General features: G+C 70.5%; 105 protein-coding genes, 2 tRNA genes and 2 pseudogenes (1 of these 109 running past the window's edge). 47 read left to right on the top strand and 62 right to left on the bottom strand.

Annotated elements, in window-relative coordinates:
* The 3 genes from AB0B35_RS17465 to sigK form a co-directional block, all read right to left on the bottom strand.
* On the bottom strand, positions 1–525 hold the 5' portion of the coding sequence (locus tag AB0B35_RS17465; RefSeq protein ID WP_361046289.1) for a fasciclin domain-containing protein. Its footprint begins 129 nt before the window's first position; the window shows 525 of its 654 coding nt (coding positions 1–525); the start codon lies at positions 523–525; its stop codon lies off the left edge, out of view.
* A 99-nt stretch (positions 526–624) separates the two neighbouring features.
* Complete coding sequence (locus tag AB0B35_RS17460) at positions 625–1362, bottom strand: anti-sigma factor (protein ID WP_361046287.1); 738 nt, start codon at positions 1360–1362, stop codon at positions 625–627.
* On the bottom strand, positions 1359–1976 hold the full coding sequence (gene sigK / locus AB0B35_RS17455) for an ECF RNA polymerase sigma factor SigK (RefSeq protein WP_361046284.1): 618 nt from the start codon (positions 1974–1976) through the stop codon (positions 1359–1361). The genes AB0B35_RS17460 and sigK overlap by 4 nt, the downstream gene beginning before the upstream one ends.
* Before the next feature lie 256 nt (positions 1977–2232).
* Between sigK and AB0B35_RS17450 the strand changes: the two genes are divergently transcribed.
* Both AB0B35_RS17450 and AB0B35_RS17445 read left to right on the top strand, forming a co-directional pair.
* A complete protein-coding gene (locus tag AB0B35_RS17450) occupies positions 2233–2793 on the top strand; it encodes a TetR/AcrR family transcriptional regulator (protein ID WP_361046280.1) in 561 nt (186 codons plus the stop codon).
* A 28-nt stretch (positions 2794–2821) separates the two neighbouring features.
* A complete protein-coding gene (locus tag AB0B35_RS17445) occupies positions 2822–4333 on the top strand; it encodes an MFS transporter (RefSeq protein WP_361046277.1) in 1512 nt (503 codons plus the stop codon).
* Between the two features lie 98 nt (positions 4334–4431).
* Here the strand turns inward: AB0B35_RS17445 and AB0B35_RS17440 are convergent, their stop codons facing one another.
* From AB0B35_RS17440 to AB0B35_RS17430, 3 genes are all read right to left on the bottom strand, one after another.
* The gene (locus AB0B35_RS17440; protein WP_361046274.1) at positions 4432–5124 is read right to left on the bottom strand and encodes a M23 family metallopeptidase; all 693 of its coding nucleotides are present in this window, start codon (positions 5122–5124) and stop codon (positions 4432–4434) included.
* Between the two features lie 68 nt (positions 5125–5192).
* Positions 5193–5489, bottom strand: a complete 297-nt coding sequence (locus AB0B35_RS17435) for a hypothetical protein (RefSeq protein ID WP_361046271.1) — start codon at positions 5487–5489, stop codon at positions 5193–5195.
* A gap of 68 nt (positions 5490–5557) precedes the next feature.
* The gene (locus tag AB0B35_RS17430; RefSeq protein WP_361046268.1) at positions 5558–5884 is read right to left on the bottom strand and encodes a hypothetical protein; all 327 of its coding nucleotides are present in this window, start codon (positions 5882–5884) and stop codon (positions 5558–5560) included.
* A gap of 123 nt (positions 5885–6007) precedes the next feature.
* Between AB0B35_RS17430 and AB0B35_RS17425 the strand changes: the two genes are divergently transcribed.
* Positions 6008–6145, top strand: coding sequence for a hypothetical protein (locus tag AB0B35_RS17425; protein ID WP_361046265.1), 138 nt, complete (start codon positions 6008–6010; stop codon positions 6143–6145).
* Positions 6146–6392: 247 nt separating this feature from the next.
* On the opposite strand, the gene AB0B35_RS17420 is transcribed toward AB0B35_RS17425, so the two are convergent.
* Positions 6393–6803 (bottom strand): RDD family protein, encoded by a 411-nt coding sequence (locus tag AB0B35_RS17420; RefSeq protein ID WP_361046263.1) that lies wholly within the window; start codon positions 6801–6803, stop codon positions 6393–6395.
* Between the two features lie 32 nt (positions 6804–6835).
* Positions 6836–7567: a hypothetical protein gene (locus tag AB0B35_RS17415; RefSeq protein WP_361046261.1), complete on the bottom strand. Its 732-nt coding sequence runs from the start codon at positions 7565–7567 to the stop codon at positions 6836–6838.
* 277 nt (positions 7568–7844) lie between these two features.
* Between AB0B35_RS17415 and AB0B35_RS17410 the strand changes: the two genes are divergently transcribed.
* From AB0B35_RS17410 to AB0B35_RS17400, 3 genes are all read left to right on the top strand, one after another.
* Positions 7845–9146, top strand: coding sequence for a glycosyltransferase (locus AB0B35_RS17410; RefSeq protein ID WP_361046258.1), 1302 nt, complete (start codon positions 7845–7847; stop codon positions 9144–9146).
* Positions 9143–11062: a right-handed parallel beta-helix repeat-containing protein gene (locus AB0B35_RS17405; protein WP_361046255.1), complete on the top strand. Its 1920-nt coding sequence runs from the start codon at positions 9143–9145 to the stop codon at positions 11060–11062. The genes AB0B35_RS17410 and AB0B35_RS17405 overlap by 4 nt, the downstream gene beginning before the upstream one ends.
* Before the next feature lie 197 nt (positions 11063–11259).
* On the top strand, positions 11260–12237 hold the full coding sequence (locus AB0B35_RS17400) for a right-handed parallel beta-helix repeat-containing protein (protein ID WP_361046253.1): 978 nt from the start codon (positions 11260–11262) through the stop codon (positions 12235–12237).
* A gap of 268 nt (positions 12238–12505) precedes the next feature.
* Here the strand turns inward: AB0B35_RS17400 and AB0B35_RS17395 are convergent.
* Positions 12506–12595 (bottom strand) — tRNA-OTHER (locus tag AB0B35_RS17395).
* A 23-nt stretch (positions 12596–12618) separates the two neighbouring features.
* On the bottom strand, positions 12619–13350 hold the full coding sequence (locus AB0B35_RS17390) for a hypothetical protein (RefSeq protein WP_361046250.1): 732 nt from the start codon (positions 13348–13350) through the stop codon (positions 12619–12621).
* A 123-nt stretch (positions 13351–13473) separates the two neighbouring features.
* On the opposite strand from AB0B35_RS17390, the gene AB0B35_RS17385 reads away from it, so the two are divergent.
* Positions 13474–14442, top strand: coding sequence for an inorganic phosphate transporter (locus AB0B35_RS17385; protein ID WP_361046248.1), 969 nt, complete (start codon positions 13474–13476; stop codon positions 14440–14442).
* Positions 14443–14491: 49 nt separating this feature from the next.
* On the top strand, positions 14492–15130 hold the full coding sequence (locus AB0B35_RS17380; RefSeq protein WP_361046246.1) for a DUF47 family protein: 639 nt from the start codon (positions 14492–14494) through the stop codon (positions 15128–15130).
* An 81-nt stretch (positions 15131–15211) separates the two neighbouring features.
* Here AB0B35_RS17380 and AB0B35_RS17375 read toward each other — a convergent pair whose 3' ends face one another.
* A complete protein-coding gene (locus AB0B35_RS17375; protein WP_360524360.1) occupies positions 15212–15526 on the bottom strand; it encodes a hypothetical protein in 315 nt (104 codons plus the stop codon).
* Between the two features lie 135 nt (positions 15527–15661).
* Between AB0B35_RS17375 and tnpA the strand changes: the two genes are divergently transcribed.
* From tnpA to AB0B35_RS17360, 3 genes are all read left to right on the top strand, one after another.
* On the top strand, positions 15662–16120 hold the full coding sequence (tnpA, locus tag AB0B35_RS17370; protein ID WP_360524363.1) for an IS200/IS605 family transposase: 459 nt from the start codon (positions 15662–15664) through the stop codon (positions 16118–16120).
* Complete coding sequence (locus AB0B35_RS17365) at positions 16117–17301, top strand: transposase (RefSeq protein ID WP_360524366.1); 1185 nt, start codon at positions 16117–16119, stop codon at positions 17299–17301. Before tnpA ends, AB0B35_RS17365 begins: the two co-directional genes overlap by 4 nt.
* 116 nt (positions 17302–17417) lie before the next feature.
* Positions 17418–18119: an MBL fold metallo-hydrolase gene (locus AB0B35_RS17360; RefSeq protein ID WP_361046244.1), complete on the top strand. Its 702-nt coding sequence runs from the start codon at positions 17418–17420 to the stop codon at positions 18117–18119.
* Positions 18120–18223: 104 nt separating this feature from the next.
* Here the strand turns inward: AB0B35_RS17360 and AB0B35_RS17355 are convergent, their stop codons facing one another.
* On the bottom strand, positions 18224–19372 hold the full coding sequence (locus AB0B35_RS17355; RefSeq protein ID WP_361046243.1) for an FAD-dependent oxidoreductase: 1149 nt from the start codon (positions 19370–19372) through the stop codon (positions 18224–18226).
* 101 nt (positions 19373–19473) lie between these two features.
* Here AB0B35_RS17355 and AB0B35_RS17350 point away from each other — a divergent pair, with 101 nt between their 5' ends.
* Entirely contained in the window at positions 19474–20028 is a 555-nt protein-coding gene (locus tag AB0B35_RS17350) for a TetR family transcriptional regulator (RefSeq protein ID WP_361046241.1), read from the top strand.
* 16 nt (positions 20029–20044) lie between these two features.
* Here AB0B35_RS17350 and AB0B35_RS17345 read toward each other — a convergent pair whose 3' ends face one another.
* Positions 20045–21016 (bottom strand): GNAT family N-acetyltransferase, encoded by a 972-nt coding sequence (locus AB0B35_RS17345; protein WP_361046239.1) that lies wholly within the window; start codon positions 21014–21016, stop codon positions 20045–20047.
* 187 nt (positions 21017–21203) lie between these two features.
* On the opposite strand from AB0B35_RS17345, the gene AB0B35_RS17340 reads away from it, so the two are divergent.
* Positions 21204–22364: an LCP family protein gene (locus AB0B35_RS17340; RefSeq protein ID WP_361046236.1), complete on the top strand. Its 1161-nt coding sequence runs from the start codon at positions 21204–21206 to the stop codon at positions 22362–22364.
* On the opposite strand, the gene AB0B35_RS17335 is transcribed toward AB0B35_RS17340, so the two are convergent.
* The 17 genes and pseudogenes from AB0B35_RS17335 to AB0B35_RS17255 all read right to left on the bottom strand — a co-directional run bounded on the left by AB0B35_RS17335 (position 22361) and on the right by AB0B35_RS17255 (position 36233).
* Positions 22361–23275, bottom strand: a complete 915-nt coding sequence (locus AB0B35_RS17335) for an SDR family oxidoreductase (RefSeq protein ID WP_361046234.1) — start codon at positions 23273–23275, stop codon at positions 22361–22363. The genes AB0B35_RS17340 and AB0B35_RS17335 overlap by 4 nt on opposite strands.
* Positions 23276–23345: 70 nt before the next feature.
* Positions 23346–23510: a hypothetical protein gene (locus AB0B35_RS17330; protein ID WP_361046232.1), complete on the bottom strand. Its 165-nt coding sequence runs from the start codon at positions 23508–23510 to the stop codon at positions 23346–23348.
* Positions 23507–24007, bottom strand: a pseudogene (locus AB0B35_RS17325) (GNAT family N-acetyltransferase); the annotation flags it as partial. The gene AB0B35_RS17330 and the pseudogene AB0B35_RS17325, both read right to left, overlap by 4 nt.
* 66 nt (positions 24008–24073) lie before the next feature.
* Positions 24074–25774 (bottom strand): proline--tRNA ligase, encoded by a 1701-nt coding sequence (locus tag AB0B35_RS17320; protein WP_361046230.1) that lies wholly within the window; start codon positions 25772–25774, stop codon positions 24074–24076.
* A 96-nt stretch (positions 25775–25870) separates the two neighbouring features.
* Complete coding sequence (locus AB0B35_RS17315; RefSeq protein WP_361046227.1) at positions 25871–26497, bottom strand: hypothetical protein; 627 nt, start codon at positions 26495–26497, stop codon at positions 25871–25873.
* Positions 26498–26523: 26 nt separating this feature from the next.
* Positions 26524–27084 carry a septal ring lytic transglycosylase RlpA family protein gene (locus tag AB0B35_RS17310; RefSeq protein ID WP_361046225.1) on the bottom strand — a complete coding sequence of 187 codons (561 nt, stop codon included), beginning with the start codon at positions 27082–27084 and terminating at the stop codon, positions 26524–26526.
* A 205-nt stretch (positions 27085–27289) separates the two neighbouring features.
* On the bottom strand, positions 27290–28462 hold the full coding sequence (locus AB0B35_RS17305; protein WP_361046223.1) for a hypothetical protein: 1173 nt from the start codon (positions 28460–28462) through the stop codon (positions 27290–27292).
* Positions 28459–28980 carry a SigE family RNA polymerase sigma factor gene (locus AB0B35_RS17300; RefSeq protein WP_361046220.1) on the bottom strand — a complete coding sequence of 174 codons (522 nt, stop codon included), beginning with the start codon at positions 28978–28980 and terminating at the stop codon, positions 28459–28461. Before AB0B35_RS17300 ends, AB0B35_RS17305 begins: the two co-directional genes overlap by 4 nt.
* 87 nt (positions 28981–29067) lie before the next feature.
* On the bottom strand, positions 29068–29418 hold the full coding sequence (locus AB0B35_RS17295) for a hypothetical protein (RefSeq protein WP_361046217.1): 351 nt from the start codon (positions 29416–29418) through the stop codon (positions 29068–29070).
* 153 nt (positions 29419–29571) lie between these two features.
* Entirely contained in the window at positions 29572–30798 is a 1227-nt protein-coding gene (locus AB0B35_RS17290) for a helix-turn-helix transcriptional regulator (protein WP_361046214.1), read from the bottom strand.
* Positions 30799–30832: 34 nt separating this feature from the next.
* A complete protein-coding gene (locus AB0B35_RS17285) occupies positions 30833–31339 on the bottom strand; it encodes a potassium channel family protein (RefSeq protein WP_361046211.1) in 507 nt (168 codons plus the stop codon).
* Between the two features lie 176 nt (positions 31340–31515).
* Entirely contained in the window at positions 31516–32553 is a 1038-nt protein-coding gene (locus AB0B35_RS17280; RefSeq protein WP_361046209.1) for a formylglycine-generating enzyme family protein, read from the bottom strand.
* A 60-nt stretch (positions 32554–32613) separates the two neighbouring features.
* Positions 32614–34029, bottom strand: a complete 1416-nt coding sequence (locus AB0B35_RS17275; protein ID WP_361046206.1) for a sulfatase — start codon at positions 34027–34029, stop codon at positions 32614–32616.
* 144 nt (positions 34030–34173) lie between these two features.
* Positions 34174–34251, bottom strand: a complete 78-nt coding sequence (locus tag AB0B35_RS17270) for a putative leader peptide (protein ID WP_360525240.1) — start codon at positions 34249–34251, stop codon at positions 34174–34176.
* A 95-nt stretch (positions 34252–34346) separates the two neighbouring features.
* The gene (locus tag AB0B35_RS17265) at positions 34347–34802 is read right to left on the bottom strand and encodes a hypothetical protein (protein ID WP_361046205.1); all 456 of its coding nucleotides are present in this window, start codon (positions 34800–34802) and stop codon (positions 34347–34349) included.
* Positions 34803–34880: 78 nt separating this feature from the next.
* Positions 34881–35600, bottom strand: a complete 720-nt coding sequence (locus AB0B35_RS17260) for a hypothetical protein (RefSeq protein ID WP_361046202.1) — start codon at positions 35598–35600, stop codon at positions 34881–34883.
* A 54-nt stretch (positions 35601–35654) separates the two neighbouring features.
* Positions 35655–36233, bottom strand: a complete 579-nt coding sequence (locus tag AB0B35_RS17255) for a peroxiredoxin-like family protein (RefSeq protein ID WP_361046199.1) — start codon at positions 36231–36233, stop codon at positions 35655–35657.
* A gap of 69 nt (positions 36234–36302) precedes the next feature.
* Here AB0B35_RS17255 and AB0B35_RS17250 point away from each other — a divergent pair, with 69 nt between their 5' ends.
* Positions 36303–36911, top strand: coding sequence for a TetR/AcrR family transcriptional regulator (locus AB0B35_RS17250; protein WP_361046197.1), 609 nt, complete (start codon positions 36303–36305; stop codon positions 36909–36911).
* A gap of 50 nt (positions 36912–36961) precedes the next feature.
* On the opposite strand, the gene AB0B35_RS17245 is transcribed toward AB0B35_RS17250, so the two are convergent.
* A complete protein-coding gene (locus AB0B35_RS17245; protein WP_361046194.1) occupies positions 36962–37759 on the bottom strand; it encodes a helix-turn-helix domain-containing protein in 798 nt (265 codons plus the stop codon).
* Positions 37760–37826: 67 nt separating this feature from the next.
* Here AB0B35_RS17245 and AB0B35_RS17240 point away from each other — a divergent pair, with 67 nt between their 5' ends.
* The gene (locus tag AB0B35_RS17240; protein ID WP_361046191.1) at positions 37827–38666 is read left to right on the top strand and encodes an alpha/beta hydrolase; all 840 of its coding nucleotides are present in this window, start codon (positions 37827–37829) and stop codon (positions 38664–38666) included.
* A gap of 6 nt (positions 38667–38672) precedes the next feature.
* On the opposite strand, the gene AB0B35_RS17235 is transcribed toward AB0B35_RS17240, so the two are convergent.
* Both AB0B35_RS17235 and AB0B35_RS17230 read right to left on the bottom strand, forming a co-directional pair.
* Positions 38673–39263, bottom strand: a complete 591-nt coding sequence (locus tag AB0B35_RS17235) for a hypothetical protein (RefSeq protein ID WP_361046189.1) — start codon at positions 39261–39263, stop codon at positions 38673–38675.
* 126 nt (positions 39264–39389) lie between these two features.
* Entirely contained in the window at positions 39390–40409 is a 1020-nt protein-coding gene (locus AB0B35_RS17230) for an LPXTG cell wall anchor domain-containing protein (protein ID WP_361046186.1), read from the bottom strand.
* Positions 40410–40585: 176 nt separating this feature from the next.
* Between AB0B35_RS17230 and AB0B35_RS17225 the strand changes: the two genes are divergently transcribed.
* The 4 genes from AB0B35_RS17225 to AB0B35_RS17210 all read left to right on the top strand — a co-directional run bounded on the left by AB0B35_RS17225 (position 40586) and on the right by AB0B35_RS17210 (position 46660).
* Entirely contained in the window at positions 40586–42082 is a 1497-nt protein-coding gene (locus AB0B35_RS17225) for a hypothetical protein (protein WP_361046184.1), read from the top strand.
* 56 nt (positions 42083–42138) lie between these two features.
* Positions 42139–42576, top strand: a complete 438-nt coding sequence (locus AB0B35_RS17220) for a hypothetical protein (RefSeq protein ID WP_361046181.1) — start codon at positions 42139–42141, stop codon at positions 42574–42576.
* Between the two features lie 125 nt (positions 42577–42701).
* Positions 42702–43298: a hypothetical protein gene (locus tag AB0B35_RS17215; RefSeq protein ID WP_361046179.1), complete on the top strand. Its 597-nt coding sequence runs from the start codon at positions 42702–42704 to the stop codon at positions 43296–43298.
* Between the two features lie 134 nt (positions 43299–43432).
* Positions 43433–46660 carry a lamin tail domain-containing protein gene (locus AB0B35_RS17210; RefSeq protein WP_361046322.1) on the top strand — a complete coding sequence of 1076 codons (3228 nt, stop codon included), beginning with the start codon at positions 43433–43435 and terminating at the stop codon, positions 46658–46660.
* Between the two features lie 80 nt (positions 46661–46740).
* Here AB0B35_RS17210 and AB0B35_RS17205 read toward each other — a convergent pair whose 3' ends face one another.
* Positions 46741–46887 carry a hypothetical protein gene (locus AB0B35_RS17205; protein ID WP_361046176.1) on the bottom strand — a complete coding sequence of 49 codons (147 nt, stop codon included), beginning with the start codon at positions 46885–46887 and terminating at the stop codon, positions 46741–46743.
* A gap of 258 nt (positions 46888–47145) precedes the next feature.
* On the bottom strand, positions 47146–47337 hold the full coding sequence (locus AB0B35_RS17200) for a Clp protease N-terminal domain-containing protein (RefSeq protein ID WP_361046173.1): 192 nt from the start codon (positions 47335–47337) through the stop codon (positions 47146–47148).
* Between the two features lie 92 nt (positions 47338–47429).
* On the opposite strand from AB0B35_RS17200, the gene AB0B35_RS17195 reads away from it, so the two are divergent.
* Together AB0B35_RS17195 and AB0B35_RS17190 are read left to right on the top strand one after the other, a co-directional pair.
* A complete protein-coding gene (locus AB0B35_RS17195; protein ID WP_361046171.1) occupies positions 47430–48062 on the top strand; it encodes a hypothetical protein in 633 nt (210 codons plus the stop codon).
* A gap of 132 nt (positions 48063–48194) precedes the next feature.
* Positions 48195–48473 carry a hypothetical protein gene (locus AB0B35_RS17190; protein ID WP_361046168.1) on the top strand — a complete coding sequence of 93 codons (279 nt, stop codon included), beginning with the start codon at positions 48195–48197 and terminating at the stop codon, positions 48471–48473.
* Between the two features lie 217 nt (positions 48474–48690).
* On the opposite strand, the gene AB0B35_RS17185 is transcribed toward AB0B35_RS17190, so the two are convergent.
* The 7 genes from AB0B35_RS17185 to AB0B35_RS17155 form a co-directional block, all read right to left on the bottom strand.
* Positions 48691–50898, bottom strand: coding sequence for a transglutaminaseTgpA domain-containing protein (locus tag AB0B35_RS17185; protein WP_361046165.1), 2208 nt, complete (start codon positions 50896–50898; stop codon positions 48691–48693).
* Positions 50892–52073 carry a DUF58 domain-containing protein gene (locus tag AB0B35_RS17180; RefSeq protein ID WP_361046162.1) on the bottom strand — a complete coding sequence of 394 codons (1182 nt, stop codon included), beginning with the start codon at positions 52071–52073 and terminating at the stop codon, positions 50892–50894. The genes AB0B35_RS17185 and AB0B35_RS17180 overlap by 7 nt, the downstream gene beginning before the upstream one ends.
* Positions 52070–53098, bottom strand: coding sequence for a MoxR family ATPase (locus tag AB0B35_RS17175; RefSeq protein WP_361046160.1), 1029 nt, complete (start codon positions 53096–53098; stop codon positions 52070–52072). The genes AB0B35_RS17180 and AB0B35_RS17175 overlap by 4 nt, the downstream gene beginning before the upstream one ends.
* A 93-nt stretch (positions 53099–53191) precedes the next feature.
* A complete protein-coding gene (locus AB0B35_RS17170) occupies positions 53192–55792 on the bottom strand; it encodes a fibronectin type III domain-containing protein (protein ID WP_361046157.1) in 2601 nt (866 codons plus the stop codon).
* A 123-nt stretch (positions 55793–55915) separates the two neighbouring features.
* Positions 55916–57853, bottom strand: coding sequence for a tetratricopeptide repeat protein (locus tag AB0B35_RS17165; RefSeq protein WP_361046154.1), 1938 nt, complete (start codon positions 57851–57853; stop codon positions 55916–55918).
* Between the two features lie 132 nt (positions 57854–57985).
* Positions 57986–58258: a Smr/MutS family protein gene (locus tag AB0B35_RS17160; RefSeq protein WP_360524486.1), complete on the bottom strand. Its 273-nt coding sequence runs from the start codon at positions 58256–58258 to the stop codon at positions 57986–57988.
* A gap of 56 nt (positions 58259–58314) precedes the next feature.
* Positions 58315–59112: an inositol monophosphatase family protein gene (locus AB0B35_RS17155; RefSeq protein ID WP_361046151.1), complete on the bottom strand. Its 798-nt coding sequence runs from the start codon at positions 59110–59112 to the stop codon at positions 58315–58317.
* Between the two features lie 144 nt (positions 59113–59256).
* On the opposite strand from AB0B35_RS17155, the gene AB0B35_RS17150 reads away from it, so the two are divergent.
* The 4 genes from AB0B35_RS17150 (at position 59257) to AB0B35_RS17135 (ending at position 64109) form a co-directional block, all read left to right on the top strand.
* Positions 59257–61098 carry a M14 family zinc carboxypeptidase gene (locus AB0B35_RS17150; protein ID WP_361046149.1) on the top strand — a complete coding sequence of 614 codons (1842 nt, stop codon included), beginning with the start codon at positions 59257–59259 and terminating at the stop codon, positions 61096–61098.
* Positions 61099–61348: 250 nt separating this feature from the next.
* A complete protein-coding gene (locus tag AB0B35_RS17145; protein WP_360524495.1) occupies positions 61349–61966 on the top strand; it encodes a GPP34 family phosphoprotein in 618 nt (205 codons plus the stop codon).
* A gap of 50 nt (positions 61967–62016) precedes the next feature.
* Positions 62017–63516, top strand: coding sequence for an APC family permease (locus AB0B35_RS17140; RefSeq protein ID WP_361046147.1), 1500 nt, complete (start codon positions 62017–62019; stop codon positions 63514–63516).
* Positions 63513–64109, top strand: a complete 597-nt coding sequence (locus AB0B35_RS17135; RefSeq protein ID WP_361046144.1) for a GNAT family N-acetyltransferase — start codon at positions 63513–63515, stop codon at positions 64107–64109. The genes AB0B35_RS17140 and AB0B35_RS17135 overlap by 4 nt, the downstream gene beginning before the upstream one ends.
* 62 nt (positions 64110–64171) lie before the next feature.
* Here the strand turns inward: AB0B35_RS17135 and AB0B35_RS17130 are convergent, their stop codons facing one another.
* Both AB0B35_RS17130 and AB0B35_RS17125 read right to left on the bottom strand, forming a co-directional pair.
* Entirely contained in the window at positions 64172–64894 is a 723-nt protein-coding gene (locus AB0B35_RS17130; protein WP_361046141.1) for a sterol desaturase family protein, read from the bottom strand.
* Positions 64891–65610 (bottom strand): GntR family transcriptional regulator, encoded by a 720-nt coding sequence (locus tag AB0B35_RS17125; protein ID WP_361046138.1) that lies wholly within the window; start codon positions 65608–65610, stop codon positions 64891–64893. The genes AB0B35_RS17130 and AB0B35_RS17125 overlap by 4 nt, the downstream gene beginning before the upstream one ends.
* A 181-nt stretch (positions 65611–65791) precedes the next feature.
* Between AB0B35_RS17125 and AB0B35_RS17120 the strand changes: the two genes are divergently transcribed.
* From AB0B35_RS17120 to AB0B35_RS17100, 5 genes are all read left to right on the top strand, one after another.
* Entirely contained in the window at positions 65792–66208 is a 417-nt protein-coding gene (locus AB0B35_RS17120) for a helix-turn-helix transcriptional regulator (protein WP_361046135.1), read from the top strand.
* Positions 66209–66339: 131 nt separating this feature from the next.
* Positions 66340–67803, top strand: coding sequence for an APC family permease (locus AB0B35_RS17115; RefSeq protein WP_361046133.1), 1464 nt, complete (start codon positions 66340–66342; stop codon positions 67801–67803).
* Entirely contained in the window at positions 67800–68804 is a 1005-nt protein-coding gene (locus tag AB0B35_RS17110) for an acetamidase/formamidase family protein (protein ID WP_361046131.1), read from the top strand. Before AB0B35_RS17115 ends, AB0B35_RS17110 begins: the two co-directional genes overlap by 4 nt.
* Before the next feature lie 78 nt (positions 68805–68882).
* Positions 68883–69521 (top strand): GPP34 family phosphoprotein, encoded by a 639-nt coding sequence (locus AB0B35_RS17105; RefSeq protein ID WP_361046129.1) that lies wholly within the window; start codon positions 68883–68885, stop codon positions 69519–69521.
* A 421-nt stretch (positions 69522–69942) separates the two neighbouring features.
* Positions 69943–71265: a hypothetical protein gene (locus AB0B35_RS17100; protein ID WP_361046126.1), complete on the top strand. Its 1323-nt coding sequence runs from the start codon at positions 69943–69945 to the stop codon at positions 71263–71265.
* A gap of 118 nt (positions 71266–71383) precedes the next feature.
* On the opposite strand, the gene AB0B35_RS17095 is transcribed toward AB0B35_RS17100, so the two are convergent.
* A complete protein-coding gene (locus AB0B35_RS17095; RefSeq protein WP_361046124.1) occupies positions 71384–72373 on the bottom strand; it encodes a hypothetical protein in 990 nt (329 codons plus the stop codon).
* Positions 72374–72596: 223 nt separating this feature from the next.
* Between AB0B35_RS17095 and AB0B35_RS17090 the strand changes: the two genes are divergently transcribed.
* On the top strand, positions 72597–74555 hold the full coding sequence (locus AB0B35_RS17090; RefSeq protein ID WP_361046122.1) for a primary-amine oxidase: 1959 nt from the start codon (positions 72597–72599) through the stop codon (positions 74553–74555).
* Positions 74556–74630: 75 nt separating this feature from the next.
* Here the strand turns inward: AB0B35_RS17090 and AB0B35_RS17085 are convergent, their stop codons facing one another.
* Positions 74631–76070 carry an APC family permease gene (locus tag AB0B35_RS17085; protein WP_361046120.1) on the bottom strand — a complete coding sequence of 480 codons (1440 nt, stop codon included), beginning with the start codon at positions 76068–76070 and terminating at the stop codon, positions 74631–74633.
* Between the two features lie 295 nt (positions 76071–76365).
* Between AB0B35_RS17085 and AB0B35_RS17080 the strand changes: the two genes are divergently transcribed.
* Complete coding sequence (locus tag AB0B35_RS17080; RefSeq protein ID WP_361046117.1) at positions 76366–77037, top strand: GPP34 family phosphoprotein; 672 nt, start codon at positions 76366–76368, stop codon at positions 77035–77037.
* Here AB0B35_RS17080 and AB0B35_RS17075 read toward each other — a convergent pair.
* The 3 genes from AB0B35_RS17075 to AB0B35_RS17065 form a co-directional block, all read right to left on the bottom strand.
* The gene (locus AB0B35_RS17075) at positions 76994–77719 is read right to left on the bottom strand and encodes an SMI1/KNR4 family protein (protein WP_361046115.1); all 726 of its coding nucleotides are present in this window, start codon (positions 77717–77719) and stop codon (positions 76994–76996) included. The genes AB0B35_RS17080 and AB0B35_RS17075 overlap by 44 nt on opposite strands.
* Positions 77720–78616: 897 nt before the next feature.
* Positions 78617–79819 (bottom strand): cation:proton antiporter, encoded by a 1203-nt coding sequence (locus AB0B35_RS17070; protein WP_361046113.1) that lies wholly within the window; start codon positions 79817–79819, stop codon positions 78617–78619.
* A gap of 82 nt (positions 79820–79901) precedes the next feature.
* A complete protein-coding gene (locus AB0B35_RS17065; protein ID WP_361046110.1) occupies positions 79902–81083 on the bottom strand; it encodes a citrate synthase in 1182 nt (393 codons plus the stop codon).
* 68 nt (positions 81084–81151) lie between these two features.
* Here AB0B35_RS17065 and AB0B35_RS17060 point away from each other — a divergent pair, with 68 nt between their 5' ends.
* Both AB0B35_RS17060 and AB0B35_RS17055 read left to right on the top strand, forming a co-directional pair.
* A complete protein-coding gene (locus tag AB0B35_RS17060) occupies positions 81152–82285 on the top strand; it encodes a citrate synthase (RefSeq protein WP_361046107.1) in 1134 nt (377 codons plus the stop codon).
* 38 nt (positions 82286–82323) lie between these two features.
* Positions 82324–82992: pseudogene (locus AB0B35_RS17055) on the top strand (sigma-70 family RNA polymerase sigma factor); the annotation flags it as partial.
* Between the two features lie 182 nt (positions 82993–83174).
* Here the strand turns inward: AB0B35_RS17055 and AB0B35_RS17050 are convergent.
* Entirely contained in the window at positions 83175–84485 is a 1311-nt protein-coding gene (locus tag AB0B35_RS17050) for a hypothetical protein (protein WP_361046106.1), read from the bottom strand.
* A gap of 169 nt (positions 84486–84654) precedes the next feature.
* Between AB0B35_RS17050 and AB0B35_RS17045 the strand changes: the two genes are divergently transcribed.
* The 5 genes from AB0B35_RS17045 (at position 84655) to AB0B35_RS17025 (ending at position 89325) form a co-directional block, all read left to right on the top strand.
* Positions 84655–84993, top strand: a complete 339-nt coding sequence (locus tag AB0B35_RS17045) for a hypothetical protein (RefSeq protein ID WP_361046103.1) — start codon at positions 84655–84657, stop codon at positions 84991–84993.
* Between the two features lie 131 nt (positions 84994–85124).
* Positions 85125–85679 (top strand): permease-like cell division protein FtsX, encoded by a 555-nt coding sequence (locus AB0B35_RS17040; RefSeq protein ID WP_361046101.1) that lies wholly within the window; start codon positions 85125–85127, stop codon positions 85677–85679.
* Positions 85680–85821: 142 nt separating this feature from the next.
* Positions 85822–87441: an NAD(P)/FAD-dependent oxidoreductase gene (locus AB0B35_RS17035; protein ID WP_361046098.1), complete on the top strand. Its 1620-nt coding sequence runs from the start codon at positions 85822–85824 to the stop codon at positions 87439–87441.
* Positions 87438–88580: an aromatic ring-hydroxylating dioxygenase subunit alpha gene (locus AB0B35_RS17030; protein WP_361046095.1), complete on the top strand. Its 1143-nt coding sequence runs from the start codon at positions 87438–87440 to the stop codon at positions 88578–88580. The genes AB0B35_RS17035 and AB0B35_RS17030 overlap by 4 nt, the downstream gene beginning before the upstream one ends.
* 262 nt (positions 88581–88842) lie before the next feature.
* On the top strand, positions 88843–89325 hold the full coding sequence (locus AB0B35_RS17025; RefSeq protein WP_361046093.1) for a PASTA domain-containing protein: 483 nt from the start codon (positions 88843–88845) through the stop codon (positions 89323–89325).
* A 183-nt stretch (positions 89326–89508) separates the two neighbouring features.
* On the opposite strand, the gene AB0B35_RS17020 is transcribed toward AB0B35_RS17025, so the two are convergent.
* Positions 89509–90027 carry a YfbM family protein gene (locus tag AB0B35_RS17020; RefSeq protein ID WP_361046090.1) on the bottom strand — a complete coding sequence of 173 codons (519 nt, stop codon included), beginning with the start codon at positions 90025–90027 and terminating at the stop codon, positions 89509–89511.
* Positions 90028–90157: 130 nt separating this feature from the next.
* A complete protein-coding gene (locus tag AB0B35_RS17015) occupies positions 90158–90775 on the bottom strand; it encodes a hypothetical protein (RefSeq protein WP_361046088.1) in 618 nt (205 codons plus the stop codon).
* Positions 90776–90851: 76 nt separating this feature from the next.
* Here AB0B35_RS17015 and AB0B35_RS17010 point away from each other — a divergent pair, with 76 nt between their 5' ends.
* Entirely contained in the window at positions 90852–91463 is a 612-nt protein-coding gene (locus AB0B35_RS17010) for a hypothetical protein (protein ID WP_361046085.1), read from the top strand.
* A gap of 106 nt (positions 91464–91569) precedes the next feature.
* Here the strand turns inward: AB0B35_RS17010 and AB0B35_RS17005 are convergent, their stop codons facing one another.
* The 3 genes from AB0B35_RS17005 to AB0B35_RS16995 all read right to left on the bottom strand — a co-directional run bounded on the left by AB0B35_RS17005 (position 91570) and on the right by AB0B35_RS16995 (position 94446).
* Entirely contained in the window at positions 91570–93048 is a 1479-nt protein-coding gene (locus tag AB0B35_RS17005; RefSeq protein ID WP_361046082.1) for a hypothetical protein, read from the bottom strand.
* Positions 93045–93623, bottom strand: a complete 579-nt coding sequence (locus AB0B35_RS17000; RefSeq protein ID WP_361046080.1) for a SigE family RNA polymerase sigma factor — start codon at positions 93621–93623, stop codon at positions 93045–93047. The genes AB0B35_RS17005 and AB0B35_RS17000 overlap by 4 nt, the downstream gene beginning before the upstream one ends.
* Before the next feature lie 340 nt (positions 93624–93963).
* Positions 93964–94446 carry a VOC family protein gene (locus AB0B35_RS16995; RefSeq protein WP_361046077.1) on the bottom strand — a complete coding sequence of 161 codons (483 nt, stop codon included), beginning with the start codon at positions 94444–94446 and terminating at the stop codon, positions 93964–93966.
* A 130-nt stretch (positions 94447–94576) separates the two neighbouring features.
* On the opposite strand from AB0B35_RS16995, the gene AB0B35_RS16990 reads away from it, so the two are divergent.
* Positions 94577–95614, top strand: coding sequence for a hypothetical protein (locus AB0B35_RS16990; protein ID WP_361046075.1), 1038 nt, complete (start codon positions 94577–94579; stop codon positions 95612–95614).
* 63 nt (positions 95615–95677) lie between these two features.
* Here AB0B35_RS16990 and AB0B35_RS16985 read toward each other — a convergent pair whose 3' ends face one another.
* The 3 genes from AB0B35_RS16985 to AB0B35_RS16975 form a co-directional block, all read right to left on the bottom strand.
* On the bottom strand, positions 95678–96367 hold the full coding sequence (locus AB0B35_RS16985; RefSeq protein WP_361046073.1) for a DUF4386 domain-containing protein: 690 nt from the start codon (positions 96365–96367) through the stop codon (positions 95678–95680).
* Positions 96368–96584: 217 nt separating this feature from the next.
* Positions 96585–97853 carry a hypothetical protein gene (locus AB0B35_RS16980; RefSeq protein WP_361046071.1) on the bottom strand — a complete coding sequence of 423 codons (1269 nt, stop codon included), beginning with the start codon at positions 97851–97853 and terminating at the stop codon, positions 96585–96587.
* Positions 97850–98374, bottom strand: coding sequence for a SigE family RNA polymerase sigma factor (locus tag AB0B35_RS16975; protein WP_361046069.1), 525 nt, complete (start codon positions 98372–98374; stop codon positions 97850–97852). Before AB0B35_RS16975 ends, AB0B35_RS16980 begins: the two co-directional genes overlap by 4 nt.
* A 365-nt stretch (positions 98375–98739) precedes the next feature.
* Here AB0B35_RS16975 and AB0B35_RS16970 point away from each other — a divergent pair, with 365 nt between their 5' ends.
* Positions 98740–101697, top strand: a complete 2958-nt coding sequence (locus AB0B35_RS16970) for a glycoside hydrolase family 2 TIM barrel-domain containing protein (protein WP_361046066.1) — start codon at positions 98740–98742, stop codon at positions 101695–101697.
* Between the two features lie 106 nt (positions 101698–101803).
* Here AB0B35_RS16970 and AB0B35_RS16965 read toward each other — a convergent pair whose 3' ends face one another.
* Positions 101804–102367, bottom strand: coding sequence for an ATP-binding protein (locus tag AB0B35_RS16965; protein WP_361046063.1), 564 nt, complete (start codon positions 102365–102367; stop codon positions 101804–101806).
* Between the two features lie 138 nt (positions 102368–102505).
* Here AB0B35_RS16965 and AB0B35_RS16960 point away from each other — a divergent pair.
* Positions 102506–102592: transfer RNA gene (locus AB0B35_RS16960), tRNA-Leu, on the top strand.
* A 530-nt stretch (positions 102593–103122) separates the two neighbouring features.
* Here the strand turns inward: AB0B35_RS16960 and AB0B35_RS16955 are convergent.
* On the bottom strand, positions 103123–104748 hold the full coding sequence (locus tag AB0B35_RS16955; RefSeq protein WP_361046061.1) for an Eco57I restriction-modification methylase domain-containing protein: 1626 nt from the start codon (positions 104746–104748) through the stop codon (positions 103123–103125).
* 717 nt (positions 104749–105465) lie between these two features.
* On the opposite strand from AB0B35_RS16955, the gene AB0B35_RS16950 reads away from it, so the two are divergent.
* The 3 genes from AB0B35_RS16950 to AB0B35_RS16940 are packed head-to-tail and all read left to right on the top strand — an operon-like array spanning position 105466 to position 109915.
* Positions 105466–107961 carry an ATP-binding protein gene (locus AB0B35_RS16950; RefSeq protein ID WP_361046059.1) on the top strand — a complete coding sequence of 832 codons (2496 nt, stop codon included), beginning with the start codon at positions 105466–105468 and terminating at the stop codon, positions 107959–107961.
* On the top strand, positions 107958–109244 hold the full coding sequence (locus AB0B35_RS16945) for a hypothetical protein (protein ID WP_361046057.1): 1287 nt from the start codon (positions 107958–107960) through the stop codon (positions 109242–109244). The genes AB0B35_RS16950 and AB0B35_RS16945 overlap by 4 nt, the downstream gene beginning before the upstream one ends.
* The gene (locus AB0B35_RS16940) at positions 109241–109915 is read left to right on the top strand and encodes a hypothetical protein (protein ID WP_361046054.1); all 675 of its coding nucleotides are present in this window, start codon (positions 109241–109243) and stop codon (positions 109913–109915) included. The genes AB0B35_RS16945 and AB0B35_RS16940 overlap by 4 nt, the downstream gene beginning before the upstream one ends.
* A 606-nt stretch (positions 109916–110521) precedes the next feature.
* On the opposite strand, the gene AB0B35_RS16935 is transcribed toward AB0B35_RS16940, so the two are convergent.
* Complete coding sequence (locus AB0B35_RS16935) at positions 110522–110659, bottom strand: hypothetical protein (protein WP_361046051.1); 138 nt, start codon at positions 110657–110659, stop codon at positions 110522–110524.
* Between the two features lie 477 nt (positions 110660–111136).
* On the opposite strand from AB0B35_RS16935, the gene AB0B35_RS16930 reads away from it, so the two are divergent.
* Complete coding sequence (locus AB0B35_RS16930; protein WP_361046049.1) at positions 111137–111700, top strand: NUDIX hydrolase; 564 nt, start codon at positions 111137–111139, stop codon at positions 111698–111700.
* Here AB0B35_RS16930 and AB0B35_RS16925 read toward each other — a convergent pair.
* On the bottom strand, positions 111697–113073 hold the full coding sequence (locus tag AB0B35_RS16925; protein WP_361046046.1) for a helix-turn-helix transcriptional regulator: 1377 nt from the start codon (positions 113071–113073) through the stop codon (positions 111697–111699). The genes AB0B35_RS16930 and AB0B35_RS16925 overlap by 4 nt on opposite strands.
* Positions 113074–113762: the final 689 nt, after the last annotated feature.

Below are 113762 nucleotides of genomic sequence, written 5' to 3'. Positions count from 1 at the left end.
CTGGCCTTCCAGGGTCTTGTGGGTGCCGGCCAGTGCGTCGGGCGCGGTCTTCCCGTCCACGACGTGGTAGGCGAGGATCTTCTTGAGCAGTTCCTTGTCGGCGAGCACCTTGTCCAGATCGGCCTTCGGGATCTTGGCGAAGGCCTCGTTGGTGGGCGCGAAGACGGTGACGGCCTCGGCGTTGTTGAGCGTGTCGGCCAGCTCGCCGGCCTGGATCGCGGCGGCCAGCGTGGACAGCTGCGGGTTCGCCGCCGCCGCGGTGGCCACCGGCTGCTTGGCCATCATCTCCAGGCTGCCCGGGTTGGCCGGGTCCTTGGGAATGGTGGCGCAGGCCGGCCCGAACTCGCCGCCCGCGGCGCCGGGCATGGACGGCAGGGCCGTCGGCACGGTGGTGGGCACGGTGGTCGGCAGTCCGGTCGGCTGCGTGGTGGCCGCCGTGTTCTCGCCCCCGCAGGCGCTGAGCGCCAGCGAGAGCGAGAACGCGGCGACGGCCGCGAGCGCGGTGAGCTTCCTCTTGCCGTACATGACGGTGGTTCCTTTCCTCCGGTGAAAACCTCCACCGGTGATTCGACACTGAACCCGTCATGGTTTGGAGCGATTAGCGCGATTTTTGTCGTTTTTTTTCTATTTCATGGGGATCTCAGCGATGATGGGCAGTGTGGGACTGGTCGAACCACCGGCCGGTTCCACCGTCAGGCCCATCGCGTCGGCGGCGTTGACGCCGCTGACCAGGTGCGTGGCGGTGCCCTGCCCCGCGGCGAGCACTCCGGCCGAGTGCGGGGTCGTGCCCTCCATCAGCCAGAACTGGTACGCCTTCTGCTCCCCGGGCGAGTGCGTCGCCAGCAGGATCACGGCGGCGTCCTGAGCGGCCGAGGCCACCACGGTGACCTTGCCGCCACCGGCGACGTTCGAGGTGCGCACCGTCGCGTCCGGCGCGGTCAGCACCGCCTGCGTGCGGGCCAGCTCCTGCCGCGCCGCCTGCGCCACGGCCCGCTCCTCGCGCAGCCGCTGCTCCTGCACCGCGAACGTCGTCCCGCCGACCAGCGCCGCGACGAGCAGGCACGCGGCCGCCGTCAGCGCCGCCGGATGCCGCCACCAGCGGGCCGGCTCGCGCCTGGTCCGCACCGGCCGGGCCGGTGGGATCTGCCGGGTACGCCGCACCGCGGCCAGCACGTTGTCCCGCATGGCCGGCGGCGGGACCGACCACGCGTCGTCGGCCAGCCGCGCCACGGTCTCGTTCAGCTCGGCCACCTCGGCCGCGCACGTCTCGCACCCGCGCAGATGCTGGATGAACGTCTCGCGCTCGGCCTCGTCCAGCGCGTGCAGCACATACGGACCCGCCAAGGAGTGAATCTCGCTCATGCCGCCACCTCCACGCCGAGGCAGTCGCGCAGCCGGATCAGGCCGTCGCGCATGCGGGTCTTCACGGTGGGCAGGCCCGCGCCCAGCAACTGGGCGACCTGCTGGTAGGTGTAGCCGCCGTAGTAGGCCAGGGTGATCGCTTCGCGCTGCAGGTCGGTCAGCGTCTTGATGCACCGGCGCACCTGCTGGCGCTGCAGCCGGGCGGTGGCCTGCTCGACCACCTCGTCGGCGGGCGTCTGCGTCGCCTCCGGCGCCATCCGCTGCACCCGGTCCAGCGCCGCCTGCTCGGAGCGCACCCGGTCGACGGCCCGCCGGTGGGTGATGGTGAAGACCCAGGCGGTGGCCGAGCCGCGGGCCGGGTCGAACCGGCTCGCGGTGCGCCACACCTCGACCAGGGCCTCCTGCGCGACCTCCTCGGCCTGCGCCGGATCGCGCACGACGCGGCGAGCCAGGCCGTAGACGCGCGGCGCGACCAGCTCGTACAGCCTGGTGAAGGCGACCTCGTCGCCGCGGGCCACGGCCCGCAGCAGGGTTTCGGCGTCCGCGGGCGCGGCCGGTTCCGGCACGCTGGCCAGCCGGTCGGGCCGTTGGTACGGCTGTTCGTCACCGTTCACAGTTCCGCCCCTCCGGCGTGGATCTGTTCACCCGTCACTTGTGTATCACCGACGATTCGGCGCCGAGGCCCCCGCGGATGGGTCCGATCTCGTCCATCACCTACACCGATCATCTCGCCCCCGCTGTCACCGGCGCGACAGACCGGCTTCGATCGGGTGATCCGTCTCTCAGGGGAGCGCGTCTGAGCAGGTCGGCTGCGTATGGTCAGGAAACGAAACCGTTCCGTTTCGCATCTTCCTTCCCCCGGAGCCTGTCATGAGCCGTGCCCGCGTGCCCGCCGGAGCGCCCCTGTGCGCCGCCGTGCGCGAGCTGCTGCGCGAGGTCGGCTACGACAAGATGACCATGGACGCGATCGCGGCCCGTGCCCACATGAGCAAGGCGACCCTGTACCGGCACTGGCCCGGCAAGCCCGACCTGGTCGCCCAGGTGCTGCGCCAGCAGCAGACCGAGGACGTCGCCCCGGCCGACACCGGCACCCTGCGCGGCGACCTGATCGAGCTGCTCGTCGCCGCCGCCCGATGCGTCGTCGACGAGGGCCCGCTGATCCACGCGCTGTCGTTCGCGATGCAGACCGACCCCGAACTCGCCGGCATCGTCCGCGGCCAGGTGTACCCGGAGATCCACCGGCACACCGAGGCGCTGCTGGAACGGGCCGTGCAGCGCGGCGAGATCAAGCCGCAGCCCTACGACAGCCTCTTTCCCGACCTCGTCACCGCACAGCTGATGGCGAGGCACCTCGGACACGGCCGGCCGCTCGACGACGAGTACCTGGCCCGGGTCTGCGACGAGATCCTCCTGCCCGTCCTGGCCCGCTGAAACACCCTCACCACCGAAAGGCACCACGATGACCACCACGGTCTCCCGACCAGAGGCTGCGGAACCCTCCGCCGCCGCCCCGAATCCCCGGCGCTGGCTGGCGCTGACGATCATCGCGATCGCGCAGCTCATGGTGGTGCTCGACGCGACCATCGTGAACATCGCGCTGCCCGCCATGCAGGGCGACCTGGGCATCACCGACGCCGAGCGGCAGTGGGTGCTCACCGCGTACACGCTGACCTTCGGTGGTCTGCTGCTGCTCGGCGGCCGCATCGCCGACTACTGGGGCCGCAAGCGGACCTTCATCGCCGGCGCGATCGGCTTCGCGGCCGCGTCCGCCCTGGGTGGCCTGGCCTGGGACGGGCTGAGCCTGTTCGCCGCCCGCGGCCTGCAGGGCGCGTTCGGCGCGCTGCTCGCCCCGGCCGGTCTGGCCCTGCTGACGGTGCTGTTCACCGACGCCAAGGAGCGCGCCAAGGCGTTCGCCGTGTACGGCGCCATCGCCGGCGGCGGCGCGGCGGTCGGCCTGCTGCTGGGCGGTGTGCTCACCGAGTACGCCGACTGGCGCTGGTGCCTGCTGGTCAACATCCCGATCGCGGTCATCGCCATCGCGGCGGCGATCCCGTTCGTGCCGGAGAGCAAGGCCACGGGCAACACCCGCTACGACATCCCCGGCGCGATCGTGGTCACCCTCGGCCTGATCTCCCTGGTGTACGGCCTGACCAAGGCCGCCGAGCCCGAGCACGGCTGGGACTCCCCGGAGGCGCTGGCCTACATGATCGGCGGCGCGCTGCTGCTGGTCGTGTTCGTGATCATCCAGAAGTTCTCGAAGAACCCGCTGCTGCCGCTGCGCATCCTGCTCGACCGCAACCGCGGCGGCGCTTACCTGTCCAGCACCCTGACCGGTGCCGGCCTGATGGGCGCGTTCTTCTTCCTGACCTTCTACTTCCAGGGCGTGCTCGGCTACACCCCGATCGAGGCCGGTCTGGCCTCGCTGCCGATCTCGGCGGGCGTGTTCATCTCGGCGGGTGTCGCCAGCCAGCTGCTGCCCAAGCTGGGCGCGAAGCCGCTGATGATCGCGGGTGCGGTGCTGGCCGCGGGTTCCATGCTGTTCCTCACCCAGATCGGCGTGACCACGTCGTACACCACGCACGTGCTGCCGGGCGCGATCGTGCTGGGTCTGGGCCTGGGCTTCACGTTCGTGCCGCTGTCCAGCCTGGCGCTGGTCGGCGTGCCGCAGCACGACGCCGGTGCGGCCAGCGCGACGCTGAACGCCACCCAGCAGGTGGGCGGCTCGCTGGGCGCGGCGCTGCTGAGCACGTTCGCGCTCAACGCGACCACGGACTACGCGGCCGAGCACCTCAAGCCGGGCATGGACCCGCAGACGGCGGGCTTCGTGCAGGCCGAGGCGGCGGTGCACGGATTCGCGACGGCGTTCGCGTGGGGCGGCGGGCTGCTGGTCGTGTCCGCGATCGTGATCACCGTACTGATCAAGGTCCGCAAGTCCGACCTCCCGACAGAGGGCGCGGTCCACGTCGGCTGACGCCACGCGTCCGGCTTGCCATGAACGTCGGCCTGTCTCATCGAATCCGGGTCACGGATCTTCGACGAGACAGGCCGACGTTTGTGTGTGGCGGCGCGTCAGGCGCCCTTCGGCGGCTTCGTGGAGCAGCCGTTCTTGCGTTCCCAGGTCTGGATCTCGGTGACGGGGGACTTGGCGGTGCCCTTGCGCCAGGCGTCGAGGTAGCGCCACGGCCAGATCACGCCGCGGCGGATCCACCAGTCGCCGGTGCTCGCGCACACCGGAGACATGCCGAAGTGCAGGTGGCAGGCGCTGGCCAGGCCGGTGCGGCCGACCTTGCCGAGCGGCTGGCCCGCCTTGACGCGTACCCCCGCTTTGATCTTCGCGTCGATCGCGGAGAAGTGCGAGCCGTAGTAGCGCACACCGTCGTCGCCGAGCAGCGACACCGACTTGCCGCCGCGCAGCGCGCCGTCGTCGGTCTTCGGGTCGTACAGGTCGACGGGCGAGATCTCCAGCACCACGCCGTCGACGACCGCGACAATCGTCGCCCCGCACGGCGCCATCACGTCTGTGGCCTGGTAGTCGTGATGGGTACGCCCGTAGGAGCTCTTGCCGAGCACCGGGAACACGTGACGGGGTGCGGCTGCCGACGGTGTGGCCGAGGCCGACGGCGCGGGCGAGGCGGCCGGGGTCGCGGACGGCACGGCCGACGGCGCGGCGGCCGGCACGAAGGCAGGCTCGGGCGACGGCCCGGAACAGGCGGCGAGGGTCAGCGCGGTCGCCAAGCCGGCCGCTACGAGGGGGAAACGCACCCGCCGACCCTACTCCCCGCACTCCCGCTCACGGTGCCGGCCGATCCGAGCCCTCCGCTCGCCGGCGGTCAGACGGCTGGAATAGTGGCGCCGTCGATCGAATTGACGACCCGCCGGTCGCCGATCGGTTCGCTCAGAACGATGTCGACCTGGGTCGGAATGCCGATGTCCTCCCTTGTCTCCGACGACTCCTGCACCTTCACCGTCACGGTGACCGCCTCGCTGCTTTCGACGACCTCGGTGTCGACGACCTTGTCGCCGATGCCGAGGGTCACCTGTAGGCGAGCGGTACGAGAGCCAGGCTCGGTGTGGTAGCTGTCGACCGGCACGGAGCGTCCCTCCGGAGCGGAGGTCAACTGGTACACCAGAACTCCGCCCGCGACGACGATCAGCAGGGCCAGTCCGATCCACAGGAGCCTGGCTCTCGACATGATCAGATCTCCCGTATCTGGCCAGGGAAGCCGAAGTAGGCCAGCCTGATGTCTGTAAAGGTCTCTGTGCAGCCGCCGGAGCTCCCGCCGGTGCTGTGGATTCCCTTGGCCACGACGTTGCCGTTGCCCAGCACAGTGTAGATCGGACCGCCGGAGTCGCCGCCCGTGGTGCACAGTCCGCTCTTGGCGCCGCGTGTCATGTTGCGCTTGTACTTGTCACCGACCCAGAAGTTGACGCCGACGCCATTGACCGACCAGCCGCACAGTTCCCCGCTGAAGGATCCGCCGGTGCAGTACTGATCACCGATGGAGGGCGAAACAGACCACATCGAGTCGATGGAGTTCGAGGTCGAGGAGCCGACTCCGCCGCGGAAGATGCTGTACCCGCTGCTGGTGCCTGCCGACGCCAGAATTGTATAGCTGTCAATATTCAGATGTATACCGTCTATTGCGTGGGAGGTTCAGTGGGCTCTGCCGGCGACAGTGGAGTCGAGCCCATCGAGGGATACCTGCCCGGATTCGCCGCGCGCGGCTGGGTGGGGCTTTTCGTCGAGCGGGAGAAGACGGCGATGCACCCGTACTCGCTCTGACCGCTGAGGCGGTCCGGGACGCTCGCCCGGGGAAGCGCGATCAGCCGGTCATCGGCACGGTTTCCCGCATGATCGACGCCTACGCGAGACGCGATCGGCATGATCTGGGCCGATGTCGGCTACCGGGGCCACCCCGTCGACTGGGCCGCCAAGCCACTGGGCAGCACGGTCGCGATCGTCCGCAAACTCACCGGCCAGGGCGGGTCCCAGGTCCTGCACCGCAGGTGGGTCGTGGAACGGCGGGCAATCAGGGAGTGCGGTCGGTGTAGAGGACCACGGTGCCGAAGAGGTGGTCGTGCCAGGCTCGGCGTTTGGAGTCGGTGAGGATGCCGACCATGCCGATGAGCCAGAGGACGGGGATGGCGAGGCCGACGAGGGCGCGCAGGAAGGCGCGGCACAGGCCGACGTGGCGGCCGTCGGTGCGGCGGACGACGGTGCCGAACAGCAGGGAGCCCAGGGTCTGGCCGGTCATCCACCAGCAGGCGGTGAAGTAGACGATGGGCAGTACGGCGGCGACCACCGCCGAGGCCGCCTTGAGCCAGCCGGGGGCCTGGCCGGCCAGCGCCGACCAGACCGCCGGGACGCCGGAGACGGCCAGCGACGAGGCGATCGCGAGCATCCCGGCGTCGATGGCCAGCCCGGAGACCCGGGAGACCATGCCTGCGTACGGTGGATGGTGGCCAGCCGCGGTCACCGCTCACCGTTCGCGTGGTGGCGGTGGAACACCCGCCGGAACGAGGACTCGATCCGGTCGTCGGCGGTCGCGGAGGTCTCGCGCAGCTCGTCGGTGGCGCTGGCGAGCACGCCGCGGCTCTGCTCGGTGATCAGCTCCTGGAGCCGGGGGTCGCGGGTCATGTCGTCGATGACGACGGGGATGACCTTGCGCCTGATCTCGGGGATGGCGCCCTCGACGAGGCGCGGCACCACGCTGTTGATCAGGTATGGCATCAGGTTGTCCACCATGCGCGGCACGATCGATTTCTCGACCCAGGTCAGGCTCTCGTCGACGGTGTCGCGCAGCGCGACGGCCGCGGCGGCGCGGCTGGAGACCAGGGTGTCGCGTCCGCGCAGACCGGCGGCGGTGACGACGTCGCGGGCGGTGTCGATCGGGGAGTTCGCCGGCAGCGCGGCGCGGGTGGCCCCGGCGAGTCTGCGGGCCTGGCTGCGGGTGGCCTCGCCGACCCGGGCTCCGGTGCGTCTGGCGAGGTCGTAGCTCTGCTGGGTGAGGCCGACGGCGATGGCGACCGGTGAGCGGGCGTCGGCGGGCGAGGGCTCGACGCCGCTGGTGAGCAGGTCTTCGATGCGGGCCTGTTCGGCCGGGTCGACCGGGCCGGTGAGCCTGCGGAGTCGTTCGGCGACGAGCATCGCGGCGCCGAGAGCGAGGCCCGGCACGCCATGCCGCGCCCTCGCGGGTTCGGTCATAACATGAATTTACTCCAGACCACCACATAGCGGGGCTAATGCGGAGCTAATACCGGCCGGTAGCTCTGACCCATGCCGCTCAAGATCGCTCGACTTGCCCGGCACATGGGCGAAACCGCGCTCAAGATACGCACAGGTGCCCGGCAAGTCGAACGATCAGGCGCGACGGCGCGGACGGATGAGAAACGCCCGGACGGGGCGGCCCGTTTCCGGGCGTACGCCGGTTTACAGCGGTGGAGCGGGCCGCGGCGGCCCGCCGGATCGCTGGAGGCGGCCCTTGTCCCGGTTCTTCGACGGCGTCTGGTCGTGGCTGGTCGCCGCGGCAGCCGAGACCTCGTGGCGCGAGCTGATGCCGCTGGGCCTGGCCGGCGCGTTCGTGTGGGGGCTGTGGTTCTACCGGGTGCTGCTGTCCCGGCTGGACCGGCCGGTCCTCAACGACTTCCGCACGTCGGTGTCGGTGGTGGTGCCGTCCTACCGCGAGGACCCGGACATCCTGCTGGAGTGCCTGCACAGCTGGCTCGCCCAGAACCCCGACGAGGTCGTGCTCGTGCCCGACGTCGGCGACACCGAGGTGCTGCGGCGGCTGGCCGCCGTCGACGACCCGCGCCTGCGGGTGCTGCCGTTCACGCACCGGGGCAAGCGCTCGGCGTTGGGCGTCGGCATCCGCGCCGCCCGCGGCGAGCTCGTCGTGCTGGTCGACTCCGACACGCGCTGGCAGCGCGGGCTGCTGGCGGCCGTGCAGATGCCGTTCGCCGACCCGACCGTCGGCGGCGTCGGCACCCAGCAGAACGTGCACCAGCGCACCACCAGCGTCTGGCGGCGGGTCGCGGACTGGCTGGTGAACCTGCGTTACCACGACTACGTGCCGGCGATGGGCCGGGCCGGGGCGGTGGCCTGCCTGTCGGGGCGCACGGCGGCGTACCGGCGCTCGGTGGTGCTGCCGGTGCTCGACCATCTGGAGAACGAGTTCTTCCTCGGCCGGCGCTGCGTGGCCGGTGACGACGGCCGGCTGACCTGGCTGGTGCTGGCCTCGGGCTACCGCACCGTGCACCAGTCCTCGGCGCGGGCGATGTCGATGTTCCCGTCGACGCTGCGGGCGTTCGTCAAGCAGCGGGTGCGCTGGAGCCGCAACTCCTACCGCTGCTACCTGACCGCGCTGTGGAAGGGCTGGCTGTGGCGGACCCCGCTGGTCACGAAGATCACCGTGCTGCAGATCCTGCTGACCCCGGTCACCATGGGCATGGCCCTGGGCTACCTGCTGCTGTCCCGGCTGGAGTTGAGCCCGCGCGGGGCGGTGGTGGTGCTGTTCTGGCTGCTGGCCGGGCGCGGTATCCGCGGCTGGTCGCATCTGCGCCGCCATCCCCGGGAACTGCTGATGCTGCCGCTGATCGCGGCGGTGGTCATCGGGATCTCGCTGCCGATCAAGCTGTACGCGTTCGCGACCATGAACCGGCAGGGCTGGCTGACCCGCGGCGCGGACCGCATCGGCGGCGACGGCCAGGGCGCGAGCACGCTGTCGGGGTCCCCGCCCACCCCCGCCCGGCGTCGGGCCGTGGCCGTCTCGTCGGAGACCGCATGAACCGGCCCTGGGCAGCCGCGCCCTTTCGGCGGGTCGCGTCCGTGCTCGTCCGTGCCGCCACCACCGCCGTCCTGCTCACCGCCGCGGCAGGCGCGTCCGCCACGCCCGCGGCCGCGGCCCGACCCGCGGCCCATCGCGCCTCCGCCGCCGAAGCCGCGCCGGCCGATGCCGAGCGGCAGGCCGCGCTGGTGGCCGCCGAGGACCGCTGGCTCAACCAGGTCCGGGCGGTGACCGCGGTGGCCCCGCTGCGCGATCTGCTCAGCCGCCCGCCGGGCAGCACCACGCAGAAGTGGGACCGGCCCTACCGGCTCGACACCGCCGGCGGCTACACGCTGGTGCTGACCGCGCGCACGGCCGCGTACACGGTCGACGACCTGCTGCGGCTCGCGCCGCAGACGTTCGTCCGCCAGCAGCAGGGCGCGTACCTGCTGACCGAGAACATCTACATCAACTCGGGGGCGCGGCTGAAGCTGGCCCACCCGGGCGGCCTGGAACTGCGCCTGGCCAGCCGCAGCAGCGGGTTCGTGGCGATCGTGTCGTTCGGCGGCGGCCTGACCCTGGAGGGCACCAAGCAGGCGCCGGTACGCGTCACGAGCTGGGATCCGCGTACCGGCAAACCCGACACCGACGTCCGCGACGGCCGGGCCTACCTGCGGGCCATCGGCGGCAACTTCGCGATGAGCCACACCCGCGCCTCCCACCTGGGGTTCTGGAGCGGCCGCACCGGCGGGGTCAGCCTGACCGGCACCGACCGGCCCGACACCGGCGCGGTCGAGGGCCCGTCGGCGGCGACGCCCGGCCGGATCCTGCCCGGCGAGGTGCGGGTGCTGTCCGGGGGCCGGGTCGCCAGCCCGGACAGCAGGTTCACCGTGCCGAGCCTGTCCTACGTGTCCGGGACCATCGGCGACAGCGAGTTCGTCGGCAACGCGTACGGGTTGTTCGTGTCCAGCGCCGACGGCATCAAGATCACCGATACGAAGGTGCGCGACAGCATGCAGCACGGCGTGGTGCTGCACCGCTTCGCCACCAACGCGGTCATCGAACGGACCGTGTCCGAGCACAACGGCGGCGACGGCTTCCTGCTCTCGCGCGCCACGCAGCAGGTCCGCATCACCAACACGACCGCCGAACGCAACGGCGGCAACGGGTTCACCCTCAGCGGCCGGCCGCTGGCCGACGGCCCTTCGGCGTCGGGGCAGTCGACCGCCAGCTACGGCGCGAACACCGTCTCGCACAGCACCGCCCGAGGCAACGGCCACTACGGCTTCGAGATCCTCGGCGGCCTGTCCGTCAGCATCCAGGAGAACCAGATCGAGGGCGGCGACATGGGCATCGTGGCCCGGCTCGGCGTACGCGACCTGACGCTGACCGCCAACCGGCTGAAGGACCAGCGCCGCCAGGCCATCGCGATCCGCGACGGCGTCGCCGGGGCCCGGATCAACGGCAACCTCATCGAGAGCACCCAGACCGGGGTGTACGTGCGCGACTCCGTCGCCGAGGTGCGCGGCAACACCATCCACGACGCGAACAGCCACGGCGTCACCTTCGTCGGCGCGGTCGGCGGCTCGGTCGCCGCGGGCAACGCGATCACCGGCATCGGCCCCAGCGCCGTGGACACCGGCCGGGCCGAGGGCAAGCTCACGGTGCGCGACAACCAGACCGACGCGTGGCTGGACACCAGCACGCTCTGGGCCCGGGTGCGCCACTACGCCAGCCCGATGACGCTGCTGTGGACCACGATCCTGCTGCTCATCGTCGTGCTGGCGTTCCGCCGCCGGCGCGAGGACCACGGCCACCCGTACGCGGCGACGAAACCGCTGTTCCCCGGCGAGCCGCCCCCGGCGCGGACCGGCCCCGGCAGGCCCAGCCCGCGCGAGACGGCCCGCGGCCGGGCCAGGGTGGTGATGGCGGAATGACCGCACCTGCTCCGCGCCGACCAAGTCCCCGGCCCGCGCCGCGCCGCGCAGCCCCGCCGCCGCCCGCCGCGGTCCGCGCTCGGGCACGCCACCACGGCTGGGGTCCGATACTGCCGTTCGCGGCGACGTCCCTGCTGGCGGGGATCGTCGTGCTGGTGCTCATGGCAATGGCCGGATGCCTGGGACCGAACGCCGGTGTGGCATCCGGCGCCGGCGCGACCCCGGACGCCGCCCGCTCCGGCTCCGCCGCGGCCCCGACACCGAGCCGGGCCCCATCGGCCTGCCCGCCCGCCACGGTGACGGTCGCGGACGCGCCGGCGCTGGCCACCGCCCTGGCGCGGGCCCGGCCCGGGGACAGCATCAGGCTCAAGGACGGGGTGTACGCGGGCCGCTTCGCCGCCACCACCCCCGGCACCGCCGCGAAACCCGTGCACCTGTGCGGCGGCCGCGGCGCGGTGCTCGACGGCGGCGGCACCGGCCACGGGTACGGGCTGCACCTCGACGGCGCGGACCACTGGCGGCTGACCGGGTTCACGGTCCGCAACGCCCAGAAGGGCGTCATGCTCGACCGGACCAGCCACGCCGCGCTCACCGGCCTGACCGTGGAGCACATCGGCGACGAGGCGATCCACCTGCGCGCCTTCAGCTCCGACAACCTGGTGCGCGACAGCGTCGTACGCGACACCGGCCTGCGCCGGGCGAAGTTCGGCGAGGGCGTCTACGTCGGCAGCGCCGAGAGCAACTGGTGCGACGTCACCGCCTGCGAGCCCGACCGCAGCGACCGCAACGTGATCCGCGGCAACCGGATCAGCGCCACCACCGCCGAACCCGTCGACGTCAAGGAGGGCACCACCGGCGGTACCGTCGAGGCCAACACGTTCGACGGCGCGGCGATGACCGGCTCGTACGCCGACTCCTGGGTCGACGTGAAAGGCAACGGCTGGCTGATCAAAGCCAACACCGGCCGTCACTCGCGCGGCGACGGCTTCCAGACCCACCGCGTCGCCGACGGCTGGGGCGACCGCAACGTGTTCACCGCCAACACCGCCGCCGTCGACGGCCCCGGCTGGGGCTTCCACCTCGCGCCCGTCGCCGGCAACGTCGTCGCCTGCGACAACACGGTCACCGGCGCGGCCAAGGGGTTTGCCGACACGGCCTGCCGCCGGACATGGTGAAGCCCGGGAGACTGTCCTTCTCCCGGGCCTCGGAGTGCCACCGAATTGCACACACCAGCACGTTTAAGCGAACGGGTCAGTATCAAGACCCCGTGTCTCTACCGTTTGGACTACCGCCCCAGGAAGAGGAGCGGGCCGGGCTCGAACCGGCACCCCGGGGATTTCGCCCGTACGCGGTCGACCTGGTGTTCGGTGGCGAATGCTGAGTCTGGAGCGAGAATCTGAGATTGATCGCGGCTGCCTCTGCCAGTTGGGCTACCCCCGCAGGTGGTGCGGGGGGTGGGACTCGAACCCACACTGTCACCGCGTTGTTCAGCTTCAGCTTCAACTTCAGCTTGCGCTCCTCGCGCACCCCCGCCCTCCGGCGGGGGAGTCTGGTGGTCAGGCGAACAGGTAACCGAAGACGCGGTCGCCGACGTGCTTGTCGACCGCCTCGGCGTTGTTGGCCTCCTCGCGGGCGAACTTGACCGCCTGCTGCAGCTTCTCCACCCGCTCCAGCAGCGTCGACACCCGCTTGGCCGGCAGCGCGCCGGAGAACTTCACCGTGGTCCAGTAGCCCACCGCGATGTCCTCGTAGTACACCTCGACCTGCGCCGGGTGCTTCTCGGTCGCCTCGGCCTTGACGTGGTTGCGGGGCACCTTCTTGGTGCGGATGGTGCGCACCGGCTCGGTGGACCAGCAGTCCGCGGAGTCGCTGAACATCCACGACTCGGCCGCGTCCAGCACCGGCAGCTTCTTGACGAAGGTGTGCAGGTCGGTGAGCTGCTTCTCCAGGAACAGCAGGTAGGTCACCGGCACGTCGGACAGCAGCACCCGGTCGTCGACCACCACGTCGGCGCGGGCCACGCAGTTGGTCGCGTCCTTGGTCGCGGTCACGTCGAACAGCCGCGACAGGGTGGTGCCGATCTGGCGCAGCACGTCCTCGGCGCGGGTCTGCACCTTCGTGGACTCCGGCGGCAGCTGCTCGCCCTCCTCGTCCTTGGCCTGGTACGTCCGCGAGATGCCCGACAGCAGCGCCGGCTTCTGCACGGCGTGGTGGGCCTCGGTCAGGTCCTGGAACGAGCGGCTCTTGATGCCCTTCTCGATTGCGATGATCTGGTTCAGCTTCGCCATCAGTGTTCCTCCCGGCGAGTGACGCTAGACGATCACCCAGTCGAGCGGCAATCGGGATTCCGACCGTGCGAACTCAGTTGATCAAGTACGGTGAACTCCTGGTGGAGTCGGGGGTGGTCGGCCGTGGTTCTCGGCTTTGCGATGCTGGCCACCGGGTTCGTCTTCGTCTGCGGCGCCAACGACGGCGCGGCCCTGCTCGCCCTGGCCCTGCGCCAGCGCGAACTGCCCCTCTACGGCGTTCTCGCCGTGCTGCTCGCCGCGATCATCGCCGGACCCGCGCTGTTCGGCCTCGCCGTCGCGCACACCTTCACCGACCGCCTCGTGAACGCCGGCGGCGTCCGGGGACCCCTGGTCGTGCTGGCCGGGGTCGGCGTCGCACTCGCCCTCGTCCTGACGTTGGCCTGGCGCGGCGTGCCGACGAGCGTGACCCTGGCGGTGCTCGGCGGCCTCGCCGGGGTCGGCGCCGGTCTGGGCGTGCCGCCCGCCTGGTCCACACTCGCCGTCGTGCTCGCGGTCGCCGCGCTCGCGCCGCTGCTCGGCGGCGGCCTCGGCTACCTGCTCGGACTGGCCGCACGCCGGCTGCCCACGACGTCCCGGCTGTCCCGCGCGATGCGGTACGCGCACGTCACCGCGTTCGTCGGGCAGAGCCTCGCCTACGCCGCCAACGACGGGCAGAAGATGTTCGCGGTGGTCGGGGTGGCGCTCGGCGTTGCCCACCGGGCCCCCGGCATGCAGGCCCCGCCCCTGCTGCTGCTGTGCGCGACGGCGCTGGTGTTCGCGGCCGGGGCGGTGCTGAGCCTGCGGCGCATGGCCCGGGGCGCGGCCGGCGGGCTCACCCCGCAGCGTCCGTGGACCCTGGTCACGGCCGGGGTAGCGTCGGCGACCGCGGTGTTCGGCAGCGCGGGCATGGGCGTGCCCGTCAGCATGACCCAGTCCGCCACGGCGGGCCTGGTCGGCGCGGGAGCCAGCACCGGCGTACGCCGCATCCGCTGGCAGTTCGCCACCCCCGTGCTCACCGCGTGGCTGGTCACCGTGCCCGCGAGTCTCACCCTCGGCTACGCCGCCGGCCTGGCCCTGCGGAGCACGCTGTGAACCCGCCGCCAGCTGCCGCGCGATGTGAACGGGCCGCGAGGAGGTCACCGTGATCAGGCTGCGGCGGGTGCTCGACGACCTCGCGGGGCGCGCCCCCAAACGGGTGCTGGCGATCGTGCTCGCCCAGATCGACGCCGCCCTGGAAGGGGTGGCGCTGGCGGTGATGGTGACCATCGGCGAGATCGAGCCGCCGCTGGCCCGGCTGCGCATCGCCGAGATCGAGCACGACGGCGACGCCCACCGGGGACGCCTCGTCGCCGAGCTGGCCGCGACACTGGCCACCCCGATCGACCGCGAGGACCTGTTCCGGCTGTCCCGCTCCGTCGACGACGTGCTCGACCACCTGCGCGACTACGTGCGCGAGACGGACCTCTACGGCGTACGCCTGGACCACCACGCGGTCGCGATGCTGGAGCAGGTCGCCATCGGCCTGCGCGATCTGCGCCGGGCACTCGACCGGCTGGTCGACCACCCGGCCGAGGCCGCCGAGGCGGCGCTGGCCGCGCACAAGCGCTCCGGCCGGGTGCGCCACCTCTACGCCCAGGAACTGGCCGAGCTGCTCAGTGGCGAGGTCACCGGCCCCGTGCTCAAGCAGCGCGAGCTGCTGCGCCGCCTGGACGTGGTGGGGCTGCGCCTGGCCGAGTGCGCCGACGCGCTCGCCGACGCGATGCTCAAACGCAGCCTGTGACTCACGTGGACGATGCTTCACCCGTGGCTGAACTCGGGTGAAGCATCGTCCACCTCGATCAGGTGTGTCCCGCGGCCCGGGTCACTTGTCGTTCGCGCCCGGCCCGACCCAGCGGCCCAGCGGCCGGTCGGTGGCGTCCTGGTCGTCGTCCTTCTTGGACCGGTCGAGTCCCGCCAGCAGGCCGGCCAGGCCGCCGCTGCCGATACCGCTCTTGGAGAGGCGCTGGTCCAGCTCGGTCGGGCCACCCGAGCCGGCGTCGGTCAACGCCAGCATCTGAGCAGCCTCCTCTGGGCTCAGGCGGTATTCGGCGCTGACCTCCTCTGGGTTGTTACGGGCGTGCGCGGCGAACTCGTGATCGATCGCCATCCGCTCGACGACCTCAGGGAACCGGGACATGATCTAGGTCCTTTCGCTGGGTGGTGCATCAGATCGAGGGTAGGGGTGCATGGCATTAGCCAGGAGCGAAGCTTCGGGTCGCCACCGTGGACGTCTTAGACTTGAGTATATGTGAAGCTGTCATATACTTGTCCGATGACGACACGACGGGTCCGGAAGGTCGCGGGCGGGGTCTATGACCTTGGTCTGCATGTCGTGTGGTGCTCGAAATACCGCCGCCCTGTCCTCACCGGTGATGTTGCATCTAGATGCGATGAGCTGGTCCGTGGCGTCTGCGGCGAGCGTGGGTGGGATGTCGTTGCGCTGGAGATCATGTCCGACTTCGTCCACCTCGTGGTGAAGCCCGATCCGAAATCCGCACCATCCCTGGTGGCAAGCCAAGTCAAGGGCCATACGTCGCGAGTCCTGCGACACGAGTTTTCGCAGTTGCGTTCGAAGCTGCCGACCCTATGGTCGTCGTCGTACTTCGTGGGTTCGATCGGCGTCGTCTCTGGGGAAACTGTTCAGCGCTACATCCAGACGCAATACGAGCGCCCTTGGCGCAAGAATGGCGAGCGCTTGCCGTCCGGGCCGGCAGATGTGGCGATCGGATGAGACGTTCCTTCAAATTCCGCCTCAATCCGACAAGCGGGCAGTCCGCACGCCTGCAGGCATGTCTCACCGATCATCGTCTGCTCTACAACGCTGCGCTACAGGAGCGACGCGATGCGTGGAGCAAATGTCGTATATCGATCAGTTATGGGAGCCAGTCTGGTCAGTTGAAGGAGATCCGGGCGACCGATCTGGACGGGCAGGGGAGGTGGTCGTTCTCTTCTCAGCAGGCGACGCTCCGTCGGCTCAACAAAGTGTTCAATGCGTTCTTCAGCCGTGTGGCTAAGGGCCATCGAGGTGGGTATCCGCGGTTCAAAGGGGTGGGCTGGTTTCACATCGTTGAATGGCCCAAGAACGGCGACGGCTGCAAGTGGGATAGTCAGCCAGGCGGCAGCCATCTGCGCGTCTACTTGCAGGGTGTGGGACACATCAAGGTCCGTGCGCACCGAAAGCTGCAAGGGCGGGTAAAGACCATCAGTGTCAAGCGCGAGGGTGTCGGTCAGCACCCAAAGTGGTATGTGATCGTGTCGTGTGACGACGTACCTGTCCGGGCGCTCCCCGCAGTTGGGGTGGTCATCGGAGTGGACATGGGTGTGGCGTCCTTCCTTACCACCTCCGATGGTGCCCAAGTCCCAAATCCGAGGTTCCTTGCGGGCGCCGCCGTTAACCTCGCGGCTGCACAGCAGGTGCTGGCGCGAAAGAAACACGGATCGAACAACCGTCGTCGTGCGCGCGCCCGAGTTGTTGCGATCCACAGCAAAGTGCGACGTCAGCGAAACGACTTCCACCACAAAACGGCGCTGGCTCTCGTGCGGGATCACGACTCGATCGTCGTGGAACACCTTCAAGTCGGGAGTATGACCCGCAGCGCATCCGGCACGAGCGAGGAGCCAGGCACCAACGTGTCTCAAAAATCCGGGCTCAACCGGAGCATCCTCGACGCGGGTTGGTCATCGTTCATTGCGATCTTGTTCGCCAAGGCTGAGAGCGCCGGACGTACGGCGATCGCGGTGAACCCAACCAACACGTCTCGTATCTGCCCGAACTGCGGTCACACAGCTGCGGCCAACCGCCAGTCGCAGGCGGAATTCTGCTGCCAAGAGTGCAAACACACTTGTCATGCCGATATTGTGGCTGCGATCAACATCCTGAGACGCGGGCTGGCGTCTCTGCCCAAGTCTTGATCGACTTGCGCGAAGCCCTTCGCCTTCAACGGGGGGAGCAGTCACTGTGCGGTGTTGTGGGAGAGATCGACAACACATACCGAGGCATGCAGGTGGCACCGGCGAAAGGCCGAATGATGAAGCTGACGGTAGTGGGGTGTGCCGGGTCGGTGCCCGGTCCGGACAGTGCCGGGTCCTGCTACCTGGTGGAACAGGGCGGACAGCGGGTGCTGCTGGACGTGGGCACGGGCGCGGTCGGCCCGCTGCAGCGCCACGGCGATCCGGCGGACCTGGACGCGGTGCTGATCACGCACGCGCACCCGGACCACTGCTCGGACCTGGGTTCGATCGCCTACCTGCGCGACCGCGTCAAGGCCGGGCCGCTGGACGTGTACGGTCCGGCGAATCTGCGCGCCGAGCTGAACTGGCGGCATCCGGCGCCGCAGTTCGTGTTCCACGATCTGCCGTCCGAGCTGCCGAGCCTCGGTTCGCTGGAGGTCACGTTCGCGGCGGTCGAGCACGGCATGGAGTCGTACGCGTTCCGGGTCGGCGACGCCCTGTGCTACACCGGCGACACCGCCCCCTGCGAATCGCTGGACAAGCTGGCCCAGGGCTGCGAGGTGCTGCTGGCCGAGGGCGCCGGCTTCGACGACACCGGTGTGCCGCGCCACCTCACCGCAGGCGACGCGGGTCGGCTCGCGGCCCGCGCCGGAGCCAAGCTACTGGTGCTGACCCACCTGCGTTCCTGGCTCGACCACGGCCGCCTGCTCGACGAAGCGGCCCGCCACACGGACTGCCCCGTCATCCTCGCACACCCCCACCTCCGCCTGCAGCTGTAGAAAGGAAGGGCACCTTCACAACGCTCCGCGTTGTAGAAGGTGCCCTTCCCAACCTCGGATCGCCGGGGAGCTGCGGGAACGCGGTCTCCGGGCCGGGGCGCAGGTCACCGGCGGCGGTCCAGGCCGGCGAGCTGCCAGGCGAGGCGGCGGCGGAAGGCGGCGCTGCGGCCGAGCAGCCCGAGTACCAGGTTGCGGGCGGGCCGCACGAACGCGGGCATGGTCGCCAGCGTGGTGAGCCGCCCGGCGAAGGCCACGACCTTCTGCGCGTGCGCGCGGTGCGTGGCGGCGTACTCGTCGAGGATCTCTGGCGAGGCTCCCTGGAGCACGCGGGAGAGCGCGTCGCCGAGCGCGGCCGCGTCGTCGATGCCGAGGTTCATGCCCTGCCCGCCGGCCGGCGAGTGGACGTGGGCGGCGTCGCCGGCCAGCAGCACCCGGCGGTCGCGGAACGTGTCGGCGACGCGGTGGTGCACCCGGAACCGCGAGCCCCAGACCACCTCGCGGACGGCGACCCGTGCGGCCTTCGGCCCGCGGGTGTCGAGCAGGTGCTGCACGAACGCGACGTCGGGCACCTCCGGGGCGCTGTCCACGGTGGCGACGATCCGAAACGTCCCGTCGGGCAGTGGCGCGACGACGACCATCCCGGCGGGGGAGAAGTACAGGACGACCTCGGCGTCGGAGACCGCGCCGTCGAGCCGGACGTCGGCCAGCGTGAACGACTCGGCGTACGTGCTGCCGGTGAAGCCGATCCCGGCGTTCTGGCGGACGGTGCTGTGCATGCCGTCGGCCCCGATGAGGTAGGTCGCCCGGATCTCGCGTCCGCCGTCGAGGGTGGCGGTGACGCCGGTGTCGTCCTGCCGGACGGCGGTCACCGTGGCGGGGCGCAGCACCGTGCCGCCGAGTTCCTTGAGCCGGGCCAGCAGCACGGCCTCGGTCTCCGCCTGGGAGATCATCAGTGTGTACGGGAACGGCGTAGGCAGCCCGCCGAACGGCACCGGGACGAGCAGCCGGTCGCGGTCGCGGATGGTGAACCGGGCCGCGTGGATGCCGCGGGCCGTCAGCTCCTCGGTGACGCCGTAGGGCTGGAGCACTTCGAGGGTGCGGGCGTGCACGACCGCGGCCCGGGACGTGTTCGCGCCCTCGGCCTGCGTGTCGACGACGGTGACGGTGTGCCCGCGCTGGGTCAGCACGACGGCGGCGGTGAGCCCGGCGGGGCCGGCTCCGACGATCAGGACGTCGACGGTCGGGGTGGACATCTTTTCCTCCAGGTCAACGATCGTTGGCCAACACTTGTTGACTTCGACGGTAGACCGGGGTCGGATTGATTGTCAACAGGTGTTGGCCTACAGTTGTTGACATGCGGCGTACCTCGGAGGAAACGAAGTCGATCATCCTGGCGGCGGCTCGTGAGCGCTTCGCCGCGGACGGCTACGAGCGCGCCACCATCCGGTCCATCGCCGCCGACGCGAAGATCGACCCAGCCATGGTCATGCGCTACTTCGGCAGCAAGGAGAAGCTGTTCGCCGCGGCGGCCGAGTTCGACCTGCGGTTCGACGCCCTGGCCGACGTGCCGCGAGAGCAACTCGGAGCGGCGTTCGTGCGGCACTTCCTGCGCCAGTGGGAGGCCGGCGAGTCACTGCAGGTGCTGCTGCGCACCGGCATCACCAACGACGGCGCGGCCGAGCGCATGCGCGAGATCTTCGCCGGACAGCTCGCCCCGAAGATCGCCCAGCTCACCGGCGACCCGGCGAGCGCACCCGTACGCGCCGCGATGGTCAGCGCCCAGATGCTCGGCATCGGCCTGGCCCGCTACATCCTGCAGTTCCCGCCGGTGGTGGCCATGTCCGAGGAGGACCTGGTGACCTGGCTCGGACCGACGGTCCAGCGCTACCTCACCGAACAGCCCGCCTGACACCGCGGGCGCGGGATCAGCTCATCCGCTCCAGCCACGGCCGGCTCGCCTTGCCGAAGGGCTCGGCGTGCGCGCGTACCGCCGCGAGCAGCTCTTCGGCGTTGCGCCGGGCTCCGGCGACGACGTCGTCGGGGTAGGCGAACAGGACCCGGTGCTCGTCGAACTCGTCCTCGTCGAGCAGTTCCACCTCGCCGGTCTCGCGGCGGCGTACCACGTCGAGGTCCAGGTCGATGGAGACGACCTCGTCAGGGCCGTGCCACACCGGCCGGTCGGACACGTCGATGTAGAGCTCGGTGCGGTGCGGGGCGGCGTTGAACGCAGCCACCCAGTCGCCCTCGTGCGGGATCAGCACCACGTGCGCGACCGGGAAGAACACGGCCGGTTCCGCGCCGCGCCGCCACGGCGTGTGCGTCGTCGCGCCCAGCCACACCCCGTGCTCGTCCTCGCCGAGCCGGGGCATGGTGGCGTGCCAGTGCAGGCGGCCGTCGTACTTGCGGGCCACCACCCGCACGTCGCCTGGCCGCGGCGCGAGATCCTTCTCCAGCCAGTGCCGGGCGTACGGGTTGCCGTTGTAGTCGCCGATCTCGTGGTAGCCGCCGGTCCGGTACAACTGCAGGGCTTCGGGCTGGCGGTCGCCGGTGTCGAGGCGGATGCGCCGGTAGCCGCGCCGCCGGGCGACGTCCTCCAGCTCGACCATCATGGTGCGGGCCAGGTTACGTCCGCGGGCGGCGGGGCGCAGGAACACCCGCCGCACCTCGGCGCTGTGGTCGTCGCACCGGCGCAGGCCGCCGCAGCCGATCGGTTCGTCGCCGTCGTACATGACCAGCCAGGTGCCGTCGGGTGCGCGTAGTTCCGCGAGGTCCAGGGCCGGGGCCGAGGCAGCGCCGGACCGTTCGTAGCGGGCGCCGATGTCGGCGAGGAACTCGGCGGTCAGCTCCCGCGACACGTCGTCGTCGGGGTCCTGCACCGCGATGCGCACCTTCGGCACGTCGATCCTCCCTCGTCCGGCTCCACATCGAGAATGCCGTATCGACGCCGGTCAGGTCACGTCACCCCGATCATCCGGTGTGGACGGCACAGATTCGTCCCCGGATCGCGGCAACATCCGGCGGTGGTGCACCCGTCCTCAAGAGGAGTGGGCGGCGCGGCGCGTCGCCCGTCGAGAGGAGCGACCTGTGTCCCAGCGCCGCCGCCGTGCATCCGCCAAAGCCGCCCCGCCTCCTGCCCGCCGCCGCGCCCCGCTGTGGAGCAAGCTCGCCGTGACGTTCGGGGCGCTGCTGATGATGATCTCCGGTGGCAGCCTGATCGCGGTCAAGTCCTTCGCCGACACGCTGCTCGACAGCGTCGAGGTCGCGGCTCCGGAGGTGCTCGCGGGGCCCTCGGGGTCGGCCGCACCCGACGCCTCGGCGCTCAAGGGCGCGTTCGACATCCTGCTGTTGGGCATCGACACGCGGTCGGGGCAGAAGGCCGACAACGCGCGCTCGGACACCATCATGATCGTGCACGTGTCGGCCTCGCACCGGGAGGCGTACATGCTGTCGGTGCCGCGCGACGTGCGGGTCAACGTGCCGGGCCACGGCTACCGCAAGGTCAACGGCGCGTTCCAGGCCGGGCTCGGGCCCAAGGGCGACTGGGCGGGCGGCCTGAAGGTCGCCGCGCAGACGATCGGCAAGCTGACCGGGATCACGTTCGAGGCCGCGGTGGTCATCGACTTCAGTGGCTTCAACAAGGTCATCAAGGCGCTGGGCAGCGTGCGCATGTGCGTGGAGGCCGACACGAGGTCGATCCACCATTTCATGGTCAAGGGCAAGCCGAAGTACGTCGGCGGCATGGAGAACGACACCGAGGCCAACGCGTACGCCAACCGCACCGGCAACCAGCGCTACGTGCACAGGAAGGGCTGCCGGGACATGCAGGACTGGGAGGCGCTGGACTTCGCCCGGCAGCGCTACCTGCCGGACAACTCCCTCGACTACGGCCGCCAGCGCCACCAGCAGCAGCTCATGCAGGCGATGGTGGCGAAGGCGACCTCCGCGGGGGTGCTCACCGACATCGGCAAGGTCAACAACCTGATCCGGGCGGCCGGTGAGTCGATGCTGGTCAGCCTGCCCCGGGGCATGGACGTCATCGACTTCTTCTTCGCCATGCAGGACATCGCCGCCGCCGACCTGCTGTCACTGAAGACCAACGGCGGCTGGTACAACGGCTACGTGATCAACAAGGAGTCGTTCGAGGACCTCAACGAGACGTCGAAGCTGATGTTCAAAGCCGCCTCGGTCGACAAGCTCGGCGAGTTCGTCCTGATCCACCCGGAGATCGTGAACAAGAAGCCCTAGCGGTATCCGGTGACGTCGGCCGGCTTGCCCGGGTCCTGGACCTCCACCAGGTAGCGCCAGCAGTCCGGCCGGCTGCCGTCGAGGTCGGTGAACCCGTACTCCCGCGCGAGCTGCCCGCTGGAGACCGACTGGCCGTTCCACCGGGCGACCCGCGGATCGGCGGCGAGCGCGGCGACGGCGCGGCCGGTGTACGCAGGGGACTCCGAGATCGCGAAGTGGGGTTGCGCGGCCACGGCGACACGCCAGGTGGCCTCCGTGACGCCGTAGTGCTCCAGCATGATCTCCGAGCGCATCCAGCCGGGTGTCAGCGCGACCGCGGTGGCCCCGTACGGTGCGAGTTCCTTGCCCTGGGCGAACGCCATCCGCAGCACGGACATCTTGGCCAGGTCGTAGTAGAAGCCGACCCGGTAGTTGGCGCGGTTGTACTCCTCGGTGCCGTCGGTCATGCCCACCACCAGGCCGCCGGGCTGCTTGATCAGCAGCGGCAGCGCGTAGTGGCTGGTGATGATGTGGGTGTCGACGGCCAGCCGCAGGATGCGCAGGCCGGTCTCCAGGTCGTCCTCCCACAGCTTCTTGTCCCAGCTGAACAGCTTCTCGGCACCCCAGATGGCGTTGACCAGGACGTCGAGGCGGCCCTGCTCGGCGTCGATCCGCTGGACGAGCCGCTCGACCTGCTCCGGCACCAGATGGTCGACCTGCACCGGGATCGCGGTGCCACCGGCGGCGCGGACCAGCTCCGCCGTCTCCTCGATCGTCTCCGGCCGGTCCATCTCCGAGCGCTGCGCGGCGGTGCTGCGCCCGGTGAGATAAACAGTGGCACCCTGCGCACCCAACTGCACGGCGACCTGCCGCCCCGCGCTCCGCGTAGCACCCGCGACCAGGGCGATCTTTCCTGCCAACGTGTCATTCACAGGTCGATCCTGTCAGCGAACCCTGACAGGTCCTGTCATGTTTTGGAGCAATGTCCCGGTGGTCTGCCGTTTACTTGTCCGGCAAGTGTGGGTGCTGCGGGAAGCTCGCCGCCCGACCGGCGCGCCGCCACGGGGTGTGCCGGGTGCCGCCCAGCCACACGCCGTGCTCGTCCTGGCCGAGGCGGCGCAGGGTGGTGTGCCAGTGCGGGCGGCCGTGGAACTTTCGGAAGGTCACGCGTACCTCGTCGGCCGACGCAGGTCTTTCTCCAGCCGGTGCAGGGTGGGCACGCCGTCGTCGACGGGCCGGTAGCCCGCGGAGAGGTACAGGCCCAGCGCCTCGGGCTGGCGGTCGCCGGTGCTAAGCCGCAGCCGCGTGTAGCCGAATCCGCGCGCGGCGTCCTCCAACTCGACCAGCAGCGAGCGCCCAACCTGGCGGCCCCGGGCGGCCTCGCGCAGGTACACCCATTTGATCTCGCCGGTGTGCTCGTCGAGCCCGCGCAGGCCGCCGCAGCCGACCGGCTCGCCACCGTCGTACACCACGAACCACGCCGCCCCGGGCGCATCCAGCACCGGCAGCGCGTCGGTCACCGCATCCGCGCTGAAGTCCTGCTCGGGGTAGCGCCGCGCCAGTTCGGCCACGAACTCCCCGCGCAGGTCACGGGAGGCGGCGTCGCCGGTGTGGCGTCGCTCGATCCGGATCTCTCCCGGCATGGTCCCTCGCCTTCTCAGGCGCGAAACGCGCCGTCCCGCCCGTGTCGCGGCTGCGGCATGAACGGTACGGCGCGTTTCGGCTCGTGGTCACTCGGTGGCGCGCACCGCGGCGGTGACGTGGGCGATCGCGCCCGCCAGCGGGATGCGCTCGGTGTGGCCGGTGGCCCGGTCGGTGAACTCGACGGTGCCTTCGGCCAGGCCGCGGGCGGCGACCGTGATCCGGTACGGCACCCCGATCAGCTCGATGTCGCTGAACTTCACCCCGGGCCGCTCCGCCCGGTCGTCGAGCAGCACGTCCATGCGCTGCCCGCGCAGCCCGGCGTACAGCGACTCGGCTGCCGCGACGACGTCGTCGGCGTTGCCGAGCACCGCGATCGCGATCTCGAACGGCGCGACCGTCACCGGCCAGACGATGCCCTTGTCGTCGTGGTGCGTCTCGACGATCGCGGCCAGCGCGCGTTCGACGCCGATGCCGTAGCACCCCATGACCGGGTTGACCCGCTCGCCGTCGGCGCCGAGCACGGTGACGCCGAGGGTCTCGGTGTAGCGGCCGCCGAGCTTGAAGATGTGTCCGATCTCGACGGTGCGCAGCACGTCCAGGGGCTGCTCGCAGCGGGCGCAGGGTTCGCCGGCGACGACTTCGCGCAGGTCGGCCCAGCGGCCCACGGCGATGTCGCGTTCGACGTCGACGCCGCGCAGGTGCACGCCGTCGCGGTTGGCGCCCGTGGTCATGTCGCGGCGGCCGCGCAGGGCGAGGTCGGCCAGGATCGGCAGGCCGGTGACGCCGACGCCGCCGAGGCTGCCCGGCAGCGCGCCGAGCGCCTCGCGGATCTCCTCGGGGTGCGCGGGGCGCACGTTCACCGCGGCCAGGGTGTCGACGAGCTTCTGCTCGACCAGGGCGTGGTCACCGCGCATCAGCACGAGGGTGAGCTGGTCGTCGACGACGTACACCAGGGTCTTGACCTGGCGGTCGGCGGTGACGCCGAAGCCGGTGACCAGGTCCTCGATGGTGCGCGCGGCCGGGGTGTCGAACGCCTCGGGCGCGCTCAGGCCGTCGCCGTCGGCGACCTGGGGCAGGTGCGAGGTGGCCTTCTCGACGTTCGCGGCGTACCCGCAGGCGCAGTGCACGACGATGTCCTCGCCGGCGGCGGTGGGGCACATGAACTCGATCGAGTCGCTGCCGCCCATGATGCCGCTGGACGCCTCGACCGGGATCGCGGGAATGCCGAGCCGGGCGAAGAGCCGCGTGTACGCCTCGTGGTGCAGCTCGAAGGAGCGGTCGAGCCCGGCGTCGTCGACGTCGAAGCTGTAGGAGTCCTTCATGGTGAACTCGCGGACCCGGATCAGGCCGCTCTTGGGGCGGGGCTCGTCGCGGAACTTCGTCTGGAACTGGTACCAGCGCTGGGGCAGGTCGCGGTAGGAGCGCAGCTCCTGGGCGACGGTGGTGAAGATCTCCTCGTGGGTCATGCCCATCGCGACGTCGGCGCCCTTGCGGTCGGTCAGCCGGAACATCTCCGCGCCGATCTTGTCCCACCGGCCGCTCTTCTGCCAGACCTCGGCCGGCTGCATGGTGGGCAGCAGGAACTCCTGCGCCCCGATGCGCGACATCTCCTCGCGGATCACCTCGATGATCTTCGCGCGGACCCGGACGGCCAGCGGGAGCAGCGAGTAGTGGCCCGCCATCAGCTGCCGGATGTAGCCCGCGCGCAGGAGCAGCCGGTGGCTGACAGCGTCCGCCCCCGCCGGGTCCTGGCGGAGGGTCGGGACGTAGAGCTCTGACCAGCGCATGACACGTACACCTGCACTCTCTGCCTGTCGGACCGGCGGCGTGCCCGCCGGGCGATCCGCCGATCCTATGAGCAGGGAGTACGCGGCACGAGCCGTTTACGGCGTGGCGCGGTCCTGCATCTCCCAGGCGTGGTCGAGCACGTGCCAGGCGATCCGGCGCGCCGCGTAGGCGTGCGGCCAGCCGCCGCGCGGCGGGGCAGTGCCGTCGGTAGGGCTGCCCAGCACCTCCAGCACCTCGGCGCGCAGCGCCGCGGTGTCGCCGGGCGCGAGGTGCCTGACCCCGATCCGGCGGGCGTACGACACCTCCGCGGCGAGCACATGCTCGACCATCCGGTCCCGGTCCCGCCCCCCGCCGCGTGGACCTTTGCGCAGCTCGGCGGGGGTGACGGCGACGACGTCGGCGAAGACGTCCCAGGCGGCCCGCACGAGGGCGGCCTGCCGCTGCGCGGTGTCGTGGTCGCGGGGAGCGAAGTCGGCGCTCGCGGGCTGCTCCGGTGCGCCGAAGTCGGTGGTCGAGCCGCCGCGCACGCGTTCCACGACGCGCACGTCACCGGGCTCGAACGGGATCTTCGCCCGCTCGGCGACGACCGCGTAGCGCTCGGCGTAGGAGGTCAGCGCCGCGAGGGCGCGTTCCGCGTCGCGCCCGGAGCGGCACCAGCCGGGCCACTCCAGGGCGCACGCGAAGATCCGTTTTGAGCCGAGTTCCAGGTATATGGAGGCCACATGGACATACTGACATGCCTGAACGGCTAGGCCAGGATGTCGTACCGTACGGTCGTCACTCCGCTGCTCAGGTTCGCGATCTCGGCGAAGGCGGCCCGGGACAGGTCCAGGCAGCGCCCGGTGATGTAGGGGCCGCGGTCGTTGATGCGCACCACGACGGATTTGCCGTTGGCGGTGTTGGTGACCCGGACCCGGGTGTTGAACTTCAGCGACTTGTGCGCAGCGGTCAACGCGTCCGGGTCGAAGGTCTCGCCGTTGGCGGTGCCCTGCGGTTCGTCGTAGTAGGACGCCTTGCAGGTGCCGGAGTCGAGCACCGTGGCGGTCTCGGTCGGCGAGGCGGGAGCGTTGCGGTTGCCGCGGGACGGGCGCTGCGGGACTTCGCGGCGGGCGTCGGTGACCTTCGGTGACGGCGACGGTGTCGCGGCGGTCTCTCCGGCGGCGGCAGTGGGATCGTTCTGCTGGGGCTCGGCGGCCACCTCGGCGGCGATCAGACCGCCTCCGACCAGGACGGCCGTGGCGACGGTGGCGGTGGCGAACGGGGCGAGCCTGCGACGGGGCTTTCGGGGCAGTGAATGTCGGCCGGGCAAGGTGCTGACCTTCCGTAGGCAACAGGACGGGCGCCGGTCGCCACGTTCACGCGAACCGGGGCCGAAGCCGACCGTATCGAGGCGTACGCATGGCATGTCAAAAGGATCGAGCATATTGGGCGCTTTTGCCCCACAAGGTTCGCCCGATCGAACGACACCGCCCCCGCGACCCGAAGGCCGCAGGGGCGGTGTCGCCGCGCGACGGTCACGACCGGATCGGCCGCTCCGCCCACTTGCTCTCATCCCCGTGCGCGCCGTCGACGATCCGCACCGCCCTGGCGTAGGCCAGCAGCGTGTCCCGGCCCACCGGCGCGCTGACCTCCAACATGAATCCATTCAGGCCATGCAGCACCACCGTGCCGTCACCGACCACCGCGGGATGTCCATCCACCTGTTCGTTCACCGAACCAGGCTTGTCCGCGGGGGTCTCCGCCGAGTCCGCGATCACCGTCGTCTCCACATCCGGCGGGAACAGCAGCGGGTCGGTGTTGTCCGCCCGGCCGAACACCAGACCGGGCCGTACGAACGGGGTGCCGTCGCCGCGGGTGCCCCGGTAGACGGTGGTCCCGGTCAGCCGCGAGCACTCCGGGATGCCCGGGACCGTGAACGGCATGGTCACCGCCGTCCCGCGGCCGATCACGAGCTGCTCGGCGGCCTGCGCGGCCATCACCCGCAGCGCGGCCATGGCCTCGGCCGACGGCTGCCGGCCGGACTCCTGCGCACCGTCGGCGGCCGCCACGAAAGCCCAGCCGCCCTCGGCCCACTGCCAGCCCAGCCGCGCCGCATCCCGGCCGTACATGCCCTGCCGTCCGGGCAGCCACGAGGCGGGCCTGCCACCCACCTGGCCGGCGCTCTCGGCCCCGGTCAGGTCTACCGGTGCGAACTCGGTGGCGTCGTGGTTGCCGAACACGGGCTTGCCGCCCGCCGCGTATACGGTCACCTCCACGGTGAACCGCTCGGCCGCGTCGTACATGAGGACGGACTGCCAGTACCGAGCCGTCCGGAAAAGCTGCGGGTACAGGCCGGACACGCCGCTGACGTCCACCCAGTGCCGCAGGACGTCGAACTCGACAGGGGCGGTCCCGGCGGGGCGCGGCGAGGTCGACACCGACGGCGACGGCTCGGGGCTCGGGCACGGCGGTGGGGGAGGTCCGATCGTGACCCCCGGGCTCGCCCCCAGGTTCGCCGGGCCGTTCGCGGCGGAGAACCAGAACGGCACCGCCGCTCCGCCCGCCAGCAGCAGCGCCAGCGCGCCGGCCAGGCTCGCGCTCCGCATCCTGCGCTGCCGCCGACCCGTGCGCACGGCCCGCGCCACGTCCACGCCCGAGGGCGGCAGCGGGTCCTCCCGGAACGCGCCCAGCACTTCCTCGTCCATCATCGGTCTGCTCCCTTCGCTGTGGTCGCCGTGGCGGGATGCTCGCCGAGCAACCGCCGCAGGGTGGCCAGGCCGTCGGAGGTCTGGCTCTTCACCGTCCCCGGCGAGACCTGGAGGATCTCCGCGACCTCCTCGACCGAGCGGTCGGCGAGGAAGCGGAGCACCACCGCGGCACGCTGCCGCGGCGGCATCTGGCCGAGTGCCACCTGCAGCACCATCCGGGTGTCCACGTCCGCGGCGGCGGCGACCTGCTCGCTGCCCGCGTCGGAGGACAGGCTGACCCTGCTCCAGGCGAGCCTGCGGTCGTCGAGGAAGGTCCGCACCAGGATCGTGTGCAGGTACGCGTCGAGGTTGCGGGCCTGGCCCGCCTGTCGCCACTTCACGTACAGCCTGGTGATGGCCTGCTGCACCAGGTCGTCGCCCCGATGCGGATCGCCTGCCAGCTGCGCGGCGATCCGCCGCAAGGCGGGCAGCCGGGCGGTCACGTACGCGACGTACTCCCGCTCCTGTTCCCCGTTCATCACACCTCCGGTTGTCGCACTCACCCGGTCGACGGGCGCGGCGACGGCTCCGGTTGGGCGGAGGGTGAGACTAACGAAGGCGGGGATCTAGCGATGCAACCTCAAGAGGATGTCGTCGGGTGGCACGTCGACGACCTGTCCCACTTGCGGGCCTTCCGTGAGCTCTACGCGGGGTAAGCCCTGCTCATGGCCGGAGATGCCGACGATGCGCCCCACCGAGTCGGGGTGGCGGGCCAGTGCCACATGATCTCCGACGGCCACCTGCTCGCCACTGGAGATCACCCAGCGTGCCGGATCGGTCGTCGCCGCCAGGCGGTCGCGGATGGCCCGCACCACCGTGGTCGAGGCGTTCCAGTGGTGGGCTCTGCTGGCCGCGTACGCGCGCTGAATCTCCTGCTGGATCTCACGGTCCCCGTCCGGCTCCTGTCGCCCGTACACGCCCGTCCTCCCCGCGCGGAAGGCACCGAGGTGGACGGAGATGCGGTCACGCCCACCCCGGTGCCGATGGTGACCAGCCGTCTGGGGACTGGTCACGAGGACGGTATGGGCGTCGATGGAAGGGCAGGGGTAGGAACGGTACCCCCGGCTGGGTTACCGCAGCAGTCCGACGATGAGGGCGAGTTCGCGGGCGTCGTCACGGACGGGGCCGCCGTTGTCCACCAGGTCGAGGACGGCCTGCCGGACGAACAGGTCCCGTTCGGTCACGTCGACGTTCTCCCGCAGCGCTTTGCTGATCATGTGCACCACGCCGACGGGGTCGCCCGTCAGGTGGTAGGCGCGGGCGATGTCGATGTATGTGGCCGCCCGGCGGTGCGCGGGCAGCGCGCCGAGTTCGAGCCGGGCGGCGCGGCGAATGGCGCGGCCCGGGTGGAACAAGTCGGCTTCCATCCCGATCGCGGTCACGGCCACCTCGGCGGCACCGAACATGAGCCACGGATGCAGGTAACCCGTGGGCAGGGCGTTAGCCGCCTGCTCCGCCTTGTCCCAGCACCTCCACGCCAGTCCTTCATTGCCTGCCTTGCTGTGGGTACGGGCGGCCGCAAGTTGCAGTTTGCCCCAGCGGGCCAGCTGCTCGGTCTGACCGGAGTGGGGATCGAGGTCGGCGGCGGCCTGCTCGACCACCTCGTGAGCCTTGGTGAGCTGGCCGGACGCGCGATACAGGTGTGAGTAGTACCAGGCCGCGGCGGCGATGGCGCTCGGATCGTCGGCATCCTGCGCAGCGGACATCGCACGGTCGGCCGACAGCCACACCATCTCCGTGTACGGGCTGTATGCGAACAACTGTTGAGCGAGGTGGTAGGCCCTTGCGACACCGGCGCTGGCACGTCTGCGGGTCTGCCCGTCGAGGTGAGCGACCGCGCCTCGACCCTCAATGAGCAGGTCGGGCAGCACTGAGGCAATGGCGGCCTTGCCCGCCGGGGCGCTATGCCACAACTGCCACGCGTGATCGACGCGGCCGAGGAAGCGCTCAGCGTTCGGCTCAGCGGTGGGCGTGGGGCGCGCGTGGCTGGTCATCACCGCGATGACTGCATCACCGGGGGTGCTCGCAGCCTTGGTCACCGCGGCGACCGGTACAGAGTGGTTTCCGGTGAGGTCGGCCAGATCGGTGATACCCAGGACTTCGGCCAGACGCAGCAGCATCGGCAGGCGAGGCTGAAGGATGCGGCCGTTCTCCACGGCCTTGACCCATTCTTCCGACCGGCCGACAAGTCCTCCCAAGACGGCCCGCGTCTTGCCCGCGCGCTCGCGATGGCTTCGCAACCTGATACCGAACGAGTTCGAACTGTTCACGGCAGGTGCCTCCCGCACGAGGGTCACTGCCTCAGACGGTACGGGCTGACCGCCGGTGGAGCTAGCCCGCGCCGCGGCGCTCGCGGGCGCGGGCGGCGATCTGTTTGGACAGCACGGACAGGCCGGTTGCGATGATCACGGTGTTGAACACCATCTGCACGCACAGCAGGCCGCGGGCCACCTGGCCCTGCGCGTGCACGTCGCCGAACCCGACGGTGGCCAGCGTGGACAGCGCGAAGTACAGCCCGTCGAGCCGGGTGTTCAGGTCGACGAACTCTCCGGGCGCGTTGATCGCGACGAGGTAGTCGGCCAGCGCGAAGAACAGCACCCCGCCGACCAGTGCGGTGAGCAAGCCGGTCAGTGGGGCTTCGGCGACGTCGAGTTGGCGGCTGACCTGGCGCACGATGAGCATTACCGCGACGGCCAGCCCGACGAGCGTCGCCAGTGCGCGGACGATCAGTGGCAAGGTGCCTTGCCCGCTGTCGGTCGGCACGACGAAGTACACGACGAGCAGCAGCACGCTGTTGATCAATGGCTGCACGATCGGGTGCCGTCGAATGACCGACATGCGGTTATTGTCGCCTACGAAGTCTCTCCCCGGCCTGCGACGCGACGGTCAGTCAGGCGGCGGCGCGCTGCGGAATTCGACTTGCCCGCAGCGTTGGGCGGAGGCGCAGCCTCCAGTTCCTTTCGTGGAGGTTGACTTACCAGGCCCGTCGATCATAAGTCGCGCTTGTTGCGGAATCACCCCGCAGCGACCCGGAAGCCGATGTTGCCTGCCGAGCTGTCGGGAGTGTTGGAGGAGCGGGCCGCGATGCGGTAGCGGTTGCAGTACGACTCGTGGCACATGTGCGAGCCGCCGCGCATCACCCGCGCCGTGCCCTCGGCCGGCCCGGCGGGATCGACCCGTGGGCCGGTGACGTGGAAGTCGACGCTGAACCAGTCCGCGCACCACTCCCACACGTTGCCCGCGACGTTGAACAGGCCGTATCCGTTGGGCCGGTACGACTTCACCGGCGCGGTGCCCAGGTGCCCGTCGGCGGCGGTGTTGCGGGCCGGGAACTCGCCCTGCCAGATGTTGCACAGGTGCCGCCCGCCCGGGGTCAGCTCGTCACCCCACGGGTAGCGGGCCTGCTCCAGGCCGCCCCGGGCGGCGTACTCCCATTCGGCCTCGGTCGGCAGCCGGGTGCCCGACCAGTCGCAGTAGGCCTGGGCGTCGTGCCAGGACACGTGCACCACGGGATGGTTCTGCAGCGCGCCGACGTCGGAGCCGGGACCGTACGGCCGCCGCCAGTCGGCTCCGGGCACCACCGCCCACCACGGCGCGGCCTGCACCCGCTGCGCCTGGCGGGCCTGCTGCGGCGGCAGGAACCCCTCGAACACGAACGAGAACCCGAACCGCTCGGCGTCGGTGAGGTGCCCGGTGGCCTTCACGAACGTGGCGAACTGCGCGTTGGTGACCGTGGTCGGGTCGATGCGGAACGGGCGCAGCTCGATCTCGCGGACCGGGCCCTCGCCGTCGGCGGGGAAGCCCTCGGCGTCGTCGGTGCCCATCAGGAACCTGCCGCCGGGTATGGCGACGGTGCGCCCAGCGGCCCGCGACGGTGTGCGGGTGTCCGGGGGGCTCGGTCGGTGGGTCCGGGACACGGCGTGCGGACCATGCGTATCCGGCTGCGCGGTCGTCGTCGCGGAGCTGCCTGTCGGCCTCGCGGTGAGTGCGAGCAGGGCGGGCCCGGTGCTGTCCGTCGAGGGTGCGCAGCAGGCGGGTGGGTGTGCGGTCATGCTGGTCCCATCATCGGCCCGGCGGCGGGGCGTCCCCGCCGCCGGGCGGTGCCGGTCGGGTCAGGGTGCGGTGCTGCCGGAGCTGACGCGGTCGGCGGCCAGCTGCGCCGCCAGCGCGGGGATGCCCAGTGCCTGTTCCTGGGCGGGGGTGGCGTTGTGGAGCTTGTTGACCAACTGGTGCGGGTCGTTGGTCAGGTCGTAGTACTCGCGGAACAGCACCGCGCCGGAGCCGGTCGGCAGGCCGTTGTTGTCGGTGTGCAGTTGGTAGTACTCGGTGTACTGCTTGTTCGCGCCGATGTACGACGCCCAGGTGAGCGGGCCGCCGGTGCCGGTGCCGTGCTTGAAGAACTCGGTCAGCACGCGGGTCCGCCGGTGGGAGCCGAGCAGGGAGTGCCCGTCCTGCGGATACTGCGCGTCGGGGGTGATCCCGGCCGCGTCGAGGATGGTCGGCGCGATGTCGATGTTGGCCGCGAGCCGGCTGTCGTTGGTGCCGGTGTCCAGACCGCCGGCCGGCCAGGACACGAAGAACGGCACCTCGACGACGGGGGTGTAGGGCACCGACTTCTTGGTCCAGCCGTGGTCGCCCCAGGCGAAGCCGTTGTCGGCGATGAAGAAGACCAGCGTGTTGTCCAGCTGGCCGAGGGCTTCGAGCTTGTCGTGCACGGCCTGCACGGCGTCGTCGACCGACAGCAGGGTGCGCAGCTGGTTGGTGCGGATGTTGCGGCCGTCGGCCAGGGTGCCGGTGGCGTCCTGGATGAAGCCGGGCTTGTCGCTGCGGTCGCCTTCGGGCACCGACGGGCGGCCGTCCCACGTCGGCACGGCCGTGTCGGCGTACTTGCCCTCGGGGGTGTTCGGGCCGTGGGAGGCGTACGGGGCGAGGTAGAGGAACCAGGGGCGGGTGTCGGCGACGCTGCGGTCGAGGAAGCTCAGTGCCCGGTTCTTCACCACGGTGGTGGTGTAGTTGTTGATCGTCTGGACGGTGCCGTCGACGTTCCAGGTGCCGTTGTTGAAGGTCGGCGGGGCGAGCACCGCGAACTCGTCGAAGTGGGGCGGGTTGTCCTCGACGTCCCAGCCGTTGAGGTACTTGCCGTACAGGCCGGTGCGGTAGCCGGCCTGCTGCAGGTAGCGCTGCACGGTGGAGTGGTGGTTCAGGTTCGCGGCGTGCTGGTTGCCGCGTACGCCGTGGTTGTGCGCGTACTGGCCGGTGAAGATCGAGGAGCGGCCCGGCGCGCACAGCGGCGTGGTCGCGTGCCCCCGGGTGAACTCGACGCCGTTGCCGGTCAGCCAGGCCCGCGTCTTCGGGATCGCCCACGCCGTCTGCTTCGGATGGTCGTCGGTGACGATCACGAGGACGTTCGGCCTGGTGTCGGCGGCCTGCGCGGCGGCCGCGGGCCAGCCGGCGGCCGCGGTCGCGCCCGCCGCGGCGGTGGCCGCGAGCAGGGTGCGCCGCTTCAGCGAAGGGGTGCTGTCGGACATGGGCTTCCTTTCGTACGCGCACGGCGGCGTCACGCCGCGCAGCAGGAGGTGCCCGGCGCACAGCCGGGTGAAGGGGGAGCGGGGCGGCGGTGGCGGTGCCACACGGCCGCGGTCAGCCGCCTGAGGGCGGGCCGGTCGCGCAGGTCAGCGCAGACAGAGGGAACTCGCCTGCCGCCGCAGATCGACGTGCCGGCGGGCCGTCAGCAAGGGCCTGCGCTCCATGTGTCCGAGCCTAGGAAGCGCCGCCGAGGATCTCAAGAAACTCAATATTTCGTGATTGTGGAAGTTGTGAACAGCCCGTCACGCGCAGGTCGCGGTCAGCGCCGCCGGGCGGAGGCGTCGATCTCCGCGTTGGCCTGCGCGACCCTGTCCGCGATCACCGCGCCGATGACGCCGAGCACGACGAGGTAGGCGCCGTGCAGCAGCGGGCTGGGCAGGGACAGCGCCGACAGCACGCTCCCGCCGGTTTCGAACGGCTGGCGGTCGAGGTGGAGCACGCCCTCGTCGTCGGTCATCGCGCTGGTCACGTACCAGCGCAGCGCCAGGTTCAGGGCGATGTTGACGACCAGGCCGAGCACGGGGACCAGCACCGGCTGGCGCAGTTTCAGCAGCCAGGCCGCGACTCCCGCGGCGACCAGCGCGACGACGGGCACCACCAGGTCGTGCGCGGCGTCGAAGCCGGCCACGTCGTCGCCGAGCAGGATGCCCACCAGGCCGGCGGCCAGGAAAGCGGCCAGACCGACGAGCGCACCGCGGCCGAGGACCCGAAGCATGGCGTACGCACCTTCCCGGTGATCAACGACGGGGGCCATCATCCGCCCGGTCGGCCGGTTCGGCAAGGGGCGGGCGGCTCACTCGGACTGGGTGGCCATTCGGGCCCGGAGGAACACGAGTTCGGCCTCGGTGCCGATGGCGCGCCGGTCCTGCGGGTGGTCGACGTACCAGCGGATGGCGTCGGCGACGAACCAAGGGTCGGCGTCCCAGCCGAGCGGGATCAGCGGGTTCTTGGCGAACGCCGGTGCCACGAGGTCGGGCTGGTCCACGGGCAGGGTGAGGTTCTGCTCGTTGCGGCGGGGCCGCAGCGGGGTGCCGCGCCGCAGTGCGGCCCAGGGCGTTACCGCCGAGCGCAGCCGGCGCACCCGTACACCGTCGGGCCACAGTTCCAGGCGGGGCAGGTCGCACCAGGACAGCAGCGCGCCGCCGACCGCGACCAGCGCGACCGGGATGTCCAGAAGGATGTCGAACAGGCTCAGCTCGGCCCAGGTCTCGCCGGGGCCCGGACCCACCAGGACCCCGGCGATCATGACCCAGGCGAGGTGGATGCCGAGCCACTGCCGCGACGAGGCGGTGAACGCGCCCGCCCGGACGTCGAACGTGGTCCGCTCCCCGCTCGGCCGCAGCACCAGGAGCAGTAGCAACGCGATCGCCGCCGCGAACTCGGCCCCTTGCATCAGGATGCCGATCGACACCAGTCGGTCCGGGACGTGGTGGGCGGCCGCCTGCCAGCCGGCCGTGAGCACGACGGTCAGCGCGATCAGGCCACGGGTGCGGGCGAGCCGGGAGGCGAACATGGCTCGGCATCGTACGTGCCGGACGCACCACCCCGAGGACCGTGTGCTCCGGGCTCACACCTGGGCGTTCGTGTGCCCGGCCGCACGGGCCAGGGTGAGCACCTCCTCGACGCTCCACTGGTCGTCGGCGTGCTCGCCGTACTTGGCGGCCAGCACGGTGCCGTCCGGCCCGATGAGGAAGTCCGCGGGCAGGCCGAGACGGCCGCCGGCCGGGCTGGTCGCGGGCAGGTGGGCCTTGCGCTGCGGCAGGAGCCAGAGGGCGACCGCGATGCCGCGCACGATTCCCGGCCAGGCGCGCGGGTCGAGCAGCGACCGTGCCCCGGCCTCGACGCCGAAGGCCCGGTACCAGTGCTTCTCGCCGTCGGCGATCGACGGGAAGGGCAGGCCGGTGACGTGTTCGAGCAGTTCGTCGGCCCCGGAGTGGAAGAACACGATCTCGCGGACGCCCGCTTCGGCGAGCCGGTCCGTGGCTCGGACGAAGGAGCGCAGGTGCAGGTGGCAGATCGGGCAGCCGGCGAAGCGCCGGAACTGCAGGTGGACGAGGCGGCCGGGGTGCGGGAAACGCACCGGTTCGCCGGTGACGGCGGTGAGCTCGGCGGAGGGTGCCCGGTCGCCGGGTACGAGCTTGGCCATGAGTACGCCCTTCGTAGGAGTACAACGTACGCCTACGAACTATAAGCGTATCTTGTACGCTGTCAAGCCGTGCCCCGCAAGCGATCGCTGACCACCGACCAGCTCGCCGCCGCCGCCCTGGCCGTGGTCGACCGTGACGGCCTCGCCGTGCTGACGATGCGCACCGTGGCGCAGGAACTGAACATGGGCACGATGTCGCTCTACCGGTACGTCAGTGACCGGGAGCAGCTCGAACGGCTGGTCGTGGAACTCGTGCTGGGCGGCGTCGACTTCACCGTGCCCGACCTGCCCACCTGGCAGGAACGCATCGCCGCGCTGTGCGAACGCATCCGGCTGGCGGTGCACGCGCACCCGGCCATGGTGCCGCTGCTGCTGGTGCACCGGCACGCCTCCCCGGGCGTACGCCGCAGCGGGGAGGCCATGCTGAGCGTCCTGGCCGGGGCGGGCTTCACCGGCGAGCGGCGGGTCATCGCGTTCCGCGCGCTGGTGAGCTACCTGATCGGCGCGCTGCAGGCCGAAGGGCTGGGGCCGCTGTCCGGCGCCGGCACCGACGTGCTGGCCACACTCGGCGAGCAGTACCCGTACCTGGCCGAGACGGCCGTGTCGGCGCGCGGCGTGACACCGCAGCGCGAGTTCGGCGAAGGGCTGGCGCTGCTGCTGCGCGGCCTCACGCCCTGATCCCGCGATCGCGACGGGCGGCTTGCTCCCGACGCGGTGGGGCGGCGGTGTCAGGCGGCTGCGCCGCCGTCGGCGAACAGACCGTCCAGCAGCAGCCGCAGCCCGCCGTCGAGGGCGTCCTTGCCCTGGCGGACCGGGTCGTAGTCTGCCGTGGACGATGATCCGGCCAGGGCCGTCGAGCGGGGAAAGCGCTGCGCGAAGTCGGGTGCCAGGCCGCTGAGCAGGGCGGAGCGTTCGGTCCACCACTGCTGGTCGGAGGTGCCGGTGGCTGCCGCGGCGGCCCGTGCCTCGGTGGCCGTCTGCGCGGCGCCCCGCACGAGGTGCAACAGCGCGCTGACGGCGGGACGCAGCCGGTCCGGCGGCAGTTCGGCGGCGTGCAGGACGCCCAGCAGCGATTCGAGGACCGTCTGCTCGTGCGGGCCGAGCACCGGCCGGGCGTAGGACACCTGCAGCAGCCACGGATGGCGCAGGTAGCGGCCCCACAGGTCGTCGGCCCAGGCCTGCACGGCGGCCCGCGGGCCGCTGTCGAGCGGGTACCGCTGCGGCCAGTCCGCGTGGGCGTGGTCGTACATCAGGTCGACGAGTTCGCGCTTGCTCGGCACGTAGGTGTAGAGCGCCATCGCCGAGGTGCCCAGCCGCTCGCCGACGGCGCGCATGGACAGCCGGTCCATCCCGTCGGCGTCGGCTATCGCGATGGCGGCATCGAGGATCGCGTCGACGGTGAGGCCCTGCTTCGGGCCGGGGGCGGCGCGGCTGGCGCGGGGCGCGTCGGGGCCCGCGGGGGAGTGCGCCCGCCACAGCAGCGCCATGGTCCGCGCAGGGTCGCCCTGGCCGCCGTACAACGTCATCTGGCATCTCCGTACACCGTAAGCTAATGTCTTCGCCAGGATCACTTTACGGCATACGGAGATGGTGATGGCGAGCGTACGACTGCACGACGGCAGCACGATCGATTTCGAGGCGCACGGCGACGGGCCCGTCCTGCTGCTGCCCGTCGACCCGGCCCCGCTGGAAGGCCCGAAGGCCGAGGCCATGCGCGCCTGGGGCGCCGACCCGGCGCTCGGGCAGTCGCTGATCAACGGGTTGCGCGACCGCTTCCGGGTCGTCGCCTTCGACTACGAGGGCCACGTCATGGCACACCCGAAACCCGAGACGCTCACCCCGGCCAACGCCGCCCGTGACCTGCTGGCCGTCGCCGACGCGGCAGGCGCCGACCGGTTCGCCTACTACGGCTACTCCTGGCTCGGGCTGCTCGGCCAGCAGCTCGCACTGCACACCGACCGGTTGTCCGCCCTGGTCATGGGCGGCTACCCGCCGGTCGGCGGCCCGTACGCGGCGATGCTCGCGGTGACCACCGCCGCGCACGCGGCATCCCTGAAAGCCGTGCAGCACCCGCCGACGCCGGCCGAGACCGTGCCCGGCGACTGGTCGACCGTCTCGGTCGTCACCACCGTCGACCAGACCCGCCAGTTCGTGACGCTGTACGAGTCGCTGCGCGACTTCGACGACCGCGCCGCCCAGCCGTCGCTGACCTGCCCGCGGCTGTGCGTCGTCGGCTCCGCCGACACCATGGAGTACGGCGAGCAGTGGGGCGGCGTCACCGTCGACATCGCCGGACCCGTGCAACGCGAGCGGGCCGCACTCGAAGCGCTCGGCTGGGACGTCGCCGTCCTCGACGGACTGGACCACATGCGGGCCATGCAGGCCGCGGCGGTGCTGCCGGTGCTGCGCCCCTGGCTGGAGTCCCGCCTGTGACCTGGATCAGCTCGCCTTCGCCCGCCGCGGCCGCCCCGCCAGCAGGCACAGCGCCGCGGTCGCCAGATACAGCACGGTGACCGCGAGCCAGCTCTGCCGGTGCTCGGTCAGCTCACTGGGCAGCATCGGATGCGCCAGCCCGTCCGGCTCCTCGACCACGGTCACCGACTCGCCGATGCGGTAGGCCGCCTCGTCGACGGTGAGCTCACCGCCGAGGGCCCGGCCGGAGTGGGCGGCCATCGCATAGTGGTAGCGGCCGGTAGGCCCGCCGCTCTCCCGCAACGACACGACCTGCGCCTCCACCAGGCCGCCGCGCAGCTGAAGCAGACTCGGCCCGGTCTCGCGCAACATGATCACGACGAACAGGAAACCGATCACCGCGGCCACCGCCGTCCAAACGGGACGGAAGCCGGTCACCGCGAACCAGCCCACGGCCAGACCCGCGGCGAGGATCAGCCCGACGGCCAGCCCCCGGTGCTCGGCGGGCAGCAGCGCGGTGCCCGCCAGGCCCGCCGCCAGCGCGGCCACGGTGATGACGAGGAACAGTCGCAGGCCGCGAAGCTGCCGAGGGTGTAGCGCGCGGAAGGGGTTGCGCATGGCGTAGAGAGTAAGGCCCGTCGCGGTCGGCCCCGCCCTGGCCGGACGTGCAGTCTTCGACCTGCCCATACGCGAGAGGAGGGCTCCCCTGGACGGGGAGCCCTCCTCTCAGCCGGCGGTGGCGGCTCAGGCGATGTGCTCGCGGCGGCGGCGCGATATCACCAGCACCACCGCGCCCAAGCCGACCAGCGCGACACCGGCCAGCGCGATGCCGGCCAGCGGTGCGCCGGTGCGCGGCAGGGTGCCGGTCTCCGGAGACGGGCTCGCCGAGACCGAAGGCGTGTCACTGTGCGACGGGTCGACCTGCGGAGACTCGCTGACCTGCGGCGACGGTGAGGTGCCGGTCTCGGCCGAGGGCGACGTGCCGACCTCCGGCGAGGAGCTCGGCTCGGGGGACTGCTCGGGCTCCGGGCTCGTCTCCGGGGAGGCCGACGCCTCCGGTGACGGGCTGGTCTCGGGCGACGGCGACTCCTCCGGCTGCGGCGTGACGTCGGCCGACGGGCTGGCCTCCGGCGACGCCGAAGCGCTCACCTCGGGCGACGGCGACACGCTCGCCTCGGCAGACGGCGACAGGCTCGCCACGGGCGACGGCGACGGCGACGGGAAGACGCTCGGCTCCGGCCTCGGGGAGGCGGACGGGCTCGACGCGGGCGGCGGGGTGTCCTTGCCGGCGCAGGTGTGCGTCACCACGAGCTTGAGCTTGTCGTTGCCCTTGCCGCCGGCCTTGACGGTCAGCTTGGCCTGCGCGGTCACCAGCTCCCAGCCGTGCGGCACGACGACCCAGGCCAGGTGCGGGTTCGCGGCGTTGGCGAAGCCGTCCGGGTAGGCGTCGGCGTCGCCGGTGCGGATGAAGGTCTCGATCTCGGAGGTGCCGTCGTCGAACGTCGCCTTCACGCCGACGACCTTGTCGAACTCGTTCGACGGCGCGTTGAAGACCCAGCCGTCCTTGCTGTCACCGATGTCACCGACCTCGGCGCAGTCGCGGGTGAAGTCTTCGGCCTCGCTGCCCTGGTGGGACTCCTGCAACACGACGTTGTACGGAGCGTCTGGCTTGTCATCGGCCAGCGCCGGGATGGCGGCGAAACCGATGGTGCCGGTGGCGAGCACCGCGCCCGCGATGATCGCGATGCGCCCGCGCTTGTTCATTGTTGCTCCGATTCTGGTCAGCAGTGTGCACGGTGATCCTGCCCGGTGGGTGGTCCCGGCAGATCACGTCCGCGGTCGGTCCTGGCGGCCCGTCGAGCCGCCATGTCCGACCGTTCGGCCAGCTCAGGAGACATTCGGATCAACCACCGGTTGACCCGGGCTCGTACTATCCGCGCATGCGGCGGGAGGAGATCGACACCGTACGGGTGCTCTGGCAGGAAATGCCCGGCGAATTCACGGCCACCCTGGCGTTCGCGGTGGGCGCCCGCGACGAGGACGTCGACCAGCTGGGCATCACCCACCTGGTCACCCGGCACCTGCTGTTGAGCCTGCTCGCGGAGCCCGACGGGACGGCAGGACTGCTGGAGACGGCGTTCACCCTGTCCGGTGAGCCGACCCGGGTCGCCGAAGACCTCACCGACCTCGCCGCGCTCGTCGCCGCCCCCGATCTCGGCGGCCTCGTGCTGACCGCGCAGCAGCTCGACGCCGCCGACCGGGCGATCACCCTCGACCTCGACGTCGACGACGCGGTGCGCGACCCGTGGGCGTCGCTGCTGGCGCGCCGGCTCGGCCCGACCGGCCCCGGCCTGCTGCGCTGGCCCGCCGTCGACGCGCACCGGTTCACCGCCGACGAGGTCCGCGCCCACCTGGCCCGCTGGTTCACCGCGGGCAACGCCGTGCTCACCTGCACCGGCCCGCCCCCGGCCGGGCTGCGCCTGCCGTTGCCGGCCGGGCCGCGCGCCGCCCATGCGACGAGTCCGGCGGGCAGCCCGACCGGACCGGCCTGGTATGCCGACGAGGTCGTCGCGCCCGGCATCGCCGTGACCGCCACGGCGGGCCCGCAGGCGTTCCTGCTGCTGCGGGTGCTCGGCATCCGGGTCGACGCGCTGCTGGAACGGGCCGGGGTGAAGGCCTGGTCCACCGAGTGGTCGACCCCGGTCGGCGGCGACCGGCTGGAACTGGGCCTGAGTCTCCACCTGCGCGGCAGGAACCGGCAGCGCGACAGCGGCGTGGCCGCCCGCATCCTGTGGCAGGAGCTGCTGCGGCTGGCTGCCGAAGAACCCGCGCCCGCCGAGCTGGCGGCCGTGGTCACCCGGCACACCCGGTCCCCGGCCGAGGACCCGCGACTACGTGCCGGGCTGCAACGCCTCGGCGTGCTCGCCGCGGCCGAGCAGGCGCACGCACAGGCTCCGCTGGCCGACGCCGCGCACCGGGAGCTGTTCGCCGTGTACGACGAGTTCGGCGAGAGCCAGGTGGCGGCCGCGGCTCGGCTCGGCCCGGCGGACGTACGGGCGGCCGCGGCGTCATGGCTGTCCTCGGCGCTGCTGGTCGTCCCGGTCGGGGTGGACATCGCGCTCGACGGGGTGACCCGGACCGGCTGCCCGGTCGGCTCGTTCACCCCGCAGGGCGAACTGCTGCGGCCGTCGCTGGCCCGGCGGCTGCGCGGCGCCAAGGACTCGCTCGTGCTGGGTGACGACGCGTGCCACCACGTCGCCGCCGACGGCACGGTGCACAGCTTCCCGATGGGCGACGTCATGCTCGTGCAGCGGCGGGGCGAGACCCTGCTCGGCAACATCCGGCACGGTTGCCTGGTCGACGTCAGCGGCTTCACCGGTGTCGACAAGCTGGTCACCCGCGTGCCGCCGCGCCGCCACCGGATCGCGCACGACTGAGCGAAACCGCAGGTCAGGGGCGTGCTCGATTTGACACCGCTCGTACGATCGTGCCCGTGACCTCGACAAACCTGACCTGGCTGGGCCGCGCCTCGGTGGCGGTGGCCTTCGTGTGCGCCGCAGCGCTCGCCTGGAGCTGGCTGCCGGCCCAGGCGGGCGACGGGTTCGTGCTGATCTTCATGCCTACGACGCTGGCCCTGGCGGTCGCCATCCCGGGGATGCTGGTCTCCCTGCGGCGGCTGCAGCCGGGCGAGGGCCGCCAGGCATCGACCATGGGGGCCTACCTGCGCTGGCTGCTGGCGGCCGCCCCGCGCTGGGCGCAGGCCTTCTGGGCGCTGGCGCTCGGTGTGGCGATGCTGGAGATCGTACGGGCGATGCTGGCCGGTCGATCGCACCCCGCCGACAACGTGCACACCTTCACCGCGACCGCCCTCTACTTCGCGGTGACCGCAGCGCTGATCTACCGGGCGCTGGCCCGCGAACAACAGGCCTGACCCCGGGCGGTCGGGCCTGTTGCCAGGGACAGCGCGTCGGCGCGCGGCGTGGCAGGCTGTCGCGAATGACGCCGGACGGGGTAACGCCGCGCCGCAGCAGAATGCGAGCCGCAGTGGGTGGTGTGATGTGGTTCCTCGCCGTGCTCACGGTAGGCGCGGCCTTGGCGATCACTCGTGACCCGGGGCTGTGGGTCGTCCTGCTCGATCACGGCAGCACGATCTCCTTCGTTCTCATCTGCCTGTCGGGCCTGCTGCTGGCGGCCGCCGGGCCGGTGTTCGGCCTCCGCTCGGTCCGGGCGCGCGGGCTCGGCTACGCGGCGGCCGCCGTCATGGCGCTGTGCGCCACCGGCACCTGGTTCATCAGCGGGGAACTCGACACGGTGAGCATGCGCGGCGAGCGGGCGCAGACCGTCGCGGTCTCCGCCGACGGCAGGTTCGAGGTGGTCAGCCGGGACGCCGTGTGGGGCCGACCCTACCTGTGGCTGCGGTCGCGGGCGGGTCTGTTCAGCCGGGAGGCGGCGGAGGAGCTGTCCTGTTTCACCGAGTCCGAGGGCGACAGCTACTGGGAGCCGATGGATCGGGTCGGGTTCACCGGCCCCGGCCAGGTGACGATCTGGCTTCAGGACGGCCGGTCCGGCACCGTCGAATACGACGGCCCGACACTCATCGTCACCGGGAGGCAGGGCGGCTGTGCAGGACCAGGACCGGCTCCAGGGCGGTGACGCCGCCCTGACCTGCGCGGGTTCACCATGGGTCCACAGTGTTCACCCATGGGTCATCGAGGCGGGTTTACCTCTTCGTGACCGGCCAGTAGGGTCATCCTCCTAACCCCGGGAGGATATCGATGCGTCGCACTATGCGCGCCGCTGTTGTGCTTGCCGTGCTGGCCGGATTCACCGCGGCGTCACCCGCCGCCCTGGCCGCGCCGAGCGACCTGCTCATCTCCGAGTACGTCGAGGGCAGCTCCAACAACAAGGCATTGGAGTTCTACAACGGCACCGGCTCGGCCGTGGACCTGGCCGCCGGGCAGTACGTCGTGCAGTTCTACTTCAACGGCGCCACCACCGCCGGCGGGACCATCGCGCTGACCGGCACGGTCGCCGACGGTGACGTGTTCGTGCTGGCCCACGCCAGCGCCAACGCCGCGATCCTGGCGCAGGCCGACCAGACCAGCTCCGCCAGCTTCTACAACGGCGACGACGCGATCGTGCTGCGTAAGGGCGGCGCGGCCGGACCGGTCGTGGACTCGCTCGGCCAGGTCGGCACCGACCCCGGCACCGAGTGGGGCACCGGCCTTGCCAGCACCGCCGACAACACGATCCGCCGCGACGCGGCCGTGTCGCTCGGCGACACCGAACCCGGCGACGCGTTCGACCCGGCGACCGGCTGGGTCGGCTACGCCACCGACACCGTCGACGGCCTCGGCGCGCACACCACCGGCGGCGGACCCGTCGACGCCCCCGCGACCCTGACCTGCGGCGGCGCGCTCACCGTGGCCCAGGGACAGGCGGGGACCCGCGCGGTCACCGCGACCGACGCCGACGACACGATCGTCGACCTCGCCGTCACGAACGTCGTCCCCGCCCCGGCGGCGGGCACGATCACGCGCACCGCGTTCACCCCGGCCGACGCCGTCGGCGGCACCGCGAGCGCGACCGTCACCGCCGACGCGGACCTGCCGTTCGGGTCGTACGCCGTGACGATGACCGCGACCGACACCGACGGCACCACCTCGACCTGCGGGTTCACCGTCACCGTCAACCGGGTGCTGAGCGTCGGCGAGGTGCAGGGCCCGACCACCGACGCCGAGAACGGCGTGCAGGACCGCTCGCCGCTGGCCCCGGCTTCCGGCACGGGCACCAGCAGCGCGCTGTACGACGTGCGCGGCGTGATCACCCAGCGCACCCTGGCCCGCACCTCGGCCGGAGCCGCGCAGTACGGCTTCTACCTGCAGTCGCGCACCGGCGCGACCGACGGCGACCCGACCAGCTCCGACGGCATCTTCGTGTTCATGGGCGGCTTCACGTCGCTGATCGGCGGCTACGTGCCGACCGTCGGCGACGAGGTCGTGGTGCGCGCACGGGTGTCGGAGTACTTCTTCATGACCCAGCTGTCCTCGGCGTCGCTGGTCCGCGTGATCGAGTCCGGGGTCACCGACACCACCGTCACCAACGCCACCCCGCCGCAGGACCTCGCCGCGGCGAACCGGTTCTGGGAGCGCCACGAGGGCGAGCAGCTGCGCGTGCGCGCGGGCAGTGTCGCGGCCAGCGGCCGGGACGTGTTCGCCTCGACCGCCGACTCCGAGGTGTACGTCCTCGACGTCGACGACCCGCTGCTGGACCGCACCGACCCGCTGACGCGGCGGGTGTACCGCGACGCGCACCCGATGGACAACGACACCGCGCACGTCTTCGACGACGGCAACGGCACCCGGATCATGCTGGGCACCACGGGTGTCAAGTGGACCGCGCAGGACATGGCCGCGCTGCTACCGCCCGCGCACACGTTCGACGTGCTGGCCGCGGACGCGGTCGGCGGTCTGAACTTCTCCTTCGACAAGTACGGCATCCAGGTCGCCTCCGCCGACTTCGGCGCGGGCGCGGACCCGTCGGCCAACAACGCTCCCGCCCCGATCAACCGGGACCGTGAGCTGGCCGTGGCGACGTACAACGTCGAGAACCTGTACGACTTCCGCGACGACCCGTTCGACGGCTGCGACTACCTGGGCAACACCGGCTGCCCGGGGGTCTCGCCGCCGTTCGACTACGTGCCGCTCAACGAGGCCGACTACCAGGCGCATCTGGGCGCGCTGGCGTCGCAGATCGCGAACGACCTGCACGGCCCCGACCTGCTGCTCGTGCAGGAGGCCGAGGACCAGGACATCTGCACCGTCACCGCCGGCGCGCTGGTCTGCGGCGACGTGAACAACGCCGACGGCAAGCCGGACACGCTGCAAGAGCTGGCCCTGGCGGTCGCGGCTGCGGGCGGCCCGGCCTACGACGCGGCGTACGACCGCGACGGCGCGGACGCCCGGGGCATCGTCGCCGGGTTCCTGTACCGCACGGACCGGCTCACCCTGGCGGCCCCGTCGGCGGTGCTGACGGCGACGCCGGGCGTGGAGTTCCGGTCGGCGGCGCTGGGCTACAACGCCGACGTGCAGAACCCGAAGTCGCTCAACGCGGTGCTGCCCGACGACGTCGACAGGTCCACCGGCGTGGACGGGTCGAACGTGTTCACCCGTGCCCCGCAGGTGGCGCGGTTCACCGTTGCGGCGCAGCCGGGCAGCTCGGACGTCTACGAGCTGTGGGCGGTGTCGAACCACTACTCCTCGACTCCGCAGGCGCGGGTCGGGCAGCGCACCGAGCAGGCCCGTTACGGCGCGGCGATCGTCGCCGCGATCGAGGCGGCGTCCCCGCACGCCCGGGTGGTGTACGGCGGCGACCTGAACGTGTTCCCGAGGCCGGACGACCCGATCGCCATGTCCGACAGCGACACCCCGTCGGACCAGCTCAAGCCGCTGTATGACCTGGGTCTGCACAACCTGTGGAACGACCTGGCCACGCAGGTGCCCGGCAGCGCGTACTCGTACGTGTTCCAGGGCCAGGCGCAGACGCTGGACCACCTGTTCGTCAACGACGAGCTCTACGGTGACCTGGTCAAGATCCGGGCGGCGCACATCAACGCCGACTGGGCCGCCGACCACGACGGCGACGGCGCGCGCGGGGCCAGCGACCACGACCCGCAGGTGGCCGTGTTCCGTACCCGTGCTTCGCTGCGGGTCTCGGACGCGACCGCGGTCGAGGGGCAGCCGCTGGCGTTCACGGTGACGCTGTCGCGGCCGCTGTCCCAGGATCTGAGCGTGTGCGGTGCGACGGTGCCCGACACTGCCAAACTCCTGCTGGACTTCACGCCGTACCTGGGTTGCCGGACCATCCCGGCGGGCCAGGTGTCGGTGACGTTCCCGGTCGAGACCAGGACGGACCGGCTGACCGAGCCCGCTGAGAAGCTGTGGCTGGGCGTCGTGGCCGATCCGCGGGTCGTCGACCTGGCCGACATCACCGGCCAGGGCACGATCACAGGCTAGCGGTGGGGCACGTGGGGCCGGGTGCGCGCAAGCGCCCCGGCCCCACGTCGTATCCGGGTCACCCGGTCACGTCTGGCGGTTCAGAACATCCCGTGCGGGACCGGTGCCGGTTCGGCGACCGGCTGCTCGACGTCCCAGTGCTCGACATCGTGGTCTCCTGCCGCGAACCGGGTGAAGCCGTCCAGGACGAGCCGTCTGTTGCGTACGGTCGTGCTGTTCTCCTTCATGCGGGTCACGTTCGCAGCTCGCTGCCGCCGCGGTCGATTACTTCGCCGGTAATCGCGATGGCGCCGGGGCGGCGGGGTCCGCGCCGGGCACGGGTCAGACAGCATCGACGGCGCGCCCTACGATCGCGCCCATGCGCAAGCTGATCGCGGGTTCGCTGGCCGGTTCCGGGCTGCTGGCACAAGCCGAGCCGGCTGCCCGCCTGCTGACGACGACGAAGCCCGGCCGGTCGCGATCCAGGCCGGGCGTCGGCGACCGTTTCAGCGAAGTCTCGCGAGTGCGGCCTCCGCGTTCTCCCGGGTCACGCCGCAGTGGGTGAGCAGGTCGACGGTGTCGCCTTCGGCGAGGTCGAGGATGCCGAGCAGCAGGTGTTCGGTGCCGATGTGCTCGTCGCCGAGGCGCAGGGCCTCGCGGTGGGTGAGTTCGAGGGCCTTCTTGCCCTGGGGTTCCACCTGTGGTTGACGTAAGCCGTTCGGCCGATCTTGTGGTGGGTGGGCAACCGTCATACGGTTTGGCGTCCGCGCCGCCCCGAATGGGAGATCCGATGACCGCCCCCGCCCGCCGGCCGATGCCTCCTGCCTTGCTGTACGCACTCATCGGTGTCGCGGCGCTACTGGTGCTGCTCACGGGGGCGGGCGGCGGATACGTCGTGTGGGCGTTGACCAAAGGCGGAAGCCCCGCCGCCGACCCAGTGCCCGTCGCCGCGGCCGAGGTGTCGCCGAGCCCGACCGGCGGCCTCTCACCGAGTCCGACCCCGAGCGTCGTGCCGAGCCCGACCGCCAAGCCCACGCCGAGCCCGACCAGGACGCCCGCGGCCAAGCCGAGCACCAAGACCAGCCCCAAGCCCACCGCGAAAGTGAAAGCCCTCTCGCTGCAGGCCGCCGTCAGCGGCTCGAAGTTCGTCGCCACGATCACCGCGACCGTCACCGGCACGGGGCCGGTCCGCATCCGGGTCGACTTCGTCTACCCCACGGGCGGCGTGGGCAGCGGCGACATCGCCCGCTACGTCACCGTCACCGGCACCGGCGCCCAGTCGGTGAAGACCGTCTCGACCAGCGTCGACGTCAAGACGGTCTGCGCGCACCAGGACACCCCGCTCGGCCGGGGCATCACCGTCAGCGTTCAGGTCCCGCCGTATGGCGACTTCCACCGCGTCGAGTTCGCCGACTGTCCGTGAGCTGCTCCGTCGGCGGCTGACACCGGCCCGCGGACACGCCGGTCATCACGGGCATCCGGTGGCCGGCGTGCGCGATGCTTAGCGCAGCCGCGTCCCGGGTAGGGCAGGGCCGACGACCGAAGGATGGGTGCGATGCCGGAGATGCACGTGTCGCTCGACAGCGACGACCTCAACGCGGTGGAGCGCAAGCTCCAGGTGCCCCTGGAGGCGCAGCTGACGTCCGCGCTGGAACAGGCCGCCAACCGCGTCGCCGACCAGTATGACGGGCAGAGCGAGGAAGAGGTCGCCGCCTGGATCCTCCGTGAGACCAGGGAAGGCCTGCACCCGGACATCGCCGAGGGCTTCCAGCCCGACGACGACAAGCTGCGAGAGGTGGCACGGGCCGTCATACGAGGCGAGCGCTTCTCCTGAGCCGATCCCGAGGCTCGTTGGCCGCCACCTCTGGCTCACCCCGGCCGAGCCGGGGACGGAACGCACCACGATCGTTCGACTTGCCAGGCATATGGGCGAATGCCGGACCAAGATACGCACAGGTGCCTGGCAAGTCGAACGATCTAGGGCGGACCGGCCGAGGTCGCGTCGTGACGTCAGCGGGCTGAAACCGCACGCCGCGCAAAGCCGCTGCCGCTCAGCGCCGCCAGCGCAGCGGACCAGGGTGCAGGGTCCACAGCAGCCGCCGCCACCAGGAGCGGCGTGCCTTCAGCTCGTCGATGTACGCCACCGCCCGGCTCCGCGCCGCTTCCGCTTCGGTGTCACCGGCCGTGCCCGGCCCGAACACGGTCTGGTTGACCGCTGCGGCCAGCTCGTCCAGCGTCGGCGCGGCCAGGCGCACGTCGTGCTTGCCGCGTACCGGTGCCGCGGCCTCGGCCGCGTGCGCGGCGACCTCCGCGGCGCTCAGGTGCTCCGGCGCGCGCCGCCCGGCCAGCCGCAGCGCGTCGCCGACCTCCAGCCACGCGCCCTCGATGCGGGAGTCGGGGCTGCCCTCGTCGAGCCTGCGCCGCCGCAGCGCACCTCGAGCGACGAGCACGAACACCACGAACCCGGCCAGCAGCAGCACCAGGAGCCCGCCGCCGCCCGCGCCGGCGACCAGGGCCACGTTCGCGCCGCCCGCCGCCGAGCCGCTCGCCGAAGGGGCGGTGCTGGGCGCGTCGGCGGTCGGTTCCAGCGTCGGGATGGGCTCGTCCGACGGCGGCGGCTGCGAGGTCTCCGGCTGCGGCTTGAACTCGTCTTCCAGCGGTTTGGTCTCGGTGTTCGGCTCGGGCAGCGGGTGGAACGGCACCCAGCCCAGGTCGGTGAAGTAGATCTCCGGCCAGGCGAGCGCGTCGCCGGCGGTGACGGCGTGGTTGCCGGCGCGGGCGGTGAAGCCGACCACGACCCGGCTGGGCAGGTTCAGCAGCCGGGCCAGGACCGCGAACGACGCCGCGAACTGCTCCGAGGTGCCCTTGCCCGCGCCGGTGCCGGCGGGTCCGAACAGGAAGAAGTTCAGGTTCGGGTACGCGTGCCCGCTGGGCGCCTGCGGGTCGAGTTTGTAGTGCTCGGACAGGAACTGCTCGATCGCCAGCGCCCGCTGGTACGGGGCGCCGTTGTCCGCGCCGAGCTGCTGCGCGAGCCGGCTGATGTTGTCGGGCACGTTCGGGCCCAGGGTGATGTAGCGGGTCATGCCCGCGGGCACGTCGGCGACGGGCAGCAGGTTCACGTCGGGTTCGCTGTGCAGGGACGTGACGGTGTACGTCATGCCCGTGCTGAGCCCTTCGGGGCGCAGCATGGTGCCGGTGGACTGGTCGTAGGCCGTGCGTACGCCGTCGACGTGGCTGGGGGTGGCGGCGGCGGGCAGCAGTTTGCCGGTGAGCCCGGCGATGGTGATGCGCTGCTGCACGGGCTTGCCGGCGACCTCGCCGGGCGGGCGGGGCAGGCTGCGCCCGGCCGGGCGGTAGGTCGCCCCGACCTTCCAGGTCACGCCGTCGTAGTCGGACAGCACCGCCAGCCGGATCCGGGTGTCGGCGGCGACGTCGGCGTCGAGCAGCTTCTCCTGCGGCTGCAGCGCCCAGCCGGACAGCCTGATCAGCGGGTTCTCGTCGAGGGCGTCGAGGTCCGGCGGGTCGATGAGGCTGCGCGGGTCGAACGGCTTGGCGGTGACCTGCGACGCGACCGGCGGTGCCGCGCCCGCGACCAGGGCCAGGATCAGCGCGAACCCGGTGCCGCCGGCGAGCGCGGCCCGCAGCCGCAGCGCCTTGCGGGTGGCCGGGTCGAGGCCGGTCTCGGGGGTGCGGACCCGGCCGGTGAACGCCAGCGCCGCGATCGCCAGGGCCGCGAAGGCCAGGGCCGACCAGGGGGTACGCGGCGCGCCCGGCCCGACCAGCCACAGCGCCCCGGCGAACAGCAGCACCGGCGGGGTCAGCCCGACCAGGGTGCGCCGGGCGCGGACGGTCAGTTCCATCGCCATGAGCCCGGCCAGCCAGGTCGCGATGACCGGCACGGCGACGGTGTCGGGCTGCGGCTCGACGGGCACGAGCACGGCAAGCAGCCGGGGGATGCCGTCGCGCAGCGCCTCGGTGGCGATCGTCGGCAGGTCCCCGCTGATGCCCGCGCGCTGCGCGGACAGGTTCAGCGCGAACGCGAGGTATCCGGCCAGGCCCAGCACCGACAGCGGCGCGACCGACCAGGCCCGCAGCCGGGTCAGGGCGAGGCTGATCGCCACCGATCCGGCGGCCGCGCCCGCGATGAGCACGGTGAACAGGGTGCCGTTGTAGATGCGGTCGGCGACCAGGCCGGACAGCACCAGCATCGCCGCGATCAGCGCCGGTGGCAGGAGGATGCGCAGGCCGCGGGCTACCATCGGGTCACTCCGTCCCATACCGCGGCGAAGTCCTCGCCGTCCTCGGCGCGTAGCAGCAGCACCCCGGCGGGCTGCGGCTCGGCGGCCAGGCGCGGGCCGAGCACGCCGACGGCGACCGACGGGAACGGGCCCTTGAGCCCGGAGACCAGTGCGAGGTCGGCCAGTCCGGCGGTGCCGGTGAGGTAGATCAGGGTGTCGCCGGGCCGGTGCTGGCGCAGCCGGTTGGTCGCGGTGACCAGCAGCTCCTCGTCGCCGGGGGCCGGTTCGGCCTCGGCGAGCAGGTCCAGCAGTCCCCGGGCCGCGCCGCGGATCCGGCCGCCGCCCGCCGCGGGCCCGCTGACCAGGTGCAGTGTCACGGGCAGGTCCTCGCGGGTCGCGGCGGCGACGATGGACGCGGCGGCCTCGCAGGCGCTCTCGAACGACGCCGACCCGGCCGCGTCGCGGTCGGCCCAGGACGCGGCCCGGTCGTCGAGCAGCACCACGAGCTGCGGCAGGCTGGTGTCGAGGTGTTCGCGGACCATCAGCTCGCCGACCTTGGCGCTGGTGCGCCAGTGCACGTGGCGCAGCTCGTCGCCGATGACGTACTCGCGCAGGGTGTCGAACGTGATCGCGCCGTGCGGGACCCGGTCGAGGCGGCCGTCGAGGCTGCGGGAGATGCCCGCGGGCACGGCCTGGATCAGGTGGCTCTTCGGGTACACCCAGATCCGGGCGGTGTCGCCGTGGCTGCGTGACACCGACACCAGGCCGAGCGGGTCGCGGCGGGTGACCTGCAGCGGGCCGACGTCGACGACGCCGCGGCGATCGGTGGGCACCGGGTAGGACACGTCGGTGTCACGGCCGGGGCGCAGCCGCAGCAGCGGGACAGGGACGGTCGCGCCCGGCTGCCCGGCCCGGCCGCACTGATCGTGGGCCACGAGCGTGGCGGCGCCGAAGCGGCCGGTGTTGCGTACGGTCAGGGTCACGGTGCTGCCCTCGCCGCGTGCGACCCGGTCGGGGTCCACGGACCGGGTCACCGACAGCCGTGGCCGCAGTGCCGCGTGCAGGAATGCGTGCAGTTGTGCGATGACGGCGGTGGCGCCGAGCACCGCCAGTTCCGGGTAGCCGTAGGTGAAACCGGTGGCCAGCAGCGCGACGCCGCCGACGGTCAGGCCCGCCCCCCGCAGCGTGACGATCATCCGGCGTGCCGCGCCGCGGGAGCCGGGCCCGGCTCGCCGGTCGGGGACTCCTGGCCGGGCAGCGGCACCGGGACCGCCTCGACCGCGTCGCGCAGCACCTCGGTCGCGGTGACCCCACGCAGCTGTGCGTCGGGGGTCAGCAGCACCCGGTGCGCGAACACCGGCTCGATCAGCACCTTCAGGTCCTCGGGCAGCACGTAGCCGCGGCCCTCGGTCAGCGCGTACGCGCTGGCGGCGCGGGTCAGCGCGATCACGCCGCGGGGGCTGACGCCGACGCGCACGTGCTTGTGCTCGCGGGTCGCCGCGGCCAGCCGCACCGCGTACGCGTACAGCGGGTCGGCGATGTGCACCCGGTGCGCCAGCGCGACGGCCTCGCCGATCGTCTTGGTGTCGGTGACCGGGGTGATTCCGTCGGGGGAGCGCAGCGTGTGTCCGCGCAGCACCTCGATCTCGACGGCCTCGTCGGGGTAGCCGACCGACAGTTTCATCAGGAACCGGTCCAGCTGCGCCTCGGGCAGCCGGTAGGTGCCGTCCATCTCGACCGGGTTCTGCGTCGCTACGACCATGAACGGCCGCGGCACCGCGTGGCGTACGCCGTCGACGGTGACGTAGCGCTCCTCCATGACCTCCAGCAGCGCCGACTGCGTCTTCGGCGAGGCCCGGTTGATCTCGTCGGCGATGACGATGTTCGCGAAGATCGGCCCCGGGTGGAACTCGAAGCCGCGGCTGGCCTGGTTGAAGATGGTCACGCCGCTGACGTCGGAGGGCAGCAGGTCCGGCGTGAACTGGATACGCCGCCACGCGCCCTGCACCGACGCCGCGATGGCCCGCGCCAGGGTCGTCTTGCCGGTGCCGGGCACGTCCTCCAGCAGCACGTGGCCCTGGGCGAACATGGCGACCAGCCCGAGCCGGACCACCTCCGGCTTGCCGAGCACCACGGTCGAGATCGCGCCGGCGAGTTTCTCGGTCAGGTCGGCGAACGCGCGGACCTGGGCGGCGGACAGCGGTGGAAGGGGCTGGTTCATGACGGGTGAGTGTCCTTTGTGCTCGAAAGAGGGGCCAAGACGGAGAAACCCCGGCACGGGCCGTGACGGCTCGTGCCGGGGAAGCTCAGCGGATCAGCATTGCGGCACGTCGTTGTAGTCGTCGCCGTCGTCGAGGTTGAGCCAGATGAACGGGACGTATCGCTGGTTGCCGCGGTAGGTGATCTGGATCCACTTGTCGCTGCGCTTGTTGCTGTTCTCCCCGGCCGCGAACAGCTCGGCGTCGCCGCTCTGGTTGCCCGCGGTGCCCTGCTTCCAGCAGAACGCCTTGAACGTGTCGCCGTGCTGGGCGTCGCCGACGGCCTCGTTGCTCTGCTGGCGGGAGTTGCTGTAGATGCCGATGCCGTTGGAGCAGCCCACACACCGGATCGTGCCGTTGAGCCGCCTGGTGCGCACCGTCACCGGGTTCGACGTCGCGGTCGCGCCGGTCGCGTTCTTCACCGACACCGTGATCGTGAACGCGCTGTCGGTCGCGACCTCGTTGACGGCGTACCCGCTCGCGCCGGTGTTGCAGCCGACCGCCCGCGCCGCGCCGTTGATGGTCACCGTGCACGTCGCGGTGCCGCCGCCGTCGTCGTAGGCGAAGTTCACCGTGAAGCCCTTGTACGTCGCGCTGCCCGCCGACACGTTCGACACCTTCGCGTCGGTGATGGTCTTCGCGCTGGTGGTGTCCTTCGCGCCGGTGCCGGCCTCGTTGACCGCCGCCACGTCGACCGACACGATCTCGCCGTCGCCGAACCCGTCCAGGGTCGCGTTGGTGCCGTTGACCGTCTGCGTGTTGCCGCCCGCCGTCACCTTGTAGCCGGTGATCGGGCGGCCGTTGTCGGCCGGGACCGCCCACGTCACGCGGATGGTGCCCTTGGCGGTGCCGACCGTGGCCGCGGACAGGTTGCGCACCTGCGCGGGCTTGTTGAACGGCACCACCGAACCCGACGGCTGCGACACCTCCGAACCCGCGCCCTTGTCGTTGACCGCCACGACGGTGAACGCGTACTGCGTGCCGTACTCCAGCTCGCCGTCCTTGACGACCAGCTTCACCGCGCCGGACGTGGTGCCGATCAGGGCGCCGCTGCCCGCGTTGATCGCGGTGACCTCGTACCGCGTGATCTTGCGGCCCTGGCCGTTGGCGGCGGTCCAGGTCACTTCGACGGTGCCGTCGGGCTTCTCGACCGCCTTCACGCCCGTCGGGGCGTCGGGCACGTCACCGGTCGGCATCACCGGGTTGCTCTTGCGGGTCGGGCCGGCGCCCTTGCCGTTGACCGCGTGCACGGTGAACGTGTAGGTCTTGCCGTTGGTCAGCTTGTCGATGACCAGCGAGCGGTTGCGCGCCCCGACCGTCCAGGTCCGCCCGTCGCCCTCCACCACGTACTTCGTGATCTTCGAACCGTTCTCGGCGGCCTTGCCCCAGCTCAGGCGTACCTGCGAGTCGCCCGACGCGGCGGTGACGTTGCGCGGCGCGCCCGGCTTGCCGATCTGCGGCTTCGGCGGGGGCGGCGGCGTCACCGGCGGCGGGTCACCGCCCACGACGTCGTCGTTGAACTTGTCGACGACCCGGACCTGGTGCTTGTCGTTGACCACCCGCGCCGTCGCGGAGTCGGGGGCGTTGATGAACAGCTGGTTCTCGCGCACCTCCAACTCCAGCCGGAAGCCGGGCTTGCCCGCCTCGATCGTGTTGACCAGCTTGCCCTCACGGTCGATCGCGTACACCTTGCCCGCGGCGTCGTCGGCCACGTAGAACCAGCCCGACCACGCCACCGCGGGCCGCACCGCCCCGCCCGCGCCCGGCACCGTGAACTCGTGCACCTGGTCACCGGAGATGACATAAACCTTGCGGCCGTCGACGACCGTCACCGCAATGTCCTTGCCGCTGGAGCGTTCCGGCAGCTCACCGCCGGCCGCACCGGCGATCTCGACCTTCTTCAGGGTGTCGCCGCGCAGCAGCGTCAGCGAGCCGTTGGTCTGGTCCAGCACCGCCACACCGTCGTCCAGCGCCGACAGCGCCAGGTCGTGGAACGCCTCGGCGACCGGCTCGGTGCGCACCAGCGACGGCCCGCTGCCGCCGGTGCCGCCCGAGGGCGGCGTCAGCGGCGCGGGCGTGATCGCCGAAACGGTGCCCTGGCTGGGCACGGCCAGCCAGAGGCGGCCCGTGCCGTCGAAGTGGCCGCCGGTGATGCCCGGCGGGTAGCGCAGCGGCTCGCCGATCGGCTGCAGCGTCGCGGGGTCCAGCTGGCGCACCACGCCCTGCACGGGGTCGATGACGAACGCCGCGTTGTTGTGCAGCGCCACCGACACGCCCAGGCCCGCCTGCGACTCCTGCGACGCGGTGATCTGCAGCGTCGCCGGGTCGAGCGCGCTGATGCGCCCGGTGTGCTGGTCGCGCACGATCAGGTACCGGTCGGACTGGCTGACCTGCACGTAGTGGCCCTGCGAGGCGACCAGCGCCTGCGAGCGGGTGTCCACCTTGCCGGTCAGGCCGTTGACCCGGGCGATCTCGCCGCGGGTGAGGCTCCACAGCCATGAGCTGCTGTCGAAGCCGGCCGAGACCTGGTCGTTGGCGCTGAGCCCGAACCAGGTCAGGCCCATGGCGGCGAGCATCGCCAGCACCGTGACGATGGTGACGACGCCACCTTTGGTCCGTGCTCTACGTGTGATCGCGCCCGGTGACAGATCCGCCACGGATCGCCCCTCCCCATGACGCGGGGTGTGTCGAGCCCACCCCGCTCGCCGACTGGCGTCCTCCCCAGAAGCCGACGCCATCCTAGGCGTTGCAGGTCACCGGTGAAAGTCGAGTGAGGACGCTCATGGTGTCAGGCTGGGCGACGGCGCCGTCGACCCTGCGGTGCCGGTGCAGGCGGGCTTGGATCGCAGCAGCTCATCGCCGCTGTAGATGCTCATGATGACGAAGCAGTAGTCCCAGTTCGGATTCAGGCCGGTGACGGTGTATCGCGTCTCACCGTTGCCGGGCTTGCCCAGGGTCGCCACTTCCTCGCCTTCGGGGGCGCCGAGCAGCACCTGCGCGGCGTAGCCGTCGGACGGGTCGAACCAGGTGATGGTGATGTCGCCGTTGGCGGCGCGGGTGACGAAGACGTCTCCGGCGGCCTCGGCTTTGACGGTCGGGCCGGGCTGCGGCTGCTCGTTGTCCTTCTTCGTCAGCATCACCACCACCAGCGTGGCCACGGCGGCGAGCACGGCGACGATCGCGGCGGCGACCGCGGCGATGACCGGGCCGCGGCTGCGTCGCTGCGGGGCGGTGGGTGGCGCGGGTGGCGCGAACACCGTCGGCGTCGGCACGTGCTGCGGTTGCTGCGGCAGGTGGCGCGGGAGCGTCTGCGGCGGCGGCGCGACCGGGATCGCGGGTGCCCGGCCGTCGGCGGCGCGGGCCTGCTCCGGCGGCAGGTCGCGGCGCGGCTGGTCCTGGTAAGGCGGCGCGACGTGCGACTGCTGCCCCTGGTGCGGCAGCCGCTGGTGGAACTGCTGCGGCTGCCCGGTGTCCTGCCGCGGCGCCTGGTGTGGCTGCTGCTGCGGGTGCGTGGTGTCGTGCCGGGGCGGCACGTGCTGCGGCGGTTGCGGCGTGTCAGGCCGGGACGGTTCACGGTGCGGTGGGAGCGGTTCGGGCCGCGCGGGACGGGTGGGGTCGGGCGGCAATGGGACGCTCGGCGGGGTCGGCACGATGGGCATGGCGCGGGTCGCGGACTGGTCGCGTCGCGGCGGCATGGTCAGGCCGTAGGGGGCGGTCCGGTCATCGGTGGGGGCGGGCCCTGTGTCCGCGTCGCGGGTGACGGGATGCGCAGGCGGGGTCCGGTCCCCGGTCTCCGGTGTCACCGGACCCGTCGGCCGTGACGGCGGGCCGAGCAGCGAGGTGCGGTCGTCGGTGGGACTCGGGGTGACCGGGGTTGGCGGTGGCGTGGTCAGCAGCGACGTGCGGTCGTCGCTGGGACTCAGGGTTCGCGGTGGCGGTGCCGGCAGCGAGGTCCGGTCGTCGACCGGGTTCGGTGTGACGAGGTTCGGCGGCGTGACCGCGGGAGTCGGTTCTGGCTGCTCCACGCTCGGGGTGCGTGGCGGCATGACCACCGCGGTGCGATCGTCTGGCGCGTTTGCCGTTGTCGTCTGCGGCGTCGAGGCAGGCAGCGGCCAGGCCGGGGGCGCGCTGTGCTGGTCCTGTTCCGTGGGCGCGGCCTGCGGCGTCGCCGGGACGGACTGGGACACGTAGGTGGTCGGCCGCGACGGCGGCGGCAGCAGCGCGGTGCTGTCCTCGGGCGGCTGCGGTGCCGGCGGTGCGGGGGTCGCCGGTGGCGGTGCGACCGCTGCGGGGGCGTCCGGGCCGAGCCAGGCGCGGGCGACCTGGACCTGCTGGTCGAAGCCGGGCGTGAGCGGGCCGTGCGTGGCCACCTTGGTGTACTGGCGGCGGGCCTCGTGGCGGTTGCCCAGCTCGTCGGCGATCTGCGCGAGGTCGAACGACATCGACAGCAGCAGCGGGTGCTCCTCGCCGAAGCGGTACCCGCCGTTGTACAGCGCGTTCTCCAGCACCCGGCGGGCCGCGCTCAGGTCGCCGGACTGCCGGTGCATCGTGGCGAGCAGGTGGCCGGTGGTCAGGACCTCGGGGTGGTCCTCTCCGGCGGCCATGATCGCCGCTTCGAGGGACTGTTCCAGCAGCGTGCGGGCGCTGTTCAAGTCGCCCCGGTCACGGCGGGCGAGCGCCTCGGTTCGGATGTCGCTCAGCGAGGTCGGTGACGGCACGGGTCACATCCTGCCCACACCCACCGACTCCCCGCCACCCGCAGCGGCGAAGATCGCGACGATCTTGCGCGAACTGTTGCCGGTATGCCCGGAACGAGCGTGTCGTCCCCACCTGCCACGCAAGATCGCGCGTCAGCGGCGGCCGCGGGGGGCGGTGTGTTTGAAGTGCACGAACAGGCGGCCGAAGTTCTTGGAGTCCTTCTCCACGCGGTGGTAGAGGGCTTTGACCTCTTTTTGTTCGAGGAAGCGCAGGACTGTCTTCTTGAGGGCGCCGGAGCCTTTGCCGGGGATGATCTCGATCATCGGGGCCTTCTTGGCGATCGCCTCGGCCATGATGTCGTTGAGGGCCCGCTCGATGTCGCGGCCCTTGTTGTATATGTCGTGCAGGTCCAGTACTAGCTTCATCAGCGCTGAGCCTACCCGATGTGAGCTGGGCTCCGGGTGGCTCGGCGGTGCCGGGGTCAGGTGCGGTCGCGGATCAGGGACAGCAGGTGGGCGTGGGTCTCGGGGTCGGCGGCTGCGAGCAGGCCGCGGCCCGTGGGGCCGAGCGGGGCGCCGTCGATGCCGGTGACCACACAGCCGGCGGCCTGGCACAGGGCGATGCCGGCGGCGAAGTGCAGGTTGATGGACAGGTCGCCGCCGTCGGTGACGTAGGCGGCGCGTTTGCCTGCCGCGACCCAGGCCAGGGCGAGGGTGGTGGACACGACCCGGGGGCGGAAGTGCTCGACGAAGCCGGGGTGGGCCAGCAGGTCCACGGCGCGCAAGCCGGGTGCGTTCGGGAAGGGCGGGTCCAGGTTCACGTCCACCAGGCGGGTGGCCGCGGTGGGGGTCAGCGGGGTGTCGGCGCCGCCGCGGCGTAGCCGGGCGGTGCGGCCGTCGGTGATGAAGACTTCGCCGGTGAACGGGTCGGCGACGGCGGCGGGGCCGCCGCGCAGGGCCACGTTGACGGCGACGAGCATGTTGCCGACGGCGTAGTTGAGAGTGCCGCACAGGGGGTCCACCAGCCACCGGCGGGTGGCGTCGGGGGTGCCCGTCTGCCCGCCTTCCTCGCCGAGCACGGCGTCGTGGGGGCGGGCGGTGCGGATGACGTCGAGGATCGCCTGCTCGGCTGCCACGTCGGCGGCGGTGGCGAAGTCGCCGCCGCCCTTGTCGATCCGGGCCAGGTGCCGGCCGTACAGGTCGCGGACCACGTCCGCGCCGGCCTGCGCCGCCGCGGCGGCGACCTCGGCGTCGGCGCGGGGCGCATACGAGTCGATCATGCGGCCCAGGGTAGCGGGGTGCGCGGGCGGAGCCGGCGGCAGCCGCGAGCCGTAACATCGTGTGATAGCCAGATTGACATATTGCAATGACCTTGAATCTGGTGTTCTGCTGTGAGCCTCCTTTACCCCCGCTTGGAGGCAGACATGCGGCGACGGTTAACCGTCTTCGTATCCACCTTGGCGCTGGCCGGCACCATGGTCCTGACCGGACCGGCCGACGGCGCACCGGTCGGACCCGAGGTCAGCACCTCGGGCCACTACACCGTCCAGGGCATCAAGACCCTCGCCCAGCGCAACGCGATCGCCGCCACGGGCGCGGCCATCGACGGCTTCGACCACGGCATCCTCGACATCACCGCCACCCCTGGTGAGGCTGCCAAGATCAAGGCTCTCGGCTTCACGGTCACCCGGGTCCTCGCCCCGGTCCAGGACGACCACGCGCAGGCGCTCGCGTTCCCGCCGGCCGACTCGAACTACCACGACTACAGCGAGATGATGGCCGTCATCAACTCGCTGGCCTCGTCGTACCCGTCGATCTTCCGGGTGACGACGATCGGCAACTCCTACGAGGGCCGCAACATGCCCCTGATCAAGATCTCGGACAACGTCGCCACCGACGAGAACGAGGTCGAGGTCCTGTTCAACCACCATCAGCACGCCCGTGAGCACCTCACGGTCGAGATGGCCATCTACCTGATGAACCTGTTCACCAGCGGCTACGGCTCCGACTCGGCGATCACGAACATCGTGAACAGCCGCGAGATCTGGATCGTGCCGGACATGAACCCCGACGGCGGCGAGTACGACATCGCCACCGGCAGCTACCGCTCGTGGCGCAAGAACCGCCAGCCCAACAGCGGTTCGTCCAACGTCGGCACCGACCTCAACCGCAACTGGTCCTACCAGTGGGGCTGCTGCGGCGGCTCCAGCGGCACGACCAGCAGCGAGACCTACCGCGGCCCGTCGGCGTTCTCCGCGCCGGAGTCGACGAACCTGCGCAACTTCGTCAACAGCCGGGTCGTCGGCGGCGTCCAGCAGATCAAGGCCAACATCGACTTCCACACGTACTCGCAGCTCATCCTGTGGCCGTTCGGCTACACGACGGCCAACAACCCCTCGGGCATGAGCGCCGACGAGTACAACACGTTCGCCACGCTGGGCCAGCAGATGGCCGCGACCAACAGCTACACCCCGGAGCAGTCCAGCGACCTGTACGTCGCCGACGGCACGTCCATCGACTGGATGTGGGGCACGCACCGGATCTGGGCATACACCTTCGAGATGTACCCGGGCAGCTCCGGCAGCGGCGGCGGCTTCTACCCGCCCGACGAGGTCATCACCGCGCAGACGACCCGCAACCGGGCCGCGGTGCTGATGCTGCTGCAGCAGGCCGACTGCCCGTACCGGGTGATCGGCAAGGAGGCGACCTACTGCGGCGGCGGTGGCGGCACCACGGTCTGGTCCGACACGTTCGAGACCGCGACCGGCTGGACCGTCAACCCGAACAGCACCGACACGGCCACCGTCGGCCAGTGGGCGCGCGGCGCGGCGCAGGCGACCAACTCCAGCGGCGCCAAGCAGCTGACCCCGTTCGCGGGCAGCAACGACCTGGCCACCGGCCTGTCGGCGGGCACCGCGGCGGGCGACTTCGACCTCGACGGCGGCACCAGCTCGATCCAGTCGCCCGCGATCACGCTGCCGGCCACCGGCACGCTGAACGCGAGCTGGCAGTGGTACCTGGCGCACGGGTCGAACTCCTCCAGCGCCGACTTCCTGCGGATCTCGGTCGTGCACAGCGGCGGCACCACGGTGCTGGCCACCATCGCGGGCGCGGCCAGCAACCGCAACGGAGCGTGGGGCAGCGGTTCGGCGAACCTGACCGCGTACGCGGGCCAGAGCGTGCGCTTCCTGGTCGAGGCGGCGGACGCGAGCACGGCCAGCCTCGTCGAGGCGGGCCTGGACAACCTCACGGTGACGCAGTCGTGACGGGCTCCCCGGCCCGCTGAGGCCGGGGACCGCGCGCGCACGCAGGGCGGTCTCACTGTCCGTGCCGGTTCGGCGACCGGTGCGGCAGGCGGGGCCGCCCTGTCGCGTCCGGTGCCGCATCTGGCTGGGAATATTGCGCGTGCAAACGCTCCCAGGCATCCACATAGGACGCTACCTGCAGCGGAGCAAAGGTAAACAGTGAGTGCTCGGCGATGACAGCGAGTAGATCCATTCTGTAGGGTGCCTTCTCGTGCCGATAGCCGACGAGTTCTACTTGATGACGCATGACGATGTCAGCGGCGACTCCCGGCTGCACGCCAAAGCCGTCGGATTCGGTCTGGCAGCCGCGCTGCTGGCCGAACTGTGCCTGCTGGACCTGGTGCGTCCCGCCGCCGAGGGGGTGGCGGTGCGCAACGCGCCGCCGCCGCCGGACGCGCTGGCCGCCCGCGTACACGGGCAGCTGCTGGCAGAGCCGACCCTGCACCCGGTGCGGGACTGGCTCGCCTACCTCGGGCTCAGCGCCGAGTCCGACATCGCCGTCAGGATGACCGCCGCGGGGGCGCTCCAACTGGTCGAGACGCGCCGACTGCTCAGCGTGCAGCGCCGATACATGCCCGTGTCCGTCAACGATGCGGCCTGGCCCACTGCCCGGCTCATCGGGCGGCTGCGGCGGCAGGAGGAGATGTCCGTCGAGGACCGCATCCTCGCCGGGCTCGCCTTCGCGACCGGGCTGAGCACCACCTTCGCCTGGGACGACGTCCGCGGACGCAGCCTGGCCTCGCTCATCGCGGTGCTCGACGAACCCGTGCGGGTGCTCATCGCCGAGACGGAGCTGGCCGTAAGCAAAGCCGTGGCGAAGCTCACCTGAACCACACCCCCCCACCCCCTCACCCCCCACCCCCCTCAAGGAGCAACACCGTGTCCGCACCCCCTAGCTCCGCGCTGTCGTCGGCCCTGGCCGCCGACCGGCTCGGTTCGGCGTCCGTGGCGTCGTTCGCGCTGACCGCCGCGGCCCCGCTCATGGTCATCGGTGGCGTCATCGTCGCCGGCTGGGCCAACGTCCAGGTCATCGGCTTCCCGCTCGGCATCCTGCTGATCGGCGCCGCGCTCGCGCTGTTCACGTTCGGCTACGTCGCGATGTCGCGGCACATCCGCAACGCCGGCGCCTTCTACTCCTACATCTCCCAGGGCCTGGGCCGCCCCGCCGGTGTGGCCGCCGCGCTGTCGGCGGTGCTCGGCTACAACCTGCTGCAGGTCGGCCTGTACGGCATCTTCGGCGCGGCCGGCTCCGGCCTGCTCGGCGCGATGTTCGACGTGAACGTCGAGTGGTGGGTGCTGGCCCTGGTGGCGTGGCTGTTCGTCACGGTGCTCGGCCTGTCCCGCGTCGAGATCAACAGCAAGCTGCTGCTGGTCGTGCTCGTCGCCGAGCTCGCCATCGTGCTGCTGTACGACATCGTGTTCATCGCCAACCCGGCCGACGGCGTCAGCTTCGCCGCGTTCTCGCCGGACAACCTGTTCATCGGCGGCGCGCTGGGCGCGGTGCTGACCGTGACCGTGACCGCGTTCGTCGGGTTCGAGGCCCCGCCGGTGTTCGCCGAGGAGTCGCGCGACTCCCGCAAGACGATCGCCCTGGCGTCGTTCGGCGGCCTGGGCGTCATGGTGCTCGTGTACGCGCTGACCGCGTGGGCGCTGACCGTGGCCACCGGCCCGGACAACATCGTGGCCCAGAGCCAGGAGCACGCCGCCCAGGCCGACCTGATGTTCGTGCTGGCCGGCGAGCACCTGGGCGCGTTCTTCGCCGACGCCGGCAACGTGCTGCTGGTGACCAGCGCCTTCGCGGCGATGCTGTCGTACCACAACACCGTGGCCCGCTACACGTTCTCGCTGGCCCGTGAGGGCGTGCTGCCGCGTTCGCTGGCCCGCACCGGTGCGCGTTCGGGCGCCCCGGTCGGCGCCTCGGTCCTGCAGTCCGTCATCGGCCTGGCCGTCATCCTGGTGTACGCGATCGCGCAGCTGGACCCGTTCACCCACCTGTTCTTCTGGCTGGGCATGACCGGCGGCTTCGGCGTGCTGCTGCTGCTCGCGGGCACCAGCGTGGCCGTGGTGCTGTACTTCGCCAAGGACAAGCGCGGCGAGAGCCTGTGGACCCGGGTCATCGCGCCGGTGCTGTCGGCGCTGTTCCTGATCTGGGCGGTGCAGCAGACGGTCCGCGACTACGGCACCATGCTCGGCACCGGTGACGAGCACGCGGCCCGCTGGATCCTGCCGGGGCTGTACCTGCTGGTCGCGGTCGTCGGTGTGATCTGGGCACTGGTGCTGCGCGCCACCAAGCCGGCGCTGTACGAGGCGATCGGCAAGGGCGTCGAGGGCGGCAAGACCGAGGTCTCGTCGGCGGAGGCCCCTAAGGTCGCCGTATGACCGGCTCGGACGCGGTGTCCACGGCTGCGGCCGTGGACACCGCGGCCGCGGGAAGGCTGATCTCGGCGTCGTTCCAGGAGCTGGCCGTCTCGGAATGGCTGCTCGACGATCCGGTCGAGCGCGAGCGCATCATGGCCGGGCAGTTCGGCTGGTTCGCCGAGCACGCCCTGACGTACGGCGCCGTGGACGTGGCCGGTGACGACGCGGTCGCGGTGTGGTTCGACAACACCGCCGACGCGCCGTGGATCGACGGCTACGACGAGCGCCTGGTCGAGCTGGCCGGGCCGCACGCGGCCCGGTTCGCGCTGCTGGACGAGACGTTCGCGCAGCACCACCCGCACGGGCGGCCGCACTGGCACCTGGCGCTGCTGGCCGTGCGGCCAGGGCTGCGGGGCACCGGGCTGGGCAGCGAGCTGCTCGGGCGGCGGCTGGCGCAGCTGGACGCCGAGGGTGTGCCGGCCTACCTGGAGGCGTCGAGCACGGGTTCGCGGGATCTGTACCTGCGGCACGGGTTCGCGATGCTGGGCGAGGCCTACCACCTGCCCGGCGACGGGCCGGCGCTGTACCCGATGTGGCGCGAGCCGCAGGGCTGAGCACGGATGAATGGCGGGGGCGGTGACCACACGGTCGCCGCCCCCGCTTCGCGTGTGCGTGCTCAGCCGGAGGCGTGCAGGTTGCGGGCGGTGGCGGAGGTCGCCACGGTCGCCGGGTCGGGGTAGGTGCGCAGCAGCCGGTCGGCGGTGCCGGCGGTGGTGACGGTGAACCAGTAGTGCTCGTTCTTGTAGTGGTGCAGCCGGTGGTTGCGCCACACGGCCCGGTAGAGCCTGCTGCGTGGCCGGTAGTCGCTGTGGATGGCGTAGTGGGTCCACTCGTAGAGCAGCCCGACGGCGGCGACGCTCAGGATGAAGGTGAGGGCCTCGCCGAGCCGCGGGAACGCCAGCAGCGCGACGGTGCTGTAGCCGGCGATGACGGCGGCCAGCGAGCGCCACGGGATGAACACCAGCGGGACGTCGCGCGGGTCGGCGTGGTGGCGGCGGTGGTCGCGGGCGAGTTCGGTGTCGACGGTCAGCCCGGCGAACCTGCGGGGCCGCCAGTGCAGGACGAACACGTGCACGACCCATTCGAGGACGGGGAACGCCGCCACGAGCAGGGCCGGTGCGCGCAGGTCGGCCAGGGTCCAGCCGCCTTCGGCGATACGCCAGGCCAGGGCGGTGGTCAGCACGAACAGGATCATCCAGGGGCTGGGGTGAAGCCAGAACCGGCGGAAGATCTGGCCCAGGGTGACGGCGGTGCGGGTGGGGCCGGTGGCCGCGGCCTCGTCGGCGGCGAGCCGGTGGCGGGCGGCGCGCTCGGCGGCGGTTTTGTCGGCGGGGGTCATCGCCGGGCTCCTTCCAGCAGGTCGAGGGCGTGCAGCAGGGCCTGGGTGGCGTGGCCGAGCAGGTCGTGGGCCAGGCGGCGGGCGGTGTCGGCGTCGCCTGCGGTGATCGCGTCGGCCAGGGCGCGGTAGTGCTCGACGCGGTCGACCTCGTCGGCCATGACGGTCGACAGGGCGCGCAGGGCGGGTTCGTAGGCGGCGCGCAGGCTGTTGAACATGAGGCGGAACGCGACGGAGTCGGCCGCGTCGACGACTAGTTCCCAGAAGGCCAGGGCCTGGTGCTGGCGGCCGACGGGGTCGGTGTCGGTCGCGATGGCGGTGACGGCGGCGTGCAGGGCGGCGGCGTGGCCGTGGCGTTCGGCGGCGAGCCCGGCGACGACGGGGCCGATGGCCAGGCGGGCTTCGAGGATGCTGCGGGCGACGGCGAGGTCGAGGTCGCCGCCGGGCAGCAGCAGGTGGGGCAGGACGTCGAGGCCGCCGGTGCGGCGGACGTCGCCGACCGTGGTCGCGCCGCCCTGGCGGACGGTGACCAGGCCGGCGTGGGCCAGACGCTGCAGTGCCTCGCGTACGGCGGGGCGGCTGACGCCGAGCGCTTCGGCCAGCGCGCGTTCGCTGGGCAGCGCCTGGCCGGGGGTGAGCGAGCCGGAGACGATCTGGCCGAGCACGCGGTCGTAGACCTCGTCCGGCAGTGACCGTCGTTCGATCTTCGCGAATGTCATGGGTTCACCATCGACGTAATCGGTCGGGTGGTCAAGTGGTATGACCAGTTGTGTTCTGTCATGCGTATTCGTGCATGGACGGTTGCCTGTTGGTGTTGTTTACTGTCTCGTGTTTTCAGCCGCGCGGGGTGGGAGCGGTACGGTACGTCCTTTGTGGACACTGACCCCTCGGAGGCGGGGCATGACCGAGCCCTTCACGGGCCGCGCGCAGGCGTCGGCGGCCAGGGACTTCGCGGCGCAACTGCGCTGGTGGCGTGGCGTACGCGGGTATTCGCAGGGCCGGCTGGCGCAGCGCATGCCGCACAGCGAGGCGATGATCGCCAAAGTCGAGTCCGGCGAGCGCTGGCCGACCGAGGACCTGGCGCGCCGCTGCGACGAGGTGCTGCAGACCGGCGGCCTGCTGTCGGGCATCTACCCGGCGGTGCGGGCCGAGCAGCAGGCCAGCGACGGCCGGCGACGGCGGCGAAAGGAGACCGGGGAGGCGTCGGTCGACGACGCGCGGCGGCTGCTGTCGATGGTGCTGGCCGATACGAATCTGTCGGCGAGTCACCCGTTCGTCCGGGACGCGCTGGCCGCATTGGACGGCCCGGACAACTAGCCGGTGGGAGTACCTGTCCGGGCCTCACATCTACCCGGCAGGTCGGCGGTGCTCGCCAATGAGACGTTGGCGTGTGCGTCGCGCCACGCTACGTCGAACATCCGATGACTACTGGAGGCTCGGTAATGTCCGTGCTCACGCCTTCCGAGGCGGCCACGGGGGACGCGGCCAACCCGGCCGGTGACCCCGAGCTCAGCAAGTTCGGCTACACGCCGCAGCTGCGCCGCTCGCTCACCTTCACTGATCTGCTGTTCTACGGCCTGATCTACATGGTGCCGATCGCCCCGTTCGCGATCTTCGGCTCGGTGTACGCGGCCTCGCAGGGCATGGTGGCGCTGGCGTACGTCGCCGGCCTGGTCGTGATGCTGTTCACCGCCTCGTCGTACGCGCAGATGGTCAAGGCATTCCCGATCGCCGGCTCGGTCTACAACTACGCGGGCCGCGGCATCGCCGCACCGGTCGGCTTCATCGCCGGCTGGGCCATCATGCTCGACTACTTCCTGGTCCCGGGCCTGCTGTACCTGGTCGCGTCGGTTACCATCGAGGCGGCGGTGCCGTCGGTGTCGGCGTGGATCTGGCTGGTCGGCTTCGTCGCCATCAACGCCGTGATCAACTACTTCGGGATCCGGCTCACCGCCGTCGCCATCAACATCATGATCGCCGGCGAGCTCATCGTCCTGGGCATCTTCCTGGTCATGGGCATCATCGGCCTGGCCGACGGGCGCGGCAACGGCGACTGGACCAGCGCGTTCTTCAACTCCGACAACTTCAGCTTCGGGATCGTGCTCGGCTCGGTGTCGGTGGCCGCGCTCAGCTTCCTGGGCTTCGACGGCATCTCGATGCTGGCCGAGGAGAGCAAGGGCGGCGCCCGCCAGGTCGGCCGCGCCATGGCCGTGGTGCTGCTGCTCGCGGGCCTGATCTTCATCGCCCAGACCTGGGTCGCGTCGCTGTTCGTCACCGACCCGGCCGGTCTGATCAACGGCGACGCCGCGACCGTCGGCAACGCCTTCTACGCCGCCGCCGAGGCCGCCGCGGGCGCGCCGTGGCTGGCCACGCTGTGCCTGGTCGCCACCGCGATCGCGTGGGGCCTGCCCGACTCGATGGTCGCCCAGACCGCGCTGTCGCGCCTGCTGTTCGCGATGGCCCGCGACAAGCAGCTGCCGAAGTTCCTGGCCAAGGTGTCCAGCAAGCACGCGTCGCCGGTCAACGCGGTCCTGTTCACCGCCGGCGTCTCGCTGGCCATCTCCGGCACCGCGCTGTACTACCTCACCGAGCAGGGCGAGGACACCATCACGCTGATCGCCACGATGGTGAACTTCGGCGCGATGGTCGCCTGGCTGGCCCTGCACGCCGCGGTGATCTGGCACTACATCGTGCGCAACGGCAGCCGCAACTGGCTGCTGCACCTGGTCGTGCCGCTGGTCGGCGCGGGCCTGCTGATCGCCGTGCTGATCAACATGAAGCTCTACACCCAGGTCACCGGCTTCATCTGGATCGGCCTCGGCCTGGTCGTGCTCGGCGTGCTGTTCGCGATGGGCCGCGCGCCGAAGCTGTCCGGCGTCGGCGGCAGCGACGACGCGGCGGACGTCGCGTGAGCGAGTACATCGAGTTCAACCCGACTCCGGAGCAGCTGGCGTACACCTTCGGGCCCAACCCGCCGGTGGCCAAGGTCCGCCCCGGGGACGTGCTCAAGATCCGCACCGAGGACTGCTTCGGCGGCGTGGTGCGGGGATTCGGCGACCTGCCCTCGCAGGTCTGCCGGTTCCCGTACCTCAACCCGGTCACCGGCCCCTTCTTCGTCGAGGGGGCCGAGCCGGGCGACACCCTGGCGCTGCACTTCGTGTCCATCACCCCGGCCCGCGACTGGGCCGTGTCCAGCACCTTCCCGCACTTCGGGGCGCTGACGTCGACGTCGCACACCGCGACGCTGCAGCCGCCGCTGGAGGAGCGGGTCTGGGTGTACGACATCGACCTCGCCGCGGGCGTCGCCCGCTACAGCGCCCGCAACTCGGACTTCACGGTGGACCTGCCGCTGGACCCGATGCACGGCACCGTCGGCGTCGCGCCGGGCGCGTTCGAGGCCCGGATGACGATCACGCCCGACGCGCACGGCGGCAACATGGACACCCCCGAACTGCGCGCCGGGGTGACCGCCTACTTCGGCGTCAACGTCGAAGGCGCGCTGTTCGCCGTCGGCGACGGCCACGCCCGCCAGGGCCAGGGCGAGGTGTCCGGCGTCGCGGTCGAGGCCGCGATGGAGACCGTGCTCGTCGTCGACCTGATCAAGGGCGTCGGCACGCCGTGGCCGCGGCTGGAGTCCGACTCTCACCTCATGGCGACCGGCTCGGCCCGCCCGCTGGAGGACGCGTTCCGGATCAGCCAGCACGACCTGGTCACGTGGGTGTCCGAGCTGACCGGGCTCGACCTGCTGGACTCGTTGCAGCTGGTCAGCCAGGCCGGTGAGGCGCCCGTCGGCAACGTCTGCGACACCAACTACACCATGGTCGCCAAGGTGGCCAAGGCGTACCTGGGCCGCGCGGGCGCGTACGACGGGGTGCACAACCGGCTCAAGGCGCTGGGCGCGGCGTACCGGTAACGAAACGACAGAACAGGCGGCGTGGCCGGAGCGATGCTCCGGCCACGCCGCTTTTCCGGGGTCCATTGGGGGGAATCGATGCCAGAGCTGGCGCTCGCGGACGAGCTGTTCGTGATGGGACACGACGAGTACAGCGGCAAGCCCAGGCTCAACCACGACGTGCTGTCGGTCGGCCTGGCCGCCGCCGCGCTCGGCGAGCTGATGATCGCCGAAACGGTCACCGTCGACGGCGGCCGCCTCACCGGCTGGACCGCCAGACAGAACGGCGACCCCGTCATCGACCAGATCGTCGCGCAACTGCAGCAGGTCGGCCCCGGGCACCGGGTGCACCAATGGGTCGAGCACCTGCGCGCCGACATCAAGGAACTGGTCGGCTACCGGCTGGTCGGGCACGGCGTGGTCCGGCGCGAGACCAGCCGCTCGTTCACCGGCCGGACCCAGATCCGCTTCCCGGCGACCGACCCGACCGAGGCGACCCGCTCGATGGTGCGGCTGGGCTTCCTGCTCACCCGGCCCGGTGACTTCGACCCGCAGTCGGCGCTGCTGGCCTGCATCGCCAACGCCGTCGACCTGACCATCGTCGCCCCGACCCTGTCCACGGCGACGATGCGCCAGCGCCTGGCCGAACTGCCCGGCCGGCTCGTGCCCGGCTACCGGGACCTGCTCGCCGCCGTCGACTCCGCCGTGGCCGCGGTGGCCCTGCAGGCCCACGGCTGACCGCATGGGCCTGGCGCGGAAGATCGACGAATCGTATGCTCCGGACGTGCCGGTGCCCCGACCCCGCTTCCTCGCCGCGCGGCTGCTCGTCGCCGCGCAGTTGGCGAGCGTCGCGCTGTAGAAGGCGAGCCGTCGCTGCGCGACCGGATCCAGGCCGGAACCATCGCCGCGTACGTCATCGTCGCGCTGTACCTGACGCCGGTCGGCTGGACCCTGGTCTACGGGCTGACCCGCTGGACCGCCATGAACGTCTGGGGCGAGGGCCCGGACGCCGACAGCCTGGGCTAGGCGGGTGTGCGTCGTCCGACGGACCGCGATGCGGTCGCGGACGAAGCCGTTGGCGGAGTGTCGCATCAAACCCCTATCTTGGGGCCCGGTCGCGAACCTCTGATCGCGACACACCTCACGGGGAGGAACCCACTTGCCAAAGATCCGATCCCTCGTCGCAATGCTCGCGGTCGGCGTGGCGGCCGCGCTCAGCGCGCCGGTGACCGCCCAGGCCGCCGACCAGCCGGTCGTGAACTGGGCGCACAGCGACTACGGCAACGACTACGGGACGCTGCTGGTCTCGGCGACCGCAGCCGACGGGGTCAGCGCCATCACGGCCCACATCCTCACCTCCGACACACGCCAGGAGGTCGCCACCGTCGAGGCGTTCACCTTGCGATCAGGCACCACCACCGACGGCGTCTGGGCCGGCACCCCGATCGTGCTCGACGACCTCGGGGTCTACACCGTCGATGTGGAGATCACCGACACCGACGGCACGCACGTGCGCCAAGACGGCATCGGTGAGCTCTACTACGCCATGTTCACGTACTTCGAGAACGTGAGCCTCAACCGGACGTCGACCACGTACGACAAGCGGACCGTGACCATGCGCGGCACGCTGCTGGGCCGCCGGCCCGGCTCCGGTGTCGTCGAGCCGGTCGCCGGCGCCCGGGTCTACGTCCTCGGCACGTTCAACTTCGTCGAGGTCACCACGAAACCCGACGGCACGTTCGCCGGCACGGTCGAGATCGTCTACGAGTCCGAGGATGTCTGGGCTGACTACGGCCTGACCCAGCCCATGCACACCCGTGCGCAGTCCGAACCGCTGCGGGTCACCGTCTCGCCGCGGCCGGTCCGCGTGAGCGTGAATCTCGACAAGGCCAAGCTGAACCGCGGTGAGTCGCTCACCGCGACCGGCCAGATCACCTGGAAGGTCGCCGGAGTGTGGACCCCGCTCGCGGGTGTCGAGGCATTCGTCAGCTTCTGCGCGACGGCGGACCAGGACAGCTGTAACTACATCGGGTCCGTGACAACCGACGCCGACGGGCGGTTCAGTTACACCACGACCCCGCTCGGCGGCGGCCACATCGGCGTGACCCACGTCCAGTACACCGCCGACGGCGGCGTCGACCCCTACGTCAAGCCGGGCTTCGGCTCGTCCCGTCTGTTCACGGTCCTGCAGCCTTCGGCGTTCACGAGCTTCTACGGCGGCCGCTACGACCAGGGCAGGATCGGCGTGTACGGCAACTTCACCTTCACCGGCGGGCGCTCGCCCGCGCACTTCGAGATCAAGCTGCAGTACTCGGCGAACGGTGTCGATGGTTGGCGCACCCACACCACGTTCACCGACCAGTATTCGTTCGAGGTGACCGGGGTCGACATGCCCGGCGCGGTGTACTGGCGTGCCGTCTACCCGGGTGACACCGGCTTCCAGAAGACGGTGAGCGAGGTCGTGGCAATCCCCGCACTCTGATCACGGGACGCACTTCCCCGGGCCGGCGCGTCTGACGAACGCGCCGGCCGGGCTGCGCCCAGCGCAGGAGACTGGGGTGAGGGTCCGGACGCCGCCAACCTCGGCTGACGCCCGCGGGTCAGGCCTTCGTCACGCAGATGACGCTTAGATACGGTCCCATCCAGGCGCCGGAGTAGCCGCCGCCGTCGAGGGTCAGCTCCATGACGCCGATCTCCTTGTCGTCGGCGTCGAAGTACCACTGCAGGCCGACCTCGCCCGGGTCGCCGTTCTGCCCGCCGCCGACCCCGGTCATGTAGGAGTGGTTGTCCTCATACCAGCCGCCGCAGGGCTCCCACTCGATCCGGTCGGCGTAGACGGGCTGGCCGCTGGAGTCGACCGGGTTGCCGTAGCCGTGCTGCTCGCCGTGGAACACCACGTTCGACGGTGGCGTCGCGCACACGACGACCGCGCTGACGCTCCACGTCGCGGCGGTGCCCAGCGGCAGCTCGCTGGCGATCGCCCGAGCCGAGTTCGGGATCTGCGGGAACGACGCCCAGGGGGTGTTGAAGATGCCGAACCCGACGTCGTCGAAGCGCACCGCACGGGTGTCGGTGTTGATCTGCGCGCCCATGCCCACCCGCGTCCGCCCGGACGGGCACTGCGCGATCGCGGCCCTGGACTTCGTGCTGCCCGCGGTCGTCGTGGCGCGCACGTAGGTCAGGTCCGGATACGCCGGTCCGCAGGCGACGGTGACCCGCAGCTGCCACGTCCCCGCGTATCCGTAGAGCAGGTCGGACCGCTCGACGGCTCTGACGAAGAAGGCGTTCTCGGTGGCGTTGTGGACGGGTTCGGTCCGCTGGATGAGCACCTGGTTGGTGGCTCCGAGGATCTGCGCGCCGCCGCCGTACGGCCGGTAGTCCGCCGGGCAGGCCGCGCCGAACTCCACGACGCTGGCCGACGCGGGCCGGCTGTAGACCGTGCGGTAGATGATGCCCGGGTTGTACGGGTCGGTGTCCGATCCCGGTGGAGGCGGTGCCGCCTGCGCGGGTGCGGATGCCGCCGCCAGCAGCGCGGCCGCCGCCAGTGCCGTCAGCGTCCGGCGGATCGTGCCGCGCGATACCGAACCCATCTCCGCCTCCTCGGCGCCGCGACGGGACCCGACCCGCCGATGTCGCCAGGTTAGGCCGCTGCCACGCCGTTGACCCCACCGTGTCGATGATCTGTCCCGGCGGTGGCGCCCTCCGTGGTCGGTGGCGGCGTTCCATGTCCTGCCACTTCGGACTCGACATCGGACCTGGCTGCGCAGAGGATGTTCGGGTGTCCGTGACTGTCCATGAAAGAGGCGTGCACCTATGAGTTCTTCGGCGTTGCATCAGATCTCCCCGCAGCGGCCCGACGCCGCCCACCCGCTGGCCCGCCTCAGTGCCGAGGAGATGCGCCAGGCCCGCTCGGTGCTCAGCGCCGCGGGGCTGGTGGGGGAGTCGACCCGGTTCACGTATGTGGGTCTGGAGGAGCCGGCCAAGGGCGAGGTGCTCGACACCGGCGGCGCGGTCGTGCCGCGGCGGGCCCGGGTGATCCTGCTGGACGTCGCGACGGGCGTGGCGACCGACACCGTGGTGTCGCTGTCCAAGGGCGAGGTCGACAGCCGGCGGAAGCTGGACCCGGTCCGCGACGGGCAGCCGGCGATCATGCTGGAGGAGTACATCGCCGCAGACGAGATCGTCAAGGCCGACGAGGGCTGGCGGGCGGCGATGGCCCGCCGCGGCATCACCGACCTGGACCTGGTGTGCCCGTGCCCGCTGTCGGCGGGCGCGGCGACCAAGCCGGACGAGCAGGGCCGGCGCATGGTGCGGGTGCTGTCGTTCGTACGCCACCGCGAGAACGACCACCCGTGGGCGCACCCGGTCGACGGCGTGGTCGCCTACGTCGACCTGACCGAGCGCCGGGTGATCGAGCTGATCGACGACGTGCTGCTGCCGGTGCCGTCGACCGAGCACAACCACGACGACCCGGAGTACGTCGGGCCGCTGCGCACGACCCTGAAGCCGATCGAGATCACCCAGCCGGAGGGGCCCAGTTTCACCGTCGACGACGACGTGGTGAGCTGGGAGGGCTGGAAGTTCCGGATCGGGTTCGACGCCCGCGAGGGCCTGACCCTGCACCAGTTGTCGCTCAACGGCCGCGACATCGTCTACCGGGCCAGCGTCGCCGAGATGGTCGTGCCGTACGCGGACCCCTCGCCCGCTCGCTGGTGGCAGAACTACTTCGACGCGGGCGAGTACAGCCTGGGCGCGCAGGTCAACGCGTTGCAGCTGGGCTGCGACTGCCTCGGCGAGATCCACTACTTCGATGCGGTGGTCGCCGACGACCTGGGCGAGCCGCAGACCCGCCCGAACGCGATCTGCATGCACGAGGAGGACTTCGGGGTGCTGTGGAAGCACACCGACCTGTTCACCGGCTCGTCGGAGACGCGGCGGCAGCGGCGGCTGGTGATCTCGTTCTTCGTCACGGTCGGCAACTACGACTACGGCTTCTACTGGTACCTGTACCTGGACGGCACCATCGAGCTGGAGTGCAAGGCGACCGGTGTCATGTTCACCTCGTCGTACGTGCCGGGCAGCCCGTACGCCGACGAGGTCGCGCCGGGGCTGGGCGGGCCGTACCACCAGCACATGTGGTGCGCGCGGCTGGACATGACCGTGGACGGGGTCGCGAACACGGTCAACGAGGTGCAGTTGCAGCGGCTGCCGGTCGGGCCGGACAACCCGCACGGCAACGCGTTCACGAAGCAGGTGACGCCGCTGGAGCGCGAGTCGCAGGGGGCGCGGATGGCCGAGCCGGCCAGTGCCCGGGCCTGGCACGTGGTGAACCCGGGCAAGCTCAACCGGCTGGGCCAGCCGGTCGGCTACGCGCTGTTCCCGCAGGGCCAGCCGGTGCTGGCCGCGGACCCGTCGGCGTCGATCTCGCAGCGGGCGGCGTTCGCCACGCACCACCTGTGGGTGACGGCGTACGACCCGGCCGAGCGCTACCCGTCGGGCGACCTGCCGAACCAGCACGCGGGCGGGGCGGGGCTGCCCGCGTGGACGGCCCGGGACCGGGATCTGACGGCGACCGACGTGGTGCTGTGGCACACGTTCGGGTTGACGCACTTCCCGCGTACGGAGGACTGGCCGGTCATGCCGGTGGACCGGGCGGGGTTCACGCTCAAGCCGGTCGGTTTCTTCGACCGCAACCCGACCCTGGACGTGCCCGCCTCGACGGCCTCGCACTGCGCGACGCCCACGGCCGAGGGTGACAGCTGCTGCTCCTGAGCAGGACGAGAGCAGGGGCGGACGCCGTCGCGTCCGCCCCTGCCGTGCAGCTGTGGGCCCCCCGTGGGGCGCGGCTCATTCGGCCGGGCCGCCCTTGCCGATCCGGTCGTACACGGCGGGCTGCGACGAGCGCAGCACCAGGCCCCAGGCCGCGCCGAGCACGACGGCGACGCCGACCAGGCCGGGCAGGATGTAGCGCAGCGGCGAGTTCGCCTCGGCGCCCAGCATCGCGTCGGAGTTGACGATCGTCATAACGGTGATCGCGCCGAGGGCGAGGGTGGCCAGGATCGGGGCGATGGTGCGCTGCCAGAGCGTCTCGGCGCCGCGGTGGCGGTTGAGGTACGCGAACACGGCGACCGACGTGCCGACCATCAGCACCAGCAGGCCGACGGCGGAGACGTAGGACAGCCAGGTGAACAGCTCCAGCACCGGGTCGCGCCCGAGCGCGGCGAACACGGCCACGACGATGACGGCCAGGACGGTCTGCAGCAGCGAGCCGACGTACGGCGCGGAGGTGCGCCGCCCGGTGCGAGCCATGACGGCGGGCAGCACCTTCTCGCGTCCGGCGGCGAACAGGTACCGGGCGACGGTGTTGTGGAACGACAGCAGCGCCGCGAAGACGCTGGTGAGCAGGAGCAGGTTCGCGGCGTTGGCGACGGTGTCGCCGAAGTGCGCGGCCATCAGCGAGAACGGCAGCCCCGCTTCGGGGTCCTGGGCCTGGGCGACGACGTTGTCGGGGCCGGCGCCGACGGTCAGCGCCCACGCCGACAGCGCGTACAGCACGCCGGTGATGGCGATGGCCGTGTACAGGGCGCGGGCCACCGTGCGGCGGGGGTCCTTGGCCTCCTCGGCGTAGTCGCCGGCGCTCTCGAAGCCCGCGAACGCGGCCACGGTGAAGGCGAGCACGCCGCCGATGGCGGGGCCGAACAGGTTGCCCGGGTCGAGTCCGTCGAAGGTGATCGCACCGCCGGCGGGGTTGGCGAACGAGCCGATGTCGAACAGGACGACCGCGGCGACCTCGGCGATGAGCAGCACGGCGAGGACCTTGGCGTTGAGGTCGACGCGCAGCAGGCCCAGGATCGCGACGAGCGCGAGCGCGGCGGCGGCCCATACCCCCCAGTGCAGCGCCGGGCCGCCGTTGGCCTCGACGAACCCGCCGAGCGCGGCGCCGAACAGGCCGTAGAGGCCGATCTGGATGGCGTTGTAGGCCAGCAGGGCCACGAACGAGGCGCCGACCCCCAGCGCCCCGCCGAGCCCCTGCGACACGTACGCGTAGAACACGCCCGCGTTGACGACGTGGCGGCTCATCGCGGCGTAGCCGACGGCGAACAGCGCGAGCGCGGCGGCGACGATCGGGAACGCCAGCGGCACCCCGACCGAGCCGGTGACGGCGAACGTGGCGACGACGCCGCCGGCGAGCACGGTCATCGGCGCGCTGGCCGAGACGGTGAAGAAGACCAGTGAGCTGGTGCTGAGCCGGCGGCGGGCGAGGCCGAGGTCGGCGGGAGCGAGCATGGGCGGTAAGGGCGAGGAGGCGCCCGAGGGGATTGCAGCTCCCCGTGTCTGTTCAGAGGTGGTCATGGGTCCTCTAGTCCTGGGTTCGGGGTGAACGGTCGGTGCATAGTAATGCGTGCAGGTACATGGCTCAATGTGCGTTACACATTGTTAATGAAGTACGTCACCCTCGATGCGTAGGCTGTTGAACGGATCGGCGTACTCCACTAGCCTTTCCAATTTGCACAGACGAAGGCATGCGCCGTGGCATGCCAGGACACCCTCCGTCGCGCAGTGAACATCATCTAGGACCCTCATGTCGACTCTCCCCGTCTCCGACCGGTTCGCCGTGGCCGACGAGCTCTTCCTTATCGGCCACCATGAGTACACCGGCAAGAAACACGCGGGGGACGAGCAGTTCGGTCTCGGCCTGGCCGCCGCCGTGCTGATCGAGCTCGGCTGGCAGCGTGCGATCGCCCTGGACGAGGGCGCGGTCGTCGTGCGCACCACGCCCACCTTCACCGGCGACCCGGTCCTCGACCACGTGCTCGGCAAGGTCGCCGCGCAGGAGCCGGTCACGCACCCGGCCGCGTCGTGGATCGACTACCTGCGCGAGGACCTGTATGCGCTGGTCGCCGAGCGGCTCAAGCGTCAGGCGGTGATCGAGGAGGTGCAGCGTGGCATGCTCAGCCGGCAGAGCCGCCTGGTGGCGGTCAACCCGTTCGTCGCCGCCCGGCCGCGCTCGCTGATGCTCGGCGTGCTGCGCGATCCGCCGGGCCGCCGCCAGCCGCCGGCCAACGCGCACTACGCGGTGCTGGCGGGCCTGGTCGCGGCGATGGAGATGTGGGAGGCGATCCCGACGGTCGGCCCGGACGAAGCGGCCTACAACGCGGCGTTGCTGCTCGACCGGATGCACCCGGCCGAACAGGCGATCATCAAGGGCGTCACCACGACGAAGGCCGCCCTGGCCCGCCGGGTGCGTCGCTGACGGCGGCCGCCGTCAGGCTGCGCTCGGTGTCGGTGAGCCAGCCCAGATACCACTCGCCGAAGGTGGCCGGCTGCCCGAACTCGTTCTCCACGAAGAGCATGTCGTCCCAGTCGCAGCTGCCGTCGTACCAGACGGTCCCGGCGGCGGGCCCGCTCACCGCGAGCCAGTAGCGCCGGTTGCAGCCCTCGTCGGCCAGGTAGATCGCGCCCTGGCTGAACTCCGGCACGGCCACGATCTCCCACATCCGGTCCCGCCACTCGGCGGCCGCGTCGTCGTAGGCGGCGGGGTCGGTGAAGTCCTCCGGCCGGGGTTCCCGCTCGTCGAGCGCGGCGAGTTCGTCGCCGAACGGCCGGTCGACCAGAAAGGGCAGGCCGAGCCGGGCGACGTCGGTCAGGTCGCCGCAATCGCCGTGCCACCGCCAGCCCCCGTCGGCGCTGCGCCGGACCGTGTTGATTCCGTAGTCCGGGCCTGCGCCGCCCGCGCCCACCTGGGTCAGGAACCGCCGGAAGTCGGCGGGCAGTGCGACGCCGAGCCAGGCCTCCAGGTCGGCGAGGTCGTCGTCGCCGAGCACGGGCGCGAGGGTGTATCCGTGCGCGTCGACGCCGAACCGCCGCTCGTGGCCGGGCCGCTCGCGCAGGCTCTCGACGCGCTCGCGTACGCCGGTCCAGTCCGTGTCGCCCATCGCCGCCTCCCTGGCCGGTCACCCGAACGACGGCATGGTAGATCGCCGGGCTGACGAAGAGAACGGCTCTGCCGGATCGGCGGCTGGGCGACACGCGGCGGAATCCGGTCAATACCTTCGTTCCGTGGTTGTACGATTTGCCCGGTTGGCCCGGCTACCGCCCCGGGGCCGGGCCGACCCTTCGTGATCGGGATTCGCGAAGCGGGCGCCGCCCAGCCGTGCCCGCCCACGAGTGCGGCAGGGCAGCCGCCTCTCAGCCCGTCGGCGAGAAGCGGGCTGAGGCAGCCGGTCCGGTGGTGACGCCGCCACCGGACCGGCCGCAACGGCGGCGGCGATGTGCATGGCTCATTCGCGCCCACGGCTGACGACCTCGACCTGTTCGCGACGACGCCGCACCGGCGGGAACGCGATCCCGTTGGCGGCTGTGATCTGAGGCAAAAATCTGAACAGCGACATATCTGGTGATGGTGGCCCACGGTGCCGCTGAGCGGCGGTGGTCGACCAGGCGAACGCCAGGAGTGTAGTAGTCCACGTCGATGAGGAGAGCGGGGTGTCGACAGTCACGCCTACGCGGAACGGGGGCAAGAATGGCTTCGCTCATCTGGCGGAGCAGCGTGCTGCCACCACCCTGGCTGCCTTGGATGACCAGAGCCAGGGCGACATGGTCAAGGCTGCGTTTGAGCGTTCCTGCTGAGCTCTGAGGGCCGGGCCGGTGGCCGGCCCCACCGATGTTCGACGAGGTCGTCCACCGGCAGCGTCACGCCGTCGAGTGCGCCAACAACCAGATTGAACGCGCGGGCCGGAGTCAGCCGGCAACGATGAGGTTGCCTGTCGACAACTGGCCACGATCCACCTCATCGCGAACAACGAGCTGCTCCGTGCACTTGGATACGCGCCCTAGTCGGCGGCTGCGCCAGAGGACTCCACGAGCGCGCGGCTTCGCCGGTCCCACCAGCGAGCGAAGTAGCGGGCACTCAGACCGTGGATGAGGATGCTCAGGCTGATCACGACCACGACGACGTCGGCGACCCAGTCCGCGTCCAAGCCCGACAACTGCTCCAAGGCGATGATGCCCAGCACCATGCTGTCCAGCCCGCGCGGCCCCCAGAACCCCAGCGCCCATCGCTCGCGCCACGGCACGTGGCTGCCCAGCAGCGACAGCGCCACCGGCAGCATCCTGATCAGGGTCAGCGACAGGAACGCGTACAGGAACACCCGCCACTCCAGGCCGTCCATGAACGCGGGCACGATCAGCGACCCGAACACGAACCACACCGCCGCCGACAGCACCAGCGCGGTGTCCGACACGGTCTGCAGCGCCGCGTGCGGCATGTGCGGGGCGGTCGCGCGAGCCGCCAGCCCGGCGACGAACGCGGCGACGAACCCGTTGCCGTGCAGCACCTCGCCCATCGCGAACGCGGTGATCGCCAGCGCGAGCAGCCCGACCCGGTCGGCCTCCGGGGTGCTCCAGCCGCGCTCGCGCGCCATGCTGAGCATCCTGGCCCCGCCGAAACCGACGATCAGACCCGCGACCAGCGCGATGAGCAGTTCCAGCAGGACGCTCTCCAGGTCCGTGCTGGCGACGGCCCCGGCGAGCAGCAGCAGGACCAGCGGTGCGGCGAGGCCGTCGTCGAGGCCGCTGACGACGGTGATGGTGTGGCGCATGCCGGAGGGCAGGCGCCGGTCGTGCAGCAGCGGCAGGATCGGGGTGGAGTCGGTGGCGGCGAGCACGGCGGCGCAGATGGCGCAGACCCACCAGCCCGCGCCGGGCAGCAGCGGGACGCCGGCGGCGAAGCCGAGCGCGACGGTCAGCGGGAACGCGATGAACAGCATGCGCATGGGTACGCGGCCGGTCTCGCGCAGCCATTGCACGCTGATCTCGGTGGCGTCGGTGAACAGGACCAGGGCGAGGGTGATCTCGATGAGGTGCCGGACGATGGGTCCGGTGACCTCGATGTTGACCAGGGGATTGCTGCCGTTGGTGAGGATGAGGCCGGCGGCTGCCATGGCGATGGGCACGGTGACGCTGTAGCGCTGGGCCGGTCGGGCGAGCACGGCCCAGATGACCAGGACCAGGCCGAGCATCAGTACGGCGAGCACGGGCGACTCCTCACCCTGCCCATTCTGGCGGTTTTAGTCCGTTTAGTGGCGAGAAGTCGGTGAGGACCTGCGGCTACCGAGCTCAGCCGTCGGTGCGCGACGGTGTCGGGCCGGTGTACCCGCTGCTCCACCGGAAGCGGTGAGGCGGCTGGGCGTACTCCTCGATCGCGTGCGCGATCCACCCCGCGGTCCGGGCGATGGCGAAGACGACCTCGGTCGCGTCCGGACCCATGCCGGTGGCGTGGGCCAGCGCGGCCACCGCGAAGTCGATGTTCGGTCGCGTGGGTGCGGTCGCCACGAGGTCGTCGAGGGTCGCCCGCAGGTCGTCCGGCATGGGTGTCAGGTCGAGCAGGGCGGCGGCCCGGGGGTCGCCCTCGGCGTACAGCGCCTGCCCGAATCCGGGCAGGCGACCGACCCGCAGCTGCTCGGCCACCGCCGCGGCGGCACCGTCGCGCCGGGCCGCCTCGATCATGCGGTACACCCTCGCGCCGAGTGCGCCGTGCATCGGGCCGTCCAGCGCGCCGAGGCCCGCCGACACCGCCGCGTAGGGGTTGGCCCGCGTCGAGGCGGCGACGCGTACGGCGATGGTCGAGGCGGCCAGGTCGTGGTCGGCGAGCAGGACGAGGGCCGCGTTCAAGGCCCGCAGGCCGGCCGGTTCGGCGGGTGCGGCGGTCAGCCGTGACCAGAGCCGGGCGGCGAGCGTGCCGTCCGCGGGTGCGCCCTGCGCGGGCAGCGCGTCGACCATCGTGGACAGCAGGCCCGGCGCCTGCGCCGCGACCGTGTCCGGGGCGAGGTCGAACCGCAGCGGATCCGTCGCGGCCGCGACGGCGACCACGACGGGCAGCCGGTCGAACAGCCGGGCGTGCGGCGGGAGATGCCCGCTCGCCTCGCGTGCCCGCCGCAGCGTCTCCGGCGGCGCCTCGAACCTCGGCGCACCCATCCGGCCGGTCCAGAGCCAGTCGGCGACCTGCTCGAACGGGGTGTCGGTCAGGTCGGCGGCGGCACGGCCCCGATAGAACAGCCGCCCGTACGCGATCAGGGTGATCGCCGTGCGCATCGCCGGGGCGGCGTCGCGGTCGGGCCGGGTGGCCTGGTTGCGCGAGGCGAGCCGTTCGACGTCGGACAGGCGGTACCGGCTGATCCGTTCGCCGGGAACCTTGACCCTGGTCAACAGTCCGCGGCTCACGTACGCGTAGATCGTCTCGGGTTTGATGCGCAGGCGCTGTGCGACTTCGGCGGTGGTGAGCAGCTGTTCCTCGGCCATGTGGGCATGGTCTCACATTGACTGAATCAACGTTGACCGGCAGTCGATCGCGGGGCGACTCTGCTGGCATGACTGACACCGTCACCGTCCCGCGCGGGCTCGCCGGAGTAGTGGTCACCGACACCACGATCGGCCACGTCCGCGGACGCGAAGGCTTCTACCACTACCGGCAGTACTCGGCGATCGACCTCGCCGGCCGCCGGACGCTCGAAGACGTCTGGGCGCTGCTGGTCGACGGCGCGCTGCCGCCCGACCCGGCCGCGCTGCCGGCGGAGATCGCGCCGCTGCGGCACATCCCCGACGCGGTCATGGCCGCCCTGCCCTCGATCGCCGCCGCTAGCTCGGCAGTGGACCCGATGGGCGGCCTGCGCGCGGCCCTGGCCGTGGCCGGCCTGGCCTCGGGCGCACGCCCGCTCTACGACACGTCGGCCGCCGAGCGACGCGCCCAGGCGATGCGCCTGTGCGCGATGACCCCCACGCTGCTGGCCGCGCTGTACCGCCTGCGCCTCGGCCTTCAGCCGCTCGCCCCGCGCGACGACCTGCCGCACGCCGCGAACTACCTCTACATGATCACCGGTCGGGAACCGTCCGACGTGCACGCCCGCGCGATCGAGCAGTACCTCATCGCGACTGTCGACCATGGCTTCAACGCCTCCACCTTCACCGCCCGGGTCATCGCCTCCACCGGCGCCGACCTGTACGCGTGCATCGGCGGCGCACTCGGCGCGCTGTCCGGCCCGCTGCACGGGGGCGCGCCCAGCCGGGCGCTGGACACGCTGGACGCGATCGGCTCGGTGGACCGCGCCGACGACTGGCTGCGCGCCCGCATCCTGTCCGGCGAGCGGATCATGGGTTTCGGGCATCCGATCTACCGCACCGAGGACCCCCGATCGCGCCTGCTGCGGGGCATCGCCCGGGAACTCGGCGGCGACCTCGTCGACTTCGCGGTCGCGGTCGAAGCCCGCGTGCTGGCGCTGCTGGCCGAGCTCAAGCCCGGCCGTGAGCTGCACACCAACGTCGAGTACTACGCGGGTGTGGTGATGGAGCTCTGCGGGCTGCCGCGGGAGATGTTCACCCCGACGTTCGCCGTCAGCCGCGTCATCGGCTGGTGCGCCAACGTGCTGGAGCAGGCAGAGGACTCGAAGATCATCCGACCTGACTCGCGGTATGTGGGGGAGGCTCCGCCACAGCCCGTCCCCTGACCAGGCCGGGGCCCTGCGGGCGGGCGTGACGTCGGGTCGTGTCCTCCGCGGGGCTCGTTCATTGGTTTGGCTTTACAGCGAACATTCATGGGTGTCACCATGTCGGGCACGTGCCGACCGGCCTGGACCCGGTCGCGATCCGCGTAGGAGTCGCCTTGTCCCCGACGGCGGATGCCGCGCGCGTGGCCGCCGCCCGCGCAGGCGACCGGCATGCCCTGGAGTCCCTGCTCGGCGACCACCTGCCCCTGGTGTACGCGGTGGTCCGCCGCGCCCTGGGCGCCGACCCCGACGTCGACGACGTCGTGCAGGAGACGATGCTGCGCGCGGTCCGGCACCTGCGCGGACTGCGCGACGCCGCCGGGTTCAAGCCCTGGCTGGTGTCCATCGCGGTCAGCCAGATCCAGGAACGCGCCCGCCGCCTGGCCCGCCAGCGCGCCCGCGCCGCCCGGCCGCTCGACCTCGGCCCGGACCTGCCCGAACCACCCGACCCCGACACCGACGTCGCCGCCCTCGCCGAGGACCGCGTCGACGTCGACCGTGAACTGCGCCTGATCGCCCAGGCCACCGGCTTCCTCAACCCGGCCGAACGGCAGACCCTGGCGCTGTGGTCGCAGGAGGTCGCCGGGACCATGTCGCGCGCCGAGGTCGCCGCCGCGCTGTCGCTGAGCCCGGCGCACACCGCCGTCCGGGTTCAGCGCATGCGCGCCCGCCTCGACCTGGCGTTGACCGTGCTGCGCGCCCTGCGGTCCACACCCTCGACGCGGCCGCAGACGTGCCCAACCTGCTCCGCGCGTACGCCGGGCCGCAGGCCGACATCGGCTGAGCCCGGACCGGACCGGCCGGCACCGCCCTACACGGTGCCGGCCGGTCCGCAGCCCTCTCCGGCGGATCAGCCGGTCACCCGCCACAGGGTCAGGCCGCCGGCGTCGCCCGGGCACACGACGATCCGCGGTGCGAACGCGCACCGGCTCACGGGCACGGCCGCGGGCAGCTGGGTCAGTTCGACGCCGCCCGGCGTCAGCCACCCGACCTGCCGATTGTCCTTGCCCCGGATCAGCACCGTCACCGACGTGGCCGGGCCCATGTGCAGGTCCCAGCCGGTGAGGTCGGCCAGCGGCCGGGCGGTCGCCGCGTCGAGCAGCGCGAGGACCGGAAGCCCGTTCCCGCGCGGCTGCGGCCCGGCCACCAGCAGCCCGAGCGGTGTCGGCACGACGGTGCTGCCGTTGGCGAAGCTTCGGCGCACCTCGCCGGTGGCCTTGTCGACGATCGCGACCGTGTTCGAGGATGCCTCGTCGGTCGTCGGCAGCGACGACGTGCACCAGTGCGCGCCGCAGTCGGTGCGGAACACGTACGGTGCGGTGACCACGACAGGTGCGAGGTCGGCGGTGGTGTACCGGGCAGTCGACTTCACGCCGCCGAGCACCGTCTCGAGGGTCAGCTCGTCGCCGAGGACGTTCAGGTCGGTGGGCACGGCCCCGCCCAGGTCCAGCCGATGCCGGCGCAGCACCGTCCCGTCGCGCAGGTCACGCTCGGTCAGCTCGCCGGCGCGCCCCAGCGTCCAGATCGGTATCGGACCCCGGCCGCCGACGGTGGCCGAGAAGTCGATCGCCGGCAGCACCTCCCGCATGTCCCAGCGCGGCTGCCCGGTGCGCAGGTCCCGGACGGTGACCTGCATCGAGGTCCGGTCCTGGCCGGTCGACCAGATCGCGACTGCCACCTCACCGAGCGCGGTCACGGGCAGCCCGTCCTGCCAGCGGATCACACCGGCGACGACGTCGATCGCGTAGGTGGTCCGGCCGCCCGTGGCCCGGTCCTGCATCTCCGTCAGGATCATGCCGGGCACGGCCGCGGTGGGCGTCATGCCGCTGCCCGCGGCCCCGGGCAGCGGCATGCTCCAGGCCTGTGCGCCGTCGTCGAGCCGGTATCCGGCGAGCCGGTCCGCGTCGCGTACCAGCAGCAGATCATCGACGATCTGGAAGTCGCCCTGCGCGGTGAACGCGATGGCGGCCAGCTCCCGCAGCAGGCGTGCGGGCACCGCACCGCCGAGCACGAACACCAGGACGGCCGCGACGGCGGCGGCGACCGGCCGCAGCAGGGTGCGCGTGCCGGGTTGGTCGCGTTCGGACGGCTGCTGCCGCCAGCCCGCGCCGAGGTCGATCACCGCGGTCGTGCTGGAGGCCGGCTGCTGGTACACGGTCACCGCTTCCTGGTCGGCCGGAGCACCCGTCCCGGCGTGCCTGCTCGGTGGTGAACGCCGTGGCGGGCATCGGCGGTTGTCGTCGCCGCGGTCGGTGCCGCAGCCATGGGCGTTTGAGTAGCCTGGCCGCCTGCGGCAACGACGGCGGCGCTGCGCGAGAGGCGGGGTGCGGGTGGAATCACGGGACATCGAGATCTTCTTGACCCTGGCCGAGGAACTGCACTTCGGGCGGACCGCGGCCGCCCCCGACGGCACGCCGACGCGTGCGGGACCCGTGGTCAAGACCTTTCACGAGGTGCTGCACACCGTGGCGACCCGGCAGGCGCTCGCGCCGCTGGGCTCGCACTACGCCCGCTACTACTCCCACCCGGGCATCGTGCTCCTGCCGGTCGAGGACGCGCCGATCACCGAGTGGGCCCTGTTCTGGCGCTCCGGTGACCTGTCCCCGCGGGCGAGCGCGTTCGTCGATGTCGCCGCTCAGCGGGGACCTCGCGTCTTCGATCCCAGCTGACACCGGCCACGGCCGACCGGTTCGGTGGTGGGTCAGCGCAGGTCGGGGGCGGTCCAGCGGTGCCGGTGGCACGGCACCGTGGGCGCTGTCCCGCAGCGGATTCGGTGTATCAGGGCTCCGAGAGCAGTGCGATGCTGGTAGAACTGGTGGCCATGTCCGACTCGATCGACAGTCCGTCCGTGGATTCGCCGCCGCCGGCTGAGCCGGCCGACCCCACCGGGGAGCCGCCCCGCCGGCGCGGTTGGTTCCTGCCGGTAGTCGTCGTCGCCTCTGTGCTGGTCGGGGCTCTGGTCGCCACGGCCGTGATCGTGTTCACGGGCTGGAACGAACCTGAGCATCGGTACCAGGTCAGCGTCTACCTGGAGCGCGACATCACCGCACAGCAGCGGGAGACCGTGCAGTCCGCGCTGGCCGGCCTCGACCCGGTGGAGGCGGTGCGGTACGAGAGCGGGGAGCAGTCGTTCCAGAACTTCAAGGACCAGTTCAAGGACGCCCCGGACCTGCTCGAGACGATCACCGCCGACGACCTGCCCGGATCGCTGCTGGCCGACTTCGCCGCGCCGGAGTTCGACTGCGCGATGCTGGAGCCGGTCAAGGAGTTGGCGGGTGTGGACACCGTGGTGGTCCTCCAGCTACCGGAGGGCGACGGTCCCCGGGCGCGGGTCTCCTGCGGCAACCTGCTGTAGGGCTGCGGTCGGTTCCGGCCGGGCGCGCCGCCGTCCGGCCGGGCGCGCCCTGGTCACGATCTTCCCGATACCGATGGTAATGAATACCGCATGGTGAAATTGGGTCTTCCCAACTGAGTGGTCAGTCAGTCAAACTCTCAGCGTGACGCATGACGTGATCATCATCGGTGGTGGGCACAACGGACTCGTCGCCGCGGCGTACCTCGCGCGGGCCGGGCGGCGGGTGGTCGTGCTGGAACGCCGCCACACCGTCGGCGGCGCGGCCGTGTCCGAGCGCCCGTTCGGCCCCGACTTCCTCGTCACCTCCCTGTCGTACGTGGTCAGCCTGCTCCCGCCGGACATGGTGCGCGACCTGCGCCTGGCCGAGCACGGCTACCACGTGTACGAGCAGGGCCCCTACTTCGCGCCCCGCCGCGACGGCCGCCACCTGCACCTGGCGTCCGACCCGCGGCGCCGCCACGAGGAGATCTCCAAGTTCTCCAAGGCCGACGCCGACGCCTACGAGCGCTGGGAGTCCTGGCTGGGCGGGCTCGGCGCGAAGGTCGGCCCGCTGCTGGACGCCATCCCGCCGAAGCTCGGCTCCAAGCGCCCCGGCGACCTGCTCGGCCAGGCGGCGCTGCTCAAGACCCTGCGCAACGTCGACGTCCGGGCCGCGTTCGACCTGACCCGGCTGTTCACCGCCAGCGTCGCCGACCTGGTCGAGGACCGGTTCGAGTCCGACGCCATGCGGGGCCTGCTGTCGGTGTCGGGCGTCATCGGCACCTGGGGCGGGCCGCGCAGCGCCGGAACGGCGTTCGTCACCCTGCACCACCACCTGGACCAGACCGGCGGCCAGTCCGCGGCATGGGGCTTCCCGCGCGGCGGCATGGGCGGGGTCACCGCCGCGATGGCCGCCTCCGCGAAGTCCTTCGGGGCGGAGATCCGCACCGAGGCCGCCGTGGCCCGCATCGACACCACCGGCGGCCGGGTCACCGGCGTGACCCTGGAATCGGGCGAGCAGCTCACCGCCCCCACGGTGATCACCACCGCGCATCCGAAGATCTCGTTCCTGCGGCTGATGGACCGCGCCGACCTGCCCGGTGACTTCGTCGCCGACATCGAGTCGTGGCAGACCCGCTCCGGCACCGTGAAGGTCAACTTCGCGGTGGACCGGCTGCCGACGTTCGCCAGCCACCCCGAGTTCGACCCGGCGGTGTACGGCGGCACGATCGTGCTGTCGGAGTCCCTCGACGACGTGGAGACCGCGTTCCAGGAGGCCGCCGCCGGCAGAGCGGCGACGCTGCCGTTCGCCGACGTGTGCATCCCGTCGGTGTTCGACCCGACGCTCGCGCCAGGCTCGGACACGAGCGATGTCACCCAGCGCAAGCACGTGGTCAGCATGTTCACCCAGTGGGTGCCGCACACCTGGGCCGCGCAGCCGCACACCGCCGAACTCGACGCCTACGCCGACCGCCTCGTCGCGCGGATGGAGGCGGTCGCGCCCGGGTTCACCGACTCGGTCATCGGGCGTCAGATCATCGGCCCGCACGAGATGGAGCACGAGTACGGCCTGGTCGGCGGCAACATCTTCCACGGCGAGCTGACCCCGGGGCAGATGTTCCACTGCCGTCCCGCAGCCGGCTACGCGGATCTGCGTACCCCGATCAAGGGCCTCTACCAGGCCGGATCCGCCACACACGGGGGTGGCGGAGTCACCGGTATCCCGGGCCGCAACGTGGTCCGGCAGGTCATGCGCGACACCGGCCGCAGGGGCCGGCGATGACCGCCGCACCGCTGCCCGCCGACGGTCTCGACGCGGCGCTGCGCCCGTTCGGGACCTCCCGGATGCTGCCCGTGCAGGCCTACACCGACCCGGCGGTCCTGGCGTGGGAGCGGCGGCACCTGTTCGCCGGTTCGTGGACGTGCCTGGGCCGGCGGGCGCAGCTGGCCGCGGGCGGCAACCAGCACGCCGTGACCGTCGGCGACGTCGCCGTCGTGGTCACCGTCTCCGACCAGGGGGTACGGGCGTTCGCGAACGTGTGCCGCCACCGCGGCCACGAACTGCTGCCCGACGGCGGCGCCTGCGAACGCCGGTCGATCGTGTGCCCGTACCACGGCTGGTCCTACGACCTCGACGGCGCGCTGAAGACCGCGCCCCGCATGGGCGACGACTTCCCCGCCAGACAGTTCGGCCTGGTCGAGCTGCCCGCCGTCGACTGGCACGGCTGGGTGTTCGTCAACGCGACCGGCACCGCGATGCCGTTCGAGCAGCACCTGGGCACCCTCGACGCGCTGGTCGCGCCGTACGCGCCGGAGAAGCTGACGGTCAAGGCCGTGCACCGCTACGAGGTCGCCGCGAACTGGAAGGTCATCGCGGAGAACTACCACGAGTGCTACCACTGCCCGCTGATCCACCCGGAGCTGTGCGCGGTCACCCCGCCGAACTCCGGCGACAACTGGCACGAACCCGGCCACTGGCTCGGCGGGTCCATGGAACTGCGCGAACACGCCGAGACGATGTCCCTCGACGGGCGCTCGCGCGGGGTGATGCTCGACGGCGTCGACCGGCGCACCGTGCGATACCTGGGCCTGTTCCCGAACGTGCTGCTGTCGCTGCACCCCGACTACGTCATGGCGCACCGGATGACCCCGCTCGCACCCGACCGCACCGAGGTCGAATGCCTGTGGCTCTTCGACGACACCGTCACCGACCCGTCGTACGCGGTCGAGTTCTGGGACGTCACCAACCGGCAGGACTGGGCGGCGTGCGAGTCGGTGCAGCGCGGCCTGTCCTCGCCGCACTGCACGCCGGGGCCGCTCGCTCCGAACGAGACCGCGATCTACGACTGGGTCACGTTGCTGGCACGTGCATATCGTGACCCCGCAGGGGTGCTCGGCCCGTCGATCCACGACGCGGCGTGAGCGCTGGTCGGGTGCCGGGTCGGTGTCCGCTGTGGCGTGACGGCGGCATAGACGGGTGTCCGCGGCACTGATCCATGCCCAGGACAGCCCCTCCACCAGCGGGTTCGGTTCAGTGGACGAGTCGACTTAACGTTTCGTTCATAATCTTTTCTCCTTACGGAATGAGGCGGGCACCACCACGGCGGCGTTCACCCTCCGTGCATGATCTTCGTGATCCGAAGAGGGGAGTGCGCGCTCCCATGACTACGTTGATCATCTGGTCATGACCATTCCACCTGCCATGAACCCGGCCCCCAAGAAGGGCCTGAGTCTCGCCGTCGTCATCGGCATCATCGCCGCAGTCGTCATCCTGCTGCTCTGCTGCGTCATCGGCGTCGTCGTCGCCGTCACCGGCGACGACAAGCCCGGCGCGAGCCCTTCGGCCAGTGCCGCCTCCGCCGCCGCGACGCCCGCGGGGGTCGTCGCGTCACCTTCGGCGAGCCCGTCGCCGAGCGCCTCGCCGTCACCGTCCCCGTCGCCGAGCCCGGCCACGGTCAAGATGCCGAACCTCGTCGGTGTCAACGCGGCGGTCGCCGAGGACAAGCTGCGGAAGCTCGGCTTCACGAAGATCGACTTCGGATCGCTCGACCCGGACGACACCCTCGTCATCATCAGGGCGAACTGGACCGTCAAGAAGCAGTCGGAGAAGGCCGGCACGATGGTCAGCGTCGACACCCTGATCGTGCTGAGCGTGAGCAAGAAGTAGCGGAGACCCGGCCGGGGTGGTGCGATGGGAGACACCGCCCCGGCCGGCTGCGCCGGTTCGGCAACCTTGCTCGGGCTGGTGCCGCCCGCGGCTGGGTTCCGGGGACTGGACAGCCGCCGCTGGGCCATGCTGAGGCGTCGGGTCGACTCCGGACGGTGTCCGACAGTTCCGGCGGCGAGACGGTCAGTCCAGCCAGCAGATGATCGCGTCGCCCTCCTTGGCAGCCAGGGCGAAGAACTGCTTGACCTCGGGCAGGCAGTGGGCCGTCCAGGCCAGCTCGCCGGGCCGGTCCCAGATGTCGGGGTAGATCTCGGCCTGCACCAGTTCTGCCTGGTCGACGTCGCGGATCAGGTCGTCCTCGGTGATGTCGGCGAGTTCGGCGGCCGCGGCGGCGACCTGCTCGGGCGTGAGGTAGCGAGGCGGCCCGTAACCCCAGTCGACCTCCCAGGCGAGGAAACCGTGCTCGTTGACGACCTCACCCACCGACTCGTCGATGAACTGCTCGGCCCCGGACACGATCGGAATGCTCAAGCCGCGCCGGAACAGCGGGTAGTCCAGGGAGTGCCACGCTTTGCCGGTGCTGTGCACCCGGTCTGCGTCATCGGACAGGTCCTGGGCGTGGGTATAGGCCCAGTCGAGGTCGTCCTTGGCGCGCGCCAGTTCGGCGGGCGTCACCCGCAGCCAGTTGCCGTTGATGCTCACCGGCGGAGCGTAGATCACGCAGCGGTGGCCAGGTCACGGAGCCGCTTGACCTTGGACGGCCGGCGACGTGACCCTGACTGCCGCCCCATCCCCTCGGCGCGGTGCTGAACGGTGCACACCCGCGCAGCGGCTACCGGGCCGACGCCGTGGTGCAGGTGCTCACGATCCGCGTCGTGTCCGGGTCGAAGGTGTAGCGGCGGGGCGTGTTCGGGAGGAAATCGTCCTGAACCTCGAACGTGTCCGCGGAGACGAACGCGGCCCTGACCGGAATGAGCACGCAGAGCACCGGGGACTGCCTGCTGAACACGCCGTCGACGCTGCGCAGGAGCAGGCGGTCGTCGTCCTGGTCGAGCACGATCCGGTGGCGGCCGTCGGCGGAGCCGGCCAGGACCAGCTCCTTCGGCACCGACCAGAAGGAAGCGACGGTGAACACCAGGGCGACGGCCCCCAGCACCGCGGTGAAACACGTCCAGGCCATCCAGCTGCGGTCACGCGGATGGTCCGACCAGCGCGGGCCGTGTCCTCGCCAGCGCAGGTGCAGGAGATAGACGCCGAACGGCAGCGCGACCCAGAACATCGGCGCGTGGTCGAGCCAGCGGTCGAGCAGGACCAGCCGCCACGGATTCCACGAACCGACGATGCCGGCCACCGCAAAGGTCGCCGCGGTGATGAACAACGTCCATGCGACCCGCCGGTGGGTGGCGCTGACGGGTACGGCGTCGGAAACGGGCAGGTCAGGTGATGCCATGCGCGAGATTATGGGACAGGTCGTCAAGGCCGTCCGCCCCGGCGGCCACGTGACCTTGATGGGTACGATCCCGGCCGTGACTGCCACCCCATCCCCTCGGGCCGGTGATCAGCGCGCGGTGCTGAGCCTCGCCGTCATCGTGATCACCATCGGCGCGACGATCTGGTTCAGCGCCCTGGCCGACGACGTCCCGCTGCTGCGCGACGCCTACCAGCGCCTGCAGAGCACCGGGTACGTGCTGCTGACCGCGCTCGCGGTCGCCACGCTCGCCAGCGCGGCGCTGCACCCGTTCTGGGCCCGCAGAGCGGGACGATCGGTGCGGCTGGGCTGGGTCAACGCCGCCCTGGTGCTGGCGTACACGGTGCTGGTCGGGCTGCTGGCCTGGTATCTCGGCGCGGAGGTCCCCGCGCAGGTCAGCAGCGGCCGCGGCGGAGGCACCAAGGGCAGCTACATGGCGTGGCTGATCGCGGTACTGCCCGCGCTCGCCGTGGTCGCCTGGGCGGGCTCGCTGTTTCCTCGGCTGCCTGAGGACAGCGCCGCCGCTGCTGCGCTCGAGGCGGAAGGCCGCGTCCTGCAGCCGGCCCGGCCGCGGCGGTTCTACCGGACGGTGCTCGGCACCGCGGCTGTGTGCTGGGCGTTCGGCGTTCTGCCGTTCCTCTTCCTGATCCTGGCCGTGGTCATCGCCTAGGCGTGCCCGCGCCGGCGGCCGCTGCCGGGTGAGTCCGGTGTACGGCAGCCGGCGCAGGCAGGCCGGGGCGCAACGACAGCGTCGGCGGCGGATCCGCCGGCGCTGTTCACTGGGCGGCTTCCTCCCTCCGGCGGACCCGGCGCCGCCGCAGCCACCAGTCCCCGGCGACTGCCAGCAGCACCGGTCCGCCGCAGGCGCCGAGCGTCAGCCACACGAACAGGTTCGGCGGCCCGTAGGTCGCCGGTTCCGCCGGGCGCAGCGGGTCCGCCAGCCGGCTCGTGGCGATCTCGATCGCCGACACACCGGCGGGCAGGGTGAGCAGCCGCGACGGCGTGGCCCGGCCCAGCGTGAACACCTCGACTGCCCCGCCGACCTGCACCACGAGCTGGTCCGGCGCACGCCAGCCCTGCACCCGGACGGCGACGTCGGCGGGCAGCGGCGCGAACGCCCCGCCGGTGACCGTGGCCCCGGTCTCCACGTCGACGACCCGTATCTCGGTCGGGCTCGTCGGCTGTCCGCAGCCGACGCAGGCGGTGCGGCGCACCATCGCCAGCAGCCGGCCGTCAGGGCTCCAGGCAGTGCTGTCGCCCAGCCGCCAGCCGTCACGCGGCCAGGCGACCGGCATGCCGCCCGCCACGGGATAGACCTCGACGCCGTCGCGGTGCTCGACGGCGAAACGCGACCCGTCCGGTGACAGGGCCGCTGTGGCGCCGCCACCCGGTTCCTCATACGGGATGGTGCGCAATATCTGCCCCGTCGCCCGATCGACCACCTGCCAGCCGATCTGCGAGCCGTCGGCCGGATCGGTCGCCGCTCGGGCGACGCGCCGGCCGTCGGCGGACCACGCACGGGCGACGGGACCGGTGACCGGTTCTCCGGTGACGAGGTCGAACACGCCGTAGCCGCTCGCCGACAGCAGCCGGCCGTCCGGGGACAGCACCGGCCATGTGCTGGCCGACTCCTCGTGTACCAGCTGTTCGAGCGGGTCGCTGAACACGTCCAGCACGCGGTAGCGGTCGCCGTCGGCGGCCAGCATGACCACCCGGCCTTCCTCCAGGTTGCCGTGCGTGGCCCGGCCGCTGTACACCAGCGCGACCGGACCCGGTGGCGACTGCTGTAGTTCCGCCACCGACCACCACTGGTCCGGTGCGGCGAGCCGGTCGGGCAGGCCGACCCTGCCCCGCGGCTCGCCCCACAGCGCGGTGCCGGGCGGTGCGGCCAGTATCAGCAGCACTCCGACGACCGCGGCCGCGGCCAGACGGCGTACCAGCGACCGGCGCGGCAGGTCCCGCCACAGCACGGCCAGCAGCATCAGCAGCACGGCCAGCAGCGCCCAGCCCAGCGGGCCGCCCAGGCCCGCGCCGACCAGCCCCGGCAGCACGGTGGGGGCAGCGGCCTCGACCGCGGCGGTACCGCCGCCGTGCGCGAGCTCCAGGCCGGCGGTGGCGACCGCGACCGCGAGCAGCCCGGTCCCGGCCAGCCGGCGGCGGTGTGCCCTGCGGCGCGACCGGACGAAGAAGCCCTCCGGCAGCGCCGGCGGCGGCTCCGTCTCGGCGACGGCGCGCAGCTGTTCGCGCAGGCTCATCGGGTCACCGCCTTCTCGTCGTGGCCGGTCGCGGGCGCGCCGTCCGGGTCGCTGAGCAGGCCCGCGAGTTCGGGAGCGAGCTGGCGCAGTCTTGCCAGGGCGTGCCGGGTCTGGCTTTTGACCGTGCCGGGTGCGACCCCGAGCAGGCGCGCGGTCTCCTCCTCGGTGCAGTCCTCGTAGTAGCGCAGCACCAGGACCGCGCGCTGTCTGGCGGTGAGCCGGCGCAGGGCCTGCGCGAGCACGATCCGCACCTCCGGCTCGCCCGCGGTCGCGGACGGCTCCGGGGTCGCGTCGACGAGCACCTCCGGGATCCGCCGCTGCCGCCTGCGCCACCAGGAAACCGCCTGGGTGTAGAGGACCTTGCGCACATACGCCTCGGGCCGGTCCAGCCGGTCCCATCGCACCGCGGTGCGTTCCAGGGCTGTCTGCAGCAGGTCCTCGGCGTGGTGCCGGTCGCCGGTCAGCAGGTACGCCGCGTGCCACAGCGACGCTGTCCGGGCTCGGACGAACTCCTCGAACCGCACCGCCCGGTCGTCTGGTGTGCCCGGTTCGGGCAGCGTCCAGTCATCGCGCATTTCGCCACTCCATGGTCTGGTGGACGCCCGCGGTGCCGGGTCCGGGGGGAACAGGGAGCGTACTTTTTCGCGACCACGTGTGGGTTCACGGCCGTGCCGGGGGAGCGCGAGGTCTCGGCGGTTCCGGGGTTGCGTCGCGCTGCTCCCGGCCGTCAGCGGTCCTCTTCCACCGGCCTTCGGATAAGCAAGGTCTACCGCACGACCCTGCCCATGGTGCCGTGGCCCGGCGGTCCGGACTCCGCCAAGATCTGGAAAGCGGTCAAGGGCGAACTCGTCCGCCGATAGCGGCAGGCGACCGGTCGGCCGGGCGTCGCGCCCGGCCGACCGCGCGTGGCGGGTGTCAGGCGACAGGCCTGCCGACGCTGTCGCGGACCATCTGCGACCACTCGGCGTCGGCGTCGATGTCGGCCCGCCGCGGTTCGGTGAGGACCACGACGTTGCCGTCGGGGTCGGTCAGCGTCAGATCGTCGCTGCGCCACGGCGTGGGGGAGGGACCCGCGACGGTGCCGCCACCGGCCGCGGCCAGGTCTTCGGCTCGCAGCCGCAGGTCGTCGCCACCGGCGGCCATCGTGATCCGGACCGTGCCGGACGCAGCGGCCTGCGCGGGCACGAGCAGGATGTCCTGGTATCGCTGCCGGCGCAGGTGGACCAGGGCCGTCCGGCCGCCGGGACCGGGCATGGCGGCGAGGACCACGAACCCGGCGGCCTCGTACCACCTGGTCGTGGCGGGCAGGTCGGCGGCTTCGAACTTCACGAACGCGGGCATCGGGTAGATGTCGCGGTCGACGCCCGGGGCGGGCCGGGCGGCGGATTCGGTGGTCATGGCACTCCTTTGTCGCCGGTGAAGCGGTGTACCTCCGACGGTGCCGCCTCCCGCCACGTCAGGGTCAACCCGGTTCGCGGACGGGTGACCTCGATAGGAGATGCCTGCTGAATGCCCTTACCCTCCGAACATGGGGCAAAAGCGCCCAATGGGTTTCCTGGTCGAGGAGGGCGGGACCATGCGCACCGACGACAGCCGTCCACGACGGACACGACACGGCGTGCTGTCGGCCGCCGCGCTCGCCGCCACGCTCACCCTGACCCCCGTCGCCGCGCACGCCACACCCGACCCCCCGACCGGCCCCGCAGCCACGGTGCTGCCCCCGGCCGCGACCGCGGAGCCCGGGCCCTGCCCGCCGCTGACCCGCTTCCGGGCGCGGAACTTCGCCGACTCCGCCGACCTCGACAACACCCGCCAGCCGCTGCCGGCCGGCACCGAGATCACGCTGCAGGCCGTCGCCAACGACGGCGGCGCGCTGCTGCCGCACATGGTCGTCCTCACCGCCACCGACCTCGTCAAGAACATCGACGGCGTATGGACCCGGGTGCTCTGGCAACGCGACTGGCGCGACGGAGCCGCCGTCGAATCCGCGCTCGTCTTCCAGGCCCAGGACGACCACGGCAACATCTGGCAGCTCGGCGAGTACCCGGAGCTGGTCGAGAACGAGCTGCCCGCGGGCGCGCCCGAGACCTGGATCGCCGGCGTCGCGAGCGCACGGGCCGGGATCGTCGTACCCGGCGACCCGGACCGCGACGAGCCGCCGTACCTGCGCGCCGAAGCCCCGGCGATCGGGCTGCTGCAGTGCGGCATGGTCATCCGGACCTCCGCCGACGAGGTCTGCGCCCCCGCCATCTGCTACGACGACGTCCTGGTCGTCGAAGAGTTCAGCCCGCTGCTCGCCCCGCCGGTACGCCGCTCCTACGTGCCCGGCATCGGCCTGGTCGCCGCCGCGCAGGCCAACTCCGACGGCGAGACGCTGTTCCTGTCCGGCAGGCGCGGCCTCACCGTCGCCGAGCGGCTCGCCGCCGACTGGGAGGCGGTGCAGCTGGAGGACCGGGCGTACGAGACGAGCGAGGTCTACGCAGAGACCACACCGATGCGCTTCGACGCGGGCGACGGCGACGCCGACGCGGTCCGCCGGCTGATGTCCGACCGGCTGCGTCGCTGAGCTTCACCGAGGCAGCGGCGCCGCGACCCAGCGCGGCGCCGCTGCGTTTCTCCCGCCTGCGGGTCAGGCGGTCGCGACCTGCGGGGTCACCGCGGCGGCCCGGTTCGACACGCCTCTGACCAGCAGGTGGCCGACCATCCAGAACTCGCCGACGGTCGCGGGCACGACGAGCACGGTGACGGCGACGGGAAGGTCGGGGACGAGCACGGCGGCCAGGACGCTCAGGATGTAGCCGACGCCGCCGGCGATGAGGATCCAGCCGAGCGGGCGGGGCATGTAGCCGGAGTGGACGGCCAGCCATCCCATCGGCATCAGCCACAGGCCGAAGAACAGGCCGCCGAGAGCGAACGCGGCACCGCTGAGGTCGTAGAGCAGCAGGGCCTGGGCGGCCGATGCCGGGTCCGCGCGCAGGGCGGTGTCGAGCGCGGCGGTCGTGCACATCGCGGAGACGAGGACGATCACGGAGTTGACGAGGCCGAACGCGGCGATGGATCCGGCGGCGACGGGCGAGGTGGGCCGGAACAGCCGCCAGAACCAGACCGCGGTGGCGGCCTGGGTGAGCACCATGGCGAGGTCGGCGACGATGCCGATGCGGGCGAGGCCCTCGTGGGCGATGAGGTTCGCGGCGGTGCTGGCGGCGTCGTCGGGTACGTAGAGCTGGTCGCGGATGAACAGGAAGCCGATGAAGCCGGAGACGGCGAGGCCGAGGTAGGCCAGGCCGGTGATGCGGGCGGTGCGTTTCACGTCTGTCATGGGGCACCTCCAGGGATGGGTGGTGACGGCGGGTGGGTGCGCGTCATCGCTGCTCGGGCATGGTGAGGAGCGGGCCGTCGGGCCCGCGTGTTAATAATCTTTGACATATCGAAGGTACGCCGAGGTGGCGCGTCGAGTCAAATATTCTTTACATGGCCGGCTGGGACGGCACGTCAACGCGGCTTTGCGTCCGCGCTCCCGGCTCAGTCCGGGCCGGTCACGTCCCACGCAGCCAGTCGCGGACGGCGCGCCGTGGCCTACGCCGGGACAGCAGGACGATCACCGCTACCGCCACCAGCATCAACGCCCATCCCGGCAGCCGGAAAGGTGGTGGTGGGCCGGGATCGGCAGCCCCGGGCACACGCGGCTCCGGGCCGATACGGGCCGTGGCTACGTCCAGCTCGTAGACGGTGTCGGGGGCGGTCAGCAGTACACGGGGCGGCTCGCTCAGCTCGTACAGCCGCTGGTTGCCGACGACCGCCAGGGCCGTCTCGCCGCGCCAGCCGACCACCTCGACCAGCGGTGTCAGCTCGCGGCCCACCCGCTGAACGCCTTCGACACCGGGCAGCGTGGGCATGGCCGCGCCCGATGCCGCGTCCAGCGGCAGCAGCCTGCCCTCCTCGTCGGACAGCAGCAGCCGCCGCCCGTCCGGGGTCCACGCGGCCCGGCCCGCCAGCTGTCCCGTCACCTGTGCGCGCCAGGCGACGGTCCCGTCGCGGTGGTACGCGGCGACCTGGTCTCGTTGCTGGACCGCGAGCATCGACCCGTCGGGTGACAGCGCGGCGCTCAGCTCCCGGGACGCGCCCGGCAGTGGGATGAGCGGGACCTGCCAGAGGCCGCGTCCGGTGGGCACGGCCACGACGGTGATCTGCCCGCCGACGGTGTCGTCGCTGGTCGCGTCGCCGTCGTAGTGGACGAGCGCCGCCACGGCGCCGTCCGGTGACCAGGCCAGGGGCGCCCCGGCGTCGAGGGTGGTCACGTCGCCGGTGGCCACGTCGAGCAGGCGGCTGCGGGTGTCGTTCCCGGATCCCCAGCGGGCCATGAGGACGTATCGGCCGTCGGGGGAGAGCAGGATCGTCTTCGTCCAGTTGGAGGCGAAGGTCCACTCGGGCCGGTCGTACGCGCGATACCGGTCGCCGCTGCCGACGACGGTCAGCGGGGAGTTCTCGCCGGGCAGGAACTGGTCGGCGGTCGCGTACAGGGCCAGCGCGCGGGGCATCGGGGCGTCGTCGAGCGCGGCGGTGCCCGCCGGTGGTGACTCCAGGACGGTGGGCAGTTGGTCGGTTCCCGGCTCGGCGGGTACGGGTGGGCTGGGCTGCCATACGGGAAGGATGATGCCGCCGGCGATGAGCAGGGTCGTGACGGCGGCGAGTGCGGCCAGGCGGCGTCGCCGGGCGCGGCGGGCGCGGGCGAACAGCCCGGACGGGATGCGCATCCCGGCGTTGTCGGCGACCTCGTGCATGATGCGGCCCAGTTCGGTCGTCACCGGTTCACCACCGATCTGGGCTGGTCCGCGACCAGGGTGGCCAGGTGCGGGTTGAGTTCTCGCAGTCGCGCCAGAGCGTGGCGGGTCTGGCTCTTGACCGTGCCGACGGCGCAGGAGAGCTGCTCGGCGGTCTGCGATTCGCTGAGGTCCTCGTAGAAGCGCAGTACCAGCACGGCGCGCTGTTTCGGGGTGAGCCGGCGCAGGGCGTCGTCGAGGACCAGGCGCAGGTCCTGGTCGGTGGGTGCGGCGGCGAGGGTGGGCGGCTCGTCGGTGAGGGTCTCGGGTGGGCGGCGTCTGAGGGCGCGCCACCAGGACACGGACTGGGTGAACAGGATGCGGCGCACGTACGCCTCGGGGTCGTCGATCCTCGCCCAGCGGACGGCGGCCCGGCACAGCGCCGCCTGCAGCAGGTCCTCGGCGTCCTCGCGGTGCCCGGTGAGCAGGTATGCGATCTTGGCCAGTGCCGCCGAGCGCCCCGCCACGAACTCCTCGAAGGAAGCCTGTGCCTGCCGCGTGTCCATCAACACCTCCTGCTTACTCAGACGCCCGCCACCGGGGCCGTGGAGGGAGGGAACCTATCGCGTTGATGATCGACGGGCGGGCGTGGCTCGGGGAGCAGGCGCCGGATCCCCTGCGAGCCGGTGCCGGTCTCGTGAGTGTCCGCTGCCGGCGGTACCGTGCGGCCGGGACGCGTTCGAGGCGGCGTGGCACGACGGCGGATGCCGCGCCCGGACTGGCCGAGTATCTCCGATAGATCGACATGCAGTGACCTCCAGCCGGTCGCTCTCGTAGCCGCAGGTGCAGGGAAAGGCAAATCCGGCAGTGGCGCAGGTCGCGCCAGCGGTTCTTGTTGACATCTGATGGATGCTGTTGGAATCTGTCCGGCGTGCGATATCTGGAGACGATCTCGACGGGGTACGGGGCGCTGCCGCCCCGCGCCTACCCGGCCACCGACGCCGCCCGCCTGAGCCTGAACGGCACCTGGCGGTTCCGGCTGACGCCCACCGCCGACACGCCCGCCGACTTCGCCGACCCGGCCTTCTCCGACAGCGACTGGGACGAGATCGCCGTGCCGTCGCACTGGCCCCTGCAGCGCCGCGACGGCAGCTGGGGCAACCCCATCTACACCAACGTGCGCTACCCGATCCCCGTCGACCCGCCGTACGTGCCCACCGACAACCCGACCGGCGACCACCGGCTCACCTTCGACCTGCCCGACGGCTGGCCCGGCGGCGACGCGCTGCTGCGCTTCGACGGCATCGACTCGTGCGGGCGGATCTGGCTCAACGGCACCGAACTCGGCGTCACCTTCGGCAGCCGGCTGCCCAGCGAGTTCGCCGTCGGGCACCTGCTGCGCCCGACCGGAAACGTCCTGGCCGTGCGCGTGCACCAGTGGTCGGCCGGCACCTACGTCGAAGACCAGGACATGTGGTGGCTGCCCGGCATCTTCCGCGACGTCACCATGCTCGCCCGGCCCGACGGCGGGCTGACCGACGTGCGCGTGCACGCCGGTTACGACCACCGCACCGGCCTGGGCACCCTGCGCGTCGACACCACCGAAGGCGCCGTGCTGACCTGCCCCGAGCTCGGCCTGTCGGCGGCGCCCGCCGGGTTCGCGGTCGAGCTGCCGGTGACGCCGTGGACCGCCGAGACACCGCACCTGTACCGGGTCGAGGTCGCCAATGGTGTTGAGCGGGCCGTGGTGGCCGTCGGGTTTCGCACCGTCGTGATCGAGGACGGGCTGTTCAAGGTGAACGGGCGTGCGGTGCTGTTCCGGGGCGTCAACCGGCACGAGTTCGACCCCGACCACGGCCGCGTCGTCAGCGAAGACCTGATGCGCGCCGACCTGCGGCTGATGAAACAGCACAACATCAACGCGGTACGCGCCAGCCACTACCCGCCGCACCCGCGCTTCCTCGACCTGTGCGACGAACTCGGCATGTGGGTGATCGACGAGTGCGACCTGGAGACCCACGGGTTCGGGGAGAACGACTGGCGGCGCAACCCCACCGCCGACCCCGCCTGGCGCGACGCGCTCGTCGACCGGGCCGTGCGCATGGTCGCCCGCGACCGCAACCACCCGTCGATCGTCATGTGGTCGCTGGGCAACGAGGCAGGCGTCGGCGACAACCTCGGCCACATGGCCGCCGCGATCCGGGCGCTGGATGACACCAGGCCCCTGCACTACGAAGGCGACCGCGAATGCCGGCACACCGACGTGTACAGCCGCATGTACGCCGACCACGCCGAGGTAGAACTCATCGGCCGGGGTGAGGAGCCGCCGCTCGACGACCCTGAGCTCGACGCCCGCCGCCGCGCCATGCCGTTCATCCAGTGCGAGTACGCCCACGCCATGGGCAACGGCCCCGGCGGCCTGCACGAATACCAGCAGCTGTTCGAACGCCACGACCGGCTGCACGGCGGGTTCGTCTGGGAATGGATCGACCACGGCATCCGGTCACGGACCGCCGACGGGCGCGAGTTCCACGCCTACGGCGGCGACTTCGGCGAAGAACTCCACGACGGCAACTTCATCTGCGACGGCCTGGTCTTCCCCGACCGGACACCGTCACCGGGGCTGCTCGAATACAAGAAGGTCATCGAACCGGTCCGCATCACCGAAGCCGGGCGCGGCACGTTCACGATCGCCAACCGGCACGACTTCGCCGACCTGTCCGGCCTGACCCTGCGCTGGACGTACGAGATCGACGGCATCGAACACGCGACCGGCGAGCTGCCGTGCCCGCAACTGGCGGCGGGCGAGTCCGAGACCGTCGCACTGCCCGCAGCCGGCGTGCCGGGTGCCGGTGGGGGAGCAGGGACTGAATCGGCGGCCGTTGGTGAGGCGTGGTGGACGGTGAGCGCTGTGCTGGCCGAGGACACGGCCTGGGCCGGTGCCGGGCATGAGGTCGCCTGGGGCCAGTGGCCAGCCGTGGAGGCCTCCGCCCAGGCCAACGGGGTCAAAGCGACAGAATTTGCGCTCGACGGCATCGCACCCGTCGAGATCAAAAGCGATGTCGCGCCGGTCGGCCTCCACGGAGCCGAGGCGGGGTTCGGCTTGCCGCAAGCGGCTCGCTTCGACGAGCATGGGCAGCTGGTGGAGGTCGGTGGAATCGCGCTGGTCGCGCCGCGAATCGACCTGTGGCGGGCGCCGACCGACAACGACGCCCACGCCCTGGCGGCGCAGTGGAGGCACGCGGGCCTGCACCGGGTGCATGAGCGCACGATCGGCGTAACCGCCGACCGCGACGCTTTGCTCGTGCGCACCCGGGTCGCCCCGGCCGCGACCGACGCCGGCTTGCTGGTCACCTACCGGTGGAGCGAAGCCGGCGACGTGCTGCGGTTGCAGCTCGACATCACCCCGGACGGCGTCTGGACCGTGCCGCTGCCCCGGCTCGGGCTCCGCCTCGGCCTGCCCGCCGTGTACGACCAGGTCGAATGGTGGGGGCGAGGACCCGGCGAGGCCTACGCCGACACCCGGCTCGCCGCCCGCGTCGGCCGCTTCACCAGCACCGTCGACGCCATGCAGACGCCGTACATCTACCCGCAGGAAAACGGGTCCCGGCTCGACGTGCGGTGGGCGAGCGTGACCGACACCACCGGTGCCGGGCTGCGGATCGAGGGCCGGTCGCCGTTCCAGCTCACGGCCCGGCGGTGGACCAGCGAGCAGCTCGACGCCGCCCGGCACCTGACCGATCTGGTGCCCGGTGAACACGTGTGGGTGAACGTCGACCTGGCCCAGCACGGCATCGGCAGCAACTCCTGCGGCCCCGCCGTACTGCCCGAGCACGAACTGCACGCCGCCCCGGTCACCGTCACGGTGGTGTTCACCCCGCTTCGGTGACCGGCACGCCCCTCTGCGCTCGCCTGTGCGGTGTGCTTGCAGGTGCCTGGTGGCGCTCATCGGGGTGCTGACATGCGTTGGGTGTGGCCGTGGGGCGTGTGCTGGATCACTGGTGCAGGAGCGTCTTGAGCTGGGTCTCTAACGGTTCGGCGCCTGCGCGGTTGTCGACGGTCAGGTGCGGGACCGGGGGCTCGATCCCGGCTCGGATCTGCTCGGTGAAGGCGTCGAAGCCGGCCAGTTTCTGGGCGTCGCGGGGCAGCCCCCTGGCGTGCAGGCGAGCGTGCAGGGTCGTGGGATCCGTGCGGATCCAGACCAGGTGCACCGGGTCGCCGCCGAGCTCGGTCACCCACGCCGCCCACCGGTCTGGATCATGGATTTGGCCGGTGAACGGGGCGTCCAGGAGCACGGGGCAGCCGTGGGAGCGGATCAGGCGGGCCGTGGCCGTCATACCGCCGTACTCGTGGATCTTGACGTGCTCGTCGTACCAGGGGCCCTCGCGCTCGCCGTGGGGACGGCCGGCGGCCTCCAGGGTGGCGGCGACGAAGCCGCCGTAGAGGACATCTTTGTCGAGCAGGGCCGGGACCGGGTCCAGGGCTGCCAGGAGCAGTCGGGACACCGTGCTCTTGCCTGCTCCTGGAGGGCCGGCGACGACCCATGCGGCGGCGTTCACGCTCGGAGGGTACCGACACCGGTAACCCGATGTGCGTGATCAACGGGGAGCGTGTATCGTTGTGGCTCGTGCGGCTGACGCCGGACACCAGCGGAGATGTGCCTCCGAAGGTGGCTCGGGGAAGGTCGGACACCACCGGTCCGGGTGGCGGAATGGCAGACGCGCTAGCTTGAGGTGCTAGTGCCCGTATAGGGCGTGGGGGTTCAAGTCCCCCCTCGGACACCACAGAACCGCACCGCTGCGGTTTTTGAGTACGACCGTGTTCAAGTGCGCTTGAACGCGGTCGAACCATTTATTGGGTTTGAAGCTGCCCTTGGAAAGAAGGCGACTTCGAGGCGTTTCCATTAAGCTAGTCGATCTCCGAATTGCTACTCCGTGTGGTCGACAGTCACCATCCGGGTGTGGGTAGGGGTTTAGTGCCAGCAGTTCGTCGCACACCCTAGGGCGACAGGCATCGATTGCTTATGTACGATTCAATGTCGGTTGCCTCGATTCGGTGGCGCGCTGGTGGTAACGTCTGTGCTGAGACTGGCCGATATGGCCGGACCATGTCCGACTGAGTGCCAGTCGCACAGCTATGTGACGAAATAACTTAGCCACATATTGCGCTGGCACTAGCGCGGTGAATCGCTAGCGCGCTAGTGCTTCATTCGGTAGCACGTGCTCCGCGGAGTCTTTTGCATTAGTGGCGTTCGCACTCCGAAGTTGACTACAGGGCGCATTTATCTGAACGCCGAATCTGCAGCACCTTTCGATCATCGCGTGATGTGGTTACAGGTTGGCACTGGCGGCGAGATGGCTGCGGCTATCTGCGCCGGTACCATTACCTGCGCCAAGGCGCGGGGTTCGATCTTGACAAGTCCGTCGCCGTGGAACTTGCGAGCGGCCACGCGCAAAGATTCTTGTCCGTCCGCCGATCTCAGCCAATCAGCGAGGACTCGAGCTCCTTCGGGGAAAGCCCTGCCATCTCGATATCGGAAGCGCAAGCCGTAAAGGGTATTGGTCGGTATTGCGCCTATTTCGTTGACGACTATGCGGAACTCCTCCTTCCCCATTGGCCCAACGAGGATTTCTGGAGCAGGAATTCTCTCGACTGCGAACCAGGGCGAACGAACCTTGCAAAGGAATCGCTCATGGAGCATCTCATCTTCCCCTGCCTTGATTAACGCCCGCACGCTTGCGTCTTTCTCGTCCTCGTCCGTGAGCTGCAGCAACCAGCACTTTGCACCATCAATGCCGAGCTTCTGATGAGAACTCTTATCGAGAACATCGCCTTCGAGGTGGCGCAGTCGGGAGATGGCTGGCACGCAGACGTGTGGAGGCAGTTCGTCTACCTCGGATTTCGTCCGTAGGAAGAATGAGTTGGCACCGGTCGCGACCCCCCGCCGGACTACTGCAATTTGGCTTAGAGGGACACTATTCACAGACGCGGACCCTGCCGGCGCGGCCCCAGCTTGGAGCTGCTCAGGGCTAAACGAGCGGGGTGCTGCACCTCGCCGCTGATCTTCAAATACGCTGGAGCTAGTGAAACCGTGCTCGATATCGCCAACCACCTGGAAGATCCGTAGCGGTCGACGCGTTGTTGTTTCGGGACCGACAAAAATGACCATGGCCGGTACCTGCGCGCCTGGAAAGACATTGAGTTCGTTCGGAAAGAGATGAAGATCAACTCGACGTTGAGTCCGCATCCAAAGATCCTTTCGCACCGAACGTGCGTAATCGGCTTCAAGCCAGTTGGCCGGCAGAAGAAGGCAAAGTGAGTCATCATCCTCGATGACAGCGAGTGCGGCGGCGAGGAAGTAGGTCGACAATCCGGCCCTGCCGCCTGGGGCGAGAATCCCGCAGGCAGCCTGCAACTTGGTCTTGCTACTCGCCGACATCTTTTGGTGCCGAACATATGGTGGATTGCCTAGAATTAGACGCGGCGCCGCAAGGCCCGGCCACGTTGTCTCCAGCCATTCTATGAAGTCCTCGTGGCGTACGCAGAGCTGTCCGCTGCCGTTCTGCAACCCAGCAGCAGAAGCTGATTCTGGACGTGTCGCAAGCAAGCCTAAAGTAACAAGATTCACGTCCACGGCGTGAACGTCGGCGTCAGGCCACCACGAGCGCGATGCGACCGTGAATGCACCGACACCTGCACCGGGATCTGCGACCGATCGAGGCGGTCTGGGGAGAGTCCTGACTAGACTTCGCATGTAATCGAGAACAGGTTTTGGCGTGAAGAACGTGCCGAGCTTGCGGCGGCGTGGGCCAGAAACGATGCGTTCGTAAAGCAGGGCTAGCGGATCTTCGTCTCCGGCAAGGTCTGCCTGAAGCTCGTCGATCAATTCATCCGAAGGAGCTGGAGCGTTAGCCAGCCAGTCACGCACCGCCTGCGGCAATGACGTGAGATTGATTCTTTCAGCGCCTCTTTGTGCGAACGCAGCCGCAACCCCGCCCAGCGCGGCAAGTTGACGACGCTCAGCCTCATTCGCGCCGGCGACTTCACTCTCGGGTATTGGCTCCATGTTTGCCGCGCGACACCATCGAGCGACGGCGCTGACGGACGGCCGCCATGTGCGAAGGTTGCGATCAAGGGGAGAAACCCCGACGCCGTTGGGGGTCGTTCCGCGGAGGTCAGACCCTGGCACGACCGACTTCCTCCTGACGTATCTCATGCAACGACGGCGCAGATGCAGTGACGGGCGCGGCCCGGCTCAGGCCACAACCAGGTACGGTGCTTGGTCAAGCTTGAGTCGGCCGGTCACCAGCGACGGGCACCGGGATGTAGATTGACCGGTTGCTGGCCAGCACTCCCTACGTTGATCGGCAGTCGCATCGGTTGAAAGCTTAAGGGTAGCGGTGTAGGCCAGGGGCAGAAGGGTGCCCTCGCACATATCGAGCCGACTGAGCTGCCCCGAGTGGGTGGTTCGCCTCCACCAACGTCTGGCCACCGCATGTCCGCCCACATGAACTGGCACAGAAAATCGATCGAGACGCAACTCGCCGACGGGGTTCCCCACTTGACCACTGACGAGCCCCCAACGACAATCTCACCCAGTACGCGCATACCAGTGTTGGTCGCGCGCTTCTTCGCATACGTCGGGAGGTGAACGGCTATGCCTGGGTTTAGCGTGGATACCCATCTGCTGCGAGAGCTGGGCGAGCTTCTCGTCGGCCGCGACAGTACAGCCTTACTGGAGCTGGTCAAAAACGCCTACGACGCCGACGCTTCGCAGGTCGTTATTGATGCGGTAGGTTTGTCGACGCCTGAAGGAATTCTGCGAATCGTCGATGACGGCAACGGCATGTCTAAGGACCGCTTCGAAACCGCCTTCCTGCGAATTGCTAGTCGGGTGAAGGAAGCCGACGACAGGCGGTCACCGATCTACCAGCGGCGCTATACCGGCCAGAAGGGAATCGGCCGCCTCGCTGCACACAAGCTCGCAGCCTGGCTCAGCGTTACTAGTGTTCCGCGAACTGTCGCCAACTCGACGGCCGGCGAGGTCTTAGCTGACTCGACGGGCGTAAAGGCCGTCTTAGACTGGGACCTTATTGAGGCTCAGGACGACCTTGAAGATCTGAAGCGTGGGCTGGACGTAACGGCTGTCCCCCCTTTGGCTGGAGTGCCTCATGGCACCGCGCTGGAACTACGCCGGCCGCGATCTCGCTGGACTGATATGCAGCTTTCGACATTCGTCCGTGAGATTCGTTCAGCACAACCGCCGCAGGTTCTCGCCGATCCTCAGTCCTCACTTGCGCTTGCAGCCTCGCCTCTTCTAATTTCACAGCCACGAATTCGTGATGCTCGGCGCAACAAGGACCCTGGGTTCCAAGTTCGGCTGACCGGTGAGCTAGAGGTTGGCGATGATCTTTGGCACCAGGCTAGCGAAGAATTTGACTGGCTCTTAGAGATCGACGCTACTACGGAAGTCGTTCACTATCAGGTGACTCCGTTGGCCCGCTACGCGGCAAAGGAACCCTATGCGCAGACTTACCGCTTCCAAAGGCACGTGCCACTGAGCGGACGTCCTCAGTTCCAGGCCCGAATCTTCACAATGCCTAATGCTAGTGTTCGTCGTGGCCCTCTCACCGGCTTCGTTCGCTCAAATACTGGAGTTCGCGTATATCTCGAAGGCTTCCGCGTGCTCCCTTATGGAGAGTATGGCGATGACTGGTTAAATATTGATCGCGACTACCGTGGTGGCGCAAGATTTTACTCGATTGATGTTGATGCCGCCACTAGCGATCAAGTTGAAATTGATAAGCGCGAAGCTCTTTCGGCCACTGGAAATACCGGCTATGTGGGCGCCGTATTCCTGACCGAAGATGGAGCAGGCGGACTACGCAGCCTCGTCAATCGAGAAGGGTTCGTTCCGGACGCCGTCTTCGATTCCCTAACAGACCTGGTTGTTACGGGTATTCGCCTGACGGTCAGGGTCCGGCGGTCGATATTTCTGCGCGTGGCTGAGAGAGAAAGAATGCGAGAGGAGGCAATGCAGGCAGAGCGTCAGGCTGCCGCGCACCGCCAAACCTCCGCCGAAACGGCCACGCAGTCAGAGGATAAAGTAGACACCTCCGAGAGCGGTCAGGACAGCCGTTCCGCAACTGGTCCTGTCGCCGCTGAGGCACAGCGTGAACTGCCGGGTGCCGCAGCTGACGGGAAATCAGAGAAGTCGGCCGCGACGCAACACACTAAACCCTCGGATGTGCTTCAACCGACGATTATGAAGACACAGACCAGGGTGGTAATAGAGCAAACCCACCAAGCAGTGGTTAACCTTCGAAGGGCCACAAGTGCGACGCCGGACCTGGTAACAATCGAAACGATCGTGACCGGATTCAACGCGGTCGAATCCGAACTTGCGAGACTCCGCGAACTGCAGCCGGATCTGCGGGTACTCGCCAGCGTCGGCCTACAGCTGGGCGCTTTTGTGCACGATATTAACGGAATGCTGGGCCAATCCAGCACTGTCAAAGAGTTGCTGGCCCCACTTCTCGCTGACCCGACTCTTGATCGTCAGCAGCAAATGAGAATCCGTAAAGTGGCTAGAGCTCTCGATGACTTAACGCACACTCTTGCAAGGCAGAGTAGTTACTTAACGGATGTTCTTGTAACCGATCCTCGGCGCAGGCGATCTCGAATCTTGGTAGCGGACCGACTCGACGTGGTTCGCAGATTGTTGTCGGACCAGGTTGCACGCTTGGAAGTAGTAGTGGAAGACGATCTTCCGCCAGATCTTAAGACTCCTCCGATGTTTCCTGCAGAAGTCGGCGTTATGTTGACAAACCTCTTAACTAACGCAGTGAAAAATGCGGGTTCGCCAGGTAAAGTTCGCATCTCGGGAGAATTGCTAGGCAATCGAGGAGCCACTATTCTCGTGCACAATACTGGCGTAGCGGTCGATTTGGAAGATTCGGAGCGTTGGTTTCTGCCATTTGAGAGCACAACAGTCGAAGTAAATGACGTTCTTGGCCAGGGACTCGGGTTGGGCTTGCCCATCACGCGGGCCTTAGTAGAGGATTACCGCGGCACCATACAATTTGTTGCGCCCCCCTCCGGCTTCGCTACCACAATCCGAGTCAATCTCCCAGACCCCCAGGAGCGCCGGTGAGCCAAACTCCTTTCGATAACTTTGACGATGCGCCTCGCGTGCCTATGGTGGTAATCGTCGACGATGAAGACCAAAGCAGCTTTGCCGAGCTAATTCATGATCAGGGTGTCGAAGCGGTGGCGATAGGCCCCGACGATCTGGACTCTGAGCTTCTAGCTAGAGCCACGGTCGTCGTTCTCGACCAATACCTCGAGAATTGGCCTCAGCGAGCAAAACTCGAATTGCCTCTTACGCTCCGCGTGCCGGACGGGCTCGCTCTTGCGGCAGTGCTTCGATCCCACGTAGAACATAGCGGAGGAAAGAGTGGTCCGACGCGAGCGCCTGTCGCCTTTGCATTGCGTACCGGCGAACTCGACAAGCTGGGAGTTGGGCTGCCGCGGGGGGCAAGGGAGCATCTGCTAGCACGGCAATATAACCTCGAATGGGTCTTTAGTAAGGGCGAACAGTCAACACCAACTGGACCATCCGTAGCTGCACGGGTTGCAGCCCTAGCACGTGCAAGCAGCACACTCCCAACCGACTGGACTGCTGACAGTCACGATCCCGGTCTCGGCTGGCTCGCCCTCCCGTCGTCACCGTGGGCGGACGATGTCAGGTGGCAAGTGGAGCAATGCCGACCGCCTCAGCATGTCGTTGCGGAACGGTCTGCAGGTATCGCCTGGTTACGGTGGTTCCTACATAAAGTTCTTCCCTTTCCCACATTCCTGCTCGATGAAATGCATCTTTCAGTGGCGCTCGGGCTTACCGTAAATGCCCTCAAACAGGTGATCCGTTCCGAGAGCGATATGGCGACTCGTCTAAATGAAGTGCTGTACCGTGGACCACTAGATAATTTCCTCGGCAATCGGTGGTGGCGGGCTGGCGTAAGTCACCTGGTCGAGGAAATGATCGAAGAAGGCAGCGCCTACGGCGAGGGTCGAACTCGATCGATTGCTGCTGCTGTGTCGCACCTACATGGATCTAAACTCGAGGAGATCAGTGTCGATGATCCGGTAGTGGGGGTACGCGCCGACTACACAATAATCCCATCGCCGCTTAGTGCCGCCAACTGCGTCCGCCTTCAGCCAGATGAATGGCCTCCATATGCCGACGATGCGTGGTCTGAAAAGAGCGCTGTCACAGGAGAGGACGCGGATCGTGACCTGTTGGCACTCGTCGTATTGACTGATCGTTGGCGCATCAACAGCGAGGCCGACGAGTTTGACGATGTACTTTCTTCCGAAATCAGCGGCGACGAGTCCGATGGGCTGGAAGCGCGCGACGCCGACAAGGAACCGCAATGAATCCGACAAGCATTGCCTCGCCGAATGCTTCAACCCTTGGCCCTGAGGTCGTTTACGTCGCCGACACTGGCCCGCTGTTATGTCTAGGTGGCTCGAAGAAGCTCCGTGATGTTTTCAAACAGCGATGCTATGGCAAAGCGCACTGGGTGGTGGCTGTTCGCGAGGAGCTATTGCACCAAGCCCGCGGCAAAGACGCTAGGGCGCGCGCGGCGCAGGCCTACACGGGTAAAGCTGCTGCGTGGCTGCCAGCTGCTATCACATTTTCCGATGCCGACGAATCTGAACTCGTTGTGATCAAAGAACGCTTGGAGGAGCTAGCTAAAGAAAAGGAGATACGCACGGGGCGCGCAGCCTCTACTCATCAGCTGGCCCACCTCGGCGAGACTCAGAGCATCCTTCATGCGAGGCGGCACAAGCACACGTTGCTCGCGCACGACAACGACGCGCGGAAGGTGGCGTCTGAACACGGCATCCCCACCGCTACAATGATCGCGTTGGCGCAACGGCTCGTACGAGAGGGTCATTCAGCCAAGGAATTGGCTAACGAGTTCCAGGCGCTAAAGCTGGATAACATAGACCTTGGAGCACCTTTTATGGGACCTCTTGACCTTACGCCTCGCCCGAACCCGCCAATACCAAGACAGCGCCCGTCTAATTCTTCGGGTACTTAGATACTCCAGCCAACTTCCCTGAACGCAGAGCAGCCTCCTGCGCGAAATTTTCCGCCCGCGCCGATCAGTTCCCAGGGCAGTGACGGGGAGGCTGGCGGCGTGACCGAACAGCGCCGCGTGTGCTGTGGCGCTGGGGAGCGCGGCTTCAGCTCCTAGCAGGACAGGCACCGGCCCGCGGGCGTCGTAACGAAGCTGTTCAGTCATGGCTCGGTGGGCTACTTCCCGACCCAGTAGGACGGCAGCTGGCACAGTGACTCGCACCCGGCTCATGGTGAGGCGTCCCGAGGGCTGGTGCTCCACCTTGGGTGACCTGCGCGATCGCAGCGTGTCCCTCACTGTTGAGTCGCAAGTTCAGGCCGCTGGTGCGGCGTACCGGGTCCATTAGTCGCTCGTTCAGCAGTTTGTATAGCGTGGCCGTCACGGCCGCCACCGACACGTCCGGCAGCGCTGCGGTCAGTTCGCGGACGGTCCACATCCGCTCAGGCTGAGCCAACAACTTGCTGTAGATCTGCTGCCTGGGCGTGCTGTGCACCGCGAGTACGTTGGCGTGCATTGGTCTCATGCGGGATCACCGTCCTGTACCGCCTGGGCCCAGCGAGCCTGTGATCATGGGAACCGGGCGAACACGCAGGCGAACTCGTAGCACCCCATGCACAGGCCGTGTTGATCAGGCGTGTGCACCAGCAGGATCGAGCGTGCGTCCTGCTCGATGCCGGCACCTGGCTTGTCAGCGGTGATGGTCATGACCATGGTCCCGTTCTGGTGTCGAGGGCTTGGACGTCAGTGGTGCTCCATCCGGCGTCGACGAGCACGTCGAAGGCCCAGCCGTAGGTCGTGCACGGGAACATCTCGTGGCAGTTGAGGCAGCGATCACCTTCGGGCCACGAGATCGGGCAGTGCACCCGCGCCAGGTGTTCGGCCTGGGGTAGGCGGGTGCGGACCGACCCGCTTGTGTTCGGCGCGACGTCCACCGTTGGAACCTCCCGTCGTAACGCGATGCGCCCGGCCGGACGGAAGCGGTGTCACGTCCGGCCGGGGCCTTCTCCCGCTGCCCTTGCCCCCGCGGTGCGTGGCGGTGGCTCGGTAGCGGGATCGACGGGAACGCCCCGTCGGTCAGTAGCGTGGCGGCTGCGGCTTGTAACCAATAAGCGGACAAGCGTCAGCCGCTGTCGGCCGACACCGATGCGTCGAGCGGGAGCCGGAACCCGCTAGGGTCGTCTCATGGAGGCGGCAGGACGTCGAGCCAGCGAATGGACGATCCACGGCGAGCGGGTGCTCGACGACACCCGGCGTGCAGTGCTGAGCATCGCCGACGTTGAACTGCCCAACGGGGTCCGCTTCGAGCAGTACGTGCTCCGCGTGCCGACAGCGGCGATGGTGATCGTGGTCGACGACGCCGAGCGGGTGCTGATGATGTGGCGCCACCGCTTCATCCTCGACCGGTGGGTGTGGGAACTGCCCGGCGGCTACATCGACCCCGACGAGGATCCAGCCGTGTGCGCCGCACGTGAGGTCGAAGAAGAGACCGGCTGGCGACCCCGGTCGCTGGAACCGCTGGTGACCTTCCAGCCCATGGTGGGCACCATCGACCAGACGAACCTCGTCTACCTGGGGCGGGGGGCCGACCACATCGGGACGGCACCCGACGTCAACGAGGCCGAAAGAGTCGAGTGGATACCGCTCGACGATGTCGAGCGGCGGATGCGCCTGGGCGAGATCGTCGGCGCTGGCTCCGTCTCAGGCCTGCTCGCTGTCCTTCTGCTGAGAGCGCAGGGCAAGCTCTAGGCGGCAGTCAGCACAGGGCGAGCCCGTTCGGTGAACTCGCGCACGGCGGGCAGGCCGGCGTGCTTGGCCAGCCGGTCCGACAACTCGCCGAGGTAGTCGCGAGCGCGCATCGAATCCAGCCCTTCGGCCGCGTCGACCGCCTGAATGCCCACCGCGCTGGCCTGCTCGAGATCACCTGCCTGCGCGTGCGCGGTCGCCAGCAGCGCCAGGTTGAACTGCTTGCCACGCGCGTAATGCCGGCCGTCCATGTCAAGGGATCGCTCGGCGAAACGCTGGGCGAGGTCACCTCGGCCCAGGGTGGCGAAGCAGTGCCCGAACTTGGCCGCCAGATACGACTCGTCAAAGTATCCGATCCACTGCGGGGCGCTGGTGCGATCGGCCTTGTCGAACGTGCGCTCAGCCCGGTCCAGGGCCTTGGCGCAGGCCGCCTCGTCGCCACCGGATGCGTGGCCCTGCGCTTCCAGGACCGCGGACTCGGCCTCGATCGCGTTGATCCCCGCCTCCGCGGCCACTCGGCCCGCCGCACGGGCGAGATCGACGGCGTGCGTCGAAGCTCGCAGGTAGGCGGCTTGGTGGCTCATCGCTGCAAGGATCTCGGCACCCAGGGCGCGGTCACCGGCACCATATGCCAGCCGCAACGCCTGGATCATGTAACGCTGAGCCAGGCCGTTCATGCCGATGTCATACGACGCCCACCCGGCCAGTTGTGTCGCCTCGGCCGCAGCCGACAGCAACGCCCGGCCCGTGTTCGCGTCGTATCTGCCCTGCAGCATCCCGGCCACCTCTCCTTGGAGGAACCGCACGATGCTCTCCCGCACATGGCCGCCGCCGAACTGGTTGTCGAGAGTGCGGTACGTGGCCGTGATCCGCTTGACCGTCTCGACGTCGGGCTCACCGATCAGGCGATCACCGTCGCCGGACGGCTGTTCATCCATCGGCGAGACAAGCCACCGCATCGCAGGCGCCATGAACGCCGTGGCGCTGAACCCGACTGCCCGAAGTACCTTTCGCCGCTGCACATCTTCCTGCCAAAGGTCTACGGCGAGGGCGATACCCTGTCGCCAATCCGGCGCAAACTCTAGCCCGAGACCACTGGGGGCGTCGTGGAAGTCGCGAACATCTTCCTGTCCGCTGGTGTCGGCTGACATCTCACGCACCATGGCTGACAATTCACCATTGCCGGCAAGCGCGCCGTCCAGTAATACCGCGACCGACACGCTCGGCTGCTTCTTGCCGGCTTCCAGGTCCCACAGGTACCCGTGTGAGCAGTGCACCTGTTGGCCGAGTCGACGCAAGGAAACTCCCCGCTGTTCACGCAGCTCTTTGAGGCGCGAGGGGAACCTCGGATTGACCGAAACCGACCGTCGCGGCATGACCACATCTCCTGAGCAAACGAGTCCAAGGGGAACGCGGCGTGAGGATGTTCGCCATAGAAGGGTGGGGCATTGACGCGACACATTCTTCCATATGCATCGACGACCCACACACTGTCGGCACACGGAGCGCGTCGCGACCTGGCATCTCAACTGTGTCAGGGACCGCCCTTAGGATCGGCACATGAACACCGAACTCCCGCACAAATGCGGTTCCAGGGTGGTCAAATGCCCCCTCGGACACGTTAACCCCCACGCGAGGTTGCCTCGGTGGGGGTTTCTGCTGTTCGGCGCTGGCACGCTCGCAGCGATTGGGGCGACTGGGGGATTCGCGCCTTCGAGTTCCCGGGCGATGCCGGCGACACTGCGGCCCGACGGGCTGTACCGAGTCAGCCATGCGGTAGCTCCCTTCGGGAGAGCTTCGCGCTACCTTGAGCAAATCATCATCAATCGTCTCGATTAGAGGGAGTCCCCTACAAGGGTCGCAAACCTGATCGAGTTTTGTGCGCACCGCAGCCTCGCTCGATCAATGGCCTTGGCCTGCAACCACAAGATCTCCAACGAAGGCGGCGCGTAAGCGATGACTGGGGTGGATGCGGCGCCTTCGGCGGACCGCGATCGGCCGGGCCCTGCGGGCCCGCCGCGGCGCGAAGCGCTTCGGCTGGTGCGCCCGGCAGCAGCGGCCGGCC

This window comes from Catellatospora sp. NPDC049133 (assembly GCF_040648455.1).
In the GTDB taxonomy this organism is placed as follows: Bacteria; Actinomycetota; Actinomycetes; order Mycobacteriales; family Micromonosporaceae; genus Catellatospora; species Catellatospora aurea.
Note: the sequence above shows the minus strand (reverse complement) of the source record. Positions and strands in the feature narration are given on the sequence as shown.

Bases quoted from the DNA above. Each gene is read 5' to 3' on its own strand.
- AB0B35_RS17460 (WP_361046287.1), bottom strand. From the start codon at position 1,362: ATGAGCGAGATTCACTCCTTGGCGGGTCCGTATGTGCTGCACGCGCTG.
- AB0B35_RS17450 (WP_361046280.1), top strand. From the start codon at position 2,233: ATGAGCCGTGCCCGCGTGCCCGCCGGAGCGCCCCTGTGCGCCGCCGTG.
- AB0B35_RS17445 (WP_361046277.1), top strand. From the start codon at position 2,822: ATGACCACCACGGTCTCCCGACCAGAGGCTGCGGAACCCTCCGCCGCC.
- AB0B35_RS17430 (WP_361046268.1), bottom strand. From the start codon at position 5,884: ATGTGGTCTGTTTCGCCCTCCATCGGTGATCAGTACTGCACCGGCGGA.
- AB0B35_RS17420 (WP_361046263.1), bottom strand. From the start codon at position 6,803: ATGGTCTCCCGGGTCTCCGGGCTGGCCATCGACGCCGGGATGCTCGCG.
- AB0B35_RS17415 (WP_361046261.1), bottom strand. From the start codon at position 7,567: ATGACCGAACCCGCGAGGGCGCGGCATGGCGTGCCGGGCCTCGCTCTC.
- AB0B35_RS17405 (WP_361046255.1), top strand. From the start codon at position 9,143: ATGAACCGGCCCTGGGCAGCCGCGCCCTTTCGGCGGGTCGCGTCCGTG.
- AB0B35_RS17390 (WP_361046250.1), bottom strand. From the start codon at position 13,350: ATGGCGAAGCTGAACCAGATCATCGCAATCGAGAAGGGCATCAAGAGC.
- AB0B35_RS17375 (WP_360524360.1), bottom strand. From the start codon at position 15,526: ATGTCCCGGTTCCCTGAGGTCGTCGAGCGGATGGCGATCGATCACGAG.
- tnpA (WP_360524363.1), top strand. From the start codon at position 15,662: ATGACGACACGACGGGTCCGGAAGGTCGCGGGCGGGGTCTATGACCTT.
- AB0B35_RS17365 (WP_360524366.1), top strand. From the start codon at position 16,117: ATGAGACGTTCCTTCAAATTCCGCCTCAATCCGACAAGCGGGCAGTCC.
- AB0B35_RS17360 (WP_361046244.1), top strand. From the start codon at position 17,418: ATGAAGCTGACGGTAGTGGGGTGTGCCGGGTCGGTGCCCGGTCCGGAC.
- AB0B35_RS17355 (WP_361046243.1), bottom strand. From the start codon at position 19,372: ATGTCCACCCCGACCGTCGACGTCCTGATCGTCGGAGCCGGCCCCGCC.
- AB0B35_RS17350 (WP_361046241.1), top strand. From the start codon at position 19,474: ATGCGGCGTACCTCGGAGGAAACGAAGTCGATCATCCTGGCGGCGGCT.
- AB0B35_RS17320 (WP_361046230.1), bottom strand. From the start codon at position 25,774: ATGCGCTGGTCAGAGCTCTACGTCCCGACCCTCCGCCAGGACCCGGCG.
- AB0B35_RS17305 (WP_361046223.1), bottom strand. From the start codon at position 28,462: ATGATGGACGAGGAAGTGCTGGGCGCGTTCCGGGAGGACCCGCTGCCG.
- AB0B35_RS17300 (WP_361046220.1), bottom strand. From the start codon at position 28,980: ATGAACGGGGAACAGGAGCGGGAGTACGTCGCGTACGTGACCGCCCGG.
- AB0B35_RS17285 (WP_361046211.1), bottom strand. From the start codon at position 31,339: ATGTCGGTCATTCGACGGCACCCGATCGTGCAGCCATTGATCAACAGC.
- AB0B35_RS17280 (WP_361046209.1), bottom strand. From the start codon at position 32,553: ATGACCGCACACCCACCCGCCTGCTGCGCACCCTCGACGGACAGCACC.
- AB0B35_RS17275 (WP_361046206.1), bottom strand. From the start codon at position 34,029: ATGTCCGACAGCACCCCTTCGCTGAAGCGGCGCACCCTGCTCGCGGCC.
- AB0B35_RS17270 (WP_360525240.1), bottom strand. From the start codon at position 34,251: ATGGAGCGCAGGCCCTTGCTGACGGCCCGCCGGCACGTCGATCTGCGG.
- AB0B35_RS17265 (WP_361046205.1), bottom strand. From the start codon at position 34,802: ATGCTTCGGGTCCTCGGCCGCGGTGCGCTCGTCGGTCTGGCCGCTTTC.
- AB0B35_RS17260 (WP_361046202.1), bottom strand. From the start codon at position 35,600: ATGTTCGCCTCCCGGCTCGCCCGCACCCGTGGCCTGATCGCGCTGACC.
- AB0B35_RS17255 (WP_361046199.1), bottom strand. From the start codon at position 36,233: ATGGCCAAGCTCGTACCCGGCGACCGGGCACCCTCCGCCGAGCTCACC.
- AB0B35_RS17245 (WP_361046194.1), bottom strand. From the start codon at position 37,759: ATGACGTTGTACGGCGGCCAGGGCGACCCTGCGCGGACCATGGCGCTG.
- AB0B35_RS17240 (WP_361046191.1), top strand. From the start codon at position 37,827: ATGGCGAGCGTACGACTGCACGACGGCAGCACGATCGATTTCGAGGCG.
- AB0B35_RS17235 (WP_361046189.1), bottom strand. From the start codon at position 39,263: ATGCGCAACCCCTTCCGCGCGCTACACCCTCGGCAGCTTCGCGGCCTG.
- AB0B35_RS17230 (WP_361046186.1), bottom strand. From the start codon at position 40,409: ATGAACAAGCGCGGGCGCATCGCGATCATCGCGGGCGCGGTGCTCGCC.
- AB0B35_RS17225 (WP_361046184.1), top strand. From the start codon at position 40,586: ATGCGGCGGGAGGAGATCGACACCGTACGGGTGCTCTGGCAGGAAATG.
- AB0B35_RS17215 (WP_361046179.1), top strand. From the start codon at position 42,702: ATGTGGTTCCTCGCCGTGCTCACGGTAGGCGCGGCCTTGGCGATCACT.
- AB0B35_RS17210 (WP_361046322.1), top strand. From the start codon at position 43,433: ATGCGCGCCGCTGTTGTGCTTGCCGTGCTGGCCGGATTCACCGCGGCG.
- AB0B35_RS17205 (WP_361046176.1), bottom strand. From the start codon at position 46,887: ATGAAGGAGAACAGCACGACCGTACGCAACAGACGGCTCGTCCTGGAC.
- AB0B35_RS17195 (WP_361046171.1), top strand. From the start codon at position 47,430: ATGACCGCCCCCGCCCGCCGGCCGATGCCTCCTGCCTTGCTGTACGCA.
- AB0B35_RS17190 (WP_361046168.1), top strand. From the start codon at position 48,195: ATGCCGGAGATGCACGTGTCGCTCGACAGCGACGACCTCAACGCGGTG.
- AB0B35_RS17185 (WP_361046165.1), bottom strand. From the start codon at position 50,898: ATGGTAGCCCGCGGCCTGCGCATCCTCCTGCCACCGGCGCTGATCGCG.
- AB0B35_RS17180 (WP_361046162.1), bottom strand. From the start codon at position 52,073: ATGATCGTCACGCTGCGGGGGGCGGGCCTGACCGTCGGCGGCGTCGCG.
- AB0B35_RS17175 (WP_361046160.1), bottom strand. From the start codon at position 53,098: ATGAACCAGCCCCTTCCACCGCTGTCCGCCGCCCAGGTCCGCGCGTTC.
- AB0B35_RS17160 (WP_360524486.1), bottom strand. From the start codon at position 58,258: ATGAAGCTAGTACTGGACCTGCACGACATATACAACAAGGGCCGCGAC.
- AB0B35_RS17155 (WP_361046151.1), bottom strand. From the start codon at position 59,112: ATGATCGACTCGTATGCGCCCCGCGCCGACGCCGAGGTCGCCGCCGCG.
- AB0B35_RS17150 (WP_361046149.1), top strand. From the start codon at position 59,257: ATGCGGCGACGGTTAACCGTCTTCGTATCCACCTTGGCGCTGGCCGGC.
- AB0B35_RS17135 (WP_361046144.1), top strand. From the start codon at position 63,513: ATGACCGGCTCGGACGCGGTGTCCACGGCTGCGGCCGTGGACACCGCG.
- AB0B35_RS17130 (WP_361046141.1), bottom strand. From the start codon at position 64,894: ATGACCCCCGCCGACAAAACCGCCGCCGAGCGCGCCGCCCGCCACCGG.
- AB0B35_RS17125 (WP_361046138.1), bottom strand. From the start codon at position 65,610: ATGACATTCGCGAAGATCGAACGACGGTCACTGCCGGACGAGGTCTAC.
- AB0B35_RS17120 (WP_361046135.1), top strand. From the start codon at position 65,792: ATGACCGAGCCCTTCACGGGCCGCGCGCAGGCGTCGGCGGCCAGGGAC.
- AB0B35_RS17105 (WP_361046129.1), top strand. From the start codon at position 68,883: ATGCCAGAGCTGGCGCTCGCGGACGAGCTGTTCGTGATGGGACACGAC.
- AB0B35_RS17095 (WP_361046124.1), bottom strand. From the start codon at position 72,373: ATGGGTTCGGTATCGCGCGGCACGATCCGCCGGACGCTGACGGCACTG.
- AB0B35_RS17090 (WP_361046122.1), top strand. From the start codon at position 72,597: ATGAGTTCTTCGGCGTTGCATCAGATCTCCCCGCAGCGGCCCGACGCC.
- AB0B35_RS17085 (WP_361046120.1), bottom strand. From the start codon at position 76,070: ATGCTCGCTCCCGCCGACCTCGGCCTCGCCCGCCGCCGGCTCAGCACC.
- AB0B35_RS17080 (WP_361046117.1), top strand. From the start codon at position 76,366: ATGTCGACTCTCCCCGTCTCCGACCGGTTCGCCGTGGCCGACGAGCTC.
- AB0B35_RS17075 (WP_361046115.1), bottom strand. From the start codon at position 77,719: ATGGGCGACACGGACTGGACCGGCGTACGCGAGCGCGTCGAGAGCCTG.
- AB0B35_RS17065 (WP_361046110.1), bottom strand. From the start codon at position 81,083: ATGGCCGAGGAACAGCTGCTCACCACCGCCGAAGTCGCACAGCGCCTG.
- AB0B35_RS17060 (WP_361046107.1), top strand. From the start codon at position 81,152: ATGACTGACACCGTCACCGTCCCGCGCGGGCTCGCCGGAGTAGTGGTC.
- AB0B35_RS17040 (WP_361046101.1), top strand. From the start codon at position 85,125: ATGCTGGTAGAACTGGTGGCCATGTCCGACTCGATCGACAGTCCGTCC.
- AB0B35_RS17030 (WP_361046095.1), top strand. From the start codon at position 87,438: ATGACCGCCGCACCGCTGCCCGCCGACGGTCTCGACGCGGCGCTGCGC.
- AB0B35_RS17025 (WP_361046093.1), top strand. From the start codon at position 88,843: ATGACCATTCCACCTGCCATGAACCCGGCCCCCAAGAAGGGCCTGAGT.
- AB0B35_RS17015 (WP_361046088.1), bottom strand. From the start codon at position 90,775: ATGGCATCACCTGACCTGCCCGTTTCCGACGCCGTACCCGTCAGCGCC.
- AB0B35_RS17005 (WP_361046082.1), bottom strand. From the start codon at position 93,048: ATGAGCCTGCGCGAACAGCTGCGCGCCGTCGCCGAGACGGAGCCGCCG.
- AB0B35_RS17000 (WP_361046080.1), bottom strand. From the start codon at position 93,623: ATGCGCGATGACTGGACGCTGCCCGAACCGGGCACACCAGACGACCGG.
- AB0B35_RS16995 (WP_361046077.1), bottom strand. From the start codon at position 94,446: ATGACCACCGAATCCGCCGCCCGGCCCGCCCCGGGCGTCGACCGCGAC.
- AB0B35_RS16990 (WP_361046075.1), top strand. From the start codon at position 94,577: ATGGGGCAAAAGCGCCCAATGGGTTTCCTGGTCGAGGAGGGCGGGACC.
- AB0B35_RS16985 (WP_361046073.1), bottom strand. From the start codon at position 96,367: ATGACAGACGTGAAACGCACCGCCCGCATCACCGGCCTGGCCTACCTC.
- AB0B35_RS16975 (WP_361046069.1), bottom strand. From the start codon at position 98,374: ATGGACACGCGGCAGGCACAGGCTTCCTTCGAGGAGTTCGTGGCGGGG.
- AB0B35_RS16950 (WP_361046059.1), top strand. From the start codon at position 105,466: ATGCCTGGGTTTAGCGTGGATACCCATCTGCTGCGAGAGCTGGGCGAG.
- AB0B35_RS16940 (WP_361046054.1), top strand. From the start codon at position 109,241: ATGAATCCGACAAGCATTGCCTCGCCGAATGCTTCAACCCTTGGCCCT.
- AB0B35_RS16935 (WP_361046051.1), bottom strand. From the start codon at position 110,659: ATGACCATCACCGCTGACAAGCCAGGTGCCGGCATCGAGCAGGACGCA.
- AB0B35_RS16930 (WP_361046049.1), top strand. From the start codon at position 111,137: ATGGAGGCGGCAGGACGTCGAGCCAGCGAATGGACGATCCACGGCGAG.
- AB0B35_RS16925 (WP_361046046.1), bottom strand. From the start codon at position 113,073: ATGCCGCGACGGTCGGTTTCGGTCAATCCGAGGTTCCCCTCGCGCCTC.